Annotated in this window: 110 protein-coding genes (2 of these 110 cut by a window edge); 59 read left to right on the forward strand and 51 right to left on the reverse strand. The window is 61.6% G+C overall.

The genetic code is table 11. The features are described from left to right. The 4 genes in view from ACNFIC_RS08095 to coxB are tightly spaced (at most 28 nt apart) and all read right to left on the reverse strand, a layout consistent with a single transcriptional unit that may run on beyond the window. Positions 1–263, reverse strand: the 5' end (the start) of a protein-coding gene (locus ACNFIC_RS08095) for a cytochrome c oxidase subunit 3 (RefSeq protein WP_138221712.1). It extends 625 nt beyond the left edge of the window; the window shows 263 of its 888 coding nt (coding positions 1–263); its start codon is at positions 261–263; its stop codon lies off the left edge, out of view. A gap of 16 nt (positions 264–279) precedes the next feature. Then, complete coding sequence (locus ACNFIC_RS08100) at positions 280–837, reverse strand: cytochrome c oxidase assembly protein (RefSeq protein ID WP_138221711.1); 558 nt, start codon at positions 835–837, stop codon at positions 280–282. A 10-nt stretch (positions 838–847) separates the two neighbouring features. After that, complete coding sequence (ctaD, locus tag ACNFIC_RS08105) at positions 848–2,437, reverse strand: cytochrome c oxidase subunit I (protein ID WP_138221710.1); 1,590 nt, start codon at positions 2,435–2,437, stop codon at positions 848–850. Positions 2,438–2,465: 28 nt separating this feature from the next. Then, a complete protein-coding gene (coxB, locus tag ACNFIC_RS08110; protein ID WP_416780691.1) occupies positions 2,466–3,593 on the reverse strand; it encodes a cytochrome c oxidase subunit II in 1,128 nt (375 codons plus the stop codon). A 381-nt stretch (positions 3,594–3,974) separates the two neighbouring features. Here coxB and ACNFIC_RS08115 point away from each other — a divergent pair, with 381 nt between their 5' ends. Continuing rightward, a complete protein-coding gene (locus ACNFIC_RS08115) occupies positions 3,975–4,616 on the forward strand; it encodes a hypothetical protein (RefSeq protein WP_138221708.1) in 642 nt (213 codons plus the stop codon). Positions 4,617–4,722: 106 nt separating this feature from the next. On the opposite strand, the gene ACNFIC_RS08120 is transcribed toward ACNFIC_RS08115, so the two are convergent. From ACNFIC_RS08120 to prlC, 6 genes are all read right to left on the reverse strand, one after another. Next, positions 4,723–6,258: a SulP family inorganic anion transporter gene (locus ACNFIC_RS08120; RefSeq protein WP_171031016.1), complete on the reverse strand. Its 1,536-nt coding sequence runs from the start codon at positions 6,256–6,258 to the stop codon at positions 4,723–4,725. Positions 6,259–6,445: 187 nt separating this feature from the next. Further along, entirely contained in the window at positions 6,446–7,165 is a 720-nt protein-coding gene (locus ACNFIC_RS08125; RefSeq protein ID WP_138221707.1) for a carbonic anhydrase, read from the reverse strand. A gap of 309 nt (positions 7,166–7,474) precedes the next feature. Continuing rightward, entirely contained in the window at positions 7,475–8,533 is a 1,059-nt protein-coding gene (locus ACNFIC_RS08130) for a PA0069 family radical SAM protein (RefSeq protein ID WP_416780694.1), read from the reverse strand. 66 nt (positions 8,534–8,599) lie between these two features. Then, a complete protein-coding gene (locus ACNFIC_RS08135; protein WP_416780695.1) occupies positions 8,600–10,615 on the reverse strand; it encodes a M3 family metallopeptidase in 2,016 nt (671 codons plus the stop codon). Between the two features lie 125 nt (positions 10,616–10,740). Continuing rightward, entirely contained in the window at positions 10,741–11,022 is a 282-nt protein-coding gene (locus ACNFIC_RS08140) for a YheV family putative zinc ribbon protein (protein WP_138221704.1), read from the reverse strand. After that, a complete protein-coding gene (prlC, locus tag ACNFIC_RS08145; protein ID WP_416780697.1) occupies positions 11,019–13,070 on the reverse strand; it encodes an oligopeptidase A in 2,052 nt (683 codons plus the stop codon). Before prlC ends, ACNFIC_RS08140 begins: the two co-directional genes overlap by 4 nt. A 102-nt stretch (positions 13,071–13,172) precedes the next feature. Between prlC and ACNFIC_RS08150 the strand changes: the two genes are divergently transcribed. Together ACNFIC_RS08150 and ACNFIC_RS08155 are read left to right on the forward strand one after the other, a co-directional pair. Further along, positions 13,173–13,715 carry a gamma carbonic anhydrase family protein gene (locus tag ACNFIC_RS08150; protein WP_416780699.1) on the forward strand — a complete coding sequence of 181 codons (543 nt, stop codon included), beginning with the start codon at positions 13,173–13,175 and terminating at the stop codon, positions 13,713–13,715. Between the two features lie 52 nt (positions 13,716–13,767). Further along, on the forward strand, positions 13,768–14,415 hold the full coding sequence (locus ACNFIC_RS08155; RefSeq protein WP_138221701.1) for an HAD family hydrolase: 648 nt from the start codon (positions 13,768–13,770) through the stop codon (positions 14,413–14,415). A 35-nt stretch (positions 14,416–14,450) separates the two neighbouring features. On the opposite strand, the gene ACNFIC_RS08160 is transcribed toward ACNFIC_RS08155, so the two are convergent. Beyond that, positions 14,451–15,530 (reverse strand): aminopeptidase, encoded by a 1,080-nt coding sequence (locus ACNFIC_RS08160; RefSeq protein ID WP_416780701.1) that lies wholly within the window; start codon positions 15,528–15,530, stop codon positions 14,451–14,453. A gap of 78 nt (positions 15,531–15,608) precedes the next feature. On the opposite strand from ACNFIC_RS08160, the gene ACNFIC_RS08165 reads away from it, so the two are divergent. Continuing rightward, on the forward strand, positions 15,609–16,022 hold the full coding sequence (locus ACNFIC_RS08165) for a hypothetical protein (protein ID WP_138221699.1): 414 nt from the start codon (positions 15,609–15,611) through the stop codon (positions 16,020–16,022). Positions 16,023–16,076: 54 nt separating this feature from the next. Continuing rightward, entirely contained in the window at positions 16,077–16,490 is a 414-nt protein-coding gene (locus ACNFIC_RS08170) for a DUF2057 domain-containing protein (RefSeq protein WP_138221698.1), read from the forward strand. A 223-nt stretch (positions 16,491–16,713) separates the two neighbouring features. On the opposite strand, the gene ACNFIC_RS08175 is transcribed toward ACNFIC_RS08170, so the two are convergent. Continuing rightward, the gene (locus ACNFIC_RS08175) at positions 16,714–16,947 is read right to left on the reverse strand and encodes a DUF1161 domain-containing protein (protein ID WP_138221697.1); all 234 of its coding nucleotides are present in this window, start codon (positions 16,945–16,947) and stop codon (positions 16,714–16,716) included. Between the two features lie 72 nt (positions 16,948–17,019). Then, a complete protein-coding gene (locus tag ACNFIC_RS08180) occupies positions 17,020–17,445 on the reverse strand; it encodes an OsmC family protein (RefSeq protein ID WP_138221696.1) in 426 nt (141 codons plus the stop codon). A 153-nt stretch (positions 17,446–17,598) separates the two neighbouring features. Here ACNFIC_RS08180 and ACNFIC_RS08185 point away from each other — a divergent pair, with 153 nt between their 5' ends. After that, positions 17,599–18,603, forward strand: a complete 1,005-nt coding sequence (locus ACNFIC_RS08185) for an LLM class flavin-dependent oxidoreductase (protein ID WP_138221695.1) — start codon at positions 17,599–17,601, stop codon at positions 18,601–18,603. Between the two features lie 91 nt (positions 18,604–18,694). Here ACNFIC_RS08185 and ACNFIC_RS08190 read toward each other — a convergent pair whose 3' ends face one another. Then, positions 18,695–18,931 carry a DUF1161 domain-containing protein gene (locus ACNFIC_RS08190; RefSeq protein WP_416780704.1) on the reverse strand — a complete coding sequence of 79 codons (237 nt, stop codon included), beginning with the start codon at positions 18,929–18,931 and terminating at the stop codon, positions 18,695–18,697. A 105-nt stretch (positions 18,932–19,036) separates the two neighbouring features. Next, a complete protein-coding gene (locus ACNFIC_RS08195; protein WP_042121737.1) occupies positions 19,037–19,252 on the reverse strand; it encodes a dodecin in 216 nt (71 codons plus the stop codon). Positions 19,253–19,405: 153 nt separating this feature from the next. On the opposite strand from ACNFIC_RS08195, the gene ACNFIC_RS08200 reads away from it, so the two are divergent. After that, positions 19,406–19,729: a DUF883 family protein gene (locus ACNFIC_RS08200; RefSeq protein WP_138221693.1), complete on the forward strand. Its 324-nt coding sequence runs from the start codon at positions 19,406–19,408 to the stop codon at positions 19,727–19,729. On the opposite strand, the gene ACNFIC_RS08205 is transcribed toward ACNFIC_RS08200, so the two are convergent. Then, positions 19,726–20,622, reverse strand: coding sequence for a LysR family transcriptional regulator (locus tag ACNFIC_RS08205; RefSeq protein ID WP_416780707.1), 897 nt, complete (start codon positions 20,620–20,622; stop codon positions 19,726–19,728). The genes ACNFIC_RS08200 and ACNFIC_RS08205 overlap by 4 nt on opposite strands. A gap of 224 nt (positions 20,623–20,846) precedes the next feature. Between ACNFIC_RS08205 and trpB the strand changes: the two genes are divergently transcribed. After that, positions 20,847–22,064: a tryptophan synthase subunit beta gene (gene trpB / locus ACNFIC_RS08210; RefSeq protein WP_138221691.1), complete on the forward strand. Its 1,218-nt coding sequence runs from the start codon at positions 20,847–20,849 to the stop codon at positions 22,062–22,064. Continuing rightward, the gene (trpA, locus tag ACNFIC_RS08215; RefSeq protein WP_138221690.1) at positions 22,061–22,870 is read left to right on the forward strand and encodes a tryptophan synthase subunit alpha; all 810 of its coding nucleotides are present in this window, start codon (positions 22,061–22,063) and stop codon (positions 22,868–22,870) included. The genes trpB and trpA overlap by 4 nt, the downstream gene beginning before the upstream one ends. 111 nt (positions 22,871–22,981) lie before the next feature. Here trpA and ACNFIC_RS08220 read toward each other — a convergent pair whose 3' ends face one another. Next, complete coding sequence (locus ACNFIC_RS08220; RefSeq protein WP_138221689.1) at positions 22,982–23,314, reverse strand: DOPA 4,5-dioxygenase family protein; 333 nt, start codon at positions 23,312–23,314, stop codon at positions 22,982–22,984. A 120-nt stretch (positions 23,315–23,434) separates the two neighbouring features. After that, positions 23,435–24,334 carry a choline sulfate utilization transcriptional regulator gene (locus ACNFIC_RS08225; RefSeq protein WP_138221688.1) on the reverse strand — a complete coding sequence of 300 codons (900 nt, stop codon included), beginning with the start codon at positions 24,332–24,334 and terminating at the stop codon, positions 23,435–23,437. Between the two features lie 96 nt (positions 24,335–24,430). On the opposite strand from ACNFIC_RS08225, the gene betC reads away from it, so the two are divergent. From betC to ACNFIC_RS08240, 3 genes are all read left to right on the forward strand, one after another. Next, a complete protein-coding gene (gene betC / locus ACNFIC_RS08230) occupies positions 24,431–25,963 on the forward strand; it encodes a choline-sulfatase (protein ID WP_416780710.1) in 1,533 nt (510 codons plus the stop codon). 14 nt (positions 25,964–25,977) lie between these two features. Next, positions 25,978–26,901 (forward strand): choline ABC transporter substrate-binding protein, encoded by a 924-nt coding sequence (gene choX / locus ACNFIC_RS08235; RefSeq protein ID WP_416780712.1) that lies wholly within the window; start codon positions 25,978–25,980, stop codon positions 26,899–26,901. A 109-nt stretch (positions 26,902–27,010) separates the two neighbouring features. Continuing rightward, on the forward strand, positions 27,011–28,576 hold the full coding sequence (locus ACNFIC_RS08240) for a SulP family inorganic anion transporter (protein ID WP_416780714.1): 1,566 nt from the start codon (positions 27,011–27,013) through the stop codon (positions 28,574–28,576). A gap of 46 nt (positions 28,577–28,622) precedes the next feature. On the opposite strand, the gene aroE is transcribed toward ACNFIC_RS08240, so the two are convergent. After that, complete coding sequence (gene aroE / locus ACNFIC_RS08245; protein ID WP_138221684.1) at positions 28,623–29,447, reverse strand: shikimate dehydrogenase; 825 nt, start codon at positions 29,445–29,447, stop codon at positions 28,623–28,625. Between the two features lie 25 nt (positions 29,448–29,472). Next, on the reverse strand, positions 29,473–30,384 hold the full coding sequence (gene hemF / locus ACNFIC_RS08250; RefSeq protein ID WP_138221683.1) for an oxygen-dependent coproporphyrinogen oxidase: 912 nt from the start codon (positions 30,382–30,384) through the stop codon (positions 29,473–29,475). Positions 30,385–30,516: 132 nt separating this feature from the next. Between hemF and ACNFIC_RS08255 the strand changes: the two genes are divergently transcribed. Next, on the forward strand, positions 30,517–31,494 hold the full coding sequence (locus tag ACNFIC_RS08255; protein WP_416780717.1) for an NADPH:quinone reductase: 978 nt from the start codon (positions 30,517–30,519) through the stop codon (positions 31,492–31,494). 256 nt (positions 31,495–31,750) lie between these two features. Here the strand turns inward: ACNFIC_RS08255 and ACNFIC_RS08260 are convergent, their stop codons facing one another. Both ACNFIC_RS08260 and dprA read right to left on the reverse strand, forming a co-directional pair. Beyond that, positions 31,751–32,308 carry an L-threonylcarbamoyladenylate synthase gene (locus ACNFIC_RS08260; protein WP_138221681.1) on the reverse strand — a complete coding sequence of 186 codons (558 nt, stop codon included), beginning with the start codon at positions 32,306–32,308 and terminating at the stop codon, positions 31,751–31,753. 41 nt (positions 32,309–32,349) lie between these two features. After that, complete coding sequence (gene dprA / locus ACNFIC_RS08265) at positions 32,350–33,447, reverse strand: DNA-processing protein DprA (protein ID WP_416780719.1); 1,098 nt, start codon at positions 33,445–33,447, stop codon at positions 32,350–32,352. Positions 33,448–33,655: 208 nt separating this feature from the next. Here dprA and def point away from each other — a divergent pair, with 208 nt between their 5' ends. Genes def through ACNFIC_RS08290 form a run of 5 tightly spaced genes read left to right on the forward strand, consistent with a single transcriptional unit; the run spans position 33,656 to position 38,178 of the window. Further along, positions 33,656–34,162, forward strand: coding sequence for a peptide deformylase (def, locus tag ACNFIC_RS08270; protein WP_138221679.1), 507 nt, complete (start codon positions 33,656–33,658; stop codon positions 34,160–34,162). 58 nt (positions 34,163–34,220) lie between these two features. Further along, complete coding sequence (gene fmt / locus ACNFIC_RS08275; RefSeq protein WP_416780722.1) at positions 34,221–35,153, forward strand: methionyl-tRNA formyltransferase; 933 nt, start codon at positions 34,221–34,223, stop codon at positions 35,151–35,153. Continuing rightward, positions 35,150–36,460 (forward strand): 16S rRNA (cytosine(967)-C(5))-methyltransferase RsmB, encoded by a 1,311-nt coding sequence (gene rsmB, locus ACNFIC_RS08280; protein WP_138221677.1) that lies wholly within the window; start codon positions 35,150–35,152, stop codon positions 36,458–36,460. The genes fmt and rsmB overlap by 4 nt, the downstream gene beginning before the upstream one ends. Positions 36,461–36,484: 24 nt before the next feature. Then, the gene (trkA, locus tag ACNFIC_RS08285; RefSeq protein WP_138221676.1) at positions 36,485–37,858 is read left to right on the forward strand and encodes a Trk system potassium transporter TrkA; all 1,374 of its coding nucleotides are present in this window, start codon (positions 36,485–36,487) and stop codon (positions 37,856–37,858) included. Positions 37,859–37,869: 11 nt separating this feature from the next. Then, entirely contained in the window at positions 37,870–38,178 is a 309-nt protein-coding gene (locus ACNFIC_RS08290) for a tetratricopeptide repeat protein (RefSeq protein ID WP_416780725.1), read from the forward strand. 120 nt (positions 38,179–38,298) lie between these two features. Here the strand turns inward: ACNFIC_RS08290 and ACNFIC_RS08295 are convergent, their stop codons facing one another. Beyond that, a complete protein-coding gene (locus ACNFIC_RS08295) occupies positions 38,299–39,186 on the reverse strand; it encodes a lysophospholipid acyltransferase (RefSeq protein ID WP_416780727.1) in 888 nt (295 codons plus the stop codon). Between the two features lie 41 nt (positions 39,187–39,227). Beyond that, positions 39,228–39,779 (reverse strand): DNA-3-methyladenine glycosylase I, encoded by a 552-nt coding sequence (locus ACNFIC_RS08300; RefSeq protein ID WP_416780728.1) that lies wholly within the window; start codon positions 39,777–39,779, stop codon positions 39,228–39,230. Positions 39,780–39,862: 83 nt separating this feature from the next. Here ACNFIC_RS08300 and glyQ point away from each other — a divergent pair, with 83 nt between their 5' ends. The 4 genes from glyQ (at position 39,863) to ACNFIC_RS08320 (ending at position 44,228) form a co-directional block, all read left to right on the forward strand. Next, positions 39,863–40,810, forward strand: a complete 948-nt coding sequence (gene glyQ / locus ACNFIC_RS08305; RefSeq protein ID WP_027592054.1) for a glycine--tRNA ligase subunit alpha — start codon at positions 39,863–39,865, stop codon at positions 40,808–40,810. Beyond that, positions 40,807–42,861 (forward strand): glycine--tRNA ligase subunit beta, encoded by a 2,055-nt coding sequence (gene glyS, locus ACNFIC_RS08310; protein ID WP_416780731.1) that lies wholly within the window; start codon positions 40,807–40,809, stop codon positions 42,859–42,861. The genes glyQ and glyS overlap by 4 nt, the downstream gene beginning before the upstream one ends. A 3-nt stretch (positions 42,862–42,864) precedes the next feature. Next, positions 42,865–43,392 carry a D-glycero-beta-D-manno-heptose 1,7-bisphosphate 7-phosphatase gene (gmhB, locus tag ACNFIC_RS08315; RefSeq protein ID WP_138220801.1) on the forward strand — a complete coding sequence of 176 codons (528 nt, stop codon included), beginning with the start codon at positions 42,865–42,867 and terminating at the stop codon, positions 43,390–43,392. A gap of 65 nt (positions 43,393–43,457) precedes the next feature. Then, on the forward strand, positions 43,458–44,228 hold the full coding sequence (locus ACNFIC_RS08320; protein ID WP_138220800.1) for a lysophospholipid acyltransferase family protein: 771 nt from the start codon (positions 43,458–43,460) through the stop codon (positions 44,226–44,228). Between the two features lie 227 nt (positions 44,229–44,455). Here ACNFIC_RS08320 and ACNFIC_RS08325 read toward each other — a convergent pair whose 3' ends face one another. Next, positions 44,456–46,075 (reverse strand): MFS transporter, encoded by a 1,620-nt coding sequence (locus ACNFIC_RS08325; protein ID WP_138220799.1) that lies wholly within the window; start codon positions 46,073–46,075, stop codon positions 44,456–44,458. 96 nt (positions 46,076–46,171) lie between these two features. Continuing rightward, positions 46,172–47,821 carry a GMC family oxidoreductase gene (locus ACNFIC_RS08330; RefSeq protein WP_416780734.1) on the reverse strand — a complete coding sequence of 550 codons (1,650 nt, stop codon included), beginning with the start codon at positions 47,819–47,821 and terminating at the stop codon, positions 46,172–46,174. Positions 47,822–48,025: 204 nt separating this feature from the next. Between ACNFIC_RS08330 and ACNFIC_RS08335 the strand changes: the two genes are divergently transcribed. After that, entirely contained in the window at positions 48,026–48,913 is an 888-nt protein-coding gene (locus tag ACNFIC_RS08335) for a LysR family transcriptional regulator (RefSeq protein WP_416780736.1), read from the forward strand. Here the strand turns inward: ACNFIC_RS08335 and ACNFIC_RS08340 are convergent. From ACNFIC_RS08340 to dnaA, 6 genes are all read right to left on the reverse strand, one after another. Further along, entirely contained in the window at positions 48,902–49,720 is an 819-nt protein-coding gene (locus ACNFIC_RS08340) for a sulfite exporter TauE/SafE family protein (RefSeq protein WP_138220796.1), read from the reverse strand. The genes ACNFIC_RS08335 and ACNFIC_RS08340 overlap by 12 nt on opposite strands. A gap of 112 nt (positions 49,721–49,832) precedes the next feature. Next, positions 49,833–50,717: an MBL fold metallo-hydrolase gene (locus ACNFIC_RS08345; RefSeq protein ID WP_416780738.1), complete on the reverse strand. Its 885-nt coding sequence runs from the start codon at positions 50,715–50,717 to the stop codon at positions 49,833–49,835. Positions 50,718–51,010: 293 nt separating this feature from the next. Further along, positions 51,011–53,431 carry a DNA topoisomerase (ATP-hydrolyzing) subunit B gene (gene gyrB / locus ACNFIC_RS08350; protein WP_138220794.1) on the reverse strand — a complete coding sequence of 807 codons (2,421 nt, stop codon included), beginning with the start codon at positions 53,429–53,431 and terminating at the stop codon, positions 51,011–51,013. 4 nt (positions 53,432–53,435) lie between these two features. Continuing rightward, entirely contained in the window at positions 53,436–54,539 is a 1,104-nt protein-coding gene (recF, locus tag ACNFIC_RS08355) for a DNA replication/repair protein RecF (RefSeq protein WP_138220793.1), read from the reverse strand. Between the two features lie 15 nt (positions 54,540–54,554). Continuing rightward, positions 54,555–55,658, reverse strand: coding sequence for a DNA polymerase III subunit beta (dnaN, locus tag ACNFIC_RS08360; RefSeq protein ID WP_138220792.1), 1,104 nt, complete (start codon positions 55,656–55,658; stop codon positions 54,555–54,557). A gap of 40 nt (positions 55,659–55,698) precedes the next feature. Further along, the gene (gene dnaA, locus ACNFIC_RS08365; RefSeq protein WP_138220791.1) at positions 55,699–57,225 is read right to left on the reverse strand and encodes a chromosomal replication initiator protein DnaA; all 1,527 of its coding nucleotides are present in this window, start codon (positions 57,223–57,225) and stop codon (positions 55,699–55,701) included. 578 nt (positions 57,226–57,803) lie between these two features. On the opposite strand from dnaA, the gene rpmH reads away from it, so the two are divergent. The 23 genes from rpmH (at position 57,804) to ACNFIC_RS08480 (ending at position 80,884) form a co-directional block, all read left to right on the forward strand. Next, positions 57,804–57,938, forward strand: coding sequence for a 50S ribosomal protein L34 (gene rpmH / locus ACNFIC_RS08370; RefSeq protein ID WP_003253163.1), 135 nt, complete (start codon positions 57,804–57,806; stop codon positions 57,936–57,938). 13 nt (positions 57,939–57,951) lie between these two features. Then, a complete protein-coding gene (gene rnpA, locus ACNFIC_RS08375; RefSeq protein WP_138220811.1) occupies positions 57,952–58,356 on the forward strand; it encodes a ribonuclease P protein component in 405 nt (134 codons plus the stop codon). After that, positions 58,349–58,594 (forward strand): membrane protein insertion efficiency factor YidD, encoded by a 246-nt coding sequence (gene yidD, locus ACNFIC_RS08380; RefSeq protein ID WP_011536514.1) that lies wholly within the window; start codon positions 58,349–58,351, stop codon positions 58,592–58,594. Before rnpA ends, yidD begins: the two co-directional genes overlap by 8 nt. A gap of 2 nt (positions 58,595–58,596) precedes the next feature. After that, positions 58,597–60,279 (forward strand): membrane protein insertase YidC, encoded by a 1,683-nt coding sequence (gene yidC / locus ACNFIC_RS08385; protein ID WP_416780742.1) that lies wholly within the window; start codon positions 58,597–58,599, stop codon positions 60,277–60,279. 83 nt (positions 60,280–60,362) lie between these two features. Continuing rightward, positions 60,363–61,733, forward strand: coding sequence for a tRNA uridine-5-carboxymethylaminomethyl(34) synthesis GTPase MnmE (gene mnmE, locus ACNFIC_RS08390; RefSeq protein WP_138220789.1), 1,371 nt, complete (start codon positions 60,363–60,365; stop codon positions 61,731–61,733). A gap of 521 nt (positions 61,734–62,254) precedes the next feature. Further along, a complete protein-coding gene (mnmG, locus tag ACNFIC_RS08395) occupies positions 62,255–64,147 on the forward strand; it encodes a tRNA uridine-5-carboxymethylaminomethyl(34) synthesis enzyme MnmG (RefSeq protein WP_138220788.1) in 1,893 nt (630 codons plus the stop codon). Beyond that, on the forward strand, positions 64,144–64,794 hold the full coding sequence (gene rsmG, locus ACNFIC_RS08400; RefSeq protein ID WP_138220787.1) for a 16S rRNA (guanine(527)-N(7))-methyltransferase RsmG: 651 nt from the start codon (positions 64,144–64,146) through the stop codon (positions 64,792–64,794). Before mnmG ends, rsmG begins: the two co-directional genes overlap by 4 nt. Positions 64,795–64,812: 18 nt before the next feature. Continuing rightward, the gene (locus ACNFIC_RS08405; protein ID WP_138220786.1) at positions 64,813–65,604 is read left to right on the forward strand and encodes a ParA family protein; all 792 of its coding nucleotides are present in this window, start codon (positions 64,813–64,815) and stop codon (positions 65,602–65,604) included. 9 nt (positions 65,605–65,613) lie between these two features. Further along, the gene (locus tag ACNFIC_RS08410; RefSeq protein ID WP_138220785.1) at positions 65,614–66,486 is read left to right on the forward strand and encodes a ParB/RepB/Spo0J family partition protein; all 873 of its coding nucleotides are present in this window, start codon (positions 65,614–65,616) and stop codon (positions 66,484–66,486) included. A 149-nt stretch (positions 66,487–66,635) separates the two neighbouring features. Further along, the gene (locus tag ACNFIC_RS08415) at positions 66,636–67,043 is read left to right on the forward strand and encodes a F0F1 ATP synthase subunit I (protein ID WP_008092225.1); all 408 of its coding nucleotides are present in this window, start codon (positions 66,636–66,638) and stop codon (positions 67,041–67,043) included. A gap of 16 nt (positions 67,044–67,059) precedes the next feature. Beyond that, positions 67,060–67,929: a F0F1 ATP synthase subunit A gene (atpB, locus tag ACNFIC_RS08420; protein ID WP_138220783.1), complete on the forward strand. Its 870-nt coding sequence runs from the start codon at positions 67,060–67,062 to the stop codon at positions 67,927–67,929. A gap of 144 nt (positions 67,930–68,073) precedes the next feature. Beyond that, complete coding sequence (gene atpE / locus ACNFIC_RS08425; protein ID WP_003097235.1) at positions 68,074–68,331, forward strand: F0F1 ATP synthase subunit C; 258 nt, start codon at positions 68,074–68,076, stop codon at positions 68,329–68,331. Positions 68,332–68,388: 57 nt separating this feature from the next. Continuing rightward, a complete protein-coding gene (locus ACNFIC_RS08430; RefSeq protein WP_138220782.1) occupies positions 68,389–68,859 on the forward strand; it encodes a F0F1 ATP synthase subunit B in 471 nt (156 codons plus the stop codon). 12 nt (positions 68,860–68,871) lie between these two features. Next, positions 68,872–69,408 (forward strand): F0F1 ATP synthase subunit delta, encoded by a 537-nt coding sequence (locus ACNFIC_RS08435; protein WP_138220781.1) that lies wholly within the window; start codon positions 68,872–68,874, stop codon positions 69,406–69,408. Between the two features lie 21 nt (positions 69,409–69,429). Further along, complete coding sequence (gene atpA, locus ACNFIC_RS08440) at positions 69,430–70,974, forward strand: F0F1 ATP synthase subunit alpha (protein ID WP_138220780.1); 1,545 nt, start codon at positions 69,430–69,432, stop codon at positions 70,972–70,974. Positions 70,975–71,022: 48 nt separating this feature from the next. Continuing rightward, positions 71,023–71,883, forward strand: coding sequence for a F0F1 ATP synthase subunit gamma (gene atpG, locus ACNFIC_RS08445; protein WP_138220779.1), 861 nt, complete (start codon positions 71,023–71,025; stop codon positions 71,881–71,883). A gap of 27 nt (positions 71,884–71,910) precedes the next feature. Then, positions 71,911–73,287, forward strand: a complete 1,377-nt coding sequence (gene atpD, locus ACNFIC_RS08450) for a F0F1 ATP synthase subunit beta (RefSeq protein ID WP_138220778.1) — start codon at positions 71,911–71,913, stop codon at positions 73,285–73,287. A gap of 44 nt (positions 73,288–73,331) precedes the next feature. Further along, positions 73,332–73,751, forward strand: a complete 420-nt coding sequence (locus ACNFIC_RS08455) for a F0F1 ATP synthase subunit epsilon (RefSeq protein WP_054893003.1) — start codon at positions 73,332–73,334, stop codon at positions 73,749–73,751. A gap of 122 nt (positions 73,752–73,873) precedes the next feature. After that, positions 73,874–75,241 (forward strand): bifunctional UDP-N-acetylglucosamine diphosphorylase/glucosamine-1-phosphate N-acetyltransferase GlmU, encoded by a 1,368-nt coding sequence (glmU, locus tag ACNFIC_RS08460; protein ID WP_138220777.1) that lies wholly within the window; start codon positions 73,874–73,876, stop codon positions 75,239–75,241. A 196-nt stretch (positions 75,242–75,437) separates the two neighbouring features. Then, entirely contained in the window at positions 75,438–76,205 is a 768-nt protein-coding gene (locus ACNFIC_RS08465; RefSeq protein ID WP_138220776.1) for a DeoR/GlpR family DNA-binding transcription regulator, read from the forward strand. 12 nt (positions 76,206–76,217) lie between these two features. Further along, a complete protein-coding gene (glmS, locus tag ACNFIC_RS08470; RefSeq protein WP_138220775.1) occupies positions 76,218–78,053 on the forward strand; it encodes a glutamine--fructose-6-phosphate transaminase (isomerizing) in 1,836 nt (611 codons plus the stop codon). A gap of 764 nt (positions 78,054–78,817) precedes the next feature. Further along, entirely contained in the window at positions 78,818–79,585 is a 768-nt protein-coding gene (locus ACNFIC_RS08475) for an SDR family NAD(P)-dependent oxidoreductase (RefSeq protein WP_138220774.1), read from the forward strand. 27 nt (positions 79,586–79,612) lie between these two features. Then, a complete protein-coding gene (locus ACNFIC_RS08480; RefSeq protein WP_138220773.1) occupies positions 79,613–80,884 on the forward strand; it encodes a D-arabinono-1,4-lactone oxidase in 1,272 nt (423 codons plus the stop codon). 112 nt (positions 80,885–80,996) lie between these two features. Here the strand turns inward: ACNFIC_RS08480 and ACNFIC_RS08485 are convergent, their stop codons facing one another. Next, positions 80,997–82,388 (reverse strand): sensor histidine kinase, encoded by a 1,392-nt coding sequence (locus ACNFIC_RS08485; RefSeq protein WP_138220772.1) that lies wholly within the window; start codon positions 82,386–82,388, stop codon positions 80,997–80,999. After that, the gene (locus ACNFIC_RS08490) at positions 82,385–83,059 is read right to left on the reverse strand and encodes a response regulator transcription factor (RefSeq protein WP_138220771.1); all 675 of its coding nucleotides are present in this window, start codon (positions 83,057–83,059) and stop codon (positions 82,385–82,387) included. Before ACNFIC_RS08490 ends, ACNFIC_RS08485 begins: the two co-directional genes overlap by 4 nt. A gap of 150 nt (positions 83,060–83,209) precedes the next feature. On the opposite strand from ACNFIC_RS08490, the gene ACNFIC_RS08495 reads away from it, so the two are divergent. The 3 genes from ACNFIC_RS08495 (at position 83,210) to ACNFIC_RS08505 (ending at position 86,513) form a co-directional block, all read left to right on the forward strand. Further along, the gene (locus ACNFIC_RS08495; RefSeq protein ID WP_138220770.1) at positions 83,210–83,542 is read left to right on the forward strand and encodes a hypothetical protein; all 333 of its coding nucleotides are present in this window, start codon (positions 83,210–83,212) and stop codon (positions 83,540–83,542) included. Positions 83,543–84,292: 750 nt separating this feature from the next. Beyond that, positions 84,293–85,531: an ethanolamine utilization protein EutH gene (gene eutH, locus ACNFIC_RS08500; protein ID WP_416780752.1), complete on the forward strand. Its 1,239-nt coding sequence runs from the start codon at positions 84,293–84,295 to the stop codon at positions 85,529–85,531. A 178-nt stretch (positions 85,532–85,709) separates the two neighbouring features. Then, a complete protein-coding gene (locus tag ACNFIC_RS08505) occupies positions 85,710–86,513 on the forward strand; it encodes a helix-turn-helix domain-containing protein (RefSeq protein WP_138220768.1) in 804 nt (267 codons plus the stop codon). A gap of 128 nt (positions 86,514–86,641) precedes the next feature. Here the strand turns inward: ACNFIC_RS08505 and ACNFIC_RS08510 are convergent, their stop codons facing one another. From ACNFIC_RS08510 to ACNFIC_RS08525, 4 genes are all read right to left on the reverse strand, one after another. Next, entirely contained in the window at positions 86,642–87,349 is a 708-nt protein-coding gene (locus ACNFIC_RS08510; RefSeq protein WP_138220767.1) for an anti-sigma factor, read from the reverse strand. After that, a complete protein-coding gene (locus ACNFIC_RS08515) occupies positions 87,346–87,894 on the reverse strand; it encodes a sigma-70 family RNA polymerase sigma factor (RefSeq protein ID WP_138220766.1) in 549 nt (182 codons plus the stop codon). The genes ACNFIC_RS08510 and ACNFIC_RS08515 overlap by 4 nt, the downstream gene beginning before the upstream one ends. A 108-nt stretch (positions 87,895–88,002) precedes the next feature. Next, positions 88,003–88,530: a DUF3455 domain-containing protein gene (locus tag ACNFIC_RS08520; RefSeq protein ID WP_138220765.1), complete on the reverse strand. Its 528-nt coding sequence runs from the start codon at positions 88,528–88,530 to the stop codon at positions 88,003–88,005. A 224-nt stretch (positions 88,531–88,754) separates the two neighbouring features. Then, positions 88,755–90,353 carry a methyl-accepting chemotaxis protein gene (locus ACNFIC_RS08525; protein WP_416780979.1) on the reverse strand — a complete coding sequence of 533 codons (1,599 nt, stop codon included), beginning with the start codon at positions 90,351–90,353 and terminating at the stop codon, positions 88,755–88,757. A gap of 394 nt (positions 90,354–90,747) precedes the next feature. On the opposite strand from ACNFIC_RS08525, the gene ACNFIC_RS08530 reads away from it, so the two are divergent. After that, positions 90,748–92,043: an MFS transporter gene (locus tag ACNFIC_RS08530; protein WP_138220763.1), complete on the forward strand. Its 1,296-nt coding sequence runs from the start codon at positions 90,748–90,750 to the stop codon at positions 92,041–92,043. A gap of 52 nt (positions 92,044–92,095) precedes the next feature. On the opposite strand, the gene ACNFIC_RS08535 is transcribed toward ACNFIC_RS08530, so the two are convergent. The 8 genes from ACNFIC_RS08535 to ACNFIC_RS08570 form a co-directional block, all read right to left on the reverse strand. Further along, complete coding sequence (locus ACNFIC_RS08535) at positions 92,096–92,959, reverse strand: aldose 1-epimerase (protein ID WP_416780755.1); 864 nt, start codon at positions 92,957–92,959, stop codon at positions 92,096–92,098. A gap of 24 nt (positions 92,960–92,983) precedes the next feature. Continuing rightward, positions 92,984–93,907 carry an EamA family transporter gene (locus tag ACNFIC_RS08540; protein WP_416780757.1) on the reverse strand — a complete coding sequence of 308 codons (924 nt, stop codon included), beginning with the start codon at positions 93,905–93,907 and terminating at the stop codon, positions 92,984–92,986. A gap of 85 nt (positions 93,908–93,992) precedes the next feature. Beyond that, positions 93,993–95,273, reverse strand: coding sequence for a TRAP transporter large permease (locus ACNFIC_RS08545; RefSeq protein ID WP_138220760.1), 1,281 nt, complete (start codon positions 95,271–95,273; stop codon positions 93,993–93,995). Further along, entirely contained in the window at positions 95,274–95,801 is a 528-nt protein-coding gene (locus tag ACNFIC_RS08550) for a TRAP transporter small permease (protein ID WP_416780759.1), read from the reverse strand. It lies immediately after the preceding gene. Positions 95,802–95,866: 65 nt separating this feature from the next. Next, a complete protein-coding gene (locus tag ACNFIC_RS08555) occupies positions 95,867–96,838 on the reverse strand; it encodes a TRAP transporter substrate-binding protein (RefSeq protein WP_138220758.1) in 972 nt (323 codons plus the stop codon). A 61-nt stretch (positions 96,839–96,899) separates the two neighbouring features. Next, positions 96,900–97,781 carry a glucurono-1,5-lactonase gene (locus tag ACNFIC_RS08560; protein ID WP_416780762.1) on the reverse strand — a complete coding sequence of 294 codons (882 nt, stop codon included), beginning with the start codon at positions 97,779–97,781 and terminating at the stop codon, positions 96,900–96,902. A gap of 21 nt (positions 97,782–97,802) precedes the next feature. Next, positions 97,803–98,609 carry an NAD-dependent epimerase/dehydratase family protein gene (locus ACNFIC_RS08565; RefSeq protein WP_138220756.1) on the reverse strand — a complete coding sequence of 269 codons (807 nt, stop codon included), beginning with the start codon at positions 98,607–98,609 and terminating at the stop codon, positions 97,803–97,805. A 155-nt stretch (positions 98,610–98,764) separates the two neighbouring features. Continuing rightward, positions 98,765–100,003: an OprD family porin gene (locus ACNFIC_RS08570; RefSeq protein WP_416780764.1), complete on the reverse strand. Its 1,239-nt coding sequence runs from the start codon at positions 100,001–100,003 to the stop codon at positions 98,765–98,767. Between the two features lie 418 nt (positions 100,004–100,421). Between ACNFIC_RS08570 and hcnA the strand changes: the two genes are divergently transcribed. The 4 genes from hcnA (at position 100,422) to cfaB (ending at position 104,881) form a co-directional block, all read left to right on the forward strand. Then, the gene (gene hcnA / locus ACNFIC_RS08575) at positions 100,422–100,736 is read left to right on the forward strand and encodes a cyanide-forming glycine dehydrogenase subunit HcnA (protein WP_138220754.1); all 315 of its coding nucleotides are present in this window, start codon (positions 100,422–100,424) and stop codon (positions 100,734–100,736) included. Continuing rightward, positions 100,733–102,127, forward strand: coding sequence for a cyanide-forming glycine dehydrogenase subunit HcnB (hcnB, locus tag ACNFIC_RS08580; RefSeq protein WP_416780767.1), 1,395 nt, complete (start codon positions 100,733–100,735; stop codon positions 102,125–102,127). Before hcnA ends, hcnB begins: the two co-directional genes overlap by 4 nt. A 2-nt stretch (positions 102,128–102,129) precedes the next feature. Then, on the forward strand, positions 102,130–103,362 hold the full coding sequence (gene hcnC, locus ACNFIC_RS08585) for a cyanide-forming glycine dehydrogenase subunit HcnC (protein WP_138220752.1): 1,233 nt from the start codon (positions 102,130–102,132) through the stop codon (positions 103,360–103,362). A 334-nt stretch (positions 103,363–103,696) separates the two neighbouring features. Next, positions 103,697–104,881, forward strand: coding sequence for a C17 cyclopropane fatty acid synthase CfaB (cfaB, locus tag ACNFIC_RS08590; protein ID WP_416780769.1), 1,185 nt, complete (start codon positions 103,697–103,699; stop codon positions 104,879–104,881). Between the two features lie 43 nt (positions 104,882–104,924). Here cfaB and cls read toward each other — a convergent pair whose 3' ends face one another. Next, positions 104,925–106,364 carry a cardiolipin synthase gene (cls, locus tag ACNFIC_RS08595; protein WP_138220750.1) on the reverse strand — a complete coding sequence of 480 codons (1,440 nt, stop codon included), beginning with the start codon at positions 106,362–106,364 and terminating at the stop codon, positions 104,925–104,927. Positions 106,365–106,494: 130 nt separating this feature from the next. Between cls and ACNFIC_RS08600 the strand changes: the two genes are divergently transcribed. Then, the gene (locus tag ACNFIC_RS08600; RefSeq protein ID WP_416780771.1) at positions 106,495–107,022 is read left to right on the forward strand and encodes a DUF3617 domain-containing protein; all 528 of its coding nucleotides are present in this window, start codon (positions 106,495–106,497) and stop codon (positions 107,020–107,022) included. Here the strand turns inward: ACNFIC_RS08600 and folE2 are convergent, their stop codons facing one another. Next, on the reverse strand, positions 107,023–107,904 hold the full coding sequence (folE2, locus tag ACNFIC_RS08605) for a GTP cyclohydrolase FolE2 (protein WP_416780773.1): 882 nt from the start codon (positions 107,902–107,904) through the stop codon (positions 107,023–107,025). 23 nt (positions 107,905–107,927) lie between these two features. Further along, entirely contained in the window at positions 107,928–108,302 is a 375-nt protein-coding gene (locus tag ACNFIC_RS08610; protein ID WP_138220747.1) for a glutamine synthetase, read from the reverse strand. 114 nt (positions 108,303–108,416) lie between these two features. Here ACNFIC_RS08610 and zigA point away from each other — a divergent pair, with 114 nt between their 5' ends. From zigA to ACNFIC_RS08625, 3 genes are all read left to right on the forward strand, one after another. Beyond that, positions 108,417–109,625, forward strand: coding sequence for a zinc metallochaperone GTPase ZigA (gene zigA, locus ACNFIC_RS08615; RefSeq protein WP_416780776.1), 1,209 nt, complete (start codon positions 108,417–108,419; stop codon positions 109,623–109,625). A gap of 35 nt (positions 109,626–109,660) precedes the next feature. Continuing rightward, positions 109,661–110,254, forward strand: coding sequence for a DUF1826 domain-containing protein (locus ACNFIC_RS08620; RefSeq protein ID WP_416780980.1), 594 nt, complete (start codon positions 109,661–109,663; stop codon positions 110,252–110,254). A gap of 83 nt (positions 110,255–110,337) precedes the next feature. Further along, positions 110,338–111,312, forward strand: coding sequence for a CobW family GTP-binding protein (locus tag ACNFIC_RS08625; RefSeq protein ID WP_416780778.1), 975 nt, complete (start codon positions 110,338–110,340; stop codon positions 111,310–111,312). On the opposite strand, the gene ACNFIC_RS08630 is transcribed toward ACNFIC_RS08625, so the two are convergent. After that, entirely contained in the window at positions 111,313–111,705 is a 393-nt protein-coding gene (locus ACNFIC_RS08630; protein WP_138220743.1) for a DUF3301 domain-containing protein, read from the reverse strand. A 119-nt stretch (positions 111,706–111,824) separates the two neighbouring features. Between ACNFIC_RS08630 and pdxY the strand changes: the two genes are divergently transcribed. Further along, complete coding sequence (gene pdxY, locus ACNFIC_RS08635; protein WP_138220742.1) at positions 111,825–112,697, forward strand: pyridoxal kinase PdxY; 873 nt, start codon at positions 111,825–111,827, stop codon at positions 112,695–112,697. 106 nt (positions 112,698–112,803) lie between these two features. Here pdxY and ACNFIC_RS08640 read toward each other — a convergent pair whose 3' ends face one another. Next, on the reverse strand, positions 112,804–113,012 hold the final stretch of the coding sequence (locus ACNFIC_RS08640; RefSeq protein ID WP_138220741.1) for an acyl-CoA thioesterase. The gene runs 277 nt beyond the window's last position; the window shows 209 of its 486 coding nt (coding positions 278–486); the start codon falls outside the window, past its right edge; the stop codon is at positions 112,804–112,806.

Raw genomic sequence — 113,012 nt, forward strand, 5'->3', positions numbered from 1 at the left:
CCCCAGCGGAACGAGCGATCCATCTGCGCGCTGTACAGCCCAGCGTGGCTTTCCTTGACCACCGCGCCGAACCAGCCGAACAACATGTACGCCAGGAACAGCCCGCCGACGAAGAAGATCAGCGGCCCGTGGGACTCCGGGTGACCGGCCTTGAGGTCGTTGAACCAGGTGCCCAGGCCGAACACGGTGATGAACAGGCCGATCGTGGCAATGATCGGCCACTTGCTCTGCGCTGGGACGTAGTAGTGCTCGTGGCTTGCCATGGCGTTTCTCCTTCCCTCAACGGGCGGCCTGGGTCGCGGCAGGGGCGACGGGCGGGTGGCGAGCGGTGATGTCGAACAGGGTGTAGGCCAGCGTGAGGTGTTTCACCGACTCAGGCAGATCGCGGTCGACGATGAAACGCACCGGCATCTCGATGCGCTCGCCGGGTTGCAACACTTGCTGGGTGAAACAGAAGCACTCGGTCTTGTGGAAGTAAGCGGCCGCCTCGGCCGGGGTGATACTGGGGATGGCCTGGGCGCTCATCGCATGCCGGGTAGGGTTGCGGGCGATGAAGACCATCTGGTTCACCGCACCAGGGTTGACCTCGATCTGGTCGGCGGTTGAGTGGAACTCCCAGCTCATGTCTCCGGCATTGGTCGACATGAACTGCACCCGCACCGAACGCGACGGGTCGCTGACCTGCGTGCCTGCGTACTGCCCGCCAGTCTTGCCGTTGATGCCGAACGCCTTGCACATCACGTCGTAGATCGGCACCAGGGCAAAGCCGAAGGCGAACATCACCACCGTCAACAGCAGCAGGCGGGTGACCAGGCGTTTGAGCGACAGGCCGTCCATCGCCGCGCTCCTACTTCACGTCCGGCGGGGTCTGGAAGGTGTGGTAGGGCGCCGGCGACGGCACCGTCCACTCCAGGCCGTCAGCGCCATCCCACGGCTTGGCAGGCGCCGGGGCGCCGCCGCGGATGCACTTGATGACGATGAACAGGAAGAAAATCTGCGTAGTGCCGAACAGGAAGGCACCGATCGACGACACCATGTTGAAGTCGGCGAACTGCAGGTTGTAGTCGGGAATACGTCGCGGCATACCGGCCAGCCCTACGAAGTGCATGGGGAAGAAGGCCAGGTTCATACCGATGAACGACAACCAGAAGTGCAGCTTGCCAAGGGTTTCGTCGTACATGTGCCCGGTCCATTTCGGCAGCCAGTAGTAGGCCGAGGCGAAGATGCCGAAAATCGCGCCAGGCACCAGTACGTAATGGAAGTGGGCGACCACGAAGTAGGTGTCGTGATACTGGAAGTCCGCCGGCGCGATGGCCAGCATCAACCCAGAGAAACCACCGATGGTGAACAGGATGACGAAGGCGATGGCGAACAGCATCGGCGTCTCGAAAGTCAGCGCGCCTTCCCACATGGTGCTCACCCAGTTGAACACCTTCACCCCTGTGGGCACGGCGATCAGCATGGTGGCGTACATGAAGAACAGCTCACCCACCACCGGAATGCCGACCACGAACATATGGTGGGCCCAAACGATGAACGACAGGAAGGCGATCGCGCCGGTGGCGTACACCATCGAGGTGTAGCCGAACAGCGGCTTGCGCGAGAACGCCGGGATGATCGAGCTGACCGCGCCGAAGGCCGGCAGGATCATGATGTACACCTCGGGATGGCCGAAGAACCAGAACACATGCTGGAACAACACCGGGTCGCCGCCACCTGCGGCGCTGAAGAAGCTAGTGCCAAAGTGGATGTCCATTAGCATCATGGTCACCACACCTGCCAGCACCGGCATCACGGCAATCAACAGGAATGCGGTGATCAACCAGGTCCAGACGAACAGCGGCATCTTCATCAGGGTCATGCCCGGTGCACGCAAATTGAGGATGGTGGCAATCACGTTGATCGCGCCCATGATCGAGCTGATCCCCATCAAGTGGATGGCGAAGATGAAGAAGGTCACGCTGGCCGGGGCGTAGGTGGTCGACAAGGGGGCATAGAAGGTCCAGCCGAAGTTCGGCCCGCCGCCTGGGCTGAACAAGGTCGACACCAGCAGCAGGAACGCCGCCGGCAGCAGCCAGAAGCTGAAGTTGTTCATCCGGGGCAAGGCCATGTCCGGGGCGCCAATCATCAGCGGGATCATCCAGTTGGCCAAACCCACGAACGCCGGCATCACCGCGCCGAACACCATGATCAACCCGTGCATGGTGGTCATCTGGTTGAAGAACGCCGGTTCCACGATTTGCAGGCCTGGCTGGAATAGCTCGGCGCGGATCACCATGGCGAACGAACCACCCAGCAGGAACATGCTAAAGGCGAACCACAGGTACATCGTGCCGATATCCTTGTGGTTGGTGGTCAGCACCCAGCGCATCAGGCCCTTGGCCGGGCCGTGGGCGTGCTCCTGGCCGTGGGCGTGGTCGTCGATCACTGCACTCATGTCCTGTCTCCTGCCATCTGGCACCGGTTCATTGCGCGTCGGCCTGCTTGAGCGCCAGCACATCCTGTGGTGTCACCATGTCGCCTTTGTTGTTGCCCCAGGCGTTGCGCTCGTAGGTGACCACGGCGGCGATATCGACTTCCGAAAGCTGCTTGCCGAAGGCGGCCATGGCCGTGCCCGGACGGCCATGGAAGACCACGCTCAGGTGTTCCTCCTTGGGCCCGGTGGCGACTTTCGAGCCCTTGAGCGCCGGGAACATCGGCGGCAGGCCCTGGCCTTCGGCCTGGTGACAGGCCACGCAGGTGGTGTGGTAGACCTTGTCGCCACGCTCGACCAGCTCGTCGAGGGTCCATTGCTTGCTGGTCAGTTCCTTGAGCTTGGCCGCCTCGGCCTTGCGCTCACCCAGCCAGGTGTCGTAGTCGGCCTTGGACTTGACCTCTACCACCACCGGCATGAACCCATGGTCCTTGCCGCACAGCTCGGTGCATTGGCCACGGTAGATGCCGGGCTTCTCGATGCGCGTCCAGGCCTCGTTGACGAAGCCTGGGATCGCGTCGCGCTTGACCGCGAAAGCCGGCACCCACCAGGAATGGATCACGTCGGCTGCCGTGACCAGAAAGCGCACTTTCGCCCCCACCGGCAGCACCAGTGGCTGATCGACTTCAAGCAGGTAATGCTCGTCCTTGGGCGCCTTGTTGTGGATCTGGTCGGCGGGGGTGGCCAGGTTGCTGAAGAACTCCACGTCCTGGCCGAGGTACTTGTAGTGCCATTTCCACTGGTAGCCGGTGACCTGTATATCGATGTCCGACTCACTCGCATCGTAGATATCGATCAAGGTCTTGGTGGCGGGAATGGCCATGGCCACCAGGATCAGGAAGGGGACCACCGTCCACAGGATTTCCACCCAGGTGTGCTCGTGGAAATGCGCAGGCTGCTGCCCGGTGGAGCGGCGGTGCACGACCATCGACCAGAACATCGCGCCGAACACCACGATGCCGATGATCACGCAGATCCAGAAGATGGTCATGTGCAGGTCGAACACGGCGTGGGAGACATCCGTCGCCCCGGGCGCCATGTTCACGGTCCAGGCCGCGTGCGCCTGACCCAACACCGACCACAGCAGGAGGCCCATCCAGACATGTGGATGTCGCATCATTGCGGGTTCCCCTTATCGTTCTTGTTGTCCCGGAGGCGTGGACGACCTGCTACGACAAAGGGGGGAACGGCGGCCAAGACTGCCTGACTTCGACGACCGAGCCCCCTGCTAAAGGCAGTCGGGCCTCATCAACGAATCACGTTTCAAGCGGAGTATAGACAGCGGTCATTGCGGCGCAATGCACAGTATTAAATGATCTTCACAGAATCCGATATCGGCCTCGAAACCTGCATGCTACCGGGCTTGAGGCAAGATGATGGCACTTTGATATAGCCGAGCTTTCGAAGACGTGGAATTTTTATTCCAAATACGTCTTATACATTCCGTATACCGCGCTAATTTAGTGTCTTCCGTTTGTAACGCCTTGTCCCTGGAGTTGTCATGAACATCGCTGCGGTACGCGAGCAGATTCACCAAGCCCATCAACATGAGAGCCGTACAGGCCAACTGAAATCCCGCCTCGAACAGCAAGTGCCTCACCTGCACCCCTCGATCCAACTACCACAGCAGGATGCTCAGGGAACCTTGGCGCGTTTTGTCAGCGCCTACATCGACGAAGTCCCCGAATTACTCGAAGCAGCGCACAACGTAGCGCTCGAAGCGGGCATCGAATCGCAGATCAAGCCCGTACTGAAAATTGCCGAAGCCTACTTCCTGCAACCGCCAAGCGTAATGGCCGGGCATGTCGGCCTCGATTGCCTGCTCGATGAAGCCTACCTGGCGCACCGGCTGGTGGAGGAAGTCAACGACCTGTATATCCGCCACTTCCAGCAGCCGCTGATCCCGGTGGACACCACTGTGGCCAACCTGATCGCCCACCAACTGATCGGCGAAACCTTCGCCAACCAGCTCGATGAAGTGGTGCACCACTCGGTTGACGAGATGCTCGACGAGGACAGCTTCGCCGTGGAGTCGGTGGAGGCCTATCGCGACAGGCTCAGTAGCCCGGAAACCGGCGCCGCCTGGAAACGCTGGCCGTGCCTGTCACGCCGGCTGGGTGTGGAGTTGGGCCAGTCGGCCTGAACTTGACGCTTCCCGTCCCGGCCTCTTCGCGGGCAAGTCGCATCGGCGGTGCACCGATGCGACTTGCTCGCGACAGGTCCCTATCAGGCGAGCGAGATACCGGGGTTCAAGCCCCAACCCCCGCCGTTGTGCGCAACCTTCCTTCAACCCGCCGCTTCAAACGCCGCTGCTCCAGCACCAACCGCGAACCGTGGGCCGCACCGCTACGCCCCCAATCCTCCAGCAATTCCAGGCAGGAATGGTCGATGTAGCTCAGGTTGCCCAACGGTACATGCAGGGTGGTCCCAGCCGGCACGCTGTCCAGCACCTGGGTCAACGCCGGGACCTTGAGGAAAGTCGCCGCGCCGCTCATGCGCAGTTCCATGTGTCCCGGCTCGGTCCGTTGCGACAGGTTGATCTTCAACCGCGCCGCCTTCAGCGCCAGGGTCAGCAAGGTCAAGGCAAAGCCCAGCAAAACGCCACTCAACAGGTCGGTGAAGATGATCGCCAGAGCGGTGGCCGCATAGGTGAGCATCGGCATGCGCCCGTAGCGCCCAAGGCTGCGCAAGGCCTTGATGTCCACCAGTTTCACCCCGGTGTACACCAACACACCCGCCAGGCTCGCCACTGGAATCTGCTGCAACACGCTGCTCAACGCCACCACGAACGCCAGCAACCACAGCCCATGCAGGATCGCCGAAGCGCGGGTCTGCGCACCGGCCTGCACGTTGGCCGAGCTACGCACGATTACCCCGGTCATCGGCAATGCGCCAAGCAGGCCGCATAGCATGTTGCCGATACCCTGCGCCGACAGCTCGCGGTCGAAGTCCGAACGCTGGCCGCTGTGCATGCGGTCCACGGCTGCGGCAGACAGCAGCGTCTCAGCACTGGCGATGAAGGCCAGGGCGAAGGCCGCCACCAGCAGGGTCGGATCAGCCAGCTTGAGCAGGTCGTCCAGGCGCAGCCAGTCGATGGCCTCGGACAAGTCGGCCGGCACCTGCACCCGGTTCACCGGCAACGCCAGCCACAGGCTGACCGCCGTCATCGCAGCAACCCCCAGCAGGGCGCCCGGGATGAAGCGCACGCGCTGCGGGCGAAAACGCTCCCAGCCCCACATGATCGCGATAGTACCCAGCCCCAGCGCTCCGGCCTGCCAGCCAGCGCCTGCGCTCTCCAGCGGCAGTGCCGCCGCCAGGGTGGCCGGGAAGCCCAGCAAGTTATCCATACCCGAGGGTTGCGGCGCTGTGTCGAACATCACATGCACTTGCGACAGCACGATCAGCACGCCGATACCGGCCAGCATGCCGTACACCACCGCTGGTGCAGTGACCCGGAACCAGCAACCCAGGCGAAAGCGTCCCGCCAACAGTTGCAGCACGCCTGCCAGCAACAGGATCGGCCCGAGCATCGCCATGCCGTGCTGACGTACCAGCTCGAACACCAGCACCGCCAGGCCCGCCGCCGGGCCGCTAACTTGCAGCGGCGAGCCCGCCAGGAAGCCCACCACGATGCCACCGATGATGCCAGTGATCAGGCCCTTGGCCGGTGGCATACCCGAGGCGATGGCGATGCCCATGCACAGCGGCAGCGCCACCAGAAACACCACCACTGAGGCCAGTAATTCGCGCGGCAGGGCCGCTTTGATCTGTGTCTTGTTCACCATGAAGCTCCTTTCTCGATCACGGCCATCCCGCTGGCCGCAGGCACGGGGATCCCTGAATCGCGCGCAGGCGCAGGCCGCCAGCGGACGTGCCGGCAAGCGAGTCAGGGAAATTCAAGGCAGGCGAAGGCCGCGCCGCACCCATTGGGTGCAGCCGGCTATCAAGGTCTGTTCAGCGTGACAGGGTCGCTTAGTAGCGGCCTCTCGGAGTGGCGCAGGGAATCGATTCGCCCGAGGTCAGCGGCAGGAAGCTGTCGCTGGCGGCATCGTAGGCTTCGATCTGGCTGGTTTCGATGTCGTAGATCCAGCCGTGGATGTGCAACTGACCGGCCGCCAGGCGCGAGGCCACCGACGGGTGAGTGCGCAGGTGATGCAACTGGGCGATGACGTTTTCCTTGGTCACCAGCTGCATGCTCTCGTGCGGGGTACCGCAGCTGCAGTTGTCCTCGACCACGGTGCGAGCCACTTCAGCGTGGCGCAGCCAGGCAGAGACGGTCGGCATCTTGGCCAGCGATTGCGGGTTGAGCACCGCACGCATCGCACCGCAGTCGGAGTGGCCACAGATGATGATGTGGTGCACGCCCAGGGCCAGCACGGCGTACTCGATAGCGCTGGAAACGCCGCCGTTCATCTGGCCATAAGGCGGAACCACGTTACCCACGTTACGGGTGACGAACAGGTCGCCCGGCGAGCTCTGGGTGATCAGTTCAGGGACGATGCGCGAGTCGGCACAGGTAATGAACATCGCGCGGGGCTTCTGCGCGGTGGCGAGCTTCTTGAACAGCTCTTGCTGCTCAGGGAAGACGTCGTTGTGGAAGCGCAGGAAGCCGTCGACGATATGCTTGAGGGCAGCATCGGCACTTTCGGCGGGTGCAGCCGGGACGGCCTTGGAAGGGTCCTTGACGGGCATGATTCATCCTCTTGACGGTTGTGGGTACGTTCCATGTTACCGGGGAAAGATTATGGCTATGCGAGGATTTAGATGACACGCACAGGTAATTAATCACAGCCGCGGTGGACTGATTTCCTACGCTAGCGGAGAAAACTTAACTGAAACTTAATTGGGAGGCTCTAGAACGGGCGTTCCAGATAAAAAAGGCGGGAACCGGATAATAGCAAAAAAACATCAAATGCCAATAGCCACTAATGATTTTATGAGGTGGCATGAGTGACATTCCGGGTAACTCGCCGAACACACCGACACGCCAGTGGCGACCGATCAGAACAACGCCATCTGCCCACCCGGCGGGCAGAACGCCGTGCAGTCCAGCGCCAGCGCTTCACGCCCTGCAAAGCCCAACTGCCGCGCGGCCTTGCGAAACCGCTGCTCAAGCAGTTCGGCGAACACCCCTTCACCGCGCATACGCACCCCAAAACGGCTGTCGTACAGCTCACCCCCTCGGCTCTGTCGGATCAAGCTCAGCACATGGGCGGCGCGCTGCGGGTAGTGATCGTGCAACCACTGCTCGAACAGCGGCGCCACCTCCAGCGGCAGACGCAGCAGCATGTAGGCGGCACTCTGCGCGCCGGCACCATGGGCGGCTTGCAGCAGGTGCTCCAGCTCGCGGTCGTTGATCATCGGGATCATCGGCGCGCACAGCACCCCCACCGGCACCCCGGCCTCGCGCAGCACACGGATAGCTCGAAGACGTGCGTTAGGCGCCGCCGCACGGGGCTCCAAGGTACGCTTGAGCTGGTCGTCAAGTGTGGTCAGGCTGACCATCACCCGCACCAGGCGCTGGCTGGCCAGTTCAGCCAGCAGGTCGAGGTCGCGCAGCACCAACGCGCCCTTGGTGACGATGGTCACCGGATGACGGTAACGCAGCAGCACCTCGAGCAGACGCCGGGTCAGTCGCTGTTCGCGCTCGATGGGCTGGTAAGGGTCGGTGTTGGCCCCCAGGTTGATCGGCGCACAGACATAGCCCGGCTTGCTCAACTGTTGTTCGAGCACCTCGGCGGCGTTGGTCTTGGCAATCAGCTTGGTCTCGAAATCCAGCCCAGGGGAGAGGTCCCAGTAGGCATGGCTGGGGCGTGCGTAGCAGTAGATGCAGCCGTGCTCGCAACCGCGATAGGGATTGATGGACCGGTCGAAAGGTAGGTCGGGCGAGGTGTTGTGGCTGATGATGGTCTTGGCCGTCTCGATCCGCACCTCGGTACCCTGAGTGGACGGGACCTCATGGTGCCAGCCATCGTCCTCTACCACCGAAACGCGTGCAGCGAAGCGGTTATGCGGATTATGCGCCGTACCACGGCCTTTTTGCGGGGCTGGAGGAATCATGATGTCGCACCTTTACTGTATATAAATACAGTATCGCGATAATGCTGACGCCTCCAGCACCTTCGATCAGGTCAAGCGATGATAGGCGAGGTAGGCCTCATCGTTCGGCTCGCGCCCCAGGAACATACGCATCCCGTCGAGCAACGGTCGCGCGGCACCGGGGTCGAGCAAGGCCGTTTGCAGTGCCAGGCCGGTGTTGCGATCCGTCAGGCCATTGGCCTGAAAGCGCGAGAACAGGTCGAAGGCGTGCACGTCCGACCAGACATACGCGTAGTAGCCCGCATCGTAGTAACTCAACAGGTAATCGAAGCTGTGCGCGGGGTGCTCGTACGCCTCCAGCGGCCAGTACCCACAACGGGCACGCGCATCGGACAAGCGCTGGCGCAGGGGCCTGCCATCGTTCGGCGTGGTGTGCAAATCCAGGTCGAACAAGGCCAGCGATAGATTCTCCGCGGCCTTGTCCAGCTGGTCCAGGCGCAGGTTCTCCAGCAAACGCTCGAGCTCGGCCTGGGGCAGGCTGGCGCCGTGGTCCTTGTGCGCCGACATGTCGGCCAGAAAACCTGCGTCCCATACCCAGCGCTCGAACAGATTACCGAACACCTCCACCCCGTCGGCCCCCAGCCCCCTGATGTCCGAGTTCAGCTGGTTGGTGGTGCGTACCAATACACAGTGCAACGCATGCCCAAACTCATGGAACAGCTTGCGCAGGGCCAGGTGATCCAGCAGCGGCGGGCTGCCAGCGGGTGGCTGCGCAATATCGCTGAACACAATGGCCACTGCAGGATGGAAGCGTCCTTCGGCGTCGACTCGGCGGTTATGTACAAAGCGGGTCTCAACCTGGTCAGGGACCTTACCTGGGTACTGCAACGCATCTACGTAGAGGTAGCCAACCCGTGCATGATCGAGCCATACCTCGAACGCCTCGACGGATGCCTGCCAGACCGCCATCTTGGCCGGGGCGCGCACCAGTTGTACGCCAAACACTCGCTGCGCCAGGGACTGCAAGGCTTCGAGCACCTTGGCCAGGGTAAAGTACTCGCTGAAGGTATCCATGCCGGGCAACTGGGCCGCCTGGCGCTCCAACTGCTGCACGTAGGCCCGGTCCCACGGTTGCAGACAGTCCAGCCCAAAATCACTCGCCAGGCTTTCCAAAGCGGCGCGACGCTGCGTCATGATCGGCTGGATCCGCTCCGCCAGCCCGTTCAGGAAGGCCTGGACTTGTGCCAGGGAGCCGGCGCTCTTGGTCTTCAAGCTCAGTGTCGAATGATCGGCGAAACCGAGCAAACGGGCTTTCTCGTCACGTGCCTGGGCCAGCGCCAGCAGCACCGCGCCGTTGTCCTGACGTTCAGCGTCCCCCACGCCGCGCTGGTGATGACGGCGGTACGTCGTCTCGCGCAGCTCGCGATCGCTCGCCCCCTCGAGGATCAGGCGCGTCGAGTCCTTGTCGGCACCAATCAACCAACCGTCCATTCCCTCTGCCTTGGCTTTTTCCGCCAACTCCGCCAAGGCCCGCGCCGGCATGCCGAGCAGTTGCGCGGCATCCGTGACGAGGTGGCCGTCCAACTGCATGTTCGCGCCAAACTGCCCGACCAGATCGAGAATGCGTGCCTGACAGGTGACCAGCCTGGCCTTGCCGGCCTGATCGAGCGCCGCACCGTGCAACAAGAACGCGTCGCGGTGCCCGTTCAGGGCCGCGCGTTCATGGGCATCCAGGCTCATGCCTTGCGGACTCTCGGCAAGGCGTTGGTACAGGCCCTGAAGCACACTATCGGCAAGTTTTTCATCCAGGCGCGCCACCATTTGGCCATACAGCTCGTTGACCAGGTCGATCCAGTCATCGCCTCTGTAGGCCAGCGGCGAAGCCGCCATCAGGACGGCGATCAGCGTCGCATCGAGGGCATCGACAGCAAGCACCAGGTCGTCCCAGGTGGGTTGTTCGCCTTGGTCAGCGATGATTCGGGCAATACCCTCACGGTGGGCATCGAGGGCGTGGGCGAATGCCGCGCGGGTATTGTCCAGGGTCACCGCATCGTAATCGATCGGTGTGGCACTGGGCTGCAGAAGGGGATTATCGGTGGACATGAGGCAATCTCGCGCTATGAATGAGCGAGCGAGCATGCCCTGTCAGCGGTTAGCCGCTGCGTTGAATAGCTACCACCTACGCGCAACAGGCGGCCCGGCCAGCATCGCCAAGCCGCCTGTTGGCGTTACTCAGTGGGTTTCTTCAACTTCGGATTGGGGAAGAACTGCACCGTCTGTACCTTGGCCGGCGCCGGTTTCGGCGCCAGCTGGTTGACCCGAGTGCCGATTTCCTTGGGCACTGACAGTCCCTGCTCATTGAGGGTGTCGGTGAAACCACAGGACACGCACTCGCGGTGCGGCACCTCGTCCTCGTTCCACATCATCAGCTTGTCCATCTCGCTGCACGCGGGGCACACGGCCCCGGCGATGAAGCGTCGCTTGGTCTTGCTCACGGCTACCTCACTCATGCCGCCGCGTCCTCGGTGAGGCCACTGTGGCGCAACAGTGCATCGATGGAAGGTTCACGGCCCCGGAAGTCGACGAACAGCACCATCGGCTCGCGGGAGCCACCACGAGCCAGAATCGCCTCGCGGAAGGCGCGGCCGGTCTCGGCATTGAGCACGCCTTCTTCTTCGAAACGCGAGAAGGCATCGGCCGACAGCACTTCAGCCCACTTGTAGCTGTAGTAGCCCGCCGCATAGCCCCCGGCGAAAATGTGCGCGAAGCTGTTGGGGAAGCGGTTGTACACGGGAGGACGCATCACCGACACTTCGTCGCGCACGCCTTCGAGCACTTGCAGCACGCTGCGTCCATCGCCGTGGGTGGCGTGCAACTCGAAGTCGAACAGCGAGAACTCCAGCTGACGCACCATCATCATGCCGGACTGGAAGTTCTTGGCCGCCAGCATCTTGTCCAGCAGGTCCTGAGGCAGGGCTTCGCCAGTCTCGTAGTGACCAGAGATCAGCGCCAGACCCTCGGGCTCCCAGCACCAGTTCTCCATGAACTGGCTCGGCAGCTCAACCGCGTCCCAGGCCACACCGTTGATGCCGGAAACCCCGGCATGCTCGATGCGGGTCAGCAGGTGGTGCAGGCCATGGCCGAACTCGTGGAACAACGTGGTGACCTCATCGTGGGTCAGCAATGCAGGCTTGCCGGGCGCCGCCGGAGTGAAGTTGCACACCAGGTTGGCCACCGGGCTTTGCAAGCTGCCGGACGCGGTACGACGGCGGTCGCGCGCACCGTCCATCCAGGCGCCGCCGCGCTTGTTGGCGCGGGCGTACAGGTCGAAGAAGAAGCGCCCGACATGCTGGCCGTTTTCGCTGATCTCGAACAGGCGCACATCCGGGTGCCAGCTGTCGAAGCCCTTGAGTTCGGCGATTTCGATGCCGTACAGGCGCTGCACGATGCTGAACAGACCATCGAGCACCTTGTCGATCGGGAAGTAGGCGCGCAGGGTTTCCTGGGACACACTGTAGCGCTGCTCCCGCAGCTTCTCACCGAAGTAGCCGGCGTCCCAACTGGCCAGCTGCGCAGTGCCTTGCTCGGCGGCATACGCCTTGAGCTGCTCCAGGTCCTGGGCGGCGAACGGTTTGGAGCGCTTGGCCAGGTCGCGCAGGAAGCTCAGCACCTGGTCACTGGACTCGGCCATCTTGGTGGCTAGGCTCAGTTCGGCGAAGTTCGCATAGCCCAGCAGGCCCGCCAGCTCCTGACGCAAGTCGAGGATCTGCTGCATCACCGGACCATTGTCGAACTGGCCGGCGTTCGGACCCTGGTCGGAGGCGCGGGTGCAGTAGGCCGCATACAGCTCTTCGCGCAGGGCGCGGTCGCTGGCGTAGGTCATCACCGCGTAGTAGCTGGGGAATTCCAGGGTGATCAGCCAGCCGTCGAGGCCTTTGGCTTGGGCGGCGGCGGCCATCTGCGCCTTGGCCGAGTCGGTCAGGCCATCCAAGGCAGCCTCGTCGGTGACATGCTTGGTCCAGGCCTGGGTGGCATCAAGCAACTGGTTGGAGAAGCGGCTGCCCAACTCGCTGAGCTTGCTCTGCACCTCGGCGTAGCGGCGCTGCTTGTCAGCCGGCAGGTCGATACCCGACAGGCGGAAATCGCGTAAGGCGTGGTCGATGATGGTCTTCTGCGCCACGTCGAAGCCGGCGGCTTCAGGGCTTGCGGCCAGGGCCTCGTAGGCCTCGAACAGGGCGCGGTTCTGGCCCAGTTCGGTGGAATAGGCGCTCAGCGCCGGCAGGCACGCTTCATAGGCCTCGCGCAGCTCCTTGCTGTTGCACACCGCATTGAGGTGGCTGACCGGGCTCCAGGCAGCGCCCAGGCGGTCGTTGAGTTCGTCCATAGCCAGCACCAGGCCGGCCCAGGTAGGGTTCTTGCCCTGCTTTTCGAGGATCTCGGCGATGGCCTTGCGGTTGTCGGCGAGGATCTGCTCGATCGCCGGCAGCACATGCTCGGCGCGGATTGCCGAGAAGGGCGGCAGATCATGGGACTGCAGCAGCGGGTTGTTCGCACTCACGGTTCGGGTACCTTGGCAGGAGAAACACACGACCATCTTAATTACAATCGACGCCGACCGCAGCAGGCAGCCTGCCTATCGGCATTGCAGAGGAACACTATCATGGCCCTCCGGACGTTCCGGGAACACACGCCGAAAGTTGGACCACGCGCCTTCGTCGACCGTTCGGCGGTGGTCATCGGCGATGTCGAGATCGGTGAAGACAGCTCGATCTGGCCGCTGACGGTGGTGCGCGGCGACATGCACCGCATCCGCATCGGCGCGCGCACCAGCGTGCAGGATGGCAGCGTGCTGCACATCACCCACGCCAGTCCCTTCAACCCCGACGGTTTTGCGCTGGTCATCGGCGACGAAGTGACCATCGGCCATAAAGTCATGCTGCACGGCTGCACCCTCGGCAATCGCATCCTGGTGGGTATGGGCAGCACCATCATGGATGGTGCCATCGTCGAGGACGAGGTGATTATTGGCGCTGGTAGCCTGGTGCCGCCGGGCAAGCGCCTGGTCAGCGGCTACCTGTACATGGGCAGCCCGGTGAAGCAGGTACGCCTGCTGAGCGAGCAGGAACATGCGTTCTTCCCCTACACCGCGGGTAACTACGTCAAGCTCAAGGACCAGCATTTGGCAGAAGGCTACGACGAATAACCCTCAAGGGCACACCGCCGCTCCCGTAGAAACTTCCAGACACGAGTTGACCATGCACCAGCAAAACATCCTCTTCGACCTCGATGGCACACTCACCGACCCGCGCCAGGGGATTACCCGTTCGATCCAGTATGCCCTGGCCAAGCTGGGCATCGACGAGCCCGACCTGACCCGCCTCGAACACTTCATCGGTCCCCCCTTGCTGCAGGCCTTCATGCAGTTCTACGGTTTCGACGAAGCCAAGGCCTGGGAGGCGGTCAACTTCTACCGCGAGCGCTTCAAGGTCACCGGCCTGTACGAGAACCATGTGTTCGACGGCGTGCCCGAGCTGTTGCAAGCGCTCAACGACCAAGGCCGCACCCTGTACATCGCCACGTCCAAGCCCTGGGCGTTCGCCCGTGAAATCGCCCGGCACTTCGCCTTCGACCGGCATTTCAAGGTGATCTACGGCAGCGAGCTGGACGGCACCCGGACCAACAAGGTCGAGCTGATCCGCCATCTACTGGACGAGGAGGGCCTGGATCCGGCACACACGCTGATGATCGGTGATCGCAAGCACGACCTGATCGGTGCGCGCAGCAATGGCCTGCAAGCGGTAGCGGTGGGCTATGGCTTCGGCAGCCGCGAGGAGCTGGAGGCCGAGGCGCCGGCGTTTCACTTCCAGACACTGACCGAGCTGCACCAGGCGTTCGTGCGCTGACGAATCAGGGCCGCTGTGCGGCCCTTCACAAGGTATCAATGGCGCGGCATCAGCTCACCAAGCGCAGCCTTGCGCTGCAAGGCCGACATGCGCCCCAACTTTTCGACCTGTGCATAAAATTTCAGCCAATCCCTGTCAGCATTCTCGAACAGCTGGGAAAACGCCGGCACCCATTGGTCATAAAGTCCAAACGGCAGTAGCTTGGCATTGTTCAACGGCGCATACATCCACGCATCGAAACGCCGATCACCATGCCAGTCTCGGTCACGCACTTCACGGTACTCAGCACGCAGCCGCGCGAACTCAGCTTGTTTGGCCTCGCGCTTTCTGGCCTGGTCCAATGGTCCCGCATAGATCGCCTGCAAGCGCTCGCGGCTAGCCAGTACCAAGCGGATGAACTGCTCGCGCTGCGCCGCGCTGCCATCCTCGATCGCCCCAAGCCCACGGGCAGCACGCCATTGCCGCGTGCCTTCCTGCTCCACGAACGAGGCGAACGACTCGTTGAACGCGGTATCGTCCTTCACGTAGAAACGTTGATGCGCCAGTTCGTGGAAGATCACCGTGGCCAAGCGCTCATCGCCCCAGCCGGTCATGCTCGACAAAATTGGATCGTCGAACCAGCCCAGGGTCGAATAGGCCTCCACCCCGCCCACGTACACATCCAGCCCCTGCTGGCGCATCAAAGCCGCCGCGCCACGTGCGGCGCCCGGCTGGTAGTAGCCACGGTAGGCCACGCAACCGGCAATCGGGAAGCAGTGGGTCAGCGGCTGCAACGACAGCTCCGGGGTAGCGAACACGTTCCACACCACGTAAGGCCGACCAAGCTCCACGTACACCCGGTAGCTGCCGTTGTCCGGCAATTTCAGCTGCGCACTGGCAAAGGCCCGGGCCTGTTCGGCGAGCAGCAGGCGCTGGCGTAACGCCGGGCCGGTGGCCGGGTCGTCGATCACTTGCTGCACCGGCTCGCGGTCACGCAGCAGTTGCCACTGGCCGTTGGCGAGCTGTGCGTAGTAGCCAAGGCTTGAGCAACCGCTCAGCAGAACGCCCAGGGCGAGGGGAACAAAGCGCGTGAAAACACGGTCCAGAGCCCGACGGCTGCAGCGCCTGAAAAGCACACGTCCATACATAGAGGCTGTCTATCTCGCTCGTCGGCCGAATGCGACCAAGACTATCTCGCCAAGGGGAGCTTCGCCATGCGTACTCGGTTTGCCGTAGGCACACTCATGCTGCTGTCAGGTTGTGCCACGTTGCCCGACCCGGACCCGAACCAGGCCTGGATAGACCTGAGCGCGCACGACGACACCTCCCTGCATGCCCTGCAAGTGGACGAACGCGACTGGGCAGACACCCGCTACTTCGAAGTACCGCCCGGCAATCACGAACTGACCGTGCGCTATCAGTTCGCCGTTGCGCCGAGCAATATCGGCCCGGTGCAAAACCCGCTGTGGCGCGATTGCCAGCTCAACCTGACGTTCAAGGACTTCAACGCCGGCCAGCGTTACCAGATGCAGGCCGGTAGCATCGGTTTTCGGCCCTGGATCAAACTCTACGACCAACAGCGCAAGCTGATTGGCCAGGGTGAACCTGCGGGCTGCCAACGCACCTGAAGATCATGAACGGCGCTATGCTTAAAGCCTATGAACCGCGAGCGGAGTTCTACCATGCGCCAGCCTTTGATGCTCATCGCCCTTAGTGCGCTGGGGGCGTGCGCAAGCCCTTTGCCTCCTGTCGACCCCGGCAAGGCCTGGGTCGATCTCTCCACCACCACCCCCGGTCGAACCATCATGGCCGACCGTCTGGATGGCCAACGCCTCAACGATGGCCGTTACTTCCAGGTATCACCCGGCAAGCACGAACTGGTGGTGCGCTTCGATTTCGAGGTGTACTCCGGCGGGCTCACCTCCGAGCCGACGGAACGGACCTGCTACCTCACCGTGCGCTTCAACGACTTCAAGGCAGGTGAACGCTACCGCCTGGAAGCGCGGGCACCGGTGATGCAGCCACAGCTGCTGATGTACGACGCCAGCCGCAAGGTGGTGGTAGACGAGCCCAGCGAGGTGTTTTGCATTCCGTGATAACGCCCCTGTGGGAACGTAATGCTGCTCTCCCTGGGCTGCTTCGCAGCCCATCGCGGCATAAGGCCGCTCCTACACCGACCGCGCAAGCCGACATTCACGGGCTAGTGCGAAGGTTGTAGGAGCGGGCTTGCCCCGCGAACACCGGCGCAGCCGGTACCATCCACCGCGTCGCGGTGGTCCGGTTCAAGCCGTTTTCAGGCATTGGTCAAGGCAGTTGCACCTACCGATCATTCTTCTGGTAAATGATTTTCTTGGTCCCGCCATCACAGCTGCCCACCACCATGCTCGAATCGCTGACGTCAGCGTTGGGTACGATTTCCAAGGTGTAGGAGGTCACTCCACTGGCCTGGATCTTGGTTTCGATCTCGGCCTTGAGTTCCTCGCACGGCTTGGGAGCCGCCAAAACAGCCGTGGCCAAAGTCGATGCCAACACGGCGATTGCTACGCGGATCATGGAACGCTTCCTCAAAGGGCAGGCGGCGCTGCCGACGTTGGTTAGACTACCGCAACGCGCCGCCGTTGCGCCCTACTGCAGCAAGGTCGCGTCGAGCGTGATCGAGGCGTTGAGCACCTTCGACACGGGGCAGCCGGCCTTGGCCTGGTTGGCGATCTCCTGGAACTTCGCCTCGCTCGCACCGGGCACCTTGGCCTTGAGGGTCAGGTGCACCGCAGTGATGGCGAAACCGTCAGGCTGCTTGTCCAGGCTGACCTCGGCGATGGTGTCGATACGCTCGGGCGTCAATCCCGCTTCGCCCAGCATCATCGACAGCGCCATGGAAAAACACCCTGCATGGGCGGCGCCGATCAGTTCCTCGGGGTTGGTCCCCGGCGTGCCCTCGAAGCGCGTGTTGAAGCCATAGGGGTTTTGCTTGAGCGCCCCGCTTTCTGTGGACAACAGGCCCTTGCCGTCCTTCAGACCACCTTGCCAGATCGCCGATGCTGTCTTCTTCATGTTGCCTCCTGGTACTGGGTTGACTACCTAGAAATGTGAGGACAGCGCCGACGCCAAGTTCAGATCAATCCCAGGCCAGCCATTGAATCCACCGAATGTGCCCATACACAGTCCATAGGGCCTTCGGGCCAACCATCCATTGCGGAGGCTCCAATGACGCACCTGCGAGACCTGAAAATTTCCACCCTCGACCTGGTGCCCGTGCGCGCCGACAGCGGCCCTGCACAGTCGCTGCGCAATTCGCTGGACCTGGCGCAACACGTTGAGCGCTTCGGCTACCAGCGTTTCTGGGTGGCCGAGCACCACAACATGGACGGCATCGCCAGCTCCGCCACGGCGGTACTGATCGGCTACCTGGCCGGCGGCACCTCGACCATCCGCATCGGTTCTGGCGGCGTGATGCTACCCAACCACGCGCCGCTGGTGATTGCCGAGCAGTTCGGCACCCTGGCCAGCTTGTATCCGGGTCGCATCGACCTGGGGCTGGGCCGCGCGCCGGGCTCAGATCAAATGACCGCGCATGCCCTGCGCCGCGACCGCGCCGGCAGCGCTGACGACTTCCCAGACGATGTCGAGGAGCTGTCACGCTATCTCGGTCCGCGTACCGATGATCAAAAAGTGATCGCCGTCCCAGGCCACGACACCGAGGTGCCGATGTGGCTGCTCGGCTCCAGTCTGTTCAGTGCGCAGTTGGCAGGCATGCGCGGCATGCCCTATGCGTTCGCCTCGCACTTCGCACCGCGCTACATGCACGAGGCGATCCGCATCTACCGCGACCACTTCAAGCCGTCGACCAGCCTGGATAAACCCTACGTGATGCTCGGGGTGCCGATGGTGGTGGCCGAGACCGACGAGAAAGCCGAGTACCTGGCCACGTCGGTGTACCAGCGCATCCTCGCCCTGATGCGCGGCCAGAGCTTGATGCAGCGCCCTCCGGTGCAGAGCATGAACGGCCTGTGGCTACCCCACGAACGTGAAGCGGTGAGCAGTTTCCTGGGCTTGGCGATGATCGGCAGCCCGCAAAAGGTGCGGGCAAAAGTGGAGGTGTTGCTGGAGCAGACAGGGGCCGATGAATTGATCTTCACCAGCGACCTGTACGAACACGCCGACCGGATTCGCTCTTATGAACTGATGGCGCAGGCGCTAAAAACCGAGTGAGAGGCCTCGCAGGTAACCGCCCCCACAGCGACCGTGCGCGTTGCGCCGGGTGCCACCTGTGGGGGCGGATACCCGCGAAGAGCGCTGCAGCTTAGCTGCGCTTGTAGACAATCTCCTTGGTCCCTGCCTCGCAGGTGCCGACGACCTTGCCCGCCACTTCACCCTTGGCCACTTCACCCTTGTTGACGATCTTCAGTGAATACCCTGTGACCCCCTTGGCATCGAGCTTAGCGGCGATTTCCGCCTTGAGTTCCTCGCACGGCTTGCCCGCCGCCAAAGCCCCGCCCGCCAGTGCCATCAGCCCCATCGCAACGATCAACTTCTTCATCTAGCGCATTCCTTGTACAGATAGAAAGTCGAAAAGGGCGCAGCCGCTGCGCCCCCCTCTGGCTAATTACCCCATCGCGCCGGGCAAAGCCAGCCCGGATCTCGATCAGCTGTTGGCGATACGGAAACCCACCTTCAGCGTCACCTGGAAATGCGCAGCCTTGTTATCGCGGATGTGCCCGCGCGTATCGACCACTTCGAACCACTCAAGGTGCTTGATGCTCTTGCCGGCCTCAGCCAGGGCATTGTTGATCGCATCCTCGATGCTGGTCGGCGAGGATCCCACCAGTTCGATTTTCTTGTAGGTGTGATGATCGGACATGAGCGCTCTCCTTTTGCGTGAACCGTCAGTTGAGCCTAGCAGCGCAGGCCTGGTTTACCTGCGAGCACACTTGGCCCTGCAAAGTTCGATCGCACTTTCGGCAGGCGGTGTAGTCGCAACCATTACACCCATTCACTGCGAAGGAGAGTCACCATGGCCCACAACTCGCTGCGCAAGACCTCGCTGGAAAGCATGGAAGCGGAGATCGAGAGCCTGCTCAAGGCACTGGAGCACCTCAAGCATGACGCCTCGGAAGAGTCCCACAAAACCATGAAGGCGCTGCGCGGCAATGCCGAGAACGCCCTCAAGCACTCGCGCAGCCTGCTCAGCGATGCCTACGAAGAGGTCAAGACCCGCACCCGCGAAACCAGCATCGCCACCCGTGACTATGCTCAGCAGCATCCCTGGACCACCGCAGGTGTGGCCGTTGGCGCCCTAGGCCTGTTGGCCGCCTACCTGATGTGTCGCCGCAACTAACCAGCTTGCTGCGCAAGCGCCTGGCGCAGCCACTGCGCCAGGCGTTCTGCGCGCCCATCGGCAGCGCGCCGAGGCACCCACAGGGCCAAGGCCGCGCGGGTAGGGGAAAAGCCCCAGGGCGCGGCCAAACGCCCGGCCTTCAGGTCGTCCGCCACCAGCGGCTGTGGCGCGATGGCCACCCCCAGGCCTGCGACCGCTGCCTCCAACAGGTAGTACAGATGCTCGAAGGCCTGGCCGTACTCGAGCACATCGCCTGCCAACCCATTCTGCTCTGCCCATGTCGGCCAGGCTTGCGGCCGGGACGTGGTATGAAGCACCACTTCTTGCTGCAATGCCTCGGCTGACGCGGCTTTCAAACGATCGTAGCCTTCGAAGTGCGGGCTCAGCACTGGGCCGATACGTTCCTCGGCAAGCACATGCACCTGCATGTCTGCCGGCCACGGCGGCTCAGCGAACACCAGCAACGCGTCCAGGCCAGGGCGGCGCGGGTCGAGGTCGCCTTCGCCGGCTGACAGGTGCAGGCGCAACTCTGGCAGGTCGGCTTTCAAGCGTCCGAGCCGGGGTATGAACCAGCGCGCCAGCAAGCTACCAGAGCAGCCCAACACGAAGGGCGCCTCGAACGCGTCCCGCGATAGCTCGGCGCAGACGCCGCGCAAGCGGTCGAACGCCTCGAAGCTGGCATCGCGCAGACGAATACCGGCATCTGTGAGTTTGACGCCACGCCCGTCCTTGACGAACAGCGCCACACCCAGATGCTCTTCAAGGACCTTGATCTGCCGGCTTACCGCGCCATGGGTCACGTGCAGCGCTTCGGCAGCTTGGCTGACGCTGTTGAGCCGGGCAGTCGCCTCAAAGGCGCGCAAGGCGTTGAGCGGGGGAAGGTCGTGGGCCATTTTACTTGTGAGTTTTTCTGACAGGTTTGCGCAATCTTATCGGTTTTCATGACAGCGTGCGCTAGTTAGAGTAAAGCCCATCGACGGTGTTGGTTTCTTCGCGGGCAAGCCCGCTCCCACAGGGAAGGTGTAAACCTGAGGATGACCTCGATCCTGTGGGAGCGGGCTTGCCCGCGAAGAAGCCAACACGGTACCAACCCCTTACACCGCCTATGGAGCGTCCCATGACCCAGACCCAATATCGCGCCGGCCCAGATGCCAACGGCCTGTTCGGCGCGTTCGGCGGCCGCTACGTGGCCGAAACCCTGATGCCGCTGGTGCTGGACCTGGCCCGCGAGTACGAAGCTGCCAAGGCCGATCCTACGTTCCTCGAAGAACTGGCCTACTTCCAGCGCGACTACATTGGCCGTCCCAACCCGCTGTACTTCGCGGAACGCCTGACCGAACACTGCGGCGGCGCGAAGATCTTCTTCAAGCGTGAAGAACTCAACCACACCGGCGCGCATAAGGTGAACAACTGCATCGGCCAAGTGCTGCTGGCCAAGCGCATGGGCAAGAAGCGCCTGATCGCCGAGACCGGCGCCGGCATGCACGGTGTCGCAACCGCCACCGTGGCCGCGCGCTTCGGCCTGCCCTGCGTGATCTACATGGGCGCCACCGACATCGAGCGCCAACAGGCCAACGTATTCCGCATGAAGCTGCTGGGCGCCGAGATCGTGCCCGTCACCGCCGGCACCGGCACGCTGAAAGACGCCATGAACGAGGCCCTGCGCGACTGGGTCACCAACGTCGACGACACCTTCTACCTGATCGGCACCGTGGCCGGCCCGCACCCGTACCCGGCGATGGTCCGCGACTTCCAGTCGATCATCGGCAAGGAAACCCGCGCCCAGTTGCACGAGAAGGAAGGGCGACTGCCCGACAGCCTGATCGCCTGCGTCGGCGGCGGCTCCAATGCCATGGGCCTGTTCCATGAGTTCCTCGACGACGCCAGCGTGCGCATCATCGGCGTCGAAGCCGGCGGCCACGGCGTGAGCACCGACAAGCACGCGGCCAGCCTCAACGGTGGCGTACCTGGCGTGCTGCACGGCAATCGCACCTACCTGCTGCAAGACGGCGACGGCCAGATTACCGACGCGCATTCGATCTCCGCTGGCCTGGACTACCCCGGCATCGGCCCGGAACACGCCTACCTGCATGAAGTGAAGCGCGTGGAGTACGTCAGCATTACCGACGACGAGGCCCTGGACGCCTTCCACACCTGCTGCCGCCTCGAAGGCATCATCCCGGCGCTGGAAAGCGCCCACGCCCTGGCCGAGGCGATCAAGCGCGCCCCGACCCTGCCCAAGGACCACCTGATGGTGATCTGCCTGTCCGGTCGTGGCGACAAGGACATGCAAACCGTGATGACCCACATGGCCGCCCAGGAGAAACAGGCATGAGCCGTCTCGAACAACGCTTTGCCGAACTGAAAGCCGAAGGCCGCGCGGCCCTGGTCACCTTCGTCACCGCCGGCGACCCAGGCTACGACGCCTCGCTGCGCGTGCTCAAGGGCCTGCCCGCCGCAGGTGCCGACGTAATCGAGCTGGGCATGCCCTTCACCGATCCGATGGCCGATGGCGTGGCCATCCAACTGGCCACCCTACGCGCCCTGGAAGCGGGCCAGACGCTGGCCAAGACCCTGAAAATGGTGCGTGAATTCCGCGTCGACAACCAGACCACGCCGATCGTGCTGATGGGTTACTACAACCCGATCCACCGTTTCGGTGTGCAAGCGTTCGTCGCCGAGGCGCAAGCCGCTGGCGTCGATGGCCTGATCATCGTCGACCTGCCGCCGGAGCACGACGCCGAGCTGGCGACCCCGGCCCAGGCCGTTGGTATCGACTTCATCCGTCTGACCACCCCGACCACTGACGACGCGCGACTGCCGCGTGTGCTGGAGCGTAGCTCCGGGTTCGTCTACTACGTGTCGGTGGCAGGCGTCACCGGTGCAGGCTCGGCAACGACCGAACAGGTAACCGAAGCGATCACCCGGCTGCGCCGCCACACCGACCTGCCGGTGAGCGTCGGTTTTGGTATCCGTACGCCCGAGCAAGCGGCGGCCATCGCGCGCCTGGCCGATGGCGTGGTGGTGGGTTCGGCGCTGGTCGACAAGATCGCCCAGGCCAAGGACGCTGACCAGGCTGTCGACGACGTGCTGAGCCTGTGCTCGGCGCTGGCTGAAGGTGTGCGCGGCGCGCGGCGCTAGCAGCGCCAGCCCGCTCCCACGCGTGCAGCGCCAGCTTGAAGCTAGGCGCGCCTCTGTGGAAGCGGGCTTGCCCGCGAAGCATCGCAAAGCAACTGGCTGGCCGGTGTAGGCCTAACCTGCAAAAATCGACAGGTCCAGCGGCCTGACCGCGCCCATCCAGATCGCATGGTCGCGGTGATCGGCCAACTCATCGCCCGTCAGCGGGTGCAAGAACACCACCAGCCCTTTGCGATACAGCGCCAGCCACGGCAACACCACGCCCACCAACTCCGGGCCGAAGGCCAGCTGACAGCTCCAGTCCGGGTGCGGGCCGACCGGTTTCTGGTGCATACGCCCCATGCTCACGCCAAACAGCCGCGTCGCCTCTTCGCACAGCTCGCGGGCCTGCTCCATGGTCGATGCGTCGTAGTACACGTGGGCGTGGTAACCCTTGATCCTTTGCACGGTGGCTCCTGTTTAGACAGCGTTTTGCCTTAGCATCGGCGTTGTCTGCTTCGCGGACAAGCTCGCTCCCACATGAAAAGTCTGGCGCGGTCCCGACGGTGGGTTGCGCAGCAACCCCAGTTACGACCCACGCTCCTGCTCCAGCCAATCCACGAACCGCTCGATCAACGCCCCGCGCCGCTTACGCGGCGGCAGCACCGCGTAATACCCGCGTGTCGAGCGCAAACTGCCCTCCAACGGGCGGCACAACAGCCCTTGCTCAACCAAGCCGTCTACCAGGTGTGCCCAGCCAATCGCCACGCCTTGTCCGGCGATTGCCGCCTGGATCAGCAGAGTGTAGTTGTCGAACCGCAGTTGTCCGGCAGGCGGCGGGCTATCCACACCCAGCCCTCGAAACACCCCAGCCCAGTCGAACCAGCGGCTGGCCTGCTCGCCCTTCAGATGGAGCAACGGCAACCGTTGCAAGGCCACGGCTGACAAGGGTTTGTCACGGATCAGACGCGGGCTGCAGACGGGAAACACCTCTTCGTCGAACAGCCATCGGGGCTCACCTTGGTGAAAGCGCCCATCGCCGAACAGCACCGCCACGTCGATGTCCGGGCGCAACATGCCCTGGCTGCGCTCACCGGTCACCAGACTCACATCCACGTGCGGATAGGCTGCGTGAAAACGTTGCAGCCTGGGCATCAACCAGAACGCGGCGAAGGCGAAATCAGTGGCCACCTGCAATACCTCGCGCTGGCCACGCCCACTGACCTGCGCCACCCCTTCGTCCAGGGCCTGCAAGCCTTGTTGCACCTGCTCGAACAGCACCTGGCCTGCCTCGGTCAGCTCGATGCCTCGGTAGATGCGGTCGAACAGCCGGGTACCCAATTGCACTTCCAGGCGCTTGACCTGCTGGCTCACCGCCGGCTGTGTGGTGCCCAGTTCGAGCGCAGCGGCGGTGAAACCACGCAGGCGGGCGGCGGCTTCGAATACGCGCACGGTGTCGAGCGACAAGTCAGCGAGGTGGTCATACATAAGCTGGGCTAATCCCACTCATTGCCCGGCATGGGCTTTACCGCCTTTATCCACAGCAGCATGCTCGATTGCAAGCACTCCCCATAACAATCGAAGATGGAAGGCACACCAGTGAAGCGACCCAACATCCTGTTCATCATGGCCGACCAGATGGCCGCGCCGCTGCTGCCGATCTACGCCCCGTCACCGATCAAGATGCCTAATCTGGCCCGGCTTGCCGAGCAGGCGGTAGTATTTGACGCCGCCTACTGCAACAGCCCCCTGTGCGCGCCGTCGCGCTTCACCCTGGTCAGCGGCCAACTGCCAAGCCGCATCGGCGCCTACGACAATGCCGCCGACTTTCCCGCCGACGTGCCCACCTATGCCCACTACCTGCGTCGCCTCGGCTACCGCACGGCGCTGTCGGGCAAGATGCACTTCTGCGGCCCCGACCAGTTGCACGGCTACGAAGAACGTCTGACCAGCGACATCTACCCGGCCGACTATGGCTGGGCGGTGAGCTGGGATGAGCCACACGTGCGCCCGAGCTGGTACCACAACATGTCGTCGGTGCTGCAAGCCGGGCCCTGCGTGCGCACCAACCAACTGGATTTCGACGAGGAGGTGGTGTTCAAGGCTCGCCAGTACCTGTACGACCACGTGCGCCAAGGCGATGACCGGCCATTCTGCCTGACCGTGTCGATGACCCATCCCCATGACCCGTACAGCATTCCCCAACACTACTGGGACTTGTACGAGGCTGTGGATATTCCACTACCGTGCGACGAAATCCCCCAGCACCAGCAAGACCCGCATTCAAAACGCCTGCTCAAGGTCTACGACTTGTGGGACAAGGCCCTGCCTGTGGATAAAATCCGCGACGCCCGCCGCGCCTACTTCGGTGCGTGCAGCTACATCGACGACAACATCGGCCAGTTGCTGCGCACTCTCGAAGAATGCAGCCTGGCTGACGATACGCTGATCGTGTTCTCCGGCGACCACGGCGACATGCTCGGCGAGCGTGGGCTCTGGTACAAGATGCACTGGTTCGAGATGTCGGCCCGGGTGCCGCTGCTGGTGCACGCGCCGCAACGCTTCAGACCCGCGCGGGTCAGCGCCAACGTGTCCACCTGCGACCTGCTGCCCACCCTGGTGGAACTGGCCGGCGGCGCTGTGGATAAACAACTGCACCTGGATGGCCGCTCGCTGCTCGGTCACATGCAAGGGCAGGGCGGGCATGACGAGGTGATTGGCGAGTACATGGCCGAGGGGACGCTCGGCCCGCTGATGATGATCCGCCGTGGCGCCTACAAGTTCGTGTACAGCGAGGACGACCCATGCCTACTCTTCGACCTGAGCCGCGACCCGCACGAGCGGGAGAACCTCACCGGCAGCCCAGACCACCAAGCGCTGCTGCAGGCATTTGTCGATGAGGCACGCCAGCGCTGGGATATCCCCAGCCTGCGCCAGCAGGTGTTGGCAAGCCAACGGCGCCGCCGCCTGGTGGCCGAGGCACTGGCCATCGGCAAGCTGAAAAGCTGGGACCATCAACCGTTGGTGGACGCCAGCCAACAGTACATGCGCAACCATATCGATCTCGATGACCTCGAGCGCAAGGCACGTTATCCACAGCCCGCACCCCTGGATTGAGCAGAGAGGCCGCCATGCAGAAGTTCTCCACCGCAGTGATCGCCCTGGCCCTGGGCCTGGGCACCGCCCATGCCGCCGACAGCGACGCGCAATGCAGCACCGTGAAGCTGGCCGACCCCGGCTGGAGCGATATCGCCAGCACCAACGCCATAGCCCGCCTGCTTCTGGAAAGCCTGGGCTATCAGGTGAAGGTCGACAGCCTCGCCGTACCGATCATCTATGGCGGCCTTAAAGACGGCCGGGTAGATGCTTTTCTCGGCAACTGGATGCCGGCGCAGCAGGGCTTCCATGACAAGTTCGTCGCCACCGGCGATGTGCAGCGCTTGTCGCGCAATCTGAAGGGTACCGAATTCACCCTCGCGGTACCGGACTATGTGTGGGACGCCGGGGTGAAGGACTTCGCCGACCTACAAAAACACGCCGCACAGTTCGACAAAAAGCTCTACGGTATCGGCTCCGGCGCGCCGGCCAACCTATCGTTGAAAGAGATCATCGACAACAATCAGTTCGGGCTGGGCCAGTGGAAGCTGGTGGAGTCCAGTGAGCAGGCGATGCTGACGCAGGTGGACCGGGCAGTGAAGAAACAGCAGTTCATCACGTTCCTGGGCTGGACCCCGCACCCGATGAACGTGAAGCTGAAGATGCACTGCCTGACCGGCGGCGAGCAGTGGTTCGGCAGCCAGGGTGAGGTGTACACCCTGACCCGCAAGGGTTATCCACAAGCCTGCCCGAATGCCGCCAAGCTGCTGGGCAACCTGACGTTCACCCTGGACATGGAAAACGCCATCATGGCCGAGGTTGTGGATAAAAAAGTGAGTTTCGACGACGCGGCCAAGGCCTGGGTCAAGGCGCACCCACAGGTACTGGAGGGTTGGCTGGCCGGGGTGACGACCAAGGCCGATGGCGATGCAACAGCGGCAGTAAAAGCCAAACTCTGAGTTTCGTCTGCTAGGCCTCCTACAGGTGTGCGCATTACCCTGTAGGAGCGGCCTTGTGCCGCGAAACGAGGGCAGAGCCCTCGCCTGCGATCTCGAACCAGGAACACCCATGCCACGTCTAGACCACCTGCTGCCCTTCCTCACCTGGCTCCCCCGTCAATCGGGCCGCAGCCTGCGCCAGGATCTGCTGGTGGGTCTGAGCGGCGCCATCCTGGCCCTGCCACAATCGATCGCCTACGCGCTGATCGCCGGCCTGCCCGCCGAATACGGCCTGTACGCCGCCATCGTGCCGGTGCTGATCGCCTGCCTGTGGGGCTCGTCCTGGCACCTGATCTGCGGGCCAACGGCGGCCATCTCCATCGTGCTCTACGCCAGCATCAGCCCGCTGGCGGTGTCCGGCAGCGCCGACTATGTGACGCTGGTGCTGCTGCTGACCTTGCTGGGCGGCGCCTTCCAACTGCTGCTGGGGCTACTGCGCTTCGGGGCCTTGGTCAATTTCGTCTCGCATTCGGTAGTGCTCGGCTTCACCCTTGGCGCAGCGATCGTCATCGCCCTTGGCCAACTGCCCAATCTGCTGGGCCTGGACCTGCCAAGCCAGGCCACAGCGCTCAAAACCGTGCAGGACCTGGCCGGGCATGTCGGCGAAGTGGACCTGCCGTCGCTTGCGCTGGGCCTGGCCACGCTGGTGATCGGCGTCGCCCTCAAGCTCTGGCGTCCACGCTGGCCGAGCCTGTTGATCAGCTTGCTGCTGGTAAGCCTGGGGGCTTGGTTGTTGCCGGGTTACTTCGGCCATGTGCCCAGGGTGGCGGCGTTCACCGGCCAGCTCCCGCCGTTCAGCCCGCTGCCGTTGCTGGACCTGGAACTGATACTGCGCCTGCTGCCCAGCGCGGTGGCGGTGGGTATGCTGGGGCTGGTGACGAGCCTGTCGATCGCGCGCTCATTGTCGGCGCGTTCGGAACAGCTGATCGATCCAGATCAGGAAATCCGCGCACAGGGCCTGTCGAACATCGCCGGGGCGTTTTTTTCCGGCTACCTGTCCGCTGGGTCCTTCACCCGCTCGGGCCTTAGCTTGGAAGCCGGGGCACGCTCTCCGCTGGCCGGGGTGTTCTCGGCACTGTGGGTGGCGCTGTTCGCGCTGGTCGGCGCCGGGCTGATCGCCCACCTGCCGCTCCCGGCGATGGCCGGTAGCATCCTGCTGATCTGCTGGGGGCTGGTCGACCATCGCGGCATCCGCGCGTTGTTCCGGGTCAGCCGTTCGGAGTTCGTGGTGATGGCACTGACCGCCGCCGCGACCCTGCTACTGGAACTGCAAACGGCGATCTACGCCGGAGTGCTGGCGTCGCTGTTCTTCTACCTCAAGCGCACCTCGCGGCCACGGGTGCAGCAGAGCCGGGAAGGGCAGGCGGATGTGCTGCGCGTGGGTGGATCGATCTTCTTCGGCGCCGCACATTACTTGCAGGTATGTTTGCAGCGTTGCGAGGGGCCGCATGTGGTGATCGATGCGCGGCAGGTGAACTTCATCGATTACTCGGGCGTGGACATGCTGCACCGCGAGGCGCGACGCTTGATGCGCCAAGGCGGCAGCCTGACGCTGCAGGGCGCACGCGCGCAGGTGGTGGAAGAGTTGCAGAAGCTGGAAGGGGTGCAAGGTTGCCCGATCCGTTTTACAGATTGATCGAGACCGCTCGCGAAGGGCCGCACAGCGGCCCTGAGAAGTCTGCTTAGGCGCGCGCTAGCTGCCGGCGCAGCTCATCCAGCACCGGCCCGGTTTCAGGCCGCACCCCGCGCCAGATGAAGAACGCTTCAGCCGCCTGCTCGGCCAGCATCCCCAGCCCATCGAGCACCTTGGCCGCACCCAGCCGGGTCGCCCATTCGCAAAACGGCGTAGGCGTCTTGGCATACATCATGTCGTAGCACACCGTACGCCCGGCCTCGACCAAGCTGTCGGCGATCGGCGGCAGCTCACCGGACAGGCTCGCCGAGGTGGCGTTGATGATCACATCGACCGGTTCCTGCAACCAGGCAAACCCGCTGGCCACCACCGGCCCCAAGGCATCGAACTCACGCGCCAGTTGCTCGGCTTTTTCCACCGTGCGGTTGGCGATCACCAGCGATTGCGGTCGGTGCGCCAGGATCGGCTCCAGCACACCGCGCACCGCGCCGCCGGCACCCAGAATCAGAATGCGCTTGCCGGCCAGCGACACCCCAGCGTTCACCGTCAGGTCGCGCACCAGCCCCGCGCCATCGGTGTTGTCGCCTTGCAGCGTGCCGTCGGCCAGCTTGCTCAGGGTGTTCACAGCGCCTGCCCGCTGCGCCCGCGGGGTGAGGCTGTCACACAGGCGATAGGCCTCTTCCTTGAACGGCACGGTGACGTTGGCACCGCTGCCTTGCTTGAAGAAGCCCCGGGCACAATCGCTGAAATCATCCAGCGGCGCCAGCAGCGTGGCGTACTCGAGCTGCTCGCCGGTCTGCTCGGCGAACAAGCGGTGGATCAACGGCGACTTGCTGTGGCCAATGGGATTGCCGAAAACGACGTACTGGTCCATGACGACTCCTTGGTTATCCACAGGCTTACTGGGCCAGCCAGTCGCGATCTTGCAGGAAGTATTCAGTCAGGCGCGCTTCCTCGCTGCCGGGTTCGGCCTTCCAGTCGTAGCCCCAACGGACCTGCGGCGGCAGCGACATCAGGATCGACTCGGTACGCCCCCCGGACTGCAAGCCGAACAAGGTGCCACGGTCATAGACCAGGTTGAATTCCACGTAGCGCCCGCGCCGGTATTCCTGGAATTCGCGCTGTTGCGGGGTATACGGGGTATCTTTGCGGCGCTGGACGATCGGCAGGTAAGCCTCGACATAGGCATCGCCGATGGCGCGGATGAAGGCGAAGCAGGTGTCGAAGTCCCATTCGTTCAGGTCATCGAAGAACAGCCCGCCAATGCCACGCGGCTCGCCACGGTGCTTGAGGTGGAAGTAGCGATCGCACCAGGCCTTGTAGCGCGGGTACACGTCGGCGCCGAACGGCGCGCAGGCCTGCTCGGCAACGCGGTGCCAGTGCACACAGTCCTCTTCATGGCCATAGTACGGGGTCAGGTCGAAGCCGCCGCCGAACCACCACACCGCCTCTTCACCTTCTTTTTCGGCAATGAAGAACCGCACATTGGCGTGGGACGTCGGCACATGCGGGTTGTGCGGGTGGATCACCAGCGACACGCCCAGAGCCTCGAAACCACGCCCCGCCAGCTCCGGGCGGTGCGCGCTGGCCGAAGGGGGCAGGCCTGCGCCGAACACGTGACTGAAGTTCACGCCGCCTTTTTCGATCACCTTGCCGTCACCGATCACCCGGGTACGCCCGCCGCCGCCCGCTTCACGCACCCAAGCGTCCTCGACGAAGCGGGCGCCGCCGTCCTCGTGTTCGAGGGCTGTACAGATGCGGTCTTGCAGGTCGAGCAGGTAGGCTTTTACGGCCTCGGTGCGGCTGGTCATCGGATCACCTGGACGGAGCGTGGAAAATTCGCCGCACAGCATACCACCGGCAAACCCCGCGCCGCAGTTGACGGCGATCAAGCAAAGGCGTCCGATAGAAGGCCTTTCCAATGCCGACGACAGGAGTGAGTGATGGCCAAGCGAATCCAGTTCAACCAGCATGGTGGCCCGGAAGTACTGCAGCTCGTGGACTTCGACCCGGCGCCACCCGGTCCGCAACAGGTGCGTGTGCGCAACCATGCGATTGGCCTGAACTTCATCGATACCTATTTCCGCAGCGGGCTGTACGCACCGCCCGCACTGCCGTCGGGTCTGGGCACCGAGGCCGCTGGGGTCGTCGAAGCGGTGGGCGAGGGCGTCACCCGTCTGAAGGTGGGCGACCGTGTGGCCCACGCTGGCGGCCCGCTGGGCGCCTATAGCGAAGTCCACACGCTGCCTGAGGCCAATCTGGTAAAGCTGCCCGACAGCATCAGCTTCGAGCAGGCAGCGGCGGTGATGCTCAAGGGCCTGACCACCCAGTACCTGCTCAAGCAGACCTACGCGGTGCAACCGGGCGACTTCATCCTGTTCCACGCAGCGGCCGGCGGCGTCGGATCGTTGGCCTGCCAGTGGGCCAAGGCCCTAGGCGCGAAACTGATCGGTACCGTCAGCTCGCCCGAGAAAGCCGAGCGCGCCAAGGCGCTGGGTGCCTGGGCCACAATCGACTACAGCCGTGAAGACGTCGCCAAGCGTGTGCTGGAACTGACCGACGGCCAGAAATGCCCGGTGGTGTATGACGGCGTTGGCGCCGATACCTGGCTCACCTCGCTAGACTGCCTGAAACCCCGTGGGCTAATGGTGAGCTTTGGCAACGCCTCTGGCGCGGTGACTGGGGTCAACCTCGGCATCCTGTCGCAGAAGGGCTCGCTGTACGTCACCCGGCCAACGCTGGCGACCTACGCCAACAACGCCGAGAACACCCAGGCCATGGCCGATGACCTGTTCGCGATGATCGCCAGTGGCAAGCTGGTGGTGGATATCCAGCAGCGGTATCCGCTGAGCGAAGCGGCCAAGGCGCAGAGCGAGCTGTCGGCGCGGCGCACGGTGGGGTCGACTGTTTTGCTGCCTTGAGTTTGCGAGAGTAAGGTTCCTAGCTTGACCAAGCCGGTTCGCAAGCGTAGCTCTTTGAGCTGAGGTTGTGCTGGTGCGCCGGCTGAGTTTCAAGTTATCCGGGCGAGTGCATCCTTACCCTTTGGCCGCTTACGCGGCCTTTATTTTTTGGGCTTGTTCTTATCCCCATTCGGGGCGGTCAGCCGGTTGAAGCACAAACGTAAAAGCTTGTAGGGCGCGCCTTTCAGCGCTCCCTGTCCAGAACTGTGGATAAGTATCAACCCGGTCGCACAACCTCACCGGTCGCCAGGTTGCGAATCAAGCTCGGGTTCTTGCGCCCGCCCAACGCACCGCCGAGCACCATGTCCAGCTGACCATGGAAATACTGCTCGACCCGCAAGCGGCTTTTCGCCGCCGGTCGCCCGCCGGGGTTGCAGGAAGTAGAGATCAGCGGCCCGACCAATGCACATAGCTCGCGTACCTGGGGGTGATCGCTGACCCGCAGCGCCACGGTGTCGTGCTGGCCAGTCACCCACTCGGGCAACAGGTCCTGGTGCGGTACCAGCCAGGTGTTGGGGCCTGGCCAGGTAGCACTCATGCGCTCGATCCAGTCCTCGGGAAAGTCCTCGAACAAGAAATCGAACTGGCGAATGTTGTCGGCGACCAGAATCAGGCCTTTATCCACAGGCCGCGACTTTAGCGCCAACAGGCGATACACCGCGTCTTCGTTCCACGGGTCGCAGCCCAAGCCCCAGACCGCTTCCGTTGGGTAGGCGATGACTGCGCCCGCCCGGATCTCACGTGCGGCTTGTTGCACACGAAAACTGCTCACCATTTTGCGTCTCTCCGCATTTAAACACCGTGCGCGCAGTGTACTTAGCCGGCCCTGGCAAACCAACGTCCACCTTCATTGCTGACCCGCCCTTCAAGCTCCAGTTCGGTGAGGCTGGCCAGCACCTGGGCCAGCGGCTGACCACTGCTGTGAGCCAGGCCTTCGCTGGTCTGTGGGGCAGCGTGCAACAGCGCGAGCAGGGGATGGCCAGGGTTGTCCACAGCCGCGGCTGGCAGGTTCTGCCAGCCGCGCAGGCTTTCGAGGATCTGCTCGATGCTTTCGACCAGCAGTGCACCGTCACGAATCAACTGGTGGCAGCCCTTGGCGCCGGGGTGGTGGATGGACCCGGGAATCGCATACACCTCGCGCCCTTGCTCGGCTGCAAGCCGGGCGGTGATCAACGAACCGCTGGCCAGGCTCGCCTCGACCACCAGCACACCCAGGGACATGCCGCTGATGATGCGGTTACGCCGAGGGAAGTTGCCGGCCAGCGGCCCGGCATCGAGCGGGTACTCCGAAACCAACGCGCTGCCGCTGTCGATCATCGCTCGCGCAAGGTCACGGTGGCGCTGTGGATAAAGTTTTTGCAAGCCGGTGCCGAGCACCCCGATGGTGTGCCCACCGGCGCTCAGGGCGCCCCGATGAGCGGCACCATCCACACCCAGAGCGAGCCCGCTGGTGATGGTGAAGCCGGCCTGGGCGAGGTGTCGCGCGAAGGCGCCAGCGGTGTCCAGTGCCGGGGGTGACGCACGCCGGCTGCCAACGATCGCCAACTGTGGACGCTCCAGTAACGAGGGGTCGCCTGCCACGAACAACAAGGGCGGCGGATCGTCGATTTCACCCAGCAAAGGTGGGTAGCCAGGGCCGTCCCACATCAATAAATGCTGGCCCGGGCCCTCTATCCAGGCCATCGCAGCCAATGCACCGTCTCGCACTTGCGCACTGCGCCGGGCGTCTATACTGGCTGCCGGTATACCGAGTGAACGCCATGCGCTGGCCGGCGCGCTGAGGGCCGACGAAGCACTGCCGAAGGCGTGTATGAGGGTGTTGAAACGCCGCAGACCGACTTCTGGCAGGCGATGTAGACGCAATCGCGCTTCCAGTTCGGCTGGCGCGCAAGGCGACGAATGGTGTGCTGGCATAGGCATCTTCCTTGATCGCACAGCGGCCACTCCTGCGGCACAAGCTGTGGATAACTATGTTGATAACGCTTTGAAAACCTGTCCATCGAATGGGCTATGAACGGTCCTCTCACACCCTAGCCGAGCTTTCACAGGTGCCTTGCCAAGCGTTTACCTTTATTATGTGTGCTCAGTTTTCAACCGACCGCACAGTGACTGCCTGACGCCTATGGCCATCTTGAACATCCTCGAATTCCCCGATCCGCGCCTGCGCACCATTGCCAAACCGGTCACGGTGTTCGACGACGCCCTGCGCCAGCTGATCGACGACATGTTCGAAACCATGTACGAAGCTCCTGGCATTGGCCTGGCCGCCACCCAGGTGAACGTCCACCAGCAGGTGGTGGTCATGGACCTGAGCGAAGACCGCAGCGAACCGCGCGTCTTCATCAACCCCACGGTCGAGGAACTGACCGACGACATGGGCCAGTACCAGGAAGGCTGCCTGTCGGTGCCGGGGTTCTATGAGAACGTCGATCGCCCGCTGCGCGTACGGGTCAAGGCCCAGGACCGCGACGGCAAGCCTTACGAGCTGGAATGCGAAGGCCTGTTGGCGGTGTGCGTGCAGCACGAGTTCGATCACCTGAACGGCAAGCTGTTCGTCGACTACCTGTCTCAACTCAAACGCGACCGGATCAAGAAGAAGCTGGAAAAGCAGCACCGCCAGCAAGCCTGATCGCCCCCTTCCAAAGGCTTGCTCCGGCAAGCCTTTTTCTTTTTGCAGCGAGAACTCCATGCGCATCGTCTTTGCAGGCACTCCAGAGTTTGCCGCCGAACACCTCAAGGCCCTGCTAGACAGCCCGTACGAGATCGTGGCCGTCTACACCCAGCCGGACCGTCCCGCCGGACGTGGCCAGAAACTCATGCCAAGCGCCGTCAAGGCGCTGGCCGTGGCCCACGACATCCCGGTGTACCAGCCGCAGACCCTGCGCAATGTCGATGCTCAGGCCGAACTTGCCGCACTCAAGCCCGACCTGATGGTGGTGGTGGCCTACGGCCTGATCCTGCCCCAGGTGGTGCTGGATATCCCGCGCCTGGGCTGCATCAACAGCCACGCCTCGCTGCTGCCGCGTTGGCGCGGTGCTGCGCCGATCCAGCGCGCCGTGGAGGCCGGCGACGCCGAGAGCGGCGTAACCGTAATGCGCATGGAAGCGGGCCTGGACACCGGCCCCATGTTGCTCAAGGTGGTCACCCCGATCAACGCCGACGATACCGGCGGCACGTTGCACGACCGCCTCGCGACCATGGGCCCTAGTGCCGTGGTACAGGCCATCGCCGGTCTTGCCGAGGGTTCGCTGCAAGGCGAAGTCCAGGACGATGCTCTGGCCACTTACGCCCACAAGCTGAACAAGGACGAAGCGCGTCTCGACTGGAGCCGTCCGGCCGTGGAGCTGGAGCGCCTGGTGCGCGCCTTCAACCCGTGGCCGGTGTGCCATAGCAGCCTCGACGGTGAAAGCGTGAAGGTGCTGGCTGCCGACTTGTCCACAGGCCAGGGCACCCCGGGCGAGATCCTGTCTGCCAGCAAGGACGGCTTGGTCGTCGCCTGTGGCGAGGGCGCCCTGAGCCTGACCCGTCTGCAACTGCCTGGCGGCAAGGCCCTGGCCTTCAGCGACCTGTTCAACAGCCGCCGCGAGAAGTTCGCCAGTGGCAAGGTGCTCGGCCAATGAACCCACGCCTGGCCGCCGCCCGTGCCCTTGCCGCTGTGCTCAGCGGCAAGGCCTCGCTGAACAGCTCATTGCCGGCGCAACTGGACAAGGTCGATGAGCGCGACCGTGGCCTCACCCAGGACCTGGCCTTCGGCACCGCCCGCTGGCAGCCGCGCCTGGACCTGCTGGCCGCGCAACTGCTGCAAAAGCCGTTCAAAGCGGCTGACGCCGATGTTCAGGCGTTGCTGCTGGTGGGTCTGTACCAGTTGTTCTACACCCGCATTCCCGTGCACGCGGCCATCGGCGAAACCGTCGGCTGCGCTGACAAGCTGAAGAAGCCATGGGCCAAGGGCCTGCTCAACGCCGTGCTGCGCCGCGCCCAGCGCGAGGGTGAAGCACTGCTCGCCGACATGCAGCGCGACCCAGTGGTACGCACCGCCCACCCACGTTGGCTGCAGAAGTCGCTCAAGGCCTTCTGGCCCGAGCAATGGGAGGCCATTTGCGCGGCCAACAACGCCCACCCGCCGATGATCCTGCGGGTCAACCGACGCCAGCATAGCCGCGACGCCTACCTGGCGCTGCTGGCCGAGGCCGCTATCGAAGCCCGCGCCTGCTCGTTCAGCCGTGACGGCATCGTGCTCGCCGAAGCCTGCGACGTGCGCAGCCTGCCTGGCTTCGCAGAAGGCTGGGTGAGTGTGCAGGACGAAGCTGCGCAGCTGTCTGCCGACCTGTTGGAACTGGCTCCCGGCCAACGCGTGCTCGACGCCTGCTGTGCCCCTGGCGGCAAGACGTGCCACTTGCTCGAAGCAGAACCGGGCCTGGCGCATCTGGTTGCCATCGACCTGGAAGCCAAGCGCCTGACACGCGTGCGTGAGAACCTCGAGCGTCTGCAACTGGACGCCGAACTGATCGCCTGCGACGCACGCGACACCGCCAGCTGGTGGGATGGCAAGGCGTTCCAACGCATTTTGCTGGACGCACCCTGTTCAGCCACCGGGGTGATTCGTCGTCACCCGGACATCAAGCTGACCCGCCAGGCCGAGGACATCCCGGCCCTGGCCGCATTGCAAGGTGAACTACTCGATGCCCTGTGGCCAACCCTGGAAGTGGGCGGCATGCTGCTGTATGCCACCTGTTCGAGCCTGCCGACGGAGAACACCGAAGTGATCGACGCGTTTCTCGCCCGCACCCCCGGTGCCCGCGAGCTTGACCTGGCCACCGACGCCGGCCTGCGCCAACCGCATGGCCGCCAGTTGCTGGCCCAGGAAGGCGGCCACGACGGTTTCTACTATGCCAAGCTGATCAAGATCGCCGCTTCGCGCGGATAAGAACAAGAAGGTAGGGAATAGCCGATGAAGATCATCATCCTCGGCGCAGGGCAGGTGGGCGGTACGCTGGCAGAACACCTAGCCAGCGAGGCCAACGACATCACCGTGGTCGACACCGATGGCGACCGTCTGCGTGGCCTGGGCGATCGCCTGGACATCCGCACCGTGCAAGGCCGCGGCTCACTGCCGACGGTTCTGCGCCAGGCCGGGGCCGACGACGCCGACATGCTGGTGGCCGTGACCAACAGCGACGAGACCAACATGGTGGCCTGCCAGGTCGCCTATTCGCTGTTCCACACCCCGACCAAAATCGCCCGGGTGCGCGAATCGGCCTACCTCACCCGCGAAGAGCTGTTCGACAACGACCACATCCCTGTGGACGTGCTGATCAGCCCCGAACAGGTGGTGACCAACTACATCAAGCGGCTGATCGAGCACCCCGGCTCCCTGCAAGTGATCGACTTCGCCGAGGGCAAGGCTCAACTGGTGGCGGTCAAGGCTTACTACGGCGGCCCGCTCGTGGGTCAGCAACTGCGCCAGATCCGCGCCCACATGCCGAACGTCGATACCCGCGTGGCGGCGATCTTCCGCCGCGACCGACCGATTACGCCGCGTGGCGACACGGTGATAGAGGCCGACGACGAAGTGTTCTTCATTGCCGCGCGCAAGGATATCCGCGCCGTGATGGGCGAACTGCGGCGCATCGACGAGACCAACAAGCGGGTAGTCATCGCCGGTGGCGGACAGATTGGCGAGCGCCTGGCCGAGGCCATCGAGAGCCGCTACCAGGTAAAGATCATCGAGATGAATCCGGCGCGCTGCCGCCAGCTTTCCGACACCCTCGAAAGCACCGTGGTGTTGCAGGGCAGCGCCTCGGACCGGGACCTGATGCTCGAAGAGAATATCGCCGACGCCGACATCTTCCTGGCCCTGACCAACGACGACGAGGCCAACATCATGTCATCGCTGCTGGCCAAGCGCCTGGGTGCGCGCAAGGTGATGACCATCATCAACAACCCGGCCTACGTGGACCTGGTGCAGGGCGGCGAGATCGACATCGCAATCAGCCCACAGCTGGCCACCATCGGCACCTTGCTGGCCCACGTGCGTCGCGGTGATATCGTCAGCGTACACTCGCTGCGCCGCGGTGCGGCCGAGGCCATCGAGGCAGTGGCCCATGGTGACGCGAAGTCGAGCAAAGTGGTGGGCAAGGCCATCGAGGACATCGCCCTGCCGCCAGGCACTACCATTGGCGCGATCATCCGCGAGGACGAGGTGCTGATTGCCCACGACGACACGCTGATCGAGTCAGGCGACCATGTGATCCTGTTCGTTGTGGATAAAAAGCATATCCGCGATGTGGAGAAGCTGTTCCACGTCGGCCTGAGCTTCTTCTGAGGAGAAACCCCATGCGCGAGTCGCTGGAAAAGATGCTGGCCAAGGGTGTGGATAACCCACTGCTACGTTTCGGCCTGGGCAAAGCCTGGCTGGACGAAGGCAACGGCGCCGAAGCGGCGCTGCATCTGGCCAGTTGCGTGCAACAGGACCCGAAGTATTCGGCGGCGTGGAAGCTGCTGGGCAAGGCGTATCAGTTGCAGGGGAATGTGGCTGGGGCGCGCAAGGCCTGGGAGGAGGGGATCGAGGCGGCGCAGGCGCATGGGGACAAGCAGGCCGAGAAAGAGATGACGGTGTTTCTCAGGAAACTGAACAAAGCTTGAGATTGCCGGGGGCTGCTTTGCAGCCCATCGCGGCGCGAGGCCGCTCCTACAGGGGATCACGCTCACCTGTGTAGGAGCGGCCTTGTGCCGCGAAAGGGGCGCAAAGCGCCCCCAAGAATCTCAGTACCAGCGCGCCTCGCCCGCCGGGCGCTTCTTGAAGCGCTTCATGCTCCACATGTACTGGCTCGGGTACTCACGCACATAGCGCTCGACCACCTTGCTCATGGCTGCTGCCGATTCATTTACATCGGTGCTGTACATGGCCTCGGGCGCCGCTTCCAGGAACACCTTGAAGCCCGAGCCATCCGGCAGGCGCAACGCATGCAGGAATACACCCACCGCCTTGCCACCGGCGAGCATGTTCGGCACGAACTTGCTGGTCAGCGCCTGGGTGCCGAGGAATGGCACGAACACCCCAGCCGACTCGGCCGGCTCTGGGTCGGCGGGAATCCCTACTTGGCCGCCACGGCGCACCTCCTTGATCACGCTCAGGATGCCCTCCTTGGTCGAAGGCGCCACGCGGTTACCCATCTGCACGCGCTGCTCACGCAGCAGGTCATCCACCGCCTTGAGCTTCGGCGGGCGGTAGAAGATGATCGGTTTGCACTGGTTGCAATAGAAGTGGTTGAGCACTTCCCAGTTGCCCAGATGGCTGGTGATGCCGACCACGCCCTTGCCCGAAGCCAGGGCCTGCTCCAGCACCTCCAGGCCGTGCACTTCCTTGACCAGTTCCAGCGAGCGCTGCGGCGGCCAGATCCAGGCGCAGGCGCTCTCGACGAACGACTTGCCGATATCCTTCAGCGCACGTCCGACCAGTTGCTCGCGCTCGGCTGGGTCCATCTCGGGGAAGCACTTGGCCAGGTTGATGCGCACCACGTTGCGCGAGCTGTTGGGGATTTTCCACATCAGCCAGCCGATACCGGCGCCGACGCGCTGCACCGCGCCCCAGGGCAGCTTGGCGAACAGTCGCAGCACCCCGACCATCAGGGCGCCTTTGAATTTTTCCACAGGCCGATTCCTTATATCTGCAAGCCGCGCATTGTACCCCGTCAGCGCGCCAGCGCGGGGTAGCGATCGCAGTCGGTGGTGTGGTCCATGACCATGCCGGTAGCCTGCATGAAGGCGTAGCAGATGGTCGGGCCGACGAAGGTAAAGCCAGCTTTCTGCAAGGCCTTGCTCATGGCCTTGGCCTCGTCGGTCACCGCCGGTACATCGCTGCGACCAGTGAAGTGATTGACCTTTGGCGCGCCACCCACGAACGACCACAGCCATTGCGCGGGGTTATCCACAGCCAACCAGGCCTGCGCATTGCGCCGCGCCGCCTTGAGCTTGAGGCGGTTGCGGATGATGCCGGGGTCGAGCATCAGTTCTTCTATGCGCGCATCGCTCATGCCCGCCAGTTGCACCGGGTCGAAGCCGTACATCACCTCGCGGTAGCGCTCGCGTTTACGCAACACGGTGATCCACGAGAGCCCCGCCTGGAACCCTTCGAGCAAAAGCATCTCGAAGAGCAACGCCGGGTCGCGCTGCGGCGTTCCCCACTCGTGGTCATGGTAAGCCTGGTACAACGGGTCGTCGGAACACCAAAAGCAGCGCGGCATAAGGCTCCAATGAGTAGAGGGCGAGGCGAATCGGGTTATACTCCCGCTCTTTACATCCGCATCCCCAGATACAGGTGAATTTCGTGAGCCAGCCTACGCCAGCCGTGCGTACCTTCCAAGACCTGATCCTCGCCCTGCAGAACTACTGGGCGGCTCAAGGTTGTGTGGTGCTTCAGCCCTACGATATGGAAGTAGGCGCCGGCACTTTCCATACCGCGACCTTCCTGCGCGCCGTCGGCCCCGAGACCTGGAACGCCGCCTACGTGCAGCCCAGCCGTCGCCCCGCCGACGGGCGGTATGGCGAAAACCCCAACCGCCTGCAGCACTACTATCAGTTCCAGGTCGTGCTCAAGCCGAACCCGGCCAACTTCCAGGAGCTCTACCTCGGCTCGCTGAAAGCCATCGGCCTGGACCCGCTGGTTCACGACATCCGCTTCGTCGAAGACAACTGGGAATCGCCGACCCTCGGCGCCTGGGGCCTGGGCTGGGAAATCTGGCTGAACGGCATGGAGGTGACGCAGTTCACCTACTTCCAGCAGGTCGGCGGTATCGAGTGCTATCCGGTCACCGGTGAAATCACCTACGGCCTGGAACGACTGGCCATGTACATCCAGGGTGTCGACTCGGTGTACGACCTGGTCTGGGCCGACGGCCCGTTCGGCAAGGTCACCTACGGCGATGTGTTCCACCAGAACGAAGTGGAGCAGTCGACCTACAACTTCGAGCACGCCAACGTCGAGAAGCTGTTCGAACTGTTCGACTTCTACGAAAGCGAAGCGAACCGCCTGATCAAGCTGGAGCTGCCGCTGCCGACCTACGAAATGGTCCTGAAGGCTTCGCACACCTTCAACCTGCTGGACGCCCGCCGCGCCATCTCGGTGACCGAGCGCCAGCGCTACATCCTGCGCGTACGTACGCTCGCCCGTGACGTCGCCCAGAGCTATCTGCAAGCCCGTGCACGCCTGGGCTTCCCGATGGCCACCCCTGAATTGCGTGACGAAGTGTTGGCTAAGCTGGAGGCTGCACAATGAGTGCTCAAGATTTCCTGGTTGAACTGGGCACCGAAGAGCTGCCACCGAAGGCCCTGGCAACCCTGGGCGAGGCGTTCCTCGCCGGCATCGAAAAAGGCCTGCAAGCGGCCGGCCTGAACTACACCGGCAAGCAGTTCTATGCCGCACCGCGTCGCCTGGCCGTGCTGATCCGTCAACTCGACGTGCAGCAGCCGGATCGCAGCATCAACATCGACGGCCCCCCCCTGCAGGCCGCCTTCAACGCCGAAGGCCAGCCGACCCAAGCGGCCCTGGGCTTTGCCAAGAAATGCGGCGTCGAGCTGTCGGAGATCGACCAGAGCGGCCCGAAACTGCGCTTCTCGCAGCACATCCCCGGCAAGGCCACCACCAGCTTGCTGCCCACCATCGTCGAAGATTCGCTCAACGACCTGCCAATTCCCAAGCGCATGCGCTGGGCGGCCAGCCGTGAAGAGTTCGTGCGTCCGACCCAATGGCTGGTGATGTTGCTGGGCGAGCAGGTGGTCGACTGCACCCTGCTGTCGCAGAAAGCTGGCCGTGAATCCCGTGGCCATCGCTTCCATCATCCGCAAAGCGTGACCATCAGTGCCCCGGCCAATTACGTCGAAGACCTGCGCAAGGCCTACGTGCTGGCCGACTTCGCCGAGCGTCGCGAACTGATCAGCAAGCGCACCGCAGAGCTGGCCATGCAGCAGGAAGGCTCCGCCATCGTGCCACCGGCGTTGCTGGATGAAGTGACTGCCCTGGTCGAATGGCCAGTGCCACTGGTGTGCTCGTTCGAGGAGCGTTTCCTCGACGTACCGCAGGAAGCCCTGATCACCACCATGCAGGACAACCAGAAGTACTTCTGCCTGCTGGACAACGAAGGCAAGCTTCTGCCGCGCTTCATCACCGTGGCCAACGTCGAGAGCCGCGATCCGAAGCAGATCGTGCTGGGCAACGAGAAAGTCGTGCGCCCGCGCCTGACCGACGCTGAGTTCTTCTTCAAGCAGGACAAGAAGCAACCGCTGGAAAGCTTCAACGAGCGCCTGAAGAACGTGGTCTTCCAGGCCCAACTCGGCACCGTGTTCGAAAAGGCCGAGCGCGTTGCCAAGCTGGCCGCGTTCATTGCCCCGTACATCGGCGGCAGCGCAGCCAACGCCGGCCGTGCCGGCCTGCTGTCCAAGTGCGACCTGGCCACCGAGATGGTCGGCGAGTTCCCTGAAATGCAGGGTGTGGCTGGCTACTACTACGCCCTCAACGACGGCGAGCAGGAAGACGTCGCCCTGGCCCTGAACGAGCAGTACATGCCGCGTGGCGCCGGTGCGGAGCTGCCGCAGACGCTGACCGGCGCTGCCGTGGCCATCGCCGACAAGCTCGACACCCTGGTCGGCATCTTCGGCATCGGCATGCTGCCCACCGGCAGCAAGGATCCGTACGCGCTGCGCCGCGCGGCCCTCGGCGTGCTGCGTATCCTGATCGACAAGCAACTGGACCTGGACCTGAGCACCACCGTCGAGTTCGCGGTCAAACAGTTCGGTGCCAAGGTCAAGGCCACGGGCCTGGCCGAGCAGGTGCTGGAGTTCATCTTCGACCGTCTGCGCGCGCGCTACGAAGACGAAGGCATCGATGTTGCCACCTACCTGTCCGTACGTGCCCTCAAGCCCGGCTCGCCGCTGGACTTCGACCAGCGTGTGCAGGCCGTTCAGGCGTTCCGCAAACTGCCCGAAGCCGAGGCCCTGGCGGCAGCCAACAAGCGCGTGTCGAACTTGTTGAGCAAGGCCGACGGCGCCATCTCCGAGCAGGTCGAGCCCAAGTACTTCGACAACGCCAACGAGTTCTCGCTGTACTCGGCCATCCAGCAGGCCGACCAGGCCGTGCAACCGATGGCCGCCGCGCGTCAGTACAACGAAGCGCTCACGCGCCTGGCCGCCCTGCGCGACCCGGTCGATGCCTTCTTCGAAGCGGTGCTGGTCAACGCCGAAGACGCCAAGGTGCGAGCCAACCGCTATGCCCTGCTCAGCCGCCTGCGCGGTCTGTTCCTGGGCGTGGCCGACATTTCGCTGCTGGGGTAAGCCTTGAAACTGCTGATTCTCGATCGAGACGGAGTGATCAACTTCGACTCCGACGCCTACATCAAGTCGCTGGAAGAGTGGATCCCCATCCCCGGCTCGATCGAGGCCATCGCGCAGTTGAGCAAAGCCGGCTGGACGGTGGCCGTGGCCACCAACCAGTCTGGCATTGCACGCGGCTATTACCCCCTCGCCACCCTGCAAGCCATGCACACGCGCCTGCGCGAGTTGGTGGCGGCACAGGGCGGGGAGGTCGGCTACATCGTGCATTGTCCGCACGGCCCGGACGAAGGTTGCGAATGCCGCAAACCCAAACCCGGCATGCTGCGGGCAATCGCCGAGCACTATCAGGTTGAGCTGGCTGGCGTATGGTTCGTAGGCGACAGCCAAGGTGACCTGAAGGCGGCGCTGGCCGTCGATGCACAACCTGTGTTGGTGAAAACCGGCAAGGGTGAGCGGACCCTGGAAAAAGGCGTCCCGGAAAACACACTGATTTTCGACGATCTGGCGGCTATCGCCAGAGCACTTATTTAAAAGAAGCGCGCCTGTGTGGCGCACTTTCCTTAGGCGGGCATTGCCCCGCAACGGTACTTGCCACTATGTCGATCCTGCAGGCGATCAGAATCTTTCTTTTTTACCTGCTGTTGGGCACCAGTTCGCTGCTGTGGTGCTCGCTGAGCTTCTTCGTCGCGCCTTTCCTGCCATTCCCCAAGCGCTACAAGTTCATCAACGTGTACTGGTGTCGCTGCGCCGTGTTCCTGGCCCGTACGGTGCTCGGTATCCACTATAAGGTGACCGGCGCCGAGAACGTGCCGCAGGAGCCTTGCGTGATCTTGTCGAATCACCAGAGCACTTGGGAGACGTTCTTCCTCTCGGCGTACTTCTCGCCACTGAGCCAGGTACTCAAGCGTGAGCTGCTGTACGTGCCATTCTTTGGCTGGGCCATGGCCATGCTGCGGCCGATCGCCATCGACCGTAACAACCCCAAAGAGGCTTTGCGTCAGGTGGCCAGCCAGGGCGACGAGTTGCTCAAGCAGGGCACCTGGGTGCTGATATTCCCCGAAGGCACCCGCGTGCCGCATGGCCAGATCGGCAAATTCTCGCGTGGCGGTACCGCGCTTGCCGTCAACGCCGGGCTGCCTGTGCTGCCGATTGCCCACAACGCCGGCAAATTCTGGCCGCGTGAAGGCTGGGGAAAACGTCCCGGTACCATCGAGGTGGTGATCGGTGCGCCGATGTACGCAGAGGGCACCGGTCCACGGGCCATCGCCGAGCTTAACGAACGTGCTCAGGCCTGGAACGAAGCCACCCAGCGAGCCATGGGTTCGCTGCCGCCAGTGGCAGAAAACCCGGCACAGCAGCCTGCCTGAGCATCTGTGGATAACGTGTTAGCAAGTTTTCGATAAATCGTTCCAAATACAGCCTAAGTGATTGAATTAGCTATTTATTTCTCTGTATGAAGTTTTTCCGAAAATCGTGCATAAGTTTTTTCGGGCTATAAAAAAACCGGCTTTTACGCCGGTTTTTTTGTGCCCGTGCAACAAGCTTGGGTTCATCGCGGGCAAGCCCGCTTTCACCGCATCACTGCCAGCCTATTTCAGACCTTGTCGATATCCACATCCCGAGTCTCTTTCAGGCAGAAGATCCCCACCACCAGGCTCACCCCAGTGATCAGCACCGGATACCACAGGCCGTAGAAGATATCCCCGGTGTACACCACCAACGCGAACGAAACTGTCGGCAGGAAGCCTCCGAACCAGCCGTTGCCAATGTGGTAGGGCAGGGACATCGAGGTGTAGCGGATGCGGGTGGGGAACAGCTCGACCATCACCGCCGCCAATGGCCCATAGGTCATGGTTGCGATCAGGATCATGGCGACGATCAACACCACCACCATCACCTGGTTCACATTGGCCGGGTCCGCCTTGGAGGGGTAACCGGCGGCCTCGATGGCGCTGCGCATGGCGGCTTCGTCGAAGCCGTTGATGGTCGTCTCGCCAATGCTCACGGAGACATCGTTGCCGGCCACGCTCACCGAGCTGTAAGGCAGGCCCTGCTTGACCAGGAAGGTCTTGACCTTGTCGCAGGGGCTGTCGAAACGTGCCTTGCCGACCGGGTCGAACTGGAAGGTGCAGCCTTGTGGGTTGGCGCTGACCACGATCGGCGCCTGGCGGCTGGCCGCGTCGATCTGCGGATTGGCGTAATGGCTCAGAGCCTTGAACATTGGGAAGTAGCAGACCGTTGCCAACAGCAGGCCCAGCATCAGGATCGGCTTGCGCCCGATACGGTCAGACAGCCAGCCGAAGAACACGAAGAACGGCGCACCGATTACCACGCTGATGATCAGCAGCGTGTTGGCTTGGGCCGGGTCCATCTTGAGCATCTGGGTCATGAAGAACAGCACGTAGAACTGTGCGGTGTAAAAGGTCACCGCTTGCCCGGCATTGATGCTGAACAGCGCAGTGAGCACCACCTTGAGGTTCGGCCATGAGGTGAACGACTCACGGATCGGCGATTTGCTCACCTTGCCCTGGGCCTTCATTTTCACGAAGGCCGGTGACTCGTGCATGCTCATGCGGATCCAGGTGGAAATCGCCAGCAGCACGATCGACAGCAGGAAGGGCAGGCGCCAGCCCCACGTCTCGAACTGATCGCCACTGATGTAGCGGCTGCCCAGCACCACGGTCAGCGACAGCAGCAAACCGAGCGTAGCGGTAGACTGGATGAAGCCGGTGTGGAAACCGCGCTTGCCGGGCGGTGCATGTTCGGCCACGTAGGTCGCAGCGCCGCCGTACTCGCCGCCCAGCGCCAGGCCCTGAAGCATGCGCAGCACCACCAGGATGATCGGTGCCGCGATCCCGATACTGGCGTAGGTGGGCAACAGGCCGACCGCAAAGGTCGACAAGCCCATCAGCACGATGGTCACCAGGAAGGTGTACTTGCGCCCGATCATATCCCCCAGCCGACCGAACACCAGTGCGCCGAACGGGCGCACCAGGAAGCCGGCAGCAAACGCCATCAGCGCGAAGATGAAGGCGGTGGTGTCGTTGACGCCCGCGAAGAACTGCTTGCTGATGACTGCAGCCAGTGCGCCATAGAGAAAAAAGTCATACCACTCGAACACTGTCCCGAGGGATGACGCGAAAATGATCTTACGTTCTTCACGGCGGCTGCTGCGAGTGGCGGCCGCACCTTGCTCTTGAATGTAATCCGACATCGTTGCTGTCCTCGGCCCGAAGGCCACAGTGATTATTCTTGTTGTTCCACTGTCGGCAGCTCTGACCTCGGGCCGCCGGTGTTGCACGCACCCGGGTCAGGGCGTCGGTATCGCGCTGCAATCGCTGAGGTTGGTCTGGGTATGTGCCCCCTTGAGGATCAGTTGCGCCGCCTTCTCGGCGATCATCAGCGTGGGTGAACAGGTATTGCCGGAGACGATCTGCGGCATTATCGAGGCGTCAGCCACGCGCAGCCCTGGAATGCCGTGCACACGCAGCTGGTTATCCACAACATCCAGCGCACCGTTGCCCATGCGGCAGGTGCCCACCGGATGGAAAATGGTGGTGCCGATCTGGCCAGCGGCCTGGTGCAGGTCTTCTTCACGTTGAAGGGCAGGGCCGGGCAGGTACTCCCGCGGATCGAACGCGGCCAGGGCAGGGGCCTGGACGATGCGCCGGGTCAGGCGAATGGCATCGGCAGCCACGCGCAAATCAGCCGGATCGCTCAGGTAGTTGGGGTCGATCAGAGGGGCCACGTTCATGTCTGCCGAACGTATGTCGATACGCCCACGGCTGGCCGGGCGCAGGTTGCACACCGACGCGGTGAAAGCCGCAAAGCGATGCAGTGGCTCGCCGAAGCGCTCCAGCGACAGCGGCTGCACGTGATATTGCAGGTTGGCGGTGGCTTGCTCGGGGCTGGAGCGAACGAATGCGCCCAACTGACTCGGGGCCATGGCCAAGGGACCGCTGCGATCAAAGGCATAACGCAGGCCCATGCCCAGCTTGCCCCATAGGCTGTGGGTCATCTGATTCAGTGTGCGGGTGTTGCGGACCTGGTAGATCAAGCGCAGTTGCAGGTGGTCCTGCAGGTTGCCACCCACCCCGGGCAGGTCGTGACGCACGGGGATTCCCACCTCTTCCAGCAGCTTGCGCGGGCCGATGCCGGAGCGCTGCAAAATACCGGGGGAGCCTACCGAACCTGCACAGAGGATGATCTCCCGGCGTGCGCCGAATTCGTGCCATGCGCCTTGCCAGAATGCCTTGACCGCTTGGGCGCGAGTGTTGCCGAGCAGCACCTTATCGACCTGAACGCCAGTCAGCACGGTCAGGTTGGCGCGGCTGCGAATGGGCCTGAGAAAGGCCTTGGATGCGTTCCAGCGTACACCGCTGCGCTGGTTGACCTGAAAGTATCCACAACCGGCGTTGTCACCGGTATTGAAGTCATCGACCTTGCCGATGCCGCTCTGCGCTGCGGCTTCTCGGAAGGCATCGAGTATCGGCCAACTGTAGCGCTGGCGCTCGACCCGCCACTCTCCCTGTGCACCGTGACTCTCGTTGGCACCTGCGAAATGATTTTCGCTGGCCTTGAACAGCGGCAGTACATCTTTCCACGCCCAGCCGGCATTGCCTTGTTCGGCCCAGCCGTCATAGTCGGCCGCCTGGCCACGCATGTAGATCATGCCGTTGATTGACGAGCAGCCGCCGAGCACCTTGCCCCGAGGGTAGCCCAAGGCACGGCCGTTGAGGCCGGGTTGCAGCTCGGTCTTGAAGCACCAGTCGGTACGTGGATTACCAATGCAGTAGAGGTAACCGACGGGAATGTGTATCCAGGGATAGTTGTCGCGCCCGCCTGCTTCGAGCAGCAATACCCGGCAAGCAGGGTCGGCGGACAACCGATTGGCCAGTAGGCAACCGGCGGGACCAGCGCCCACGACCACGTAGTCGTAGACAGGATCGGCTGATGGCATGTGCAACCTCGCGCCTGATTATTATTCTTGTCCCGATCCATCTTATTGATTAATTTCGCTGAGGAAACACGAGATTTCGCGCACCCGTTGTGCGTTTTAGCACAACGATAAGCCTCTCCTGGCCACTTCGCGGGCAAGCCAGCCGCCCCGGTAATCCGAGCCACTGCCGCGAAAAGGCCCGAACGAACAGCCAAAAGGATCAGCATGTTCGACTGGAACGATCTACGGTTTTTCCTGGAGTTGCAGCGCAGCGGTCGGCTGCTGACTGCTGCCAAGCGCCTCAACACCACCCACAGCACGGTGGCCCGGCACATCGAGAACATCGAGCAGAGCCTGGGCACCGCACTGTTCGTTCAGCATGCGCAGGGCTACGAACTGACGCCCTCGGGCCAAGCCTTGCTCAAGCATGCCGAAGCCATGGAAAACGTCGCCCTGCTAGCGCAGGAAGAGATCACCCAGGCCATCACTCCCTTGGGCAAGATCCGCCTTGGGGTCACCGAAGGCATCGGCATCATGTTCTTCACCCCACGCATGAGTGCGTTGTTCCAACGTTACCCGGGGTTGGAAGTGGAGTTGGTGGCGGTGCCACGTTTCGTCAGCATCCTCAACCGTGAGGCGGAAATCAGTATCCACCTGGAACGCCCCAGCGCCGATCTGCTGATCACCCGCAAGCTCACCGACTATCGCCTGGCGCTATATGCAAGCCAGGATTACCTGGACCGTGCGCCTCCCTTGAACAGCCGCGAGGATTTGGCACGCCACAGCTGGATCGGCTACGTCGACGACTTACTGTTCAGCCAGGAGCTGCTGTTGCTCAACAGCTTCTGCCGGGCCCCCAACGTGGTGTTTCGCAGCACCAGCGTGATCGCCCAGCAGCAAGCGGCGCAGGCCGGGCTGGGTATCGCCGTGCTGCCTAACTACATGGCCCGGCATGATCCGAAGCTGGTACGCGTGCTTCCCAGCGAAACCATCCAACGCAGCTATTGGATCTGCACCCGGCGCGAGCTGCACAAGTCGGTACGCTTGCGGGTGGTGTGGGACTATTTGCTGGCGCTGTGCGCCGCCGAACAAGACGAACTGTTAGCTGAGTAGCGCCTTGCCGGCCAGCAACACGGCAGCGCCACACCCCACCAGTGCGAACAGTTGCTGCAAGCGCGGGCCGGCAATTTTGTTGGCTAACGGCCGCGCCAGCAGCAAGCCGGCCACAGCCCCGACGGCGAACGGCGCGCCAATGCGCCAGTGCATCACACCCGCCAGACTGGCGCTGATCACGCTACCGGTGGCGACCAGCGCGATCACCGCCAGCGAGGTCGAGACGATGCTGGCCATGCGCAGGTTGGTGTAGCGGTTCAACGCCGGAATGATGACAAAGCCTCCCCCCACCCCCAGCAAGCCGGACAGCAAACCGGACATGAACCCGGTAAAGGCCAGCGCCCTGGCACACGGCAGCGTCCATCGCAGCCGCCCTTGCTGCGGATTGAGTACGCAAGGTTCGATGAAGCGATGAGCCAGGTTGTCTTCACCACGTAACTGCCGCGCCGCTTTACGCCAGATGCGCAGGCAGGCGTAAACCAGCACCCCGGCGAATCCCAGCGCCAGCGGCGTGTTGGGCAGACGATGTGCCAGCATCAGGCCCAATGGCGAGGCGACGATACCGATCGAGGCGATGAACAACGCCGCGCGGTAGCGCACAAGCCCCTCACGCAATCCCAACAGGGCCCCTACCGCAGCCGCCAACCCGACGGCGAGCAACCCAATAGGTGCGGCTTCAACCATCGACAAGCCAAGCCCGAACACCAATAACGGCACCGCCAGGATACCACCGCCAGCACCGGTGAGTGCCAACACGGCGCCGATGATTGCGCCCAGCGCGCCACCCAGCAATGACAGCTCAGTCACAACAGCACATCGTATAGGTGCCAGTGCCGATAGTCGGCACATAGCGGGGTAGGGCGCGGCAACGCATCGAGCATCAGTGTGTTCCTTAAGACTAGGATTAGCGGTGTTAGCTTTACAACGTGTTCAGCGGGATCTTCAGATAGCTGACGCCATTCTGTTCGGGTTCAGGGAAGCGTCCGCTACGCATATTTACCTGGACCGAGGGCAGCATCAGCACAGGCATGTCGAGGGTGGCATCGCGGGCTTCGCGCATGGCTACGAACTGCGCTTCGCTGACCCCGGCATGGATATGGATGTTGGATGCACGCTGCTCGCCTACCGTAGTGAAATAGCGCAATTCACGACCGCCAGGCAGGTAGTCGTGACACATGAACAGCAGGGTCTGGTCAGGGAAGGCCAGCAGACGCCGGATCGAACGGAACAGCGTCCGCGCGCTGGCGCCGGGGAAGTCGCAGCGCGCAGTCCCGTAGTCTGGCATGAACAAGGTGTCACCAACGAACAGGACCTGCTCACCAGCCTCTTCTACCAAGTAGCTCAGACAGGCGGGAGTGTGGCCTGGGGTGTGCAGGGCACGGGCATGCAGATTGCCGATACGAAAGCCTTCCTGATCCTCGAACAGAACGTCGAACTGGCTGCCGTCGCGGGCAAAGCCAGGCTCGGCATTGAACAAGGAACCGAAGGTTTTCTGCACCTGGGTGATCTGCGCACCGATACCAGTGTGTCCACCGAGCTTTTCCTTGAGGTACGCCGCTGCAGAAAGGTGATCGGCGTGTACATGGGTTTCGAGAATCCATTGAACCTTCGCCCCCAGCTTTTCGACCCGCTCGATCAAACGGTCGGCAGAAGCGCTGCACGTGCGCCCGGACTTTGGGTCATAGTCCAGCACACTGTCGATCAACGCACATTGGCGGGTCTGCCCATCCATCACCAAGTAGCTGAGCGTCGAGGTCGCCTGGTCATACAGGGCCTCAATGTGAAGGTGGTTGCCGATAATCATTGCACTCTCCCGTGATCCGCCAAGCCTTTGCGGTACCCTGCCAAGCAAGCTCACCTTGCATTGAAGGCTGAAAACGCTCAACCAGCGAAGCTGAACTATAGCGTCAGCGTGCCGGCGATCAAACTGATGCTCAGCAAGGAAACCGGTATGGTCTAGGTGATCATCGCAGTCATGGCCGGTGCGTCAGCGCCCAACTCTGGGCGAAAAGGGATCGAGATATGAGACGCGTTGTTCCACGTGGAACAAAAAAAGGCCAACTGGTGAGGTTGGCCTTTCGCTGGTGCGGGGTTGAATCAGAAGTCCAGATTAGACACCGACAGCGCATTGCTCTCGATGAAGTCACGGCGTGGCTCGACCGCATCTCCCATCAAGGTGTTGAACAGCTGGTCAGCGGCGATGGCATCTTCGATGGTCACCTTCAACATACGGCGCACCGTCGGATCCATCGTGGTTTCCCACAACTGGTCCGGGTTCATCTCACCCAGTCCTTTATATCGTTGGATGGTGTGGCGCTTGGTGCTTTCGTTCATCAGCCAGTCCAGGCCTTCCTTGAACTCAGTGACAGCTTTGCGACGCTCGCCACGCTGCACATAGGCACCTTCACCCAGCAGGGTAGCGAGCTTGGCACCCACTACGACCACCGAACGGTAATCGTTACTACCGAAGAACTCGCGATTGAAGGTCACATAACTGGCCAAGCCATGCGAGGTAACTTCAACCTCCGGCAACCAGATATTGCGTTCTTTGTCTTCGCGCAGGCTAGTAGCGTAGGTCAGCCCGGACTTCTGGCTGCTGTTCAGGCGCTCCTGGAACTTGCTCAGCCAGGCCTGCATGGCGGCGTTATCGGCCAACTGCTCCTGGGTGACTTCCGGCAGATAGATGAAGTGCTCGGTGAGTTCTTGAGGGTACAGGCGCGACAGACGCTTGAGCGTCTTCATCACACTGCGGAACTCATTCACCAGGGCTTCGAGCTGTACGCCGGAAACCGGAGGCGCCGACTCGTCCAGATGCAGGCTGGCGTCTTCGAGGGCCGACTGGGTCATGTACTCTTCCATGGCCTCGTCGTCCTTGATGTACTGCTCCTGCTTACCTTTCTTCACCTTGTACAGTGGCGGCTGGGCAATATAGATGTAGCCGCGCTCGACCAGCTCCGGCAACTGACGGAAGAAGAATGTCAGCAGCAGGGTACGGATGTGCGAACCGTCGACGTCAGCATCGGTCATGATGATGATGTTGTGATAGCGCAGCTTGTCGATGTTGTACTCTTCGCGACCAATACCGCAGCCCAGCGCAGTGATCAGCGTGCCGACCTCCTGCGAAGAGATCATCTTGTCGAAGCGAGCTTTCTCGACGTTGAGAATCTTCCCCTTGAGCGGCAGGATGGCCTGGGTACGACGGTTACGACCTTGCTTGGCCGAGCCACCTGCGGAGTCACCCTCCACCAGGTACAGTTCGGAAAGCGCAGGATCTTTCTCCTGGCAGTCGGCCAATTTGCCTGGCAAACCGGCAATGTCCAAGGCGCCTTTGCGGCGGGTCATCTCACGGGCCTTGCGCGCGGCTTCACGGGCACGGGCAGCGTCGATCATCTTGCCGACCACCGCCTTGGCTTCGTTGGGGTTCTCCAACAGGAAGTCAGCGAAGTACTTGTTCATCTCCTGTTCCACGGCGGTCTTCACCTCCGAGGAAACCAGCTTGTCCTTGGTCTGCGAGCTGAACTTCGGATCGGGTACCTTGACCGAAATGATCGCGGTCAAACCTTCACGGGCGTCATCACCGGTAGTGGCGACCTTGTTCTTCTTGGCCAAGCCTTCCTGTTCGATGTAGCTGTTCAGGCTGCGGGTCAGCGAGGAACGGAAACCGACCAGGTGGGTACCACCGTCGCGCTGTGGAATGTTGTTGGTAAAGCACAGCAGGTTTTCGTTGAAGCTGTCGTTCCATTGCAGCGCGACTTCAACACCTACACCATCGTCACGCTGGACGTTGAAGTGGAAGACCTGAGAGTTGACCGGGGTCTTGTTGGTGTTCAGGTATTCGACGAAGGCACGCAGACCGCCTTCATACTTGAAGAACTCTTCCTTGCCGGAGCGCTCATCCTTAAGCAGGATGCCTACACCGGAGTTCAGGAACGACAGCTCGCGGATACGCTTGGCAAGGATGTCCCAGCTGAAGTGGATGTTCTTGAAGGTTTCAGCCGATGGCTTGAAGTGAATGTGGGTACCGGTGGTTTCACTGTCCCCCACAATCGCCATGGGCGCTTGTGGAACACCGTGGACGTAGGTCTGCTCCCAGATCTTGCCGCTGCGGCGAACGGTCAGTACCAACTGTTCGGACAGGGCGTTCACCACCGACACACCAACACCGTGCAGACCGCCAGACACCTTATAGGAGTTGTCGTCGAACTTACCGCCAGCGTGCAGCACGGTCATGATGACCTCGGCCGCCGATACGCCTTCTTCTTTATGCACGTCGACCGGAATCCCGCGGCCGTTGTCACGCACGCTGATGGATTCGTCCGGGTGGATGATGACAGTGATGTCATCGCAGTGACCGGCCAGGGCCTCGTCGATGGAGTTGTCGACCACCTCGAATACCATGTGGTGCAGGCCGCTGCCGTCATCGGTGTCGCCAATGTACATGCCGGGACGTTTGCGTACGGCATCCAGCCCTTTCAGCACCTTGATGCTGGAGGAGTCGTACGTTTGATTTTCGCTCATGCCTTCACTCCCGATGGTCGTGGGTCTGGGTGATACGGCCCTGTTCCACGTGGAACAAAGCGACTGGCGTTTCCGTTTGCCAGCCTTCCCTCAGAAATTCGTGGTCTACGCAGGTGATGAACACCTGGCAGTTCAATTCTTCAAGCAAGCGGCACAGGGCGCGGCGATGCTGTTCGTCCAACTCTGACGGCAAGTCATCCACCAGATAAATACACTGCCCGCGACGAACTTGGCTCACCAGATGCCCCTGGGCAATGCGCAATGCGCACACCACCAGCTTCTGCTGCCCTCGCGAGAGGATGTCAGCGGCGTTATTCGCACCCAGTCGCAGGCGCAGATCCGCGCGCTGTGGTCCGGCTTGGGTGTGACCCATCTGCTGGTCGCGAAGAAGAGAAGTCGCGAGGACTTCGTTGAGTTCCCGGTCCTTGTCCCAGCCGCGGTAATAGCTCAGGGTCAACCCATCCAGTTCGACCAGCTCGCTCAGGGTTCGCTCGAAGACAGGCTTCAAGGCCTTGATGTAGTTGCGACGGTATTCATCTATTTCCGCACTGGCGAGACATAACTCCCGATCCCAGGCGGCTTGCGAAACAGCGTCAAGTGTACCATGCCGCAGCCATGAGTTCCGCTGCCGCAGGGCCTTCTGCAGGCGTTGCCAGGTTGCCATGAAGCGGGGTTCCACGTGGAACACACCCCAATCGAGGAACTGTCGGCGTACCTTGGGCGCTCCTTCCAACAAGCGAAAACTGTCCGGGTTGATCAACTGCAAAGGCAGCATCTCGGCTAACTGAGCAGCACTGCGCGCATTCTGTCCGTCGATGCGGATAGTGAAATCGCCCTGGCGCTCCCGTGAAACACCTAGGTTGCTGGTGCCGCCTTCTGCCAGTTCGACTTGGCCAAACACGGTGCAAGTGGGCTGCTCGTACTGAATAACCGGGTTCAGCCGGGTACTGCGAAACGAACGCGCAAGACCCAACAGATGCACTGCTTCCAGCACACTGGTTTTGCCACTGCCGTTGGCGCCGTAGAGGATATTGATGCGGGGAGAGGGGGAGAGGGTCACCGGATGCAGGTTACGCACCGCGGTGACCGAAAGCCGTAGAAGGGACATTGGGCCTGCTACGGTTTACAGACGCATCGGCATGACGACGTAAGAGGAGTCATCATTGCCAGCTTCCTGGAGCAACGCGCTGCTGTTAGAGTCCGAGAGAATCAGGCGAACCTGCTCGGTGGTCATCACGCCCAGCACATCCAGCAGGTAACTGACGTTGAAACCGATCTCCAGAGAGCTGCCGTTGTAGTCGACGCTTATCTCTTCTTCTGCCTCTTCCTGCTCAGGGTTGTTGGCCTGGATCTTCAGCTGGCCAGCGGCCAGTTGCAGGCGGATACCACGGTACTTCTCGTTGGACAGGATCGCCGTACGGCTGAACGCTTCACGCAGCGCCTGACGATCGCCGATCACCAGCTTGTCGCCCCCCTTGGGCAGTACGCGCTCGTAGTCTGGGAACTTGCCGTCCACCAGCTTGGAGGTGAAGGTGAACTCACCCGTGGTGGCGCGAATGTGATGCTGGCCCAGTACGATGCTGACCATGCCTTCCGGGTCAGTCAGCAGACGCGCCAGCTCCAGGATACCCTTGCGTGGCACGATGACTTGATGACGATCAGCCTGAGCGATCGGTGCCTGCATCGCGCACAGCGCCAGGCGGTGGCCATCGGTGGCGACTGCGCGCAAGGTGTCGGTGGACACCTCCAGCAGCATGCCGTTGAGGTAGTAGCGCACATCCTGTTGGGCCATGGCGAAGCTGGTGCGTTCGATCAGACGACGCAGCTTGCTCTGCTCCAGGTTGCAGGTCAGAGAACCTGGGCCTTCTTCCACGGTCGGGAAATCATTGGCGGGCAGCGTAGACAGGGTGAAGCGGCTGCGCCCAGCCTTGACCAGCAGTTTCTGCTCATCGAGCTTGATGTCGATCAGCACATCGCTGGGCAGGCTCTTGCAGATGTCCATCAGCTTGCGCGCAGGCACGGTGATCTCGCCCGGCTCGGCGGGCTCTTCCAGTTGAACGCGGCCAACCAGTTCGACTTCCAGGTCGGTACCGGTCAACGACAACTGCTGGCCTTGCACGACCAGCAGGACGTTGGACAGGACCGGCAAGGTCTGGCGGCGCTCGACGACACCTGCGACCAGTTGCAGGGGTTTCAACAGGGCTTCGCGTTGAATGGTGAAATGCATGGTCTAGTCCCTTGCCTTCAATAAGCTGCGCAGACGGCCATCAGGTCGTCAGCGTACGCAGCAGGTTCTTGTAGTCCTCGCGGATGTCCGCGTCGGATTCCTTAAGTTCGTTGATCTTGCGGCAGGCGTGCAGCACGGTGGTGTGGTCGCGGCCACCGAACATGTCGCCGATTTCCGGCAGGCTGTGGTTGGTCAGCTCTTTGGACAATGCCATGGCCACCTGACGCGGGCGCGCTACCGAGCGCGAACGGCGCTTGGACAGCAGGTCGGCAATCTTGATCTTGTAGTACTCAGCCACCGTGCGCTGAATGTTATCCACACTGACCAGCTTGTCCTGCAATGCCAGCAAGTCCTTCAGCGACTCGCGAATCAGCTCGATGGTGATGTCGCGACCCATGAAGTGCGAGTGCGCGATGACCCGCTTCAGGGCCCCTTCGAGTTCACGAACGTTCGAACGAATACGCTGGGCGATGAAGAACGCGGCATCGTGCGGCAGCTCGACCTTGGCCTGGTCGGCCTTCTTCATCAGGATCGCCACACGGGTTTCCAGCTCCGGTGGCTCGACAGCCACGGTCAGGCCCCAGCCGAAGCGCGACTTCAGGCGCTCTTCCAGGCCTTCGATCTCCTTCGGATAGCGGTCGCTGGTCAAGATGACCTGCTGGCCCCCCTCAAGCAACGCGTTGAAGGTGTGGAAAAACTCTTCTTGGGAGCGTTCCTTGCGGGCGAAGAACTGGATGTCATCGATCAACAGCGCATCCACCGAGCGATAGAAGCGTTTGAACTCGTTGATGGCGTTGAGCTGCAACGCCTTGACCATGTCCGCGACGAAGCGCTCCGAATGCAGGTACACCACCTTGGCGTTCGGGTTCTTCTTCAGCAGATGGTTACCCACGGCATGCATCAAGTGGGTCTTACCCAGGCCGACACCGCCATACAGGAACAACGGGTTGTAGCCATGCTTGGGATTATCGGCGACCTGCCACGCAGCAGCACGCGCCAGCTGGTTGGACTTACCCTCGACAAAGGTTTCGAAAGTGAACGTGCGGTTCAGGTAGCTGGTGTGTTTGAGTGCACCTTCAACCTGCACCGTACGCTGCTCGGTTCGACCTGAAGCGGCTGGCGCCGGAGCGGTATCGCTCATGCTGTCGAAGCTGTCCCGGCTGGAGGGTTCTTCGGCCTCCATGACCCGCTCGGCCAGCGGGGCCGCAACCGGTTCGCTTGCTACGACAACCTGGGCGGTTTGCTGGACAGTGGCTTGGGCCAAGGATGCGGCGACTGCGGCGCTGACCGGTGCATTAGGGGCAGCGCGCGGTGCTGAACTGCGACGGCTACCTATTAATAAGGAGAGTGCAGGCGCGATGCCGTTGCCATGTTCACCCAACAGCTCGAGCAGACGGCCCAGGTACTTTTCATTGACCCAGTCGAGTACGAACCGATTAGGCGCGTAGACGCGCAACTCGTCGCCTTCGGCTTCGACCTGTAGCGGACGGATCCAGGTGTTGAATTGCTGGGCAGGCAGTTCATCGCGCAGAAGCTCCACGCACTGCTGCCAAAGTTCCACTGACACGGATATCCCCTGAGTTGAAAGCCGGATGAGGCAAAAACAAACCGCCATTGTACCGGGCGGCGGGTCAGTTATCCACATATCGGGCGGCGCACGGCGGTGTTGAATACGCCAAAAATAGACAGAAATGGCATTTGTACGTATGAATAAGCCCTGTGGATAACCGTACATGAGGGCTATGCACAACCCTGAGGTCAGACCTGTGGATAATTCGGCTGTGGATAAATAGCCTATCGATACACAGCTTTTCCGCATGCGCAGCACAGCGATCACACCTGTTACCGACAAGGTTTTGAATCTCTGTACATAGCGTAAATTAAGGGCTTAGCGTGGTTATCCACAGAAGGTTATCCACTTAAACTCTTTAAGATCTTCAGAAAAGCTTTTTATATGCCTCTTTCTTTTTTCATGTTGAGTATCGGTACGCATGTCAGCAAGCGAAACCTTGAATGGCTCGCTCAACGCTTACTCAAGGAAAGGCTGGTTGGAAATTGACCTATTGGCTTGCTTTCTCTAGAATCGCCGATCTCTTAAAAAGGGGGCCCTTCCGGCCCGTTGTCGACCAACCCAGGTAACACGCCATGAAACGTACTTTCCAACCAAGCACCATCAAGCGCGCCCGCACCCACGGTTTCCGTGCCCGTATGGCTACCAAGAACGGCCGTGCTGTTCTGTCGCGTCGTCGTGCCAAAGGCCGTAAGCGTCTGGCCATTTGATTTTTCGGCACAGGTGGTGAGTCAGGACTTCAGTCGGGAAAAGCGACTGCTTACACCCCGGCATTTCAAAGCGGTCTTCGACTCCCCAACCGGCAAGGTTCCAGGGAAAAACCTGCTTATCCTTGCCCGCGAGAACGGGCTCGATCATCCACGCCTTGGCCTGGTGATCGGCAAGAAGAGCGTCAAGCTCGCCGTTCAACGCAATCGCCTGAAACGCCTGATGCGCGACTCGTTCCGCCTGAACCAGCAATTGTTGGCGGGGCTGGATATCGTGATCGTTGCACGCAAGGGGTTGGGCGAAGTGGAAAACCCAGAATTGCACCAACACTTTGGCAAGCTCTGGAAGCGACTGGTCCGCAGTCGGCCCTCTCCAGCGGTCAATGCCGATCCTGCAGGGGTAGACAGTCACAATGCGTAAACTGGCCCTCGTTCCGATCCAGTTCTACCGTTACGCCATCAGTCCACTGATGGCCAGTCACTGTCGTTTCTATCCCAGCTGCTCCTGTTACGCATACGAAGCCATCGAAAACCATGGCTTGTTGCGTGGTGGGTGGCTGGCCGTTCGTCGCCTGGGGCGTTGTCATCCGTGGAACGACGGCGGTTTCGATCCCGTTCCTCCCGCTCCTTCCTCCCGAACTTCTTCGATAGCCGAGTAATCATGGATATTAAACGCACGATCCTGATCGTCGCCCTGGCAATCGTGTCCTACGTCATGGTCCTCAAGTGGAACCAGGACTATGGCCAGGCTGCCCTGCCGACTCAGAATACTGCTGCCAGCAATGCTGCCCCGGCTCTGCCGGACACCGTGCCGGCCGGCAATTCCGGCGCCAGCGCCGATGTGCCGAGCGCCAATGCTGAATCCAGCCCTGCGGAACTTGCACCGGTTGCGGTCAGCAAGGACCTCATCCGGGTCAAGACCGATGTCCTGGACTTGGCTATCGACCCGGTCGGCGGTGACATCGTCCAGCTGACCCTGCCCAAGTACCCGCGTCGTCAGGACCACCCTGAGATTCCGTTCCAGCTCTTCGATAATGGCGGCGAACGTGTCTACCTGGCGCAGTCCGGCCTGACCGGCAGCAACGGCCCGGATGCCCGCAGCAGCGGCCGTCCGCTTTATGCCGCCGATGCCCGTAGCTTCCAACTGGCCGATGGCCAGGACCAACTGGTCGTCGACCTGAAGTTCAGCGAAAACGGCGTTAACTACATCAAGCGCTTCAGCTTCAAGCGCGGTGAGTACGACCTGACCGTCACCTACCTGATCGACAACCAGAGTGCTCAGGCCTGGAACGGCAACCTGTTTGCCCAACTCAAGCGTGACGCCAGCTCCGATCCTTCGTCGAGCACTGCCACCGGCACCGCCACCTACCTCGGTGCAGCCCTGTGGACAGCTTCCGAGCCGTACAAGAAAGTGTCGATGAAAGACATGGACAAGGGCGGTTTGAAAGAAAATGTGTCTGGCGGTTGGGTCGCGTGGTTGCAGCACTACTTCGTGACCGCATGGATTCCGGCCAAGTCGGACAACAACGCCGTCATGACCCGCAAGGACAGCCAGGGCAACTACATCATCGGCTACACCGGCCCTGCGCTCAGCGTGCCTGCCGGCGGCAAGGCCGAAACCAGCGCCATGCTGTACGCAGGTCCAAAGATCCAGTCCAAGCTCAAGGAGTTGTCCCCAGGCCTGGAACTGACCGTCGACTACGGCTTCCTGTGGTTCATCGCCCAGCCGATCTTCTGGCTGCTGCAACATATCCACAGCCTGCTGGGCAACTGGGGCTGGTCGATCATTGTGCTGACCATGCTCATCAAGGGCCTGTTCTTCCCGCTGTCGGCTGCCAGCTATCGCTCGATGGCGCGCATGCGTGCGGTGGCGCCGAAGCTGGCTCAGCTCAAGGAACGTTTCGGTGACGATCGCCAGAAACTGTCCCAGGCGATGATGGAGCTGTACAAGAAAGAGAAGATCAACCCACTGGGCGGCTGCCTGCCGATCCTGGTACAGATGCCCGTGTTCCTGGCCCTGTACTGGGTACTGCTGGAAAGCGTCGAGATGCGCCAGGCCCCGTGGATGCTGTGGATCACCGACCTGTCGATCAAGGATCCGTTCTTCATCCTGCCGATCATCATGGGCGCGACCATGTTCATCCAGCAGCGCCTGAACCCGACGCCGCCGGATCCGATGCAGGCGAAGGTCATGAAAATGATGCCGATCATCTTCACCTTCTTCTTCCTGTGGTTCCCGGCCGGTCTGGTGCTGTACTGGGTTGTGAACAACTGCCTGTCGATTTCGCAGCAGTGGTTCATCACTCGCCGCATCGAAGCAGCCACGAAAAACGCTGCTGCTTGACGGGCTACTCGACTAGCCTGTGAATAAAACGCCCCCTCGGGGGCGTTTTTGCTATCTGTCGTATCTGTTTAGAGGCTTTGATCATGAGCACTGTGCGTGAAACCATCGCCGCCATCGCCACCGCCCAGGGCCGCGGGGGGGTGGGTATCGTCCGTCTGTCGGGGCCGCTGGCCAGCCAAGCCGGGCAGGCCATCACCGGACGCAGCCTGACACCGCGATACGCGCATTACGGCCCGTTGCGCGACGCCGACGGCCTGGTGCTCGATGAAGGGATCGTACTGTTCTTCCCTGGGCCGAACTCGTTCACCGGCGAAGATGTGCTCGAGCTGCAGGGCCACGGCGGTCCGGTGGTGATGGACATGCTGTTGCAACGCTGTTTGCAGCTCGGTTGCAGGCTGGCCCGTCCGGGTGAGTTCAGCGAACGCGCGTTCCTCAACGACAAGCTCGACCTGGCCCAGGCCGAAGCTATCGCCGACCTCATCGAAGCCAGCTCCACCCAGGCTGCGCGCAATGCCTTGCGCTCGCTGCAGGGGGCCTTCTCCAAGCGTGTACACGGGCTGACCGAGGCGCTGATCGCACTGCGCATCTACGTGGAGGCTGCCATCGACTTCCCCGAGGAGGAGATCGACTTCCTCGCCGATGGCCATGTCCTGGGGATGCTCGATGGGGTGCGCGAAGAGTTGTCCACAGTCCAGCGTGAGGCCGGGCAGGGCGCCTTGCTGCGTGATGGCATGAGCGTGGTGATCGCCGGTCGTCCGAATGCTGGCAAATCCAGCCTGCTCAACCAGTTGGCTGGCCGAGAAGCGGCGATCGTAACCGACATCGCCGGCACCACGCGGGACATCCTGCGTGAACATATCCACATCGATGGCATGCCGCTGCATGTGGTCGACACGGCCGGTCTGCGCGATACCAACGACCATGTGGAAAAAATCGGCGTGCAAAGGGCGCTCAAGGCGATCAGCGAAGCTGATCGTGTGCTGTTGGTGGTGGACTCCACTGCACCGGAGGCCGGTGATCCGTTTGCCTTGTGGCCTGAGTTTCTCGACCAACGGCCAGATCCTGCCAAAGTCACGCTGATTCGCAACAAAGCTGACCTCAGCGGTGAATCGGTAGGCCTGGAGCAGAACGACGATGGTCACGTCACCCTCACCCTCAGTGCGCAGAACAGCGACATGGGCCTGGACCTGCTACGCGATCACCTCAAGGCCTGCATGGGCTATGAACAAACCGCGGAAAGTAGCTTCAGCGCCCGGCGCCGGCATCTTGAGGCGTTACGTCTGGCCAGTGATCACCTGGAGCATGGCAGGGCACAACTGACCTTGGCCGGTGCCGGAGAGCTGTTGGCTGAGGACCTGCGTCAGGCTCAGCAAGCGCTTGGCGAAATTACCGGCGCATTCAGCTCGGACGACCTGCTTGGCCGGATTTTCTCGAGCTTCTGCATCGGCAAGTAGCACGCCTGGCAATTCCAGAAACCGCGCCAGCATGGCGCGGTTTTTTTTCGTCTGTGGAAAACCCAAACCGATACACAGGGCGCCTGCATGCCTGCGAGATCAAAATTCATTTCATCAACAGGAGGCAAATCAAGCTCAGGAGGTCTGTGGAAAACTCGCCCTCAGCTACGTTGATAACAGCGATTTTTTGCTGAGGAAAAACCTGCCTGTGGGTAAGCACTACTTTAATCCACAGGTTAAACGCCGTTATCCAGAGCCCTCAAGCCCCTTAGAGCACAGGGTTATGAATCCATGCAGGGTACATGAATACTGGGCTACACCTAGTTATCCACATGTGGATAGCCGCCTAAGAATAAACATAAAAACAAAGCTTTTATAAATTTTTCTCTTTTGTTTACTTTTGTTCGCCGCTCATCCACAGGCTGGTCAAATTTTGCTCAAAAGGTTTCTTTGAGAGGGGGTAAGTCCCTATACTTGTCCGCTTACCTTCTCTATTCGCAAAAACAGGCACGAGGTGCGTGGTGGATTTCCCTTCCCGTTTTGAAGTGATCGTCATCGGCGGCGGCCATGCCGGTACCGAGGCTGCGCTTGCGTCTGCACGCATGGGGGTTAAAACCCTGCTGCTGACCCATAACGTGGAAACCCTCGGTCACATGAGCTGCAACCCGGCCATCGGTGGCATCGGCAAGAGCCATCTGGTCAAGGAAATCGATGCGCTCGGCGGCGCCATGGCGTTGGCCACCGACAAGAGCGGTATCCAATTCCGTATCCTGAACAACCGTAAAGGGCCGGCCGTGCGCGCCACCCGTGCTCAGGCCGACCGCGCCATCTACAAGGCGGTGGTGCGCGAGATCCTGGAAAACCAGCCGAACCTGTGGATATTCCAGCAGTCCTGCGATGACCTGATCGTCGAGCAGGATCAGGTCAAAGGCGTTGTCACCCAGATGGGCCTGCGCTTCTTCGCCGATTCGGTGGTACTCACCAGCGGTACGTTCCTGGGCGGGCTTATCCACATCGGCCTGCAGAATTACTCCGGCGGTCGTGCCGGTGATCCTCCCGCCAATGCCTTGGCCAACCGCATGCGTGAACTACCGCTGCGCGTCGGCCGTTTGAAAACCGGTACCCCACCGCGCATCGATGGCCGCTCGGTGGATTTCTCGGTCATGTCCGAACAGCCCGGCGATACCCCGATCCCGGTGATGTCGTTCATGGGCAATGCGCAAATGCACCCGCGTCAGGTGAGCTGCTGGATAACTCACACCAACGCGCGCACGCACGAGATCATCGCGTCGAACCTGGATCGCTCGCCGATGTACTCCGGGGTGATCGAAGGCGTCGGTCCGCGTTACTGCCCGTCGATCGAAGACAAGATCCACCGCTTCGCCGACAAGGAAAGCCATCAGGTGTTCATCGAGCCGGAAGGCCTGACCACCCATGAGCTGTATCCCAATGGCATCTCCACTTCGCTGCCATTCGATGTGCAGTTGCAGATCGTCCGTTCGATCCGAGGCATGGAGAATGCGCATATCGTGCGTCCCGGCTACGCCATCGAATACGACTACTTCGACCCACGTGACCTGAAGTACAGCCTCGAAACCAAAGTCATCGCCGGCCTGTTCTTCGCCGGCCAGATCAACGGCACCACCGGCTACGAAGAAGCCGGTGCCCAGGGCCTGTTGGCCGGGACCAACGCTGCGCTGCGCGCGCAGGGTCGGGAAAGCTGGTGCCCACGCCGCGACGAGGCGTACATCGGTGTGCTGGTGGACGACTTGATCACCCTGGGTACCCAGGAGCCGTACCGCATGTTCACCTCGCGTGCCGAATACCGACTGATCCTGCGCGAAGACAACGCCGACCTGCGCCTGACCGAGAAAGGCCGCGAACTGGGCCTGATCGACGACGCGCGTTGGGCGGCCTTCTGCGCCAAGCGCGAAGGGATCGAGCGCGAAGAGCAGCGCCTGAAGAGCACTTGGGTACGCCCGGGTACCGATCTGGGACAAGCCATTGTGGATAAGTTCGGCACGCCACTGGCCCACGAATACAGCCTGCTCAACCTGCTGGCCCGCCCGGAAATCGACTACGCAGGGCTGGTCGAGGCGACCGGCGCTGCGCAGGTCGATCCACAGGTCGCCGAGCAGGTCGAGATCAAGACCAAGTACGCCGGTTACATCGACCGTCAGCAGGAAGAGATTGCCCGCCTGCGTGCCAGCGAAGACACACGCCTGCCTGTGGATATCGACTACACCACGATCTCCGGCCTGTCCAAGGAGATCCAAGGCAAGCTCGAACAGACCCGCCCTGAAACACTGGGCCAGGCGTCGCGTATTCCCGGCGTAACCCCTGCGGCGATTTCGTTGTTGCTGATTCACTTGAAAAAACGCGGCGCAGGCCGCGAATTGGAGCAAAGCGCTTGAGTTCCCTGGTCACCCCGCAACACGCTGAAGAGTTGTCCACAGGTGCGCGCCAGCTCGGTGTCGAGCTGAGCGCGCAGCAGCACGCGCTGCTGCTGGGCTACCTGGCCCTGTTGATCAAATGGAACAAGGCTTACAACCTCACCGCCGTGCGCGATCCTGACGAGATGGTCTCGCGGCATTTGCTCGACAGCCTCAGCGTCATGCCGTTTATCCACAGCGACACTCAGCGTTGGCTGGATGTCGGCAGTGGCGGCGGCATGCCGGGTATTCCCCTGGCAATCCTGCACCCGCACAAGCAGGTCACGGTGCTCGACAGCAATGGCAAGAAAACCCGCTTCCTCACGCAAGTGAAGATGGAACTGAAACTGGACAACCTCACGGTTATCCACAGTCGCGTCGAAGAGGTACAGCCCGAGCAGCCGTTTTGCGGAATCATTTCGCGTGCCTTCAGCAGCATGGAGAATTTCACCAACTGGACCCGCCACCTGGGTGACGCCCGCACGCAATGGCTTGCAATGAAGGGGCTGCATCCTGCCGACGAACTGGTAGCATTGCCCGCAGACTTCACAGTGGAAAGCGAGCAGGCCCTGACCGTTCCAGGTTGCCAGGGCCAGCGCCATCTGCTGATACTGCGCCGCAAGGCATGACTGGGAACACACGCAACAATGGCTAAGGTATTCGCAATCGCGAACCAGAAAGGTGGTGTAGGCAAGACCACCACCTGTATCAATCTCGCCGCATCGCTGGCCGCGACCAAGCGTCGCGTGCTGCTGATCGACCTCGATCCACAGGGCAACGCCACCATGGGTAGCGGTGTGGATAAGCATGAGCTCGAGCATTCGGTGTACGACCTGCTGATCGGGGAATGCGACCTGGCCCAGGCCATGCAGTACTCCGAGCACGGCCATTTCCAGCTGCTGCCGGCCAACCGCGACCTGACGGCGGCCGAAGTGGTGCTGCTGGAAATGCAAATGAAGGAGAGCCGCCTGCGCAATGCTCTGGCGCCGATCCGCGACAACTACGACTACATCCTCATCGACTGTCCACCGTCGCTGTCGATGCTCACCCTCAACGCTTTGGTCGCATCCGACGGCGTGATCATCCCGATGCAGTGCGAGTACTACGCACTTGAAGGGTTGAGCGACCTTGTGGATAACATCAAGCGCATCGCAGCCCGGCTGAACCCGGAGTTGAAGATCGAAGGCCTGCTGCGGACCATGTACGACCCGCGCCTGAGCCTGAACAACGATGTTTCGGCACAGCTCAAGGAGCACTTCGGCGACCAGCTTTACGATACGGTCATCCCGCGCAACATTCGCCTGGCTGAGGCGCCAAGCTTCGGCATGCCGGCCCTGGCCTATGACAAGCAGTCGCGTGGCGCACTGGCGTATCTAGCCCTGGCCGGGGAACTGGTGCGTCGCCAGCGCCGCCCATCACGCACTGCACAAACAACTTAAGGAATCCGCATGGCCATCAAGAAACGCGGTCTCGGACGTGGGTTGGATGCTCTGCTCAGTGGTCCTTCCGTCAGCACTCTCGAAGCGCAGGCGGTCAAGATCGACCAGAAAGAACTGCAACAACTGCCGGTCGAGCTGATCCAGCGCGGCAAGTATCAACCACGTCGCGACATGGATCCGCAGGCGCTCGAAGAGCTGGCGCACTCGATCCGCAGCCACGGCGTCATGCAGCCGATCGTGGTCCGCCCGATTGGCGACAACCGTTACGAGATCATCGCGGGTGAACGTCGCTGGCGCGCGACCCAGCAGGCCGGGCTGGACAGCATCCCGGCGATGGTTCGCGAAGTGCCCGATGAAGCAGCCATCGCGATGGCGCTGATCGAGAACATCCAGCGCGAGGACCTCAACCCACTCGAGGAAGCCCTCGCCCTGCAGCGCTTGCAACAGGAGTTCGAGCTGACCCAGCAGCAAGTGGCCGATGCCGTGGGCAAGTCGCGGGTGACCGTGGCCAACCTGCTGCGTCTGATCACGCTGCCCGAGGCGATCAAGACCATGCTCGCCCACGGCGATCTGGAGATGGGTCATGCACGTGCCTTGCTCGGCCTGGAGGAGGATCGCCAGGAAGAGGGGGCGCGTCATGTTGTCGCACGTGGGCTCACCGTGCGCCAAACTGAGGCACTGGTGCGCCAGTGGCTGAGTGGCAAACCTGAGCCGGTCGAGCCGAGCAAAACTGATCCGGATATCGCACGCCTCGAACAGCGTCTGGCAGAGCGCCTGGGCTCTGCGGTGCAAATCCGCCATGGCAACAAGGGTAAAGGTCAGCTGGTCATTCGCTACAACTCGCTGGACGAGTTACAGGGCGTGCTCGCTCACATCCGCTGAAACAATTCCCGTTGTAGCGCGCAGTCGGAAATCACTACCCAATAGTTGAATAGGGGTTAATCCACCCCTATACTCTGCGCGCATTTTGTCGGCACAAATTATGCCAAGTCGTTACTGACTAGGCGGTCGACTTTCGAGGAGCAGTTTTGATGGAAATACGCACGCCAAACCGCCTGCCTTTCCATCGCTGGGCGGTTTTTCCGGTACTGCTGGCTCAATTTGTCGTCCTGCTGCTGGCAACGTTGGTGTTGTGGCAGTGGAAAGGGGCGGTCAGTGGATATTCAGGCCTCTGTGGAGGGCTGATCGCCTGGCTACCCAACGTGTATTTCGCCTGGAAGGCTTTTCGCTTCAGCGGAGCCCGGGCGGCGCAGGCCATCGTCAAGTCGTTCTACGCAGGCGAGGCAGGCAAGATGATTTTGACGGCAGTGCTGTTTGCACTGACCTTTGCAGGAGTGAAGCCATTGGCGCCGTTGGCAGTATTCGGCGTCTTCGTGCTGACCCTTTTGGTCAGCTGGTTCGCGCCCCTGCTGATGAATAAAAGACTTTCGAGACCTTAGGGCGTTTGAGGCAACCATGGCAGCAGAAACCGCTTCGGGCTATATCCAGCACCACTTGCAGAACCTGACCTACGGTCAACTACCAGACGGCAGCTGGGGCTTGGCCCATTCGGCTGCAGAAGCCAAGGCAATGGGCTTCTGGGCGTTCCACCTGGACACCCTGGGCTGGTCCGTTGCGATGGGTCTGATCTTCCTGTTCATCTTCCGCATGGTGGCCAAGAAGGCTACCTCCGGGCAGCCTGGCGCCCTGCAGAACTTCGTCGAAGTGCTGGTGGACTTCGTCCATGGCAGCGTGAAGGACTCCTTCCACGGCCGCAGCGCGGTGATCGCCCCGCTGGCGCTGACCATCTTCGCCTGGGTGTTCCTGATGAACGCCATCGACCTGGTTCCGGTCGACTGGTTGCCGTGGGCTGCACAGAAGCTGTCGGGCAATGAGCACATCTTCTTCCGTGCCGTGCCGACCACTGATCCGAACGCGACCTTGGGCATGGCCCTGAGCGTGTTCGCACTGATCATCTTCTACAGCATCAAGATCAAGGGCCTCGGCGGCTTCATCGGCGAACTGACCCTGCACCCGTTTGGTAGCAAGAACCTGTTCGTTCAGGCGCTGCTGATCCCGGTGAACTTCCTGCTGGAATTCGTCACCCTGATCGCCAAGCCAATCTCCCTGGCACTGCGTCTGTTCGGCAACATGTATGCCGGCGAGCTGGTGTTCATCCTGATTGCCGTGATGTTCGGCGCCGGCATCCTGTGGCTCAGCGGCCTGGGTGTGGTGCTGCAGTGGGCGTGGGCGGTGTTCCACATTCTGATCATCACCCTGCAAGCCTTCATCTTCATGATGCTTACCATCGTCTACCTGTCGATGGCTCATGAAGATAACCATTAAGACCGCCTGGCGTGTCTGATAGCCTTCCCGCCAGTTGCGGGGGAAGGCTTTATAAAGTCCGCAAGGGCAAGCTGTACCAAACGATTTGTTTTACCGCTTCAAACTAAAAACCTAACCAATACGACGTAAAAGTCGGGAGGAAAGATGGAAACTGTAGTTGGTCTGACCGCTATCGCTGTTGCTCTGCTGATCGGCCTGGGTGCTCTGGGTACCGCCATTGGTTTCGGCCTGCTGGGCGGCAAGTTCCTGGAAGGCGCTGCTCGTCAGCCAGAAATGGTTCCGATGCTGCAGGTCAAAATGTTCATCGTTGCCGGTCTGCTCGACGCCGTAACCATGATCGGTGTTGGTATTGCTCTGTTCTTCACCTTCGCGAATCCCTTCGTTGGTCAGATCGCCGGCTAATCACTCGTTTCTACGAGTTGATTGGTGTGATGGACAAAGACCGAGCGAGGTGTTGGCGTGAACATTAATGCAACCCTGATTGGCCAAACCGTTGCTTTCGCTATTTTTGTGTTCTTCTGCATGAAGTATGTATGGCCTCCGGTCATCACTGCTCTGCAAGAGCGCCAAAAGAAGATTGCCGACGGCTTGGACGCTGCCAACCGCGCAGCTCGCGACCTGGAGCTGGCCCAAGAGAAAGCGGGTCAGCAACTGCGTGAAGCGAAGGCACAGGCAGCCGAAATCATTGAGCAAAGCAAGAAACGCGCTGCTCAGCTTGTCGAGGAAGCCCGTGAACAGGCTCGCGTCGAAGCTGACCGTGTGAAGGCTCAGGCTCAAGCCGAGATCGAACAGGAAATTAACAGCGTCAAAGACGCCCTGCGTGCCCAAGTGGGTGCCCTGGCCGTTGGCGGTGCTGAAAAGATCCTTGGCGCCACAATCGATCAAAACGCGCATGCGGAGCTGGTTAACAAACTGGCCGCTGAAATTTAAGCGAGGGCGATCATGGCAGAACTGACCACGTTGGCCCGACCTTACGCTAAGGCTGCCTTTGAGCATGCCCAGGCCCATCAGCAACTGGCCAATTGGTCAGCCATGCTCGGCCTGGCTGCTGCGGTGTCGCAAGACGGCACCATGCAGCGCCTGCTCAAGGCCCCGCAACTGACTAGCGCAGACAAGGCCGCCGCATTCATTGAAGTGTGCGGTGACAAGTTCGACGCTCAGGCACAGAATTTCATTCATGTTGCCGCGGAAAACGACCGTCTCCTGCTTCTGCCGGAGATTGCCGCTCTGTTCGACCTGTACAAGGCCGAGCAAGAGAAATCCGTGGACGTGGAAGTCACCAGTGCTTTTGCGTTGAACCAAGAACAGCAAGACAAACTCGCCAAGGTTCTCAGTGCACGGCTCAGCCGGGAAGTGCGCCTGCACGCGTCGGAGGATGCCAGCCTGATCGGCGGCGTCGTCATCCGCGCCGGCGACCTGGTAATCGATGGCTCGGTTCGCGGCAAAATCGCGAAACTGGCCGAAGCATTGAAATCTTGAGTTTGAAGGGGCAGCAGAGCAATGCAGCAACTCAATCCTTCCGAAATTAGTGAAATCATCAAGGGTCGCATCGAGAAACTCGATGTCGGCTCCCAAGCCCGCAACGAAGGTACCGTCGTAAGCGTTTCCGACGGTATCGTGCGGATCCACGGTCTGGCCGACGTCATGTACGGCGAAATGATCGAGTTCCCGGGCGGCGTCTACGGTATGGCACTGAACCTGGAGCAAGACTCCGTGGGTGCAGTTGTCCTGGGTGCCTACACCACCCTGGCCGAAGGCATGAGCGCCAAGTGCACCGGTCGTATCCTGGAAGTTCCAGTCGGCAAAGGCCTGCTGGGCCGCGTCGTCGACGCTCTGGGTAACCCGATCGATGGCAAGGGTCCTCTGGCCACTACCGAAACCGACGCGGTCGAAAAGGTCGCTCCGGGCGTCATCTGGCGTAAATCGGTAGACCAGCCTGTACAGACTGGCTACAAGTCGGTCGACGCCATGATTCCGGTTGGCCGTGGCCAGCGCGAGCTGATCATCGGTGACCGTCAGATCGGTAAGACCGCCATGGCGGTCGACGCGATCATCAACCAGAAAAACAGCGGCATCTTCTGCGTATACGTGGCCGTTGGCCAGAAGCAGTCGACCATCGCCAACGTTGTTCGCAAGCTGGAAGAAGCCGGCGCCCTGGCCAACACCATCGTGGTTGCCGCCAGCGCCTCGGAATCCGCCGCACTGCAGTTCCTGGCCCCGTACGCCGGCTGCACCATGGGCGAGTTCTTCCGTGACCGCGGTGAAGACGCACTGATCGTTTACGACGACCTGTCCAAGCAGGCTGTTGCCTACCGTCAGATCTCCCTGCTGCTGCGCCGTCCACCAGGACGCGAAGCGTACCCAGGCGACGTGTTCTATCTCCACTCCCGTCTGCTGGAGCGTGCATCGCGCGTTTCGGAAGAGTACGTCGAGAAGTTCACCAACGGTGCTGTTACCGGCAAGACTGGCTCGCTGACCGCGCTGCCGATCATCGAAACCCAGGCTGGCGACGTTTCTGCGTTCGTTCCGACCAACGTGATCTCGATCACCGACGGTCAGATCTTCCTGGAATCGGCCATGTTCAACTCGGGTATCCGTCCTGCAGTGAACGCCGGTGTTTCGGTATCCCGCGTTGGTGGTGCCGCTCAGACCAAGATCATCAAGAAGCTGTCCGGTGGTATTCGTACCGCTCTGGCTCAGTACCGTGAACTGGCTGCATTCGCCCAGTTCGCTTCCGATCTGGACGAAGCGACCCGCAAGCAGCTGGAGCATGGTCAGCGCGTTACCGAGCTGATGAAGCAGAAGCAGTACGCGCCAATGTCGATCGCTGACATGGCCCTGTCGCTGTACGCCGCTGAGCGTGGTTTCCTGACTGACGTAGAAGTCTCCAAGGTCGGCAGCTTCGAGCAAGCGCTGATCGCCTTCTTCAACCGTGATCACGCCGAACTGATGGCCAAGATCAACGTGAAGGGTGACTTCAACGACGAAATCGACGCTGGCATGAAAGCCGGTATCGAGAAGTTCAAGGCCACCCAGACCTGGTAAGCCGCAGCGGGGGCTGCGGCCCCCGCTTGCTAACCTGATAGGTGATACATGGCAGGCGCAAAAGAGATTCGCAGTAAGATTGCGAGCATCAAAAGCACGCAAAAAATTACCAGCGCCATGGAGAAAGTGGCGGTCAGCAAAATGCGCAAGGCACAACTGCGCATGGCTGCTAGCCGTCCTTACGCGGAGCGTATCCGCCAGGTGATAGGTCATCTGGCCAACGCCAACCCGGAATACCGCCACCCGTTCATGATCGAGCGCCCTGTAAAGCGCGCCGGTTATATCGTGGTGACGAGTGACCGTGGTCTGTGCGGTGGCTTGAACACCAACCTGTTCAAGGCCCTGGTCAAGGACATGAACGAAAACCGCGAACAGGGCGTGGAAATCGACCTGTGCGTGATCGGCAGCAAGGGTGCGACTTTCTTCCGCATCTTTGGCGGCAACGTCGTAGCCGCGATCAGCCACCTGGGCGAAGAGCCATCGATCAACGACTTGATCGGCTCCGTCAAAGTGATGCTGGACGCCTACCTGGACGGCCGTATCGATCGCCTCTCGGTGGTTTCGAACAAGTTCATCAACACCATGACCCAAAAACCGACGGTAGAGCAGTTGGTACCGTTGGTGGCAACCCCGGATCAGGAACTCAAGCACCACTGGGACTACCTGTACGAACCCGACGCAAAAGAGCTGCTGGACGGCTTGATGGTGCGTTACGTGGAGTCGCAGGTTTACCAGGCGGTGGTCGAGAACAACGCTGCTGAACAAGCAGCCCGGATGATCGCCATGAAGAACGCCACAGACAACGCCGGTGACCTGATCAGCGAACTCCAGCTGATCTACAACAAGGCGCGTCAGGCTGCGATCACCCAGGAGATCTCGGAAATCGTCGGCGGCGCTGCCGCGGTTTAACGGTTCAAATATTCAGAGGATCCAGCTATGAGTAGCGGACGTATCGTTCAAATCATCGGCGCCGTCATCGACGTGGAATTCCCACGTGACGTCGTGCCGAGTGTTTACAACGCGCTGAAAGTTCAAGGCGCGGAAACCACTCTCGAAGTTCAGCAGCAGCTGGGCGACGGCGTGGTTCGTACCATTGCGATGGGCTCGACCGAAGGTCTGAAGCGCGGTCTGGACGTTGTCGACACGGGCGCGGCCATCTCCGTTCCAGTCGGTAAGGCCACTCTGGGCCGTATCATGGACGTTCTGGGCAACCCAATCGACGAAGCCGGTCCGATCGGTGAAGAAGAGCGTCGTGGTATCCACCGCGCTGCCCCTTCGTTCGCTGACCAAGCAGGCGGCAACGACCTGCTGGAAACCGGCATCAAGGTTATCGACCTGGTCTGCCCGTTCGCCAAGGGCGGTAAGGTCGGTCTGTTCGGTGGTGCCGGTGTCGGCAAGACCGTTAACATGATGGAACTGATCCGTAACATCGCCATCGAGCACAGCGGTTACTCCGTGTTCGCCGGTGTGGGTGAGCGTACTCGTGAGGGTAACGACTTCTACCACGAGATGAAGGACTCCAACGTTCTCGACAAAGTAGCGCTGGTCTACGGTCAGATGAACGAGCCACCAGGAAACCGTCTGCGCGTAGCGCTGACCGGCCTGACCATGGCTGAGAAGTTCCGTGACGAAGGTAACGACGTTCTGCTGTTCGTCGACAACATCTATCGTTACACCCTGGCCGGTACCGAAGTATCCGCACTGCTGGGCCGTATGCCTTCGGCAGTAGGCTACCAGCCGACCCTGGCTGAAGAGATGGGCGTTCTGCAAGAGCGCATCACCTCCACCAAGGAAGGTTCGATCACCTCGATCCAGGCCGTATACGTACCTGCAGACGACCTGACCGACCCGTCGCCAGCCACCACCTTCGCCCACTTGGACGCCACCGTCGTTCTGTCCCGTGACATCGCCTCCCTGGGTATCTACCCAGCGGTCGATCCACTGGACTCGACTTCCCGTCAGCTGGACCCGAACGTGATCGGTACCGAGCACTACGAAACTGCCCGTCAGGTTCAGTATGTTCTGCAGCGCTACAAAGAGCTGAAGGACATCATCGCGATCCTGGGTATGGACGAGCTGTCCGAGACCGACAAGCAACTGGTTGCCCGCGCTCGTAAGATCCAGCGCTTCCTGTCGCAGCCGTTCTTCGTGGCCGAAGTCTTCACCGGTTCGCCAGGCAAGTACGTCTCGCTCAAGGACACCATCGCTGGCTTCAGCGGCATCCTCAAAGGTGACTACGACCACCTGCCAGAACAAGCGTTCTACATGGTCGGCGGCATCGACGAAGCGATCGAGAAAGCCAAGAAACTGTAATCCCGGCGCCCCGCAAGGGGCGCTAATCAGGTTGAGGCAAGCAGATGGCTATGACAGTCCATTGCGACATCGTCAGCGCAGAAGGAGAGATCTTCTCCGGCCTGGTCGAGATGGTAGTAGCGCACGGCAACCTGGGCGATCTGGGTATCGCTCCAGGCCATGCGCCGCTGATCACCAATCTCAAGCCTGGTCCGATCACGCTGACCAAGCAGGGTGGCACTCAAGAGGTGTTCTACATCTCCGGTGGCTTCCTCGAAGTGCAGCCAAACATGGTCAAGGTTCTTGCCGACACCGTGCAGCGTGCTGCCGACCTGGACGAAGCTCAGGCTCAGGAAGCCCTCAAGGCTGCCGAGAACGCGCTGAACACTAAAGGCTCGGACTTCGACTACGGCGCTGCCGCCGCACGTCTGGCCGAGGCTGCAGCTCAGCTGCGTACTGTCCAGCAATTGCGCAAAGGCAAGTAATCTGGCTTTGGCCGGTCACCTGCATTGCGATTGAGTTAAAGGGTAGCCTCGGCTACCCTTTTTCTTTTTCTGAATTTCTTCTTCGGTCACATCGCTGACCGCCCCGGATCGGTAGCCAGTCAATGTCCCTCGATATCGTCATTCTCGCCGCAGGCCAAGGCACCCGCATGCGCTCCTCGCTGCCCAAGGTGCTGCACCCGGTAGCGGGCAATTCCATGCTCGGCCATGTTATCCACAGCGCACGCCAACTGCACCCCAACGGTATCCATGTGGTGATTGGCCATGGCGCCGAGCAGGTGCGCGAACGCCTGGCAGCAGACGACCTGAACTTCGTCATGCAGGACAAACAGCTTGGTACAGGGCATGCGGTGGCCCAGGCACTCCCGGCCATCACTGCCGACACCGTACTGGTGTTGTACGGCGATGTGCCGCTGATCGAAGTGGATACCTTGCAACGCCTGCTGGCCAAGGTCAGTGCCACGCAGCTGGGTTTGCTCACGGTAAACCTTGCTGACCCGACCGGCTATGGCCGTATCGTGCGTGATGAGCAAGGCCAGGTGCTGGCGATCGTCGAGCACAAGGACGCCAGCGAAGCGCAGAAGGCTATCACTGAAGGCAACACCGGTATTCTGGCCATGCCTGCCAAGCGTCTTGCCGACTGGATGGGCCGCCTGTCCAACAACAACGCCCAAGGCGAGTACTACCTGACCGATGTGATCGCCATGGCCGTGGCCGATGGCCTGGTGGTTGCCACCGAGCAGCCACATGACGCCATGGAAGTGCAAGGCGCCAACGACCGCCGGCAGTTGTCCGAACTGGAGCGCCACTACCAGCTGCGCGAAGGCCGCCGCCTGATGGCTCAGGGAGTCACCCTGCGCGACCCGGCCCGTTTCGATGTCCGCGGCGAGGTCACGGTAGGTCGTGATGTGCTCATCGACATCAACGTGGTGCTGGAAGGCAAGGTGGTCATCGAGGATGACGTACAGATCGGCCCGAACTGCGTGATCAAGGACAGCATCCTGCGCAAGGGCGTGGTGATCAAGGCCAATAGCCACCTTGAAGGCGCCGTCATGGGGGAGGGCAGCGATGCCGGCCCATTCGCCCGCTTGCGCCCGGGCAGTGTGCTAGAAGCCAAGGCCCACGTGGGTAACTTCGTCGAGCTGAAGAACGCACGCCTGGGCGAAGGGGCCAAGGCTGGCCACCTGACCTACCTGGGTGATGCCGAGATCGGCGCCCGCAGCAACATCGGCGCCGGCACCATCACTTGCAACTACGACGGTGCCAACAAGTTCCGCACGGTCATGGGTGAGGACGTGTTCATCGGCTCGAACAACTCGCTGGTCGCCCCTGTGGAAATCCAGGCAGGCGCCACCACTGCGGCGGGCTCGACCATCACTCAGACGGTCGAGGCCGGCCAGCTGGGTGTGGCGCGTGCGCGCCAGCGCAACATCCAAGGCTGGAAGCGCCCGGAAAAGATCAAGCAGAGCTGACTTATCCACAGTGCTTTTTACACAGGCCGGCTTATGTGAATAAGCCGGCTTTTTCATTCTGTGGATAACCAGGCAGTGCGGTACTCGGCGATTGCGAGGCTGGTCTGGCAGGCACCTGTATGCCTACGCTTGACTAACGTGGCGGCTTAGGTTTTGATTGCACCTCTTATCTTTCGAATCGAAACTTAACGCCAAAATGTCGAAACGAAATACACCGCAACGTCGTCACAACATTCTCGCCTTGCTCAACGAGCAGGGTGAGGTGAGTGTCGACGCCCTGGCCAAGCGTTTCGAAACCTCCGAAGTGACCATCCGCAAGGACCTGGCCGCCCTTGAAGCCAATGGCCTGCTGCTGCGTCGCTACGGCGGTGCTGTCACCATGCCCCAGGAACTGCTGGCCGAAACCGTGCAGCCGGTGTCGCTGTACAAGCAGGCCATCGCTAAGGCGGCAGTGCAGCGCATACGTGAGCATGCGCGCATCATCATCGACAGCGGCAGCACTACGGCTGCGATGATCCCGCAGCTCGGGCGCCAGCCGGGCCTGGTGGTGATGACCAACTCGCTTAACGTCGCCCGTGCCATCAGCGAGCAGGAGCACGAGCCCGTGCTGCTGATGACCGGTGGCACCTGGGACCCGCACTCAGAGTCGTTCCAGGGCCAGGTGGCCGAGCAAGTGCTGCGCTCGTATGATTTCGACCAGTTGTTCATCGGTGCCGATGGCATCGACCTGGAGCGCGGCACCACGACCTTCAACGAACTGCTGGGCTTGAGCCGTGTCATGGCCGAAGTGGCCCGCGAAGTGATCGTGATGGTCGAATCGGACAAGGTCGGTCGCAAGATCCCCAACCTCGAGCTGCCTTGGGGCAGCGTCAATACGCTAATTACCGATGATCGCCTGCCCGCCGAGGCACGCGAGCGCATTCAAGCCCGCGGCGTCAATCTGATCTGCGCCGCTATCAGCTAGGAGCAACAACTTATGTGTGGAATCGTGGGTGCCGTTGCCGAGCGCAACATCACAGCCATTCTGGTCGAAGGCCTCAAGCGTCTGGAATATCGCGGCTACGACAGCGCCGGCCTGGCCGTTTATACCGAGCAGGGCGAGCTGCAACGCCGTCGCCGCATCGGCAAGGTCAGCGAGCTGCAAAAAGCCGTCGAGGACGATCCGCTCAAGGGCCAGTTGGGTATCGCCCACACCCGCTGGGCGACCCACGGCGCACCGACCGAGCACAACGCCCACCCGCACTTCTCGGGTAACCAGGTGGCGGTGGTGCACAACGGCATCATCGAGAACCACGAAGCGCTGCGCGAAGAGCTCAAGGCCCTGGGTTACACCTTCGACTCGCAGACCGACACCGAAGTGATCGTCCACCTGATCCATCACCTGCTCAAGACCACCCCCGACCTGACCGATGCGCTCAAGGTGGCGGTCCAGCGTCTGCACGGCGCCTATGGCCTGGCCGTGATCAGCGTCAGCCAGCCGGATCGCCTGGTCGCCGCGCGCAGTGGCAGCCCGCTGGTGATTGGCCTGGGGCTCGGTGAAAACTTCCTCGCCTCCGACCAACTGGCACTGCGCCAGGTCACCGACCGCTTCATGTACCTCGAAGAGGGCGACATCGCCGAAATCCGTCGTGACGCGGTGCAGGTGTGGGACCAGGCTGGCCAGCCGGTGCAACGCGAGACCGTGCAGTACAGCGACGGCGCAGAGGCGGCCGACAAGGGCAAGTACCGCCACTTCATGCTCAAGGAGATCCACGAGCAGCCAGCGGTGGTGCAGCGCACGCTCGAAGGGCGCCTGGGCAAGGACCACGTGTTGGTCCAGGCCTTTGGTCCTCAGGCGGCGGAGCTGTTCGGCAAGGTCCGCAACGTCCAGATCGTCGCCTGCGGCACCAGCTACCACGCCGGCATGGTTGCCCGTTACTGGCTGGAAAGCCTGGCCGGCATTCCTTGCCAGGTCGAGGTGGCCAGCGAGTTCCGCTACCGCAAGGTGGTGGTGCAGCAGGACACGCTGTTCGTCTCGATCTCCCAGTCCGGTGAAACCGCCGACACCCTGGCGGCATTGCGCAACGCCAAGGAACTGGGTTTCCTTGGCAGCCTGGCGATCTGCAACAAGGGCATCAGCTCGCTGGTACGCGAATCCGACCTGACCCTGCTGACCCTGGCAGGCCCGGAAATCGGCGTGGCATCGACCAAGGCCTTCACCACCCAGCTGGTAGCCCTGCTGCTGCTGACCTTGGCCCTGGGCCAAGTGCGCGGCACCCTGGAAGCCGGTGTCGAGGCAGAGCTTGTGGATGAGCTGCGCCGCCTGCCAACTCGCCTGAGCGAGGCGCTGGCGATGGACGGCGTGGTCGAGAAGACCGCCGAACTGTTCGCCGACAAGCACCACACCCTGTTCCTTGGCCGTGGTGCGCAGTACCCGGTGGCGATGGAAGGCGCGCTGAAGCTCAAGGAGATCTCCTACATCCACGCTGAAGCCTATCCAGCCGGTGAACTCAAGCACGGCCCGCTGGCGCTTGTGGATAACGACATGCCAGTCGTCACGGTGGCGCCGAACAACGAACTGCTGGAAAAACTCAAGTCCAACCTGCAGGAAGTGCGCGCTCGTGGCGGTGAGCTGGTGGTGTTCGCCGACGAGCACGCCGGCATGAGCAACGGCGAAGGCACCCACGTGATCAACGTGCCGCACATAGCCGACGCCCTGGCGCCGATTCTCTATACCGTGCCGCTGCAATTGCTGTCGTACTACGTGGCGGTGCTCAAGGGTACCGACGTCGACCAGCCACGGAACCTGGCCAAGTCGGTGACGGTGGAGTGATGCTGTGGGCTGTTGTCCAGTCTTAGTTTTCGACAATTAAAGCGGTATTGAAACAATAAAAGCTGTCTCACGAGACCATGATCTTCCTTAGGGAGGCTCGTGGTCTCGGCCGATCATATCGGCAACGCTTGCTTTTTAATCATGCTCGATGGAAAAATATTTCTGTGAAAACCCCGAACAATTTTCCTTAAACGCGTAATGAGCGGCGCTTTGATGCTGCCGACCATTTTTCAGCCCTCAACCGGCTCAAAGCCAGGGCTCTTGCGCGCTACAGGCGCACCTCTCCTGCAGTGGTCAATCATTGCCGGTGTACCACTCGCAGATTATTGACCAGCAGCATCACTATCTGGTCCACCTGGGGCCTGAGCGCAATACTGAAGGCGAGGTAAGCAGTACGCGGGTAAGCGTAAGCAAACCCTTCGCGAGCGTTTCCTGGCCGAGATGTAGCCCTGCGTTGGTCACATCCTATGCAAATTGAATCAATTGCAAAATATATAATTCTTATTTTCGGACTTTTGTAAGGCCTCATAAACATTTAGTTAAGCGCTGAACAGCGTCTCCATCTGTATTTTTGTCCTCTCGCCAGGCGAGTTGGTACTCCACCCATCCATTCGTGAAAAAGAGATTTTGTATACCGATTGGTATATGGAGCTTGATGCCTATTCGGGTCATGCTTCAGCGCACGGATCAGGTCGAGCCGTGACAAAAAAAAAACTCACATTGCGAAAGCCGCGTTGTTCATCTGCGCTGCTCGGAGGCTACTCATGACGGGACGTTTGCAAGGAAAAGTAGCGTTGATCACTGGCGGTGCGGGTGGATGCGGTCTGGCCGCATCGGAGCTGTTCGCGGCAGAAGGGGCCAAGGTAGGCATCGTCGATCTTCCCTCCAGCAAAGGTGCCGAAGTGGCCGAGCGGCTTCGTAGCGAAGGGTATGACGTCGTGTTCTCGCCTGCGGATGTTTCGGATGCGACTCAGGTGCAGCTTGCCGTGGCAGCCGTAGAGGAAGCGTTCGGGCCGATCACGGTACTCATGAACCATGCCGGCATTCTTTCCGCGCTGCCTTTCCTTGAAACAAGCGAGGCGGAATGGGACCGCATCATGGCAGTTAACGTGAAGAGCATGTTCCTGGTCACTCGGGCGGTCTTGCCAGGCATGCTTGCAGCGGGTGGTGGCAGCATAGTGTCCACGTCCTCGATCTCTGCGGTGGTAGGCACGCCCATGGAGGTTTTGTACTGCACCAGTAAAGGCGCCACACACATGTTCGCCAGGGCGATTGCGGTGGAGTTCAGAGATCGCGGAATCCGTTCCAACGCGATTTGCCCAGGTTTCATTGCTACCGCACACGGCCTGCGCGAAATCGAAACGTTGCAAAAACATGGCGTGGATGTCACGGAAGAGGCCATTGCTGCTGCGCAGGGGCGTCTGTGCAAACCATCAGAAGTTGCGAGCGCAGCACTGTTCCTGGCCAGTGATGATGCAAGTTTCGTCAATGGTGCGCATTTGTTTGCCGACAATGGCTATACCGCAATCTAACCAGAAGAAAAATGCAGGAGATCCATCGTGACAACATCTTCGAACAATATGCACATCAACGAATTCGGACTCGAGCACGCTCACTGGCGTAATTGGGCAGGTAACCAATCCTGCATCCGTTCGGCACGTGGAGCACCTGCGAGCGAGGATGAGCTTTGCTCGATGGTAAACGATGCCTCCAGCAAGGGTATGAACGTTCGGGTTGCCGGCTCCGGTCACTCCTTCACCGCCGTCGCCCTCACCAATGGCCTTCACCTCACGCTGGGCAACATGACCGGCGTACGTCATATCGATTATGACAAGAAGCGAGTCACCGCTTCGGCGGGCACTACCATCAACGCGTTTGGTAAAGCCTTGCGTGAGGCTGGCCTGTCGATGGTCAACCAGGGCGATATCGACAGCCAGTCGATCGCGGGCGCGCTGACCACCGGCACTCATGGTACGGGCCTGACCCTCGGTAACCTGGCCTCTTCGATCGTGGGGATGAAGCTGGTTCAGCCTGACGGCCGCATCATCGTTGTCGATGAAAGTACCCCAGACCTGCTGCAAGCAGGGCGCGTGTCGATGGGCGTGCTGGGTATCGTCTCGGAGATCACCCTGCAGGTTACCGACAGCTTCAACCTGCACGAGCGAATCTGGCGTGAAGATTTCGAAAGCGTGATGGAAAAACACGACGAACTCGCGCGCAAACATCGGCACTTCAGCTTCTTCTGGTGCCCGTACGAGCAGAGCCGACACTGCTATTGTCTGCCGGATACAGCGGCAACTTCGAAAACCGGAAAGACGACCGATGTCTGTGAAGTGAAGGTAATGGATATTACCGATCGCGCCCCTTTCGACAGCCCTTTCGAAAAGGTCGCTTACAGCTCGGATGTATACCCAATCGAGTACCTGCCGAACTTCCACGAGCTGGAATATGCGGTACCGATCAAGCACAGCAAAGAGGCGCTGCGCGCCGTCCGCAAGCTGATGCTGGAAGACTTCCCGCAAGCCATCTACCCCATCGAGTACCGCTTCACTGCCGGGGATGGTGCGTGGATGAGCCCTTTCTTCGAGCAGGATAGCGTGACCATCTCGGTGTCAGGCGAGCCAGGTACTGACTATTGGGACTATCTACGTGCTGTCGATGCAATCCTGCGCGCCTATGGTGCCAGGCCACATTGGGGCAAGCTGCACTTCCTGACCGGTGATGATGTAACGAGTATTTATCCGCGTGCCACTGACTTCCGTCAGCTGCGACGCCAACTCGACCCGCAAGGTATCTTCCTCAGCGAACACCTCAGTCCCTATTTCAAATAGTTATCGGCACGGGAGCGACTCAGCGTGCTGGCAATCACCAGCTTGCTGAGTCGTACAGAGGGGCATCGTTGGCCTCTTGCGTTTCAACCTTTCGTCCTTCAGGTCAGGGAGGTCACGCGGGTGTGCCCGCTACACGGCTAGATGACCCAAAGCTCAGGCGAAAATGAGCGCCGGCAGATGTTGTAGCCGGTAGCAGTTGGGCGCGCCCTCCATGGGCCATCATGATCTTTTGCACCAGTTCCAGGCCTAGCCCTGCGCCTCGACCATCATTTTTCAGACGGTAGAAGGGCTCAAAAATCTTCTCGCAATCCGCTTCTGCTATTCCTGGGCCCTCGTCAATCACATCGATATTGCCGTTGCTACCGACCAGCACCGTGATCAGGCCGGATTGACCTGCATACGTGATAGCGTTCTGGATAAGGTTGCCCAGCGCGCGTTCAATGGACGCTGCCTCGACATTGACCCAGCAATGCGCGGTTTCGTGTTCGAGTGCTATGTCGTAGCCAGCAGCCACGGCCAGCGGAGCAATATCGGCGACCACAGTGCGTGCCAGTTCGACGAGGTCGATGCGCTCCAGTACCACTGCACCTTGTTCATAACGCTGCAGATCGAGTAGTTGCGAGGCCAGATTGGTAAGCCTTGCCAAATCCGCCTGAAGAAGGCCTTTATGCGCGCTTGGTGGCAGGTTCGAGAGTCGGGTCTGGAGGATTGCTATTGGTGTTCTCAGTTCATGCGCAGCATCTGCCAGAAAACGTTGCCGTGCTTTATAGCCTTCATCTAGGCGGTTGAATGCAGCATTTACCGCGTCGATGAACGGTTGAATTTCGAGGGGCGCAGAGCCCGCGTGCAGACGAATGCCCCGCTGCTTGAAGTTGATGGCTTTAGCATCCGCTGCAACTTTGTCCATGCCGGCCAATGTCCGCTTGACTACCCAGGGCGTGATGATTGGCAAAATCACCAATGTTATCAATGAAAGAAAAACTACCAGAACCAGGCTTTTTGCCGAAGCCAGTGAAAGCGCCTCTGTAAAGGTGACGGGTGAGCGCGCGGTTGTCATCACCTTGATCACACCCGCTCGCGATGTCGCCCACTGCACGGTTGCAATCGGTGTCTGAGACTTATCGATAGTCTGGCCTAGATCGGCATATGCAATCGCATCCAGAGCCTCTACTGCCGATGCAACATTGCCTGGTACCTGACCGTGCATGATCTGCTGCCCCGAGGCATCGCGCACGACATACCAGAACTCAGGATCTTGCAGGCGCTCGCGCAATTTAGCGCTCTCATCGATGGTCAGCACCCCATCGGGACTGCGGGTGACCGAGTCGGCGACGGTATTCACTGCCGTCCAGCCATTATTGCCATCGTACAGGTTACCGTTGGACCATAAATAAGCTTCAGCAATCAGCTGAATTGCCGCCAGTACGGTAATGATGCCAATTTGTGCTGCAATGATACGCAGTGTGAGGCGCCAGCGTAGGGAGCGGGGCTTCAAAGAGATCATTGTTTTTCCCTTATGAAGTAGCCAACGCCTCTGACTACCGTCACGTCTAGCCCACTGTCGGCTTCTAGAAGTTTTTTACGCAGCCTGGATACATGCGTTTCCAAAGCATTTGGTTGCACCTCGTCATCAATGGAAAAGACGGCTTCCATCAATGCGCCTCGTGCAATGACACGGCCAAATCGGCGGAGTAGGAGCTCCAGAACCAAGGTTTCTCGGCGAGTAAGCAGCACGGTTTTGCCGCCCACCGTCGCCTCCCCACTTAAGTAGTCAAAGACCAAACGGCCAAAACTCACCAAGTCGTGCTGAATATTGAGAGGGCGTCGTACTAGCGCTCGGATCCTGGCGAAAAGCTCGCTAACTTCAAACGGTTTGGCGAGATAGTCGTCAGCACCTGCATCAAGGCCTGTTACACGGTCGGCCAAGTCGCCCCGTGCCGATAAGATAATCACAGGAATGGGATTTGCGTTTGTCCGCCACTGCTTCAGTAAAGACAGGGCGTCGCCATCCGAGAGCTGGCGATCCAATACCACGACGTCGTAAGGGTAATCGGCCAACGCGCCGGCAGCCTGCATGAGCGAGGTCACGTGATCAACGACCACATTATGACGGCCCAGCGCTTCTTTCAGCGATGATGCTAATTCAAGTTCGTCTTCAACAAGCAAAATTTTCAAGGTGCTACCTGTGGCCGTGGGCAGGTTTGAAAGTGTACCAGTCGAGCCCAGCGCACTGGCGCGACAGGTTAACGACAGGCAAGCACGGCAAGATCGCCGTGTTGTCTTCGACGGCCTATCCGTCCGTCTGGTTTATTGAAGGAGTGATAGATGATCAAATTGTTCGGTACCGGCCTCCTGGCGCTTGCTGCAGCAGCACTTTCTGGCTGTGCGGGTAGCTACACCAGTAAGGATTTCTACTCGGTTTACTTGGCACAGCCGAATAGCCAATTCTCCGCAAGCAACGGCACCCTTAGCCGCGGCGGTCAGTTAGATGTTACTTACAAGGGTGAACGTTTCACCGGCCAGAATGCCAATAACAAGATCACAGCTAAGGGCAGCAAAGGTAATTCGCTGACGTGCAGCTACACCATGCCAGGCAGTGTCGCGACCGGAACCTGCCAGTTGTCCGGCGGTACGACGCTCAATATGAAGTTTGACTGACTGAGTCAACCACTTCAGCGGATCGCCCCTTGGCATTCTTGATGCGCAGGGGGCGATTTGCTATTCGACAACACTAGGCCTATGGGCGTTTCCAGCGTACTCAAACGTCGTCTCGGAACGTTATGGCGCGTTTTCCCTTGGGTCGGATCGTTCGGCGTGGAATCGCGGCGTTCGGTACGCAGCAGAGGCTATGCAGCTAACGATTGCAATGTCGTTGCGCAAAGCGTGCTCAAGCCCCGGTAGCGTCTGCACCCAGCGAGTCGAGGAAACGCCGCGCATGGCGGCTCGCTGTTCCTCCACTGCATGGCGTTGTCCAGTCATGCGCCATCTCCCCCGTCAACGCTGACATCCAAGGGCTGCCCATACCATTCAGCGCGAAGCGGCCGGAAGGTGCCATGGGCGCTGGTGATTGAGTCGAGCATCGTGGCGGCGGCGTTTTCCAGGTTTGCCGGTTGCTTGAAGGTTCGCTGTCGGACTGCCTGAATGCCTTCCGAGGGCGCATGATCGACGTCTTCACCGGCATACCGCGCTGGCGCTGGTCCTCCGTCGCCACGCCGAAATTACAAATTTTATTTATAAATCAATTAGTTAACTGAGCGTATACCGGTTGATATATGGACACGCTCGGCGGGCTGGCACTAGCCTGACCTCGGCGAACCTTCGTGGGCTCGCGAGCTTCACTCACAAAAACAACGACTAAATACCTTTCAGTCCTGCCATTGAACAACACATACAAGAATGAGGCAGCAAATGGAAAACATAGGCACCTATGTCATCTATGTGATCATGATATGCGCGGTTATCGGTGCCGTTGCGTCCATGATCAATCCAGAAAGCGAGTTGGGCCAGGAGTTCATTGCCGGGCTGCATAGCATCGGGCCGATCTTCATCCCCGTGGCCGGTATCATGGCCGCCATTCCCTTCATCTCCAGTGGCATCAGCCACGTGATCGCGCCGCTGTTCCAGCTCATCGGCGCTGATCCTGGCATAGCTGGCCCCATCTTCATTGCATCCGACATGGGCGGCTATCAGTTGGCCAAGGCGCTCGCACAGACGCCGGAAGGCTGGATTCTGGGTCTGATCACCGGCTTCCAGTCCGGCGCCACCCTGATTTTCGTGATTCCTGTTGGTTTGGCCATGCTGCGCAAAATTGATCACAAGTACATGGCCTTAGGCATCATGGCTGGGCTGCTCACCATTCCCATCAGCATCATGATCATCGCCATGATGATGCAGACACTGGGCCTGAATGTCCGGCCTGACATTGCGACCACCGGTGCTGCCACTGAGGCGTTGCACTTCACGCTGCCGATGCTGCTGCGCAACCTGATGCCACTGATTCTGTTCTGTGTCGCGCTGGCCGCTGCACTTCGGTACTTCCCTAACGTGATGGTTTACCTGTTCCTCAAGCTTGGGCAGTTCATGTACATCTCGGTGGTGCTGGTGCTGGTTGCCTCGATAGTCCAGTACTTCACCGGCTTCTTCAGCTCGGTCTTTGGTGGCTGGGGGTTCGCTCCGATCATTGCCGACGCTGACGATCAGTTCCGTGCGCTCGAAATTGCCGGCTATATCGGGCTGATGTTGTGCGGTGCTTTTCCGATGGTCTATTTGCTCAAGCGCTTCTTGTCCAAACCCATCGAGAAGGTTGCGTCTCGCTTCGGTATGTCGGGGGTCGGTGCTGCCGGCGTGCTCGCCTCATCTGCCAACATTCTGGCGATGTTTCGCCTTGTCAGTGACATGCCGCCCAAGGACAAGGTCCTGGTCATCGCGTTCTCGGTCTGCGCCGCGTTCACCTTTGGCGACCATATGGCGTTCTCGGCAAACTTCCAGCCGTCGCTGATTCTGCCTTTGATCATCGGCAAGCTATCCGGCGGCCTGATTGCGATGGTGCTGGCCTATTGGCTCGCGGTGCCCAGAGCCAGGGAGATGGGACTGCAGGATGAGGCGGCAGCGGCCGGCACTTTCCGGGCCAGCGCCGAAGCGGCTTGATCCGACAACGGCATCGAGTTTATCCGCAGCGTCATCGGCGCTGCGGATTGTTCAGCTTCGGCGCTGCGGTGTCGCAATCATCTGGATGAGTCGATAAAGTGCTTTGAGCAAACCTTCAGGGTTTCTGCAAAAAACCAGATGACATCGGCAAGGGCTCAAGAACAGCTGCGTGGTGATCATGAAAATCGAAGAGGCGAGAGCGCTGTCCTCCGTCGTTTTGGCTTTGGGGACTGAGCAATTTGGGGCGTCCATGGATGCTCTGCTTCGTGAGAAAGTCTCGTTCGACATGAGCTGCGGTTATCTTTTCCAGTACAACCAAGGCGCTATCCTGGTACACAACGGTTATGGCCAGTCCGTCACTGAAAGGACGCTCAACGCCTATCTTCGCGGTGGCTATCTCCTCGATCCGTTCTATGTGGCGTGTGTGAACGGTCATCCAGCTGGCCTATGGCGCATGACGGATCTGGCCCCGGACAGTTTCTTTTCGTCGGGATTCTCGATATCCAAGGACATTCATCCTTGTGTGTCCTCCGAGCATGGCACGGCCATCGAAGAAGTAGGATTCATCATCCCGATACGTCCCCAGGTGGCGATCGTCTACTCGGTGATGAGGTACCTGCGTAACGGGCCGTTCACCGCGTCGCAAATGCAAGCGCTGACCGCACTTGGGCCGGTCATTACGGCACTGTTCGAAAAGCATTGCCAGTTGAGCTATTCAGGTAGCCTCAAAGAAGAACAACCTGGCGACGTGATGCTTGAAGATGCTTTCGTCGAAATTTTGCAGGGGCGACTGACGGGCACGCAACGCTACATTGCCAAGCTGCTGTTGCAGGGGCATAGCAATGCCTCGATTGCCACGCTGCTCAACATCTCGGATGGCACGGTGAAAGTGCACAAGCACAATATCTATCAACGCCTCGAGATATCGACCAACGCTGAATTGTTCCGTTTGTTCATCGATTACTTGGCGAAGCCTACGTGAGTCCGCTGGACGAGCACTTGCCGAGATCAGGGGATTGGCTATGAAGCCGTCAAGCTGCCTGAAAGCGCGTGCAATCAGCCGGATGAATCGTGAGAACCCCAGCGTTTCTAGTGTGGTGCTGCCCCAGCTCAGATGACTTTCACCGCGCGGCCGATGAACTTCACGGGTCCGGTGGGTGCGCCGGTAGGAGAGCCCCCGGCTTTTTCCAGGGTCAGCTCGAACAGCTGATTGGGCTCAAGCGCAGGCAGACGAGTGAGCGGCACACGGTAGGCTTCGCCTGGCCTGACCAACCCCAGCGAAACCGGTGCGCGCCACTGATCACCCTTGGTCCAGAACTGCAACGTCATGCCCTCTGGTACGTCGTCACGCGCAAGGGGGATCAGTTCGATCATGCGCGCATCGTTCGCCTGCACGACCCATCCCGGGGCCTGATTCGAAGGTGCTACCAGCACTACCATGTAGGTGGTCACAGGTGGCGCCTTGCTCAGCAGGGCCAAGCTCAGCACCAGGCTGGCGGCGAGCCCGGCAGCGGCCAGGCCCTGCCAGAGCCCAAGCCGGCGCCACCTGCTGATGGGGCGTTGCAGCGGGGCCTTGAGTTCGTCAAGGCTGCGTTCGATCCGGCTCCACAAGCGGCTGGTGGGGGTTACGGGCTCGACCAACGCGGTCAGGTTCAGCAGGCGAGCCTCCCAGCCGTCCACTGCGGCGCGTACAGCCGGCTCGGTGTTCATACGCGCGATCAGCGCGGTACGCTGCTCGCCGCTCAAGGTGCCCAGCACATATTCGGCCGCCAGCTCATCGAGTGCTTCGGGGCTTTCATCCTCAGGGGTAGGTTTCATCCCATGCACGCTCGCAGCAGTTTCAGGCTTCGCCTGATCCAGGCCTTTACCGTGCCCAAGGGCGCGTCGAGCAGGGCCGCGATCTGCGCGTTGCTACAGCCGTCCACATACGCATGCAGGATGCAGCGTTGTGCGGCGGGCTGTAGGCGCTCCAGACAGCGGTAGATCTTTGCCGAGCCGGACCAAAGGTGCAGCTCGTCAGTGTCTGCTGCCAGCGTCGCGATGGCGCTCATGTCGGCATCATCCATAGAGGCTTCCCAGTGGCTGTCACGCACCGCGTTCAGCGCCAGGTGACGTGTTAGGCTGTAGACCCAGCTCCGAGCGGAACCCCGTTGCGGATCAAAGCGGGCGGCGCGTGTCCATATACGTACGAAGGCATCGTGAACGATGTCCTCTGCACTGGCCTGATCGCGCACGATTCGCTTGGCCACGCCGAGCAAACGAGAACCCTCGTGTTCATAGAGTGCCTGCAACGCTCGGCGGTCTCCCTGAGCACAGGCGGCGAGGCAGCCTTCGAAGTCGAAAGGCGCAATGGGCGAATTCAATTAGGCAGCTTTCCGTGGCAGCGTAGGTCGGACGATACCCTGGCCTGTTGGCCAGGGGCTCGCCCAAGAGCGTAGATGATCAATCGCCGCACTGCCGCTAGGCCCCGGTCATTTGGCCGACCAGAACACGTAATCGGCCTGGTACTTGACGACCTGCTGCGTGCCTTTGTTCTGCGCCGTGCAGTCCATGGCCGGCGCCACCCCACCCCGGGTAGCGAGGCGCTGGATATAGCTGACCCCCTGCATGGCGCCTTTGCCTTCAGCGGGGTTGGCCTTGACCAGTTGGTACGGAATATCGCCTTTGGCCGCAGGTGCCACCGCAAGCTGCGTACCGGTCACTTTCGAACCGTCCTTGGCCTGCCAGGTGGCCGGCGGACCAAAGTAGTCACCCACAGGCTTGCCGGTGCGGTCATTGAGCACCGCCTTGGGGCCGACGAAGAACCACTCGGTCTGGCCGGGCGAATTGGCCTTGTCGCGGCATTCATAGGTAATTTCGCCGACGCCGACGGTTTCGAGCATGACGCGGTGGCCATCGGGCACCTTGACTGCCTCGGGTAGCGCCGATTGCCCATGGGCGCTCGCAGCGCCCAGCATGCAGCAGGCGGCCAATACGGAGAAAGCGGGTTTTATGCGCATGTGATGAACTCCTGTGGGGTCATGGGCCAGCCAATTGTCGGCTGCCTGATAAGCACTACCCGCCAGGTTTCATTTTGGATGCATCTGCTTCAAGCAATTTTGCGCGTGGCGCCGAAAGCTGTATCACGGGGTCACGTTGCCTTCGGCAAGTGGCCCCCATGAAGGTGCCCGCTGATCCTCCGGCAAACGGCTGTCATGCGTTCGCCGGGTGAGGCACGGGTGGGTCAGACCACGAAACGCGTGACCAGTTGATTGAGGTTGACCGCCAATTGCGACATCTCGCTGCACGCGCTTGCGGTCTGGCTCGCGCCGGCGGCGCTTTGCGAGGCGAGATCGCGGATGCGCAAAAGGTTCTGGTCCACTTCACGCGCTACATGCGATTGCTCTTCAGACGCCGTCGCGATCTGCAGGTTACGCTCATTGATTTGCGTGATCGCGCTGGCGATCTCATCCAGGGAGCTGCTGGCTTGCTGGGCGATACCCAAAGACTGGTTGGCCAAGTCACGGCTGGTGTTCATCGCCTGCACGGCATTCTCGGAGTCGGCTTGAATCGTCGCGATCATCTGCTCGATCTCTTGCGTCGACAGCTGGGTGCGATGCGCCAACGCCCTGACTTCGTCTGCGACCACTGCAAAGCCACGCCCCTGTTCACCCGCGCGTGCCGCTTCGATTGCCGCGTTGAGGGCCAGCAGGTTGGTTTGCTCGGCAATGCCACGGATGACTTCCACGACTTTGGAGATATCTTGCGCGCGCTCCGACAACCCTTGGATCTGTTCGCTGGTCTGCTCGACGTTACCGCTCAGGCGCTGGATCGACTTCAAGGTCTGCGCGACCCGCTCCTGGCCGCTTTGGGTAAAGCCTTGGGTACGTTTGGAGTCTTGAGAGGCGGATTCTGCATTGCGGGCGACCTCATCCACCGCTGCGCTCATCTCGGTCACTGCCGTCGCGGCTTGATTGACCTCGTCGTTTTGCGCGACCAGGCCGCGGCTCGACGCTTCCGTGACCGCTGTCATTTCCTCGGAGGCCGAGGCCAGCTGTGTCGAAGAGTCCGATATCTGGACAATCGTATTGCGCAGGTTTTGCTGCATCTGCGCCAATGCCTGGAGCAGTCTGCCGGCTTCATCGGTCCCGCTGGCCTGCACGTCCTTCGACAGGTCGCTGTTGGCGATGCGCTCGGCCACGGACAATGCAGCACTGATTGGCGAGGTAATGCTTCGGGTCAGCACCAAGGCCAGGCCGATCGTCAGCAGCACCACTGCGACAATGATGGCGATAACCAGCCAGCGACCTGATGAATAGATGTAGGTCGCAGTCTCGCCGGCTTGCGCGGCACCTTTGTTGTTGAAGTCGGTGAGTGCCTGGATCTGCTCTTCCATGCCGCTGGTCAACGGGCGAATACGTGTGGCGACCAGATTGACCGCCCCGGGAATGTCGCCAGCCTGCATCATGGGCTCGAGCAGATCCAACTGCTGTTGATAGGCCTGCGCGCTGGTTTTCACGGCAGAGAACAAGGTGCGCTCCTGATCGCTGGCAATGAGCGGCTCGTAATTGGTGACGGCATCTGCCATCACCTGACGATAGTCAGGAAAGTTTGCGATGGTTTTCTGCAGGCTTTGCGGGTCCGCCAGCGCGCGCTGCGTTTCCAAGCGCAGGCGAAGCATCGAAGCGTTCATTATCGCGGTTTGGCGAATACTGGCCATCCAGTTCTGCTCGACGTCTTTTTCGATGTCACGCAGCTTGCTCATCTGGACCACTGCGAAAATACCCAGCACAACCACGAGCGCTACGATCAGCGAGAAAAAAAGCGCAGCTCGGGGCGCCAAGTTGAGGTTTCTTACATTCACGGGCGGTCTCCAGAGGATGGGCGGTTCAGCACTTGGAAAGCTATCGGCTCGGCCCACAAAAAAATGAGATGCCGTCGTGGCTTTTCAGCAAGGGCCTGATGGGCGTCAAGACGTCGAGCTGTGCCCACAACCGTTTATGCGGGCTTAAGCCAAGGCGATCACCCATCACCGGTTAATCGACCTGTACGGGATGATGTGATCGTACAACCAATGTGGATTTATCCGATTTTCAGGCCGTAGCGTCGCGAACAAGATTATGTTGTACGACGACCTATCACTTGGTACTCTCCTTGTTGAAACAATTTGTCTCAATTGACCCTGCCGGTCCTTGAGCCAAATCACCACACCTCTAAAAACAAAAGCCAGGTGAACCATGAAGATCAAAGGCATCCGTTGGTGGATGGTCAGCCTTGTCACGGCTGGACTCGTCGTCAACTACCTCGCCCGCAACACGCTGTCGGTGGCCGCGCCCACCTTGATGAGCGACCTTTCCATCAGTACCGAGCAATACGCCAAGATCGTCGCCGCCTGGCAGGTTTGCTACGCGTTGATGCAGCCGATCGCCGGCTGGTTCATCGACTTCATCGGCACCAAGCTGGGTTTTGCCGTGTTCGCCCTGGCATGGTCGGTGGCCTGTGCGGGCGCGGCGTTGGCCTCGGGCTGGCAGAGCATGGCATTCATGCGTGGGTTGCTGGGCATGACCGAGGCGGCCGGGTTGCCGGCCGGGGTCAAGGCGACCACCGAATGGTTCCCGGCCAAGGAGCGCTCGGTGGCCATTGGTTGGTTCAACATCGGTTCTTCCCTCGGTGCATTGCTGGCGCCACCGCTGGTGGTGTGGGCGATCCTGCACAGTGGCTGGCAGTTGGCATTCGTGCTGGTGGGCGTTTCTGGCATCGTTTGGACCCTGCTGTGGATGCTGCTTTACAAGCACCCGCGGGACCAGAAGCGCTTGAGCAACGAGGAGCGCGACTACATCCTGTCTGGCCAGGAAGCGCACTTCAAACAAGAAGCCCGTGAGAAGGGCGCCTGGAAGCGGATTTTCAAGACCCGCAACTTCTACGCCATCGCCTCGGCACGCATCCTGTCGGAGCCGGCCTGGCAGACCTTCAACGCCTGGATTCCGCTGTACCTGATGACCGAGCGACACATGAACATCAAGGAAGTGGCGATGTTCGCCTGGTTGCCGTTCCTGGCGGCCGATATCGGCTGCGTGCTGGGCGGCTACCTCAGCCCGCTGTTCCATCGTTACTTCAAGGTCTCGCTGTTCACCTCGCGCAAGATGGTGCTGGTGTTCGGTGCCAGCTGCATGATCGGGCCGGCCTGCATCGGCCTGGTGGAAAGCCCCTACACTGCCATTCTTCTGCTGTGCATCGGTGGCTTCGCTCACCAGACGCTGTCTGGAGCACTGTATTCGATCACGTCGGACTCCTTCAGCAAGGACCAGGTGGCCACCGCCACCGGCATGGGTGGGATGTGCGGCTACCTGGGGGCGGCGGTGTTCACCCTGGTGTTCGGCGTGCTGGTCACGCAAATCGGCTACAGCCCGCTGTTCGTGGTGCTGGCAGTGTTCGACGTGATCGCCGCGTTGCTGGTGTGGAAGGTGGCGCGCGAGGTGTTGGCCGAACCGGCCAAGCCGGCTGTGCCGGTGAGCGCTGAGGCGTTGGCATAATCGCTGCGGCCCATCGTGGAACACCCCGCGATGGGCCGCACAGGCACTGTGTTCACTCAGGCTGGTACTGCACGCTGAACCCCAAGCTCATGCCTTGCCCTGGCTGCAACAGCCGCAAGCCTGGCCGCCCTGGCAAGTGATGGGCATTGACCGGGTGGCTGACCGGCTCGAAGCAGAAGAAATCCTTGCCCTCTGGGCAGAACAGCAGAAAGTGCTCAGTGCCGCTGGCGCTGCAACGCAGGCGATAGCCCGGTTGTTCGATGATGCAGTGTCCTGGCCAGCCCCCGAAGCCATGATCGACTGTTCTGGCAGGTAACGGGCCCATGGGCTCGAACTGCCAGTCATCGGGCAGCGAAGCCTGGCGCGACGGCAACTGATCCTGCTCAGCCAGCCATACATGCTGCGCCGCCGCTTGTAAGCGGGTCTGGGCGTGGCGCGGGAAGTAGGGGTGCAGCCCCAGGCCAAACCAATTCGCTACCTCGCCCAGCGCGGTCACCTCTAGCGCCAGGTTCAGGCAGCCCTCATGCAGCGTCACCTCCAGCGTCGCCCGGTAGGCGAACGGCACCTGGGTTTCGAGAGTCAGCCGCGCGCGTTGTTCGCTGTGGTGCTCGACGTGCCAGGCCTGCTGCCAGGCGCTACCGTGGATCGGATAGGGGTCGTGCTCGGTGTTGGGGGGCAGGGCCTGCCAGCCATCGGGGCGAGCAAAGCCCCCTTCGCCGATGCGGTTGGACCAAGGCACCAAGGGGTAGCAGCCCAGGCGGCGTGGGGTGCCGGCAGCCAGCGCTGCGGCATCGCTGTGGCGCAGCAGGGCCTGCCCGGTGCGCTTCGCCGTCCAGTTGACCAGGCTGGCGCCTATGTCGGGGGCCAGACTCAAGCGGGTCAGGCGGTCTTGCAGGTGCAGCAGGGGCACGGCCATCGAAGGCTCCTTGTCACACAGGGGTCAGTTGGCTCGGCGGTAGGTCAGCAGCACGATGCCGCACACCACCACGGCGCCGCCGATCAGTTGCAGGCTACCCAGCTGCTGGTCGAGCAACGCCCAGCCCAGTAGCAAGGTGGCGATGGGTTCGACGTTCATCACCGGTGCGTTCTGCGCCATGTTCAGCCGTGGCACGCAGACGAACAGCAACGTGAAGGCCACGCCGTACAGCACCACCAGGCTGGCCAGGGCCGCCCAGCCGGCAGGGCTGGTCGGAGGTGATAAGCCCGCAGGCATCACGCCGCTGGCGCCGGCCACCAGCATGCTGGTGAACACGATCAGCAAGGTCAGCAAGCTGCGCACCGGGCCGCGCACCTCGGCCAGTTTGTGGTCGGTTATCCACAGGCCGCAGGCGAACGCACAGGCCGCGCCAAAGGCCAGGCTCACGCCCAGCGCCCAGTGCGGGTTGGCCTCAGCGCCGTCGGCCAGACGTGCCGGCACATCCAGCGCCAGCACTAGGCCGCAGAGGATCAGGCCCATGAATAGCACGGTGCGGCCAGTGGGACGCGCACCACCCAGGGCCCAAGTGAGCAGCGCCAGCAGCATCGGGAAGGTATTGCCCACCAGCAGCGCCAGGGCCACCGGAATGCGTGCCACTGCCGAATACAGGCACAGGCTCTGGGTGGCGATCAGCAGGCCCAGTAGCAGTTGCCAGCGCCGTGTGCCACGCGGCAGGCCCAGCGCCTGGCGCTGCCACATCAGCAGGCAGGCCAGGACCAGGAAAGTGATGCCCGAGCGGCAGAGGATTGCCAGCAACACGCCGGTACCGTCATCGAAAGCGATGCGTGCGGCGATGTGGTTGGCGGCGAACGAGCAGGCCAGCAGTGCCAACAGCGCGATGGCCAGCTTGCGGGGCAATAGTGGTGGGGCAGAAGCGGTCACAGCCATGTGCAGGGTCCATTCGCAGAAAAGCTCGCCAGTGCTCCGCCGCCCCGTAGGCGCGAGCGAGGCCGCGCCTACGGGGCGTACGGGATTACAGGACGACGCTAGGCAGCCACAGCGAGATGGCTGGGATGTAGGTCACCGCCATCAGCACCAGGAACAGTGCCAGGTAGAACGGCAGCAGCGCCTTGACCGTCGATTCGATGCTCACCTTGCCGATGGCTGAGCCGACGAACAGCACCGCGCCTACTGGCGGAGTGATCAGCCCGATACCCAGGTTCACCAGCATGATCATGCCGAAGTGCACCGGGTCCACGCCGATGCCGGTGATCACCGGCAGCAGGATCGGGGTGAGAATCAGGATCAGCGGCGCCATGTCCATCACCGTGCCCAGCAGCAGCAACATGAAGTTGATGCACATGAGGATCACGTAGCGGTTGTCCGACAGGGTCAGGAACGCCGTGGTGATCTTCGAGGGGATCTGCATCAGCGTCATCACGTAGCCGAAGCTTGCGGCAAAGCCGATCAGGATCATCACGATGGAGATGGTACGTACCGTGCGGTGCATCAGCTTGGGCAGGTCGCGCCACTTGTAGTCGCGGTAGATGAACATGGTCACGAAGAACGACCACACCACTGCCACGGCTGCCGATTCGGTCGCGGTGAACACCCCGGAAAGAATACCGCCAAGGATGATCACCATGGCCATCAGGCCCCACAGCGCTTCACCCGCGATTTTCAACGCTTGGCGCAGTGGGATCACCTCGCCCTTGGGGTAGTTGCGTTTCTTGGCGAAGATCAGGCACAGGCCCATCATCACCGCGCTGAGCAGTAGCCCAGGCATCACCCCGGCCATGAACAGCGAAGCGATCGACACCGTACCGCCAGCAGCCAGCGAGTACAGCACCGAGTTGTGGCTGGGTGGGGTCAGCAGCGCCTGCACCGAACCGCTGACGGTTACCGCCGTGGAGAACTCGCGCGGGTAGCCCTTGCGTTCCATTTCCGGGATCAGCACCGACCCCACCGAGGCCGTGTCGGCCACCGATGAGCCGGAGATGGCCCCAAAGAACGTCGAGGCCATGATGTTGACCAGCGACAGCCCACCACGCACGAACCCCACCAGTACCCCGGCGAAGGCCACCAGCCGACGCGACATACCGCCCTCGGCCATGATCGCGCCGGCCAGCACGAAGAACGGGATGGCCAGCAGCGAGAATTTGTTAACCCCGCTGGCCACTTGGATCATCATCGCCTGCAACGGGATGTCGATGTACCAGGCGCCGATCAACGCGGACAGGCCCAGGGCATAGGCCACCGGCATGCCCACCAGAATCAACGCGATGAAGCTGCCCAACAGAATGACTGCGTCCATTTATGCCGCTCCTTCGCGTTCTTCGAGTTGGTCGAAACGCATCACTTTGCGTTCGCTCTGATCGCCCAGCAGGAGCCTTTCCAGCACGAACACCAAGGTCAGCAGGCCGCCCAGTGGAATCGGCGCGTAGGTCATGCCCACTCGCACGCCCGGCAGTGAGGCCAGCGACTGGTTCCAGGTGGTGATGCACAGCTGCGTGCCGTACCAGGTCATGAACACGCAGACCAGTACCATCAGCACTTGCACCAGCACCGAGCCCAGCCGGCGCTGTAGTGGTGGCAGGCGGTCGGTGATCATCGTCACCGCCATGTGCGCGCCAGCGCGGTAGCTGGCGGCGGCCCCGATGAAGGTGAACACCACCATCAACAGGATTGCCACCGGCTCTGGCCAGCTGGAGCCGGTACCCAGGACGTAGCGGGCGAAGATGCCCCAGGGAATGATCAGCGCCATGCTCAGGATCGACAGGCCTGCGATCCAGATGCAGCAGCGGTAAAGCGTGTCGTTCACGCTGAGGAGAAGCGATTTCATAGGCGTCACCTAAACGGCAGTGCGGCGTTCGCCGCACTGCCAGGGTCGTCTGGGAAGGGGCGAAGTTACTGTACGGCGTCGATACGCTTCATCAGGTCGGCGTACTGCGCGCCGTACTTCTCGCGTACCGGGGCGGTGGCGTCGTAGAACGGCTTGGTGTCGACACTGATGAACTCGACGCCGGCGGCCTTGAGCTTTTCTTCACTGGCTGCGGACTTGGCGTCCCACAGCACGCGCTCTTCCATCTGCGCCTCGCGGGCGACCTTTTTCACCAGCGCCTGCTGGTCGGGGGTGAGTTTGTTCCAGGTGGTCTTGGACATCACCACCGGCTCCGGCAGGATCAGGTGGTTGGTCAGGGTGAAGTACTTGGCGCTCTGGTAGTGGTTGTGTTCGAGCAGGGTCGGTGGGTTGTTCTCGGCGCCGTCGATCACCCCGGTCTGCAAGGCGCTGAAGATCTCGCCAGTGTCCATGGCGATACCGTTGCCGCCCATGGCGTTCATCATGTCGATGAACAACGGGTTACCCTGCACGCGGATCTTCATGCCCTTGAGGTCTTCCAGGCTGCGCACGGGTTTTTTCGTGTAGAGGCTACGCGAGCCGCCATCCATCCAGGCCAGGGCCACCAGGTTGAATGGGGAGTCGGTGATTTTGTCGAGGATTTCCTGGCCGATCTCGCCGTCGATGACCTTGCGCATGTGGGCGTGGTCGCGGAACACGAACGGCATGTTGAACACGTTCACATCCGGTACCACCGGGCCGACGATACCCAGGCTGACGCGGGTCATTTGCACGGCGCCGATCTGCGCTTGTTCGATCACTTCCTTTTCCGAGCCGAGTACGCCACCTGCGAACATCTTGAAGGTGATATCGCCATTGGTGGCCTGCTCGAGCTTCTTGCCCATGTTTTGTTCGGCGACCACGGTGGGATAGCCAGCGGGGTGGATCTCGGCGAATTTGATGTCCAGCGCCGAGGCCGGCATGGCCAGGCTGAAGGTCAGGGGGAGTACGGCAAGAAGCAGCTTGCGTTTGAAGGTCATGGTGAAACTCCGTGGTTTTTATTATCTGGTTTCGGTCGTGCAAGTGTGTGGGCCGCAGCGTTCAGCCTTGCCAGGCAGGCTCCTCCAGGCCCTTGGTGCCAGGATTGAGGGCAAATACCCCGCCCGCCAGCGGCTGGTCGCCGAGATCGGTGTTCGCAGGGCGGATAGAGGTGACGTACAGGGTGTCGAGGTCGGCGCCACCGAAGGCGCACATGGCCGGTTTTTTCACCGGCACTTCAAGCGAGCGGTCGAGGCGCCCCTGCGGGGTGAACCGGTGGATCAGCCCAGCGTCGTTGCCGCAGATCCAGTAGCAGCCATCCTGGTCGATGGCAGCGCCATCCGGACGGCCGGGGTAGTCGCGCATGTCGACGAACAGCTGCTGGTTGTAGGGGGTGGCGCTGTCGATGTCGTAATCGAACGCCCAGATCTGCTGCACGTCCGGGTGCGAGTCGGACAGGTACATGCGCCTGCCGTCTGGGCTGAAGGCCAGGCCATTGGGCACGATCATCCCGCCGTGCTGCACATGCAGTCGATGTTCGCCGTCGTAGCGGTACAAGGCGCCGACGCTGGCGCCCTGCTGCATGTCCATTTGCATGGTGCCAGCCCAGAAACGGCCTTGGCGGTCACAGCGCCCGTCGTTGAAACGCATGCCGGGCTGGGCATGTTCGACGCTGGCCAGCGGCGTCTGGGCGAGGCGCCCGTCGGCCTGCGCGTGCAGTTCGAAGATGCCGCTCTGCATGCCGGCAATCCAGCCCTGCGGGCCGCGGGCAATGCAGGCGAGCATTTCGTCGCCTTGCCACACCTGATGTGCGCCGTCTGCCGGGCGCCAGCGGTGCAGCTGGCGGGCGGGAATGTCGACCCAGTACAGGGCCTGTTCGCCGGCGTGCCACACCGGGCTCTCGCCGGTGCCGTTGCGGGCGTCGAGGATCAGTTCGCACGTCATGGGCAGCCCCTCTGGGGTCGATCAGTTGAAGGGGCCGGCCGCGACGAAGGCGCCGCCCTGGTAGACCATGCTCGGGTCGTCGGCGGCGGGCGCTGGCTGGGCCTGGACGGCGGCGCGGAACACCTCGGAGGTGTCCTTGGGCGCATAGCCCAAATGTTCGGCGTAACGGTTGTCCCACCACACCGTACGGTTGTTGGAGGCGCCGTAGACGATGGTGTGGCCAACGTTGGGGGTGAACAGTCCGCGCTCGATCAGTTGCACCAGGTCGTCATAGCTCAGCCAGGTGCAGAGCATGCGAGGGTTCTGCGGCTGCGGGAACGACGAGCCGATGCGGATGCTCACGGTCTCGATGCCGTAGCGGTCGAAGTAGAAGCTGGCCATGTCCTCGCCGTAGCACTTGGAAAGGCCGTAGTAGCTGTCCGGGCGGCGTGGCGAGTGCGCGTCGATGCGCTCGTCCTGGCGGTAGAAGCCGATGGTGTGGTTGGAGCTGGCGAAGATGATGCGCTTGACCCCATGCTGGCGCGCGGCCTCGTAGACATGGAATACCCCGCAGATGTTGGGGCCGAGGATGGTCTCGAAGGCGTGTTCGGTGGAGACCCCGCCAAAGTGGATGATGGCGTCCACGCCTTCGACCAGAGCATGTACGGCCGCCTTGTCGGCGAGGTCGCAGGTCACGACTTCTTCGTGCGGGCCGCGGGCGGGCTCCATGGGGCTGATGTCGGAAAGGCGCAGGACGTCGGCGTAGCCTTGCAGGCGTTCGCGAAGGACCTTGCCCAGGCCGCCTGCGGCTCCGGTGAGCAGCAGGCGCTTGAGGGGAGTGGTGGTCATGGCGGGCTCGTATTGTTTGTTGTTGTAAGTTGTCGTATGACTAAGATTATCGGCAGCGCTTTCAGGCGTTGTCAATGCTGCATTCGGGCCAGGCTGCTGTGTCTCGTCTGCCAAGCGGGCCGCGGCTTTTCCGCGCCCGCTTGGCCAAACGCCAGTTACAGCAACGACAGCGGGTAGTTGAAAATCAGTCGGTTCTCGTCGAACTCGTTGTTGCTGTAATCGCGACGAATCGACGAGTTGCGCCATTTCACGCTCAAGTCCTTGAACGCCCCGCTCTGGATCACGTAGGCCAGTTCGGTCTCGCGCACCCATTCCTTGCCGTCGGTTACCGCGCCGGTGTGCACGTTGTCGCCGCTGATGTAGCGGTTCATCAGCGTCAGCCCCGGCACCCCGACGGTGACGAAGTTGAAGTCATGGCGCAGCTGCCATGAACGTTCCTCGGCGTTGTCGAAGCTGGAGTTATAGCTGTCGTTGGCCAGGGTGCCGCCACTGGTGCCATTGACCCGCATCCAGGTGTTGCCATCTACCCGTTGCAGGCCAACCCAGAAGGTATGCCCGGCGTACTTGGCCGAGAACATGCCCGACCAGGTCTTGTTGTCCAGTTGTCCTGCGCGTGCTGCGCCGTCGTCGTCGCCGTGGAAATAACCGAGGTTCGCGCCCAAGGTCCAGGCGCCCAGCGGCTGGCTGTGGCTCAACTGCACGTATTGCTGCTGGTAGACGTCCTTGAGTTCGGCATTCCACAAGCCGATCAGGGTGCGCTTCTGGTTGAAGGTGTATTCGCCGCCGACGAAGTTGAAGCGATCAGACAGCGCGCCGCCGTAGCTCATGTCTTCCATGCTGGCGTCGTTGCGTGGGCTGTTACCACGGAACTGCCCGCCGTACAGGGTCAGGCCGGCGAATTCGTTGGAGGTTATCTGCCCGCCGCGGAAGGTCTGCGGCAGTGAGCGGCCATCATCGGAGCGCAGAATTGGCAGCACCGGCATCCACTCACCGATCTTCAGTTCAGTCTTGGAGATCCGCGCCTTGCCCGCTACTGCCAGGCGTCCGTAGTCATCGGCTGGGCGGCCATCGTCATGGCGTGGGAGAAGCCCGGTGCCATAGGTGCCGCCACCACCGTCGAGTTTCACCGACCACAGGCCCAGCACATCCACGCCGAAGCCGACCGGTCCTTGGGTGAACCCGGAGCGGGCGTCGAGGATGAAGCTTTGGGTCCATTCCTCGGCCTTGCTCTGCGGGTTGCTGGGGTTGGTGAAGTTACGGTTGATGTAGAAGTTGCGCAGCCCGAGCGTGGCTTTGGCGTCTTCGACAAAGCCCTCTGCCTGGCTGGTGGCAGGCAGGCTAGCGAAGACGCTGGCGCCGAGCAGTGCAAGGGGAAGGGTCTGGCCGATTTTCATTATTGTTGTGCTCCCTGAGGGTGTGGCAGCCCGTCCCGTTGCGCGTAGGCGCCAGGTTATGGGCGGTAGGTGTCCAGCCCGGAATGGGCCAGTCGATACGTGCTTGAGGAGCCGGGGTCAGCTGACCAGGGGGGGCGGCAACTTACCGTAGAGGTTTACCGGGCAAAGCAGCGGATGCAGGAAACGGACGTGTCGCGTGGCGGATGTCGACATGGTGGGGGCGCTCGTTGTTATTTTTGTTATCTGTTGTCGTACAACGTGCGGGATTATTATCAAGCGCTGCCGGGGCTGTCAATGCTTGTTCGATGCGCGTGCGTCGGGGGAGGTTTCGCGAGTGCCATCACGGCACAGGTCAATGGATCGCCATTACATTTGCCGTACTTTGCCAAGTCCGTGTATCACCAAGGATGAGAACGTCATGCAGAAAATGGAGCGTTTCCACGACATTCAGCCCCTTGAGCGCCCCGGTATCACCCTGCTGCTCAATGGCCACCCAGTAGTTGCCGCCGCAGGCGAGACCGTGCTCAGTGTGCTCAATGCCGTCGGCCTGCGGCAGGTCGCTCGTGATGACCACGGTCAGCGCAACGGTGCTTTTTGCGGTATGGGCGTGTGCCACTGCTGCCTGGTACAGATCGACGGTCGACCGAAGCGGCGTGCTTGCCAGACGCTTGTGCAGCCGGGCATGCAGGTCGAAACCCTGGTCAATCGCGTCTGCGGGGAGGTGCAGCCATGAGCCTGCGTCCCGTGATCGTCGGTGCCGGCGCTGCCGGCATGGGCGCGGCTATCGAACTGGCTGAGCACGGTGTTGGCAGCTTGCTGCTCGACGAGGCCTCGCGGCCTGGAGGTGTGGTGTATCGCGGCCCGCTGCGCGCCGGGGTCGACCTCGGCTACCTGGGCACCCGTTATGCCAAGGCCCTGAACGCACTGCACAGGGATTTCGCCGCCAGTGCCGAGCACATCGAGCTGCGCTTGAACCATCGCGTCGTCGGGGGGGACGGACAGCGGCTGATGGTGCTCGATGCCGATGAACAGCTGCATGCGATCGACTACGACGCCTTGCTGCTGGCGGCCGGTTGTCATGAACGTAACGTGCCGTTCCCCGGCTGGACCTTGCCGGGCGTGATGTTGCTCGGTGGGCTGCAACTGCAGGTCAAGAGCGGTGTGGTCAAGCCGCTTGGGCGCACCCTGATTGCTGGTACCGGCCCTTTGCTGGCGCTGGTGGCCTGTCAGCTTCACGCCGCTGGTGCCAAGGTGGCCGGGGTGTACGAGGCCTGCGCGTTCAATCGTATCGCGCGTGAAAGCCTGGCACTGATGAACAAGCCCCAATTGTTCCTCGACGGCCTGAGCATGCTGGCCTACCTGAAGCTCAACGGTATCCCCATGCACTACGGCTGGGGCGTGGTCGGCGCAGGCGGTTACAACGAGCTGCGCGAGGTCAGCGTGGCGCCGTATGGCACCGACTGGCAACCGGACATGAGCCGCGTGCAACGTGAGGTGGTGCAGACCCTCGCGGTGGGCTACGGCTTCATACCGCGTACCCAACTGAGCCAGCAACTGGGCCTTGCCCATGGTTTCAGCGAAGAGGGATACCTGCGCCCGGAGTGTTCGGTCTGGCAACAGAGCAGCCAGCCGAACATTCACCTGGCCGGCGACATGGCCGGTATCCGTGGCGGCGAGGCCGCCATGCTGACTGGGCGGATTGCCGCCGTATCGATGCTCCACCAGAGGGGCACGCTGGATGCCGAGCAGGCCCTCGACAAGCGTGAGCGCTACCTGGGCAAGCTGGCGGCGATCATTCGCTTTCGCTCGGGTGTCGAGCGCTACACCGCGCGCGGCACCGCACAGCTCGAACTGCCACAGCCTGACACGGTGATTTGCCGCTGCGAGCACGTCACCCGCCAGCAGATCGACCAGGCGCTGGAGCAGGGTGTGCAAGACATGGCTAGCTTGAAAATGCGCACACGGGTGAGCATGGGCGATTGCCAGGGGCGTATGTGCGTGGGCTATTGCAGCGATCGGTTGCGCAGCGCCACCGGGCGCCAGGACGTAGGCTGGCTGCGCCCGCGTTTCCCGGTCGACCCCATCCCGCTCTCGGCATTCGAAGCACTAGGCACGGAGGCCTGAACATGACCAGACACTATGACATCATCATCGCTGGCGGCGGTGTAATTGGCGCCTCTTGCGCCTACCAGCTGTCCAAGCGCGGCAATTTGCGTATCGCGCTGATCGACAGCAAGCGTCCAGGCAACGCGACCCGTGCGTCGGCGGGCGGATTGTGGGCCATTGGTGAATCAGTGGGGCTTGGCTGCGGGGTGATTTTCTTTCGCATGATGTCCTCGCTCAGCAAGCGCGAGGCCAACGGTGCAGCGGTGGTGGTCGATGCAAGCACGCCGCATATCCTGCCGGACTGTTTCTTCGATTTTGCGTTGCAGTCCAATGCGATGTATCCACAGCTGCATCGCGAACTGATCGAGCGTCACGGCATGGACTTCAAGTTCGAACGTACCGGGCTCAAGTACATCCTCCAGGACGAAGAGGATCAATGCTACGCCGAGCATATCGTGCGGCAGATCCCCCACCTGGCCGATCAGGTGCGCTGGCTCGACCGGGCGGCCCTGCGCGCGGCGGAACCTGCTGTCACGTTGCGGGCCAATGGCGCTCTGGAGTTCCTGTGCGATCACCAGGTCAGCCCATTTCGCCTGGGCGATGCGTTTCTCGAAGCGGCGCGGCAGAACGGTGTCGATCTCTACCCCAACGTCGATGTCAGTGGCGTGCTGCATCAGGGCGGGCGTATCCAGGGCGTGTGCACCGAGCAGGCGGGCGAGTTTCACTGCGATACGCTGATCAATGCTGCTGGCGCCTGGGCGGCGCAACTCAGCGAATGGGCGACCGGGCAGAGCATTCCGGTCAAGCCGGTGAAAGGGCAGATCGTCCTGACCGAACGGCTGCCCAAGTTGCTTGAAGGCTGCATCACCACCAGTGACTGCTACATGGCGCAGAAGGACAACGGTGAAATCCTGATCGGCAGCACTACCGAGGAGAAGGGCTTCGATGTCAGCAACACCTTCCCCGAAATCAGTGCGTTGGTGCAGGGTGCCGTGCGCTGTGTGCCTCAGCTGGCGCAGGTGAACCTTAAACGCACCTGGGCCGGTTTGCGGCCGGGATCGCCGGACGAGCTGCCGATCCTCGGACCTGTGGATAATGTCGCGGGCTACTTCAATGCCTGTGGACACTTCCGTACCGGCATTCTGACCTCGGCGATCACTGGGGTCGTGCTGGACAAAGTTATCCACAATGAGGCGTTGCCGCTGGATATCACGCCGTTCCTGGCGTCGAGGTTCACCAGCGGGGCGGCGTGAAAGGCCAATAAGAACGCGGGCACGCCGGCAGTTTACACCGACGTGCCCATGTTGGCCGGCGTCAGAGGATCAGATCTGCATCGCCATCCTATCCACACCCATCGCCGCCTGGTGCAGGGCTTCTGAGCCGGTGGCGACTGGGATGTGAGACAGCGCAGTGGGCAAGGTCAGTCCGAGCGGGATAAGCTGCATACAATCTGCTGGCCAAGCGTTCCAGGCCCTGCGCAGCACGGTCGTGATGACCGGAAACTTCGTACGAATGAACTACCCTCATCCGATGGCGTCGCAACAGTAACGCTGCGATGTCCTGTCCAGAATGAAGGGAGGGTCATGAATGCTTGCGCAACTTCCACCTGCGTTGCAGAGCCTGCACTTGCCTTTGCGCGTGAAGCTATGGGATGGCAATCAGTTCGATCTTGGGCCAAGCCCGCAGGTCACCATACTGGTCAAGGAGCCCCAACTGATCAGCCAGCTCACGCACCCTAACCTGGACGAGCTTGGCTCGGCGTTCGTTGAAGGCAAGCTTGAGCTTGAGGGGGATATCGGCGAGGTCATTCGCGTCTGCGACGAACTCAGTGAAGCACTGCTCACGGACGAACAGGACGTACTGCCGGTGCGCACCGCTCACGACAAGCGCACGGACGCTGAGGCGATTTCCTACCACTACGACCTTTCCAATGCGTTCTACCAGCTATGGCTGGACCCGGACATGGTCTATTCCTGCGCCTACTTCAAGGCGCCCGACAATACCCTGGCCCAAGCCCAACAGGACAAGTTCGACCACCTGTGCCGCAAGCTGCGCCTGCAAGACGGCGACTACCTGCTGGATGTCGGCTGCGGCTGGGGCGGCCTTTCGCGCTTCGCTGCCCGCGAGTACGGCGCCAAGGTGTTCGGCATCACCTTGAGCAAGGAGCAACTGAAACTAGCGCGGCAACGGGTGAAGGACGAAGGATTGGCCAACAAGGTCGACTTGCAGATCCTCGATTACCGCGACCTGCCGCAGGACGGCCGCTTCGATAAAGTCGTCAGCGTCGGGATGTTCGAGCACGTCGGCCATGCCAACCTGGCACTGTATTGCCAGCGCCTGTTCGGTGCGGTGCGCGAAGGGGGCTTGGTGATGAACCACGGCATCACTGCCAAGCACATCGATGGCCGTCCGGTGGGCCGTGGTGCGGGCGAGTTCATCGACCGTTACGTCTTCCCCCATGGGGAGTTGCCGCATCTGTCGATGATCACCGCGAGCATCTGCGAGACAGGCCTGGAGGTGGTGGATGTGGAGAGCCTGCGCCTGCACTACGCCAAGACGCTCAACCACTGGAGCGAGAACCTGGAGAACCAGTTGCAGCGCGCTGCTGCATTGGTGCCGGAAAAGACCTTGCGGATCTGGCGACTGTACCTGGCCGGTTGCGCCTATGCCTTTACCAAGGGCTGGATCAACCTGCATCAGATCCTCGCGGTGAAGCCGTTCGCTGACGGTCGGCATGACCTACCGTGGACCCGTGAGGACCTTTATCGCTGATCGCCTGGGCGCTGCCGGGCCCCTGCGCGGGGCCGGCGCAGGCTTACAGGATCGGTGAAATCAGCCGCGCGATACGCATGCCCAGTTGTTGCAAGCGATGGGTGTCGCGACTGTCTTCGGCGCTGATCTCCCTGGCGTGCTCGAAGTCATGCAGCAGCATCTGCTCGACCTGATCGGCGAAGGCGCGGTCGATGGTCAGCAGGGTGATCTCGAAATTCAGGCGGAAGGAGCGGTTATCCAGGTTGGCGCTGCCAATGGCGCTGACTTCGTCGTCCACCAGTACCACTTTCTGGTGCAGGAAACCCGGCTGATACCTGAACATCCGCACTCCCGCACGTACCGCCTCGAAGGCGAACAGGCTGGACGCGGCGTAGACGATGCGATGATCGGGCCGCGAGGGGATCAGGATGCGCACATCCACGCCGCGTAGCACTGCCAGGCGCAGGGCGGCGAAAACCGCCTCGTCGGGGATGAAGTATGGGCTGGTGATCCATACCCGGTGGGAGGCCGAGTGAATGGCTTCGAGGAAGAACAGCGCGCAGGTCTCCTGTGGGTCGGCCGGGCCGCTGGCCAGGGCCTGGCAGAGGACGCCATCCTCAGGGTATGTGTCGGGGAGAATCAGCGGTGGCAACTGACGCGTGGCCCAATACCAGTCTTCGGCGAACGACTCCTGCAAACAGGCCAGCACCGGACCGCTGATCTGAACATGCGTGTCGCGCCAAGGCGATAGCTGTGGGTGGCCCCCCAAGTACTCGTCACCCACATTATGCCCACCCAGAAATCCTGTCAGGCCATCTACCACCACGATCTTGCGATGGTTGCGGAAGTTGACCTGAAAGCGGTTGAACCAGCCTCGGCGCGTGGCGAACGCCTGGATCTGCACGCCGCCGTCGCGCAGGGTCTGGCTGTAGCGCGCGGGCAGGGCATGGCTGCCGACCCGGTCGTACAGCACGTACACCCGCACCCCTTCGGCGGCCTTGCGCAGCAACAGCTGCTGTAACTGCTGGCCAAGTACGTCGTCATGGATGATGAAAAACTGCACCAGTACCGTGTCGTGGGCATGCTCAATGGCGGCGAAGATCGCCTCGAAGGTTGCCTTGCCATCGATCAGCAGCTTGACCTGGTTGTTGGCCAGGCATGGCATGCGCCCCAGCTTGGGCATCGCGCGCAGCGCCGCATAGCTGTCCGACTCGCGAGCGGTCAGGGCCTCCTCGACCCAAGGTCGCCAGTTGAGGCTGGCCATAGCCACGTGCATTTCCTGGTTGGCCTGACGTCGCGCCTGGATATACGCATAGAACGAACGGGCGCCGAAGACCAGATATGGGATCAGCGCCAGATAGGGAATGAAGAACAGTGGCATTGCCCAGGCGATCGCGCCTTGGGCAGTACGCACGGTGAACACCGCGTGCAAGGCCGCGATGATGCCGATGAGATGGATCAGGCCGAGCACGTAACCGAAGAAGTAGGGGCTGTGGTAATCCATACGCATCCTGCTTGCCGAGAGTACTGCTGCCTAACAGATCACGTTCATGGGGGTGGCTGCAACCTGCGGGCTAAAATGACGTCTAACGGCACAGTCCGGCCAGTGCCGGTATTTCGAGGAGCGTTGATCCATGAAGAATCGTCTGCCACTGCTTGCCCTGATCCTGGGATTAGGTAGCCCGTTGGTGCACGCGCAGATGTTGCAACCCGGCTTGTGGGAGCTGACCACCAGCAACATGCAGGTCGATGGCAAGCCGCTGCCGGACATGGAGTTCATGCTAGGCCAGCTGAAGAACCTGCCGCCCGAGCAACGGGCGATGATGGAGGGTGTGCTGGCCAAGCAAGGCATCACCGTGGCCGGCAAGGGCGTGCGCTCGTGCCTGACACCGGAGCAGGTCAAGACCGATGACATCCCGCTGCAGGATCCCCAGTCCGGCTGCACTCAGAAGATTACCGAACGCACGGGTAATGTGTGGAAGTTCCAGTTCAGCTGCCCCAAGGCTCAGGGACAGGGGCAGGCGACCTTCCTCAGCGACCGTGAATTCCTGACCAAGGTGAACGGCACCTTCAATGCCTCTGGTGTGCAACAGCAGGGCAGCATGGACACCCGGGCGGTCTGGCTGGGCAGTGATTGCGGTAGCGTGAAGCCGCACACCTGATTACCAGCGCCACTGACTGGTGGCCACCGCGTCGTGGGCATGCAGGCTCTCTGCATGCTCCACGCGCAGCCGGAATCCGCTGACCCCATCCGCCTGGCGCAAGGCCAGGTGCAGGCGCCGCGCCGCATCCTCACAGAACATCAGGTTTTGGCCGTTGGCCAAAGCGAATGCCTGCTCGTCCGCGCGTTTTACTGCCGTCTGCACCGCAGTGCCGAGAGCAGCTTCAGCCTGGTCAATCAGCTCGGTGAGCCGAAACTCATCGGCGTCGAGACGCACCTGTAGCTTGGCCAAGCTGCGCTGGCTGTGGGGTGTGGCGACGATGCCGGTGCTGCTGCCCAGCCATTGGTGTACGCGGTGCCGCTCCAGTGTGCTGGCCGTGAAGTCCCGCTCGAATTGCGCCTGAATCAGTTGCCGGGCGAGGGCCGCCGAACAGGGACAGGTGGAGGAGTAGGGGATGTCTACGGATAGTTCCACGTGGAACATTTCGTCTTCCAGGCGTGCATCGAGGCTGACCGGATACTGCTTCCAGCCGGCCAGCGGGCTGACCAGTGCGGCGCGTTTGAGCATGTGAGCGAACCGCAGGCGCAGGTAGGCGCGTCTTGCAAGGCCTTCGTGGCTGGCCAGAAAACACTCCAGCACCTGATGCAGCAACGGCCTGCTCAAGGCTTGCTGTTCCAGCCGTTCCAGTGCCAGGTACAACCGCGACATATGAATGCCGCGGGCACTGCCCTCATCCAGGCTGACGCCGGCGTCGGCGTATGCGTTCAGGTGTCGTCCTTCGAACTGTACGGGCAGGGCGATACCGCACATCCCCACCCAATCCAGGGGCAGGGATTGCTCGCTGCTTTGTGCGGCGATATCAGGGAGGGTGAAGTGGGTCATGGCATACATCCTGGAAGGTAATTTCAGCGGCAACCGCCGATGAGGCTGCAATGAAGATCGAAGCGCTGGCCGCTGGAGCTGGATACACGGTTGAGCGTGGTCCAGCCGATGCGCCGGCTGTACCCGACCCAGGCCTCGCCGTCGCTGGCCAGGCCGGTGAAGAAGGTCAACGCGCCATAGCGGCTGTTGGTCTGTGCCCACAGGCGCTTGCTGGCCTGCTCGTAGCCGCGCAGGTAGAAGGTGCTGCCTTCGGTACGCACGCTGTAGTAATTGCCTTTGTGGTCCTGGCAGGCGAGTAGGGTCGCGCTGCGCGTGCACAGCGCCAGGTCGGTGCGGGGCATGGCGAATAAGGGCAGCGGCAGTGCGGCCAGCAGTGCCAAGGCACAGGACAATTTCATCGATGACGCTCTCCAGACAACCGTTCGGTGGGAACGGCTTGGCCAAAGTGTATTGTTACACTATAACATTGTGCAACGCATCGTTTCGAATGCACCTGCCCGATGAGGTCCGCCATGCCCAACCGCTTACCTGTCACCGTACTTTCCGGCTTCCTCGGTGCCGGCAAGAGCACATTGCTCAACCATGTCCTGCGTAACCGCGACAACTTGCGCGTCGCGGTGATCGTCAATGACATGAGCGAAATCAACATCGATGCCAGCGAGGTGCAGCGCAACGTCAGTTTGAACCGCGCTGAAGAGAAGCTGGTGGAGATGAGCAACGGCTGCATCTGCTGCACCTTGCGCGAAGACCTGCTGGAAGAGGTGGCACGCTTGGCACGCGAGGGCCGCTTCGATTACCTGCTGATCGAATCGACCGGTATTTCCGAGCCGCTGCCGGTGGCCGAGACGTTCACCTTCCGTGACGAGCAAGGTCGCAGCCTATCGGACATGGCGCGCTTGGACACGATGGTCACGGTGGTCGATGGCCTGAACTTCCTGAACGATTATCAGGCGGCCGACAGCTTGGCGAGCCGCGGTGAAACCTTGGGCGAGGAGGACGAGCGTTCGATCAGCGACTTGTTGATCGAGCAGGTAGAGTTCGCCGATGTGTTGTTGCTGAGCAAGATCGACTTGATCAGCCAAGCTGAGCGTGAAGAACTCATGGCTATCCTGCGTCGCCTCAACCCTCGAGCGCAGATCGTTCCGATGGTGATGGGTCAGGTGGCTTTGTCGCGCATCCTCGACACCGGTCTGTTCGACTTCGAGCAGGCTGCCCAGGCGCCGGGGTGGCTTCAGGAGTTGCGCGGCACGCACCTCCCGGAGACCGAGGAGTACGGCATTGCCGCTACCACCTGGCAGGCCCGTCGTCCCCTGCATCCGCAGCGCTTCTTCGACTTTATCCACAAGCCGTGGAGCAACGGTCGGCTGCTGCGCTCCAAGGGATTCTTCTGGCTGGCCAGCAAGTACCAGGAGGCTGGGAGTTGGTCGCAGGCTGGCGGCATGATGCGCCATGGCCTGGCCGGGCGTTGGTGGCGGTTCGTGCCACGGGAGCAGTGGCCACAGGATGAGGCCGACACCGTAGAAATCCTCAAGCACTGGTCCGCCGAGAGCGGTGATTGCCGGCAGGAGCTGGTGTTCATCGGGCAGAACATCGACTTCGAAAAATTATCCACAGCGCTGGAAGCCTGTTTGCTCAGCGACGAGGAAATGGCTCTCGGTCCGATGGCCTGGCGGGGCTTGGCGGACCCGTTCGGTCCCTGGGTCGAGGAGATGGCAGCGTGAGGTTGGCGCCCAAGTCTGTGGATATCTGCCAGGTGATGGCGACTTCGGCGCAGGTGATGACCGATATTTTGCGCGACGACGTCAATTTGGCCATCTGGCAGCGGCAGTTGCCGGCCCAAGTCGAGGATTTCGCTGCGCTGGTGCTCAGCCTGGGCCAGGCGCTGGCCGACGAGCGAGAAATCGATGTGGACGAGCAACAGCCGCCTCGCCTTGAGGGCTTGCTGCGTGAGGCGGCCGACCTGCATGGCTATGCAGGATTCGTCGCCGACGTCGAGTGGCTGGTGGCGGCGTACACCTGCCTGCTGGGGGCCCGCCGCATTGGCTTGCGCCTGCGGGTGCTGGACGGCGCCATGTGCCCACGTTTTCACGTGGACCATGTGCCGCTGCGATTGTTGACCACCTACAGCGGTGCGGGGAGCGAATGGCTTGAAGAGGGCATGATCGATCGACGACGCCTGCTCAGCGCTCCGCCGCCTGTGGATAACATTCAGCGTCTGTTGACTGGCGAGGTGGCATTGCTCAAGGGTGAGAAGTGGCAAGGCAACGAGGGCCGGGGGCTTATCCACCGGTCCCCGCTGACCCCTGTTGGCCAACGCCGCTTATTGTTGAGCTTGGATTGGTTGGGCTGAGGGGACAGCCGTGGCTTGCCCCGCGACGCGTTCAATGCTCCTATCGCGGGCACGCCGTCGCTCTTACAAGGTGCCACCTGACGATGTTGCAGAACATTCCCACCCACGTGATCGCCGGGCCCCTGGGCGCCGGCAAGACCAGCCTGATTCGTCACCTGTTGGCACAACGCCCGGCCAGCGAGCGCTGGGCGGTGCTGGTCAACGAGTTCGGCCAGGTTGGTCTGGATGCTGCCTTGCTGGCGTGCGATGACGACGGTATCGCCATTGGCGAGGTGGCTGGCGGTTGCCTGTGTTGTGTCAACGGCATGCCCTTTCAGGTCGGCTTGGGTCGACTACTGCGCAAAGCCCGACCGGACCGGGTGTTCATCGAGCCCTCGGGGCTCGGCCATCCGCTTCAACTGTTGCAGCAGCTGGGGCAGTCGCCTTGGGCGGGAGTGTTGGCTGTGCAGCCTCTGCTGATGGTGCTGGACGCTCAAGCGCTGGCGCGCGGTGAGCGTCTGGCGCAGGCTCAGCAAGCGGCATTGGCAATGACTGCGCTGCTGGTATTCAACAAGTCGGACTCTGTGGACGACGCGCATCGCCTGTTGATAACCAAGGCCTTGCCGGACATTCGGGCGTTTTGGACTACCCAAGGTACTTTGCCGCTGAATCTGCTGCCAGGTTTTTCCACCGTCGGCGAGCGTACAGCCGCGCTTTCCAGGCTGCCTGTGGACAACTCACCTATCGTCCCGGCTGCATTGTGGACAGACCCCACTCAGCCAATTTGCCAGGCGCAGGCAGGCGAGGGCGGCTGGAGTGTCGGTTGGCGCTGGCACCCGACGCAGCGCTTCGATCTGGCGCACCTACAACGCTTTCTGCATCACTGGGCGTGGCAGCGTGCCAAGGGGGTTATCCACAGTCCGGGCGGGTGGCAGTCGTTCAACAGCCTCGCGGGTGCCGATGTGCAGTGGCAGCCGAGCGAATGGCGCAAGGATTCACGCCTGGAGCTGATCTTCGATGCGCCACAGCCTTTGGCAGACCTGCAAGCGGGGCTGGCAGCGTGCAGGCTGCACAGCTGATCAGTTGCGCCAGCGGTTATGTTCCTGGCGCCACTGCTGCATCTCGATCACATTGTCGGTACGTGGTGGGGTCTTGATCTCGAACGGGTAGGGAGCCAGCTCGATGTGCAGGGTGTGTGCCCCGAACTGGGTGACCGTGCCGGGGTGGCGCTGCTCGCCGGTGACCGTGAACTCGAAGTTGTAGATGCGCGCCAGGCGTTTCTTGCCGTTAGCGTCACGCACGAAGCCGATGCGCTTGAGCGCCACCGCGTCGTCGAGCAGTTCCAGGTCGAGCTTGGCGCAATGTTGCTTGACCCGCGCCAGGGCCTTTTCGCGCAGCCCATGGTTGTGCCACAGCCAGGCGCCTGCGGTCGCCACCAGCATCAGGACGAAAAGGTTTTCCAGGGTCAGCATTTGCGTTCGCTCCAGACAGGTCGATCCAGCTTAACTGCGTCTCTGGCCTGTCGTACAGATGGCATTCGGGTTCATACTGCGGGCCGCACATTTTTCACATGGTTTCGGAAACTTCCTGCATGAAACGTACGCCGCACCTGCTCGCCATCCAGTCCCACGTCGTCTTCGGGCACGCCGGCAACAGCGCCGCGGTGTTTCCCATGCAGCGGGTGGGGGTCAATGTCTGGCCGCTCAACACCGTACAGTTCTCCAACCACACTCAGTATGGACAGTGGGCCGGAGAAGTGCTCGCCCCAGCGCAAATTCCTGCGTTGGTGGAAGGCATTTGCAATATCGGCGAGTTGGGCAACTGTGACGCCGTGCTGTCGGGGTACCTGGGCAGTGCCGAGCAGGGCCGGGCGATCCTGGCTGGGGTGGCGCGGATCAAGGCCGCCAACCCCAAGGCGCTGTACCTGTGCGATCCGGTGATGGGGCATGCCGAGAAGGGTTGCGTGGTTCCGGCCGAGGTCAGCGACTTCCTGCTCTACGAGGCCGTGGCACAGGCCGATATCCTCTGCCCCAACCAACTGGAGCTGGACAGCTTTTGTGGCCGCCGCGCCGAGTCGCTGGCGGACTGCGTGGGCATGGCCCGCAGCCTACTGGCCCGTGGACCAAAGGTGGTGCTGGTCAAGCACCTGAACTACCCCGGTCGTGCGCAGGATGCGTTCGAGATGTTGCTGGTGAGCGCCCAAGGCAGCTGGCACCTGCGCAGGCCGCTGCTGGCCTTCCCGCGCCAGCCAGTGGGCGTTGGCGATCTGACCTCGGGCCTGTTCCTGGCCCGCGTGCTGCTGGGCGATGACTGGGTGCAGGCCTTCGAGTTCACGGCAGCTGCCGTGCATGAGGTGCTGCTCGAAACCCAGGCCTGCGCCAGCTACGAGTTGCAGCCGGTGCGGGCCCAGGACCGTATCGCCCATCCGCGGGTGCGCTTCGAGGCGCAGCGGATCAACCTCTGAGCCGAGGTGGCGCGCACTGTAGGAGCGGCCTTGCCGGGGCCTAGCCCATCGCGGCGCAAGGCCGCTCCTACAAAGACCGTGTTAAGCCAACGAGTGGTGTTGCCGATCAGATCGAATCGGCCTTCAGGTTCTGGTAGCGCTGCTCCAGTTCCTGGCGGATCTGGCGGCGCTGCTGGCCTTGCAGGAAGCGGCGCTTCTCTTCGGCGGTTTCGGGCTGGCGGGGAGGGACCTGCACCGGGCGGCGGTTATCGTCCACCGCGACCATGGTAAAGAAGCAACTGTTGGAATGGCGTACCGAGCGCTCGCGGATATTCT

The organism is Pseudomonas sp. NY15463, assembly GCF_048068415.1.
Taxonomy (GTDB): domain Bacteria; phylum Pseudomonadota; class Gammaproteobacteria; order Pseudomonadales; family Pseudomonadaceae; genus Aquipseudomonas; species Aquipseudomonas mosselii_C.

Bases quoted from the DNA above. Each gene is read 5' to 3' on its own strand.
- eutH (WP_416780752.1), top strand. From the start codon at position 84,293: ATGGAAAACATAGGCACCTATGTCATCTATGTGATCATGATATGCGCG.
- ACNFIC_RS08320 (WP_138220800.1), top strand. From the start codon at position 43,458: ATGTCGATCCTGCAGGCGATCAGAATCTTTCTTTTTTACCTGCTGTTG.
- ACNFIC_RS08185 (WP_138221695.1), top strand. From the start codon at position 17,599: ATGACGCACCTGCGAGACCTGAAAATTTCCACCCTCGACCTGGTGCCC.
- pdxY (WP_138220742.1), top strand. From the start codon at position 111,825: ATGAAACGTACGCCGCACCTGCTCGCCATCCAGTCCCACGTCGTCTTC.
- cfaB (WP_416780769.1), top strand. From the start codon at position 103,697: ATGCTTGCGCAACTTCCACCTGCGTTGCAGAGCCTGCACTTGCCTTTG.
- ACNFIC_RS08345 (WP_416780738.1), bottom strand. From the start codon at position 50,717: ATGATTATCGGCAACCACCTTCACATTGAGGCCCTGTATGACCAGGCG.
- rpmH (WP_003253163.1), top strand. From the start codon at position 57,804: ATGAAACGTACTTTCCAACCAAGCACCATCAAGCGCGCCCGCACCCAC.
- ACNFIC_RS08415 (WP_008092225.1), top strand. From the start codon at position 66,636: ATGGAAATACGCACGCCAAACCGCCTGCCTTTCCATCGCTGGGCGGTT.
- ACNFIC_RS08475 (WP_138220774.1), top strand. From the start codon at position 78,818: ATGACGGGACGTTTGCAAGGAAAAGTAGCGTTGATCACTGGCGGTGCG.
- ACNFIC_RS08115 (WP_138221708.1), top strand. From the start codon at position 3,975: ATGAACATCGCTGCGGTACGCGAGCAGATTCACCAAGCCCATCAACAT.
- ACNFIC_RS08260 (WP_138221681.1), bottom strand. From the start codon at position 32,308: ATGGTGAGCAGTTTTCGTGTGCAACAAGCCGCACGTGAGATCCGGGCG.
- atpA (WP_138220780.1), top strand. From the start codon at position 69,430: ATGCAGCAACTCAATCCTTCCGAAATTAGTGAAATCATCAAGGGTCGC.
- ACNFIC_RS08120 (WP_171031016.1), bottom strand. From the start codon at position 6,258: ATGGTGAACAAGACACAGATCAAAGCGGCCCTGCCGCGCGAATTACTG.
- choX (WP_416780712.1), top strand. From the start codon at position 25,978: ATGCAGAAGTTCTCCACCGCAGTGATCGCCCTGGCCCTGGGCCTGGGC.
- ACNFIC_RS08290 (WP_416780725.1), top strand. From the start codon at position 37,870: ATGCGCGAGTCGCTGGAAAAGATGCTGGCCAAGGGTGTGGATAACCCA.
- betC (WP_416780710.1), top strand. From the start codon at position 24,431: ATGGAAGGCACACCAGTGAAGCGACCCAACATCCTGTTCATCATGGCC.
- ACNFIC_RS08135 (WP_416780695.1), bottom strand. From the start codon at position 10,615: ATGTCCACCGATAATCCCCTTCTGCAGCCCAGTGCCACACCGATCGAT.
- trkA (WP_138221676.1), top strand. From the start codon at position 36,485: ATGAAGATCATCATCCTCGGCGCAGGGCAGGTGGGCGGTACGCTGGCA.
- ACNFIC_RS08255 (WP_416780717.1), top strand. From the start codon at position 30,517: ATGGCCAAGCGAATCCAGTTCAACCAGCATGGTGGCCCGGAAGTACTG.
- glmS (WP_138220775.1), top strand. From the start codon at position 76,218: ATGTGTGGAATCGTGGGTGCCGTTGCCGAGCGCAACATCACAGCCATT.
- ACNFIC_RS08495 (WP_138220770.1), top strand. From the start codon at position 83,210: ATGATCAAATTGTTCGGTACCGGCCTCCTGGCGCTTGCTGCAGCAGCA.
- ACNFIC_RS08540 (WP_416780757.1), bottom strand. From the start codon at position 93,907: ATGGCTGTGACCGCTTCTGCCCCACCACTATTGCCCCGCAAGCTGGCC.
- ACNFIC_RS08455 (WP_054893003.1), top strand. From the start codon at position 73,332: ATGGCTATGACAGTCCATTGCGACATCGTCAGCGCAGAAGGAGAGATC.
- aroE (WP_138221684.1), bottom strand. From the start codon at position 29,447: ATGGACCAGTACGTCGTTTTCGGCAATCCCATTGGCCACAGCAAGTCG.
- yidD (WP_011536514.1), top strand. From the start codon at position 58,349: ATGCGTAAACTGGCCCTCGTTCCGATCCAGTTCTACCGTTACGCCATC.
- folE2 (WP_416780773.1), bottom strand. From the start codon at position 107,904: ATGACCCACTTCACCCTCCCTGATATCGCCGCACAAAGCAGCGAGCAA.
- ACNFIC_RS08535 (WP_416780755.1), bottom strand. From the start codon at position 92,959: ATGGCCGTGCCCCTGCTGCACCTGCAAGACCGCCTGACCCGCTTGAGT.
- ACNFIC_RS08520 (WP_138220765.1), bottom strand. From the start codon at position 88,530: ATGCGCATAAAACCCGCTTTCTCCGTATTGGCCGCCTGCTGCATGCTG.
- atpG (WP_138220779.1), top strand. From the start codon at position 71,023: ATGGCAGGCGCAAAAGAGATTCGCAGTAAGATTGCGAGCATCAAAAGC.
- ACNFIC_RS08545 (WP_138220760.1), bottom strand. From the start codon at position 95,273: ATGGACGCAGTCATTCTGTTGGGCAGCTTCATCGCGTTGATTCTGGTG.
- ACNFIC_RS08200 (WP_138221693.1), top strand. From the start codon at position 19,406: ATGGCCCACAACTCGCTGCGCAAGACCTCGCTGGAAAGCATGGAAGCG.
- ctaD (WP_138221710.1), bottom strand. From the start codon at position 2,437: ATGAGTGCAGTGATCGACGACCACGCCCACGGCCAGGAGCACGCCCAC.
- hcnA (WP_138220754.1), top strand. From the start codon at position 100,422: ATGCAGAAAATGGAGCGTTTCCACGACATTCAGCCCCTTGAGCGCCCC.
- ACNFIC_RS08530 (WP_138220763.1), top strand. From the start codon at position 90,748: ATGAAGATCAAAGGCATCCGTTGGTGGATGGTCAGCCTTGTCACGGCT.
- ACNFIC_RS08190 (WP_416780704.1), bottom strand. From the start codon at position 18,931: ATGAAGAAGTTGATCGTTGCGATGGGGCTGATGGCACTGGCGGGCGGG.
- ACNFIC_RS08600 (WP_416780771.1), top strand. From the start codon at position 106,495: ATGAAGAATCGTCTGCCACTGCTTGCCCTGATCCTGGGATTAGGTAGC.
- ACNFIC_RS08435 (WP_138220781.1), top strand. From the start codon at position 68,872: ATGGCAGAACTGACCACGTTGGCCCGACCTTACGCTAAGGCTGCCTTT.
- ACNFIC_RS08330 (WP_416780734.1), bottom strand. From the start codon at position 47,821: ATGCCATCAGCCGATCCTGTCTACGACTACGTGGTCGTGGGCGCTGGT.
- ACNFIC_RS08485 (WP_138220772.1), bottom strand. From the start codon at position 82,388: ATGATCTCTTTGAAGCCCCGCTCCCTACGCTGGCGCCTCACACTGCGT.
- atpB (WP_138220783.1), top strand. From the start codon at position 67,060: ATGGCAGCAGAAACCGCTTCGGGCTATATCCAGCACCACTTGCAGAAC.
- ACNFIC_RS08510 (WP_138220767.1), bottom strand. From the start codon at position 87,349: ATGAAACCTACCCCTGAGGATGAAAGCCCCGAAGCACTCGATGAGCTG.
- ACNFIC_RS08125 (WP_138221707.1), bottom strand. From the start codon at position 7,165: ATGCCCGTCAAGGACCCTTCCAAGGCCGTCCCGGCTGCACCCGCCGAA.
- ACNFIC_RS08610 (WP_138220747.1), bottom strand. From the start codon at position 108,302: ATGAAATTGTCCTGTGCCTTGGCACTGCTGGCCGCACTGCCGCTGCCC.
- glmU (WP_138220777.1), top strand. From the start codon at position 73,874: ATGTCCCTCGATATCGTCATTCTCGCCGCAGGCCAAGGCACCCGCATG.
- ACNFIC_RS08150 (WP_416780699.1), top strand. From the start codon at position 13,173: ATGGCCCTCCGGACGTTCCGGGAACACACGCCGAAAGTTGGACCACGC.
- fmt (WP_416780722.1), top strand. From the start codon at position 34,221: ATGCGCATCGTCTTTGCAGGCACTCCAGAGTTTGCCGCCGAACACCTC.
- ACNFIC_RS08335 (WP_416780736.1), top strand. From the start codon at position 48,026: ATGTTCGACTGGAACGATCTACGGTTTTTCCTGGAGTTGCAGCGCAGC.
- coxB (WP_416780691.1), bottom strand. From the start codon at position 3,593: ATGATGCGACATCCACATGTCTGGATGGGCCTCCTGCTGTGGTCGGTG.
- ACNFIC_RS08100 (WP_138221711.1), bottom strand. From the start codon at position 837: ATGGACGGCCTGTCGCTCAAACGCCTGGTCACCCGCCTGCTGCTGTTG.
- ACNFIC_RS08555 (WP_138220758.1), bottom strand. From the start codon at position 96,838: ATGACCTTCAAACGCAAGCTGCTTCTTGCCGTACTCCCCCTGACCTTC.
- ACNFIC_RS08405 (WP_138220786.1), top strand. From the start codon at position 64,813: ATGGCTAAGGTATTCGCAATCGCGAACCAGAAAGGTGGTGTAGGCAAG.
- rsmB (WP_138221677.1), top strand. From the start codon at position 35,150: ATGAACCCACGCCTGGCCGCCGCCCGTGCCCTTGCCGCTGTGCTCAGC.
- ACNFIC_RS08560 (WP_416780762.1), bottom strand. From the start codon at position 97,781: ATGACGTGCGAACTGATCCTCGACGCCCGCAACGGCACCGGCGAGAGC.
- ACNFIC_RS08625 (WP_416780778.1), top strand. From the start codon at position 110,338: ATGTTGCAGAACATTCCCACCCACGTGATCGCCGGGCCCCTGGGCGCC.
- ACNFIC_RS08565 (WP_138220756.1), bottom strand. From the start codon at position 98,609: ATGACCACCACTCCCCTCAAGCGCCTGCTGCTCACCGGAGCCGCAGGC.
- ACNFIC_RS08410 (WP_138220785.1), top strand. From the start codon at position 65,614: ATGGCCATCAAGAAACGCGGTCTCGGACGTGGGTTGGATGCTCTGCTC.
- recF (WP_138220793.1), bottom strand. From the start codon at position 54,539: ATGTCCCTTCTACGGCTTTCGGTCACCGCGGTGCGTAACCTGCATCCG.
- ACNFIC_RS08155 (WP_138221701.1), top strand. From the start codon at position 13,768: ATGCACCAGCAAAACATCCTCTTCGACCTCGATGGCACACTCACCGAC.
- ACNFIC_RS08630 (WP_138220743.1), bottom strand. From the start codon at position 111,705: ATGCTGACCCTGGAAAACCTTTTCGTCCTGATGCTGGTGGCGACCGCA.
- ACNFIC_RS08570 (WP_416780764.1), bottom strand. From the start codon at position 100,003: ATGAAAATCGGCCAGACCCTTCCCCTTGCACTGCTCGGCGCCAGCGTC.
- ACNFIC_RS08620 (WP_416780980.1), top strand. From the start codon at position 109,661: ATGGCGACTTCGGCGCAGGTGATGACCGATATTTTGCGCGACGACGTC.
- mnmE (WP_138220789.1), top strand. From the start codon at position 60,363: ATGAGCACTGTGCGTGAAACCATCGCCGCCATCGCCACCGCCCAGGGC.
- ACNFIC_RS08300 (WP_416780728.1), bottom strand. From the start codon at position 39,779: ATGCCGCGCTGCTTTTGGTGTTCCGACGACCCGTTGTACCAGGCTTAC.
- ACNFIC_RS08325 (WP_138220799.1), bottom strand. From the start codon at position 46,075: ATGTCGGATTACATTCAAGAGCAAGGTGCGGCCGCCACTCGCAGCAGC.
- def (WP_138221679.1), top strand. From the start codon at position 33,656: ATGGCCATCTTGAACATCCTCGAATTCCCCGATCCGCGCCTGCGCACC.
- ACNFIC_RS08550 (WP_416780759.1), bottom strand. From the start codon at position 95,801: ATGAAATCGCTTCTCCTCAGCGTGAACGACACGCTTTACCGCTGCTGC.
- ACNFIC_RS08505 (WP_138220768.1), top strand. From the start codon at position 85,710: ATGAAAATCGAAGAGGCGAGAGCGCTGTCCTCCGTCGTTTTGGCTTTG.
- hemF (WP_138221683.1), bottom strand. From the start codon at position 30,384: ATGACCAGCCGCACCGAGGCCGTAAAAGCCTACCTGCTCGACCTGCAA.
- ACNFIC_RS08465 (WP_138220776.1), top strand. From the start codon at position 75,438: ATGTCGAAACGAAATACACCGCAACGTCGTCACAACATTCTCGCCTTG.
- atpD (WP_138220778.1), top strand. From the start codon at position 71,911: ATGAGTAGCGGACGTATCGTTCAAATCATCGGCGCCGTCATCGACGTG.
- ACNFIC_RS08205 (WP_416780707.1), bottom strand. From the start codon at position 20,622: ATGGCCCACGACCTTCCCCCGCTCAACGCCTTGCGCGCCTTTGAGGCG.
- ACNFIC_RS08225 (WP_138221688.1), bottom strand. From the start codon at position 24,334: ATGTATGACCACCTCGCTGACTTGTCGCTCGACACCGTGCGCGTATTC.
- ACNFIC_RS08140 (WP_138221704.1), bottom strand. From the start codon at position 11,022: ATGAGTGAGGTAGCCGTGAGCAAGACCAAGCGACGCTTCATCGCCGGG.
- ACNFIC_RS08240 (WP_416780714.1), top strand. From the start codon at position 27,011: ATGCCACGTCTAGACCACCTGCTGCCCTTCCTCACCTGGCTCCCCCGT.
- hcnB (WP_416780767.1), top strand. From the start codon at position 100,733: ATGAGCCTGCGTCCCGTGATCGTCGGTGCCGGCGCTGCCGGCATGGGC.
- ACNFIC_RS08165 (WP_138221699.1), top strand. From the start codon at position 15,609: ATGCGTACTCGGTTTGCCGTAGGCACACTCATGCTGCTGTCAGGTTGT.
- hcnC (WP_138220752.1), top strand. From the start codon at position 102,130: ATGACCAGACACTATGACATCATCATCGCTGGCGGCGGTGTAATTGGC.
- glyS (WP_416780731.1), top strand. From the start codon at position 40,807: ATGAGTGCTCAAGATTTCCTGGTTGAACTGGGCACCGAAGAGCTGCCA.
- ACNFIC_RS08195 (WP_042121737.1), bottom strand. From the start codon at position 19,252: ATGTCCGATCATCACACCTACAAGAAAATCGAACTGGTGGGATCCTCG.
- ACNFIC_RS08175 (WP_138221697.1), bottom strand. From the start codon at position 16,947: ATGATCCGCGTAGCAATCGCCGTGTTGGCATCGACTTTGGCCACGGCT.
- ACNFIC_RS08170 (WP_138221698.1), top strand. From the start codon at position 16,077: ATGCGCCAGCCTTTGATGCTCATCGCCCTTAGTGCGCTGGGGGCGTGC.
- cls (WP_138220750.1), bottom strand. From the start codon at position 106,364: ATGGATTACCACAGCCCCTACTTCTTCGGTTACGTGCTCGGCCTGATC.
- dprA (WP_416780719.1), bottom strand. From the start codon at position 33,447: ATGCCAGCACACCATTCGTCGCCTTGCGCGCCAGCCGAACTGGAAGCG.
- atpE (WP_003097235.1), top strand. From the start codon at position 68,074: ATGGAAACTGTAGTTGGTCTGACCGCTATCGCTGTTGCTCTGCTGATC.
- yidC (WP_416780742.1), top strand. From the start codon at position 58,597: ATGGATATTAAACGCACGATCCTGATCGTCGCCCTGGCAATCGTGTCC.
- dnaN (WP_138220792.1), bottom strand. From the start codon at position 55,658: ATGCATTTCACCATTCAACGCGAAGCCCTGTTGAAACCCCTGCAACTG.
- trpB (WP_138221691.1), top strand. From the start codon at position 20,847: ATGACCCAGACCCAATATCGCGCCGGCCCAGATGCCAACGGCCTGTTC.
- ACNFIC_RS08180 (WP_138221696.1), bottom strand. From the start codon at position 17,445: ATGAAGAAGACAGCATCGGCGATCTGGCAAGGTGGTCTGAAGGACGGC.
- trpA (WP_138221690.1), top strand. From the start codon at position 22,061: ATGAGCCGTCTCGAACAACGCTTTGCCGAACTGAAAGCCGAAGGCCGC.
- zigA (WP_416780776.1), top strand. From the start codon at position 108,417: ATGCCCAACCGCTTACCTGTCACCGTACTTTCCGGCTTCCTCGGTGCC.
- ACNFIC_RS08130 (WP_416780694.1), bottom strand. From the start codon at position 8,533: ATGATTCCTCCAGCCCCGCAAAAAGGCCGTGGTACGGCGCATAATCCG.
- gyrB (WP_138220794.1), bottom strand. From the start codon at position 53,431: ATGAGCGAAAATCAAACGTACGACTCCTCCAGCATCAAGGTGCTGAAA.